The organism is Arthrobacter sp. NPDC055138 (assembly GCF_053607305.1).
Genome location: NZ_JBSGTH010000001.1, coordinates 597254 through 710955, shown reverse-complemented (window position 1 = coordinate 710955; position 113702 = coordinate 597254). Strand labels below are relative to the sequence as shown.

The following is a 113702-nucleotide window of genomic DNA, read 5'->3' as shown; positions in this document are numbered from 1 at the left end:
GAGGACGCGGCGAAACTTCTGCTGCATGCCCTGGACGCTGGCGTGCGGCACTTCGACACCGCCGCACTGTACGGGGCCTCCACCAACGAGGAGCTGATCGGCGAGGTGCTGGGCCCGCGGCGGGACGAGTTCTTCCTGGCCAGTAAATGCGGCATGACCAGCGTGGCCGGCCGGCGGGTCATCGACGGGCGCCCGGAGACGCTCAAAGCAACCTGCGACGCGGCACTGCAACGGCTGCGCACCGACCACATTGACCTCTACTACTTGCACCGCTGGGACAAGAGCATCCCCGTCGAGGAATCGGTCGGCGCGCTGGCCGAGCTGGTCGCCGCCGGCAAGATCGGGGCGATCGGCCTGTCCGAGGTCTCCGCCGCAACCCTGCGCCGGGCGAATGCGGTGCACCCGATTGCGGCCCTGCAGACCGAGTACTCCCTCTGGACGCGCAACCCGGAACTGGGGACGCTGGCAGCCTGTGCGGAACTCGGCACGGCCTTCGTCGCCTTCAGCCCGCTGGCCCGCGGATTCCTGACCGGCACGCTGGATGACCCGTCGGCGCTGCCGGAGCAGGACATCCGCCACGGTATGCCGCGCTTCTCCGCCGAAAACTACCCGCAGAACCTGGCGCTGCTCGACGGCTTCCGCGCCATCGCGGACGACGCCGGCTGCTCACCTGCCCAACTGGCCCTCGCCTGGGTGCTGTCCCGCGGCGAGCACGTGGTCGCGCTGCCGGGCACCAGGAGCATCGCCCACTTGGACGAGGACCTAGGCGCCGCGGACGTCAACCTGGACGCAGACGTGCTGCGCCGGCTGGAGGCGCTGATCAACCACGGCACCGTCCACGGCCCGCGCTACAACGCAGTTACCCAGGCGGACGTGGACACCGAGGAGTTCCCCGCCGCATAGCAGACCGCGCAGAAAATCAGCCGACCCGGGAGTCAGCCGGTGTGCTGGCGGAGGAAATGAACGCTGCGTTCCAGCGCCCGCCAGGCCGCCTCCAAATCCAGGTTGAACTGGAATTGGTGCCCCAGCCCGGCAGCCGTCTCCGGGAAGAACTCCTCGACCTTGGTGCCGTTCTTCTTCAGCGCCTTGACCAGCGCCAGCGAGTGCGGCAGCAGCGGATCGGTGTTGCCCGCGGAGACGAACGCCGGCGGGAAGTTGCCGTCCACGTACCGGGCAACGGAGGCCAACGCGATGTACGGCCGCTCTAGGTAATCCTTGGCCCCGGTGTAGGACCAGAGCACAGTGCGCAGATAGTTCTGGTTCCCAGCCTGGTCCGCCCCGGTCAGCGACAGATCGTATGCTCCGCAGTGCAACAGCACCGCGCGCAGCCGGTCCGGAGCCGTCGGGGAGGCGATGCCCAGCTTGTGGGCATACTCCGGGTCGGAGACCACCAGCGCCAACTGCGCCGCGATCTGTGCCCCGGCAGAGTCCCCCGCGAGCACCAGCCGCTCGGTATCGATGTGCAGCCGCTCCGCATTGTGCTCCAGGTAGCGCAGGGCCGCGGCACTCTGGCGCACGGGTGCCGGATAGCGTCGCTTGTGCGCCAGCGAATAGTCCACACCCACGGTGGTGAAGCCGTAGGAGGCCAGGATCCGAAGGTAATTGGCGACGTCGTTCTTGGTGCCGGAGATCCACGCCCCGCCGTGGATCCAGACGATTGTTGGCAGGCGCAGCGACTCGCGCGCTGCCTCGTCCGGGAAGAACACGTCCAAGTAGGTGTGGCCATGGTTGCTCAGGTACTGCTGGTCCAGAATTTCGCTGACGCCGTCCGGAACATGGCGGGCCATGGCGCGGGCGGTGCGGCGGCCGTCCCGCTCGGCCAGCACCCGAAGCAAAACCGCCAGCGGCCGAGGGCTGAAGCGCAGCCAGAAGACCACGCCGCCGGCGAGGGCCGCCGGGACCGCGGCAATCACCGCAAGGGCAATCAGCGCGCGGCGGAAACGAACCTTCATGGCTGCCTCCTGATTGGCCGTAGTGAACCAATCGTGAGGCAGCAGTGCGCTTGGGGCAAGCCCCGATTTTTGTCTCCCCGGAACGGCTGGGAGACAGCCCGTCAGCCGAGGGCAACCGCCAGGCTGAGCACGCCCAGCAGCAGGGCCACCGGCGTCATGGTCCACCGCTCGGGCTTGCTGCGCGAGATGGCGTTCATCAGGACGCCCACAAACAGGTAGGCAGTCAGGACCCACATCAACACCACGGACACGGTGTGCGGCAGCGCGTCCAGAAGCTGCGCCCGGTCGAGGATGATGAGCCCAAAGAAGGCATACAGGACCACCGAGACGGCGCTGCCAATCCGGAACTTGGCCGGCAGGACGCGGTGGCTGCCTCCCCACGCGAACCGGCCCAACGGCAGGCCTGCGGCAAGCAGGATCTGGAAGACGGCCAGCAGGGCCAGGACGCAGCAGGCGACAACGGCCGCAACAGTGATCACGTGGGCAGTGTAGCCGTGCGCGAGCGCGGCGCCCGGCGTCGCGGCAACGGCTGCAGCGTGTCGCCGTCAGCGGGAGGCGACCTTGCCCGTCAGCGGGAGGCGACGTTGCCGGTCAGCGGGAGGTGACTTTGCCCGTCAGCGAGGCGATCGGCCGCAGGAAGATCGGCCGGGCCAGGAACCACGCCGCAACCGTCACCGCGAGCGAGGCGGCGAAGATCCAGAAGCCGGCCCAGCCGCCGTCGTCCGATGCCGCATACATGTGGTTGAGGTTGCGCAGGGCGCCGGTGGCCAGCACCAGCGTCACGTGCACCACAATGAACGCCACAAAGTAGATCATCACCGGGAAGTGGATGGCCCGGGCGGCCTCGATCGGGTAGTACTTGTTCACCGCGGCCTTCTTGGGCCAGGCAGCCGAGGTCCGCAGCCCGGAAATGATGGCCAGCGGCGCCGCGATAAAGACGGTGGCGAAGTAGGTCAACAGCTGCAGCGCGTTGTAGTTCACCCAGCCGTTTTCCAGCGGCCAGTCCAGCGAGGCGTACTGCAGGGCCGCGGAGAGGGCGTTCGGGAAAATGTCCCAGCTGGTGGGCACAATCCTCATCCAGTGTCCGGTGGCGAAGATCAGCACCATGAACACGATCCCGTTGAGCACCCACAACGCATCCAGCGTCAGGTGGAACCAGAGATTCAGCGTGATCTTGGTCGGCTTGTTCTTGGTCTTGACCAGGCCCTGGTTGTTGCGCGTCCAGTAGGCCGGCGAGCGCGTGCCGGTGCGCACCTGCAGCCCGGTGCGGATGATCAGCACCAGGAAGAAGAAATTGAGGAAGTGCTGCCAGCCCAGCCAGGCCGGCAGCCCCACCGGGGCCGACTCAGGAAGTTCGGAGGTGCCCGGGTAGGCGGTGAGGAAGTCCTGCACGCCCGGCATGGTCCGCAGCCACTTGGCCAGCAACACCAACAGCAACAGCACGACGACGGCGCCGGCCACTGCCGCGGTGATCTTCAGCCACGTCTTGCGCGTGCTTCCGGACGGTTTCGTCGAAGTGGACATTGCCGGCTTTTCCTCGTTCCTCACGTCCCGTGCGTTCCGGGGTTCGTGATTCAAGGTACCCCGGCCGCGCGGGATCGTGCCACAAGCCCCACCGGTGGCCGGTTGTGGCTTGCCCCATGCGCTCCCGTCCGTGCGCCACGGTGCATGGGGCGGGCGGGCTGCCTGCCGCGCCGCGGGGCTACGCTGTGCGCTGCGGCATCCACTCCAGGCAGTACTGCAGGTTGGCGATCACCGTCTGCGCCGCAGCATCGGCATCGCCCGCCGCGATGGCGTCCGCGAGGTCCTCATGGCCGGCGCGCAGGCACCCATCAAAGCCGTCGCGCAAACGCTGGGCCATCTTGGCCCCGTGGAACACGTCGCCGAAACTGGAATACAGCTCATGCAGCAGCGGGTTCCCGGAGGCCGCAGCCACCGCCTGGTGGAAGTCCCAATCGGCTGCGATCCAGCCCTCCAGATCCTGCTCCGCCCAGGCCTGCCGGCGCCGGGCCAGCATCTCGCGCAGCGCCGACACCGCGCCGTCGCCTGCCGCAGGAGCTTCCTGCACGGCCTGCGCGGCCAGCCGAGCGGCCTGGGTGTCCAGGGCAAAGCGCACCTGCAGCACGTCCTCGTCGTCGTAATCGCGGTAGAAACGGCGGGCGGTGCCGCTGATCTCGCTGGTGGCGCGCACGTAGGTTCCGTCGCCGCGGCGGACCTCCAGCATGCCGGCGTGGGCCAGGGCCTTGACCGCCTCGCGCAGCGTGCCGCGCGAGACCCCCAGACTGGCCACCAATTCCGGCTCCGGCGGGATCCGTCCACCCAGCGGCCAGCGCCCGCTCACGACGGACTCGCGCAGCCGCGCGGTGACTTCCTCCGCCAGCGGCGGCCGGTGCAAGGGGCCCTGCCCCGGGGCCGCGGTCATTTCCGGCCCTCCCGCACCAGGGAGCTGACGCCGTGGGCCAGCAGCAATTGGAGCACCGCTCCGGCCACCAGCAGCACCAGCGGAACGGTCCAGTCGCCCAGCGCGTCGTGCAGCAGGCCCAGTCCGAATGGGCCCAGCGCGGCGAACAGATAGCCCACCGATTGGGCCAGCGTCGAGAGGGCTGTGGTCTCGGCGGCGTCCGAACCGGCGCGGCTGATCACCAGCATGAGCAGCGGGAAGACACCGAAGCCCAGACCGATCAGCACGGCGGGGACCACGGCCAGATCCGCGGGCAGCACCAGCAGGGCGAGATAGCCGGCCAGCGAGGCTGCGCAGGTAAGCATGAAGGCCGGCCGCAGCAGGCCCGGCCGGGCCGCCATCGCCAGCAGCAGGACGACGGCGGGAATGGAGACCACCTGGACCAGCGCCAAGGTCTGCCCGGCCGCCGCCGGAGTCATCCCGCGGGAGATCAGGATGTATGGGAACCAGCCCATCACGGTGTAGACCAGCAGCGCCTGGATGGTGAACAGCCCGGTCAACAACAGGCCCTTCCGCGTGCGCAGCAGCGGCCACGGCGACAGGTGGGCGCGGGCCCCGGGAGCCAGTGGGCGCCGGCCCACAAACGTCATGGGCAGGAAGACCGCCAGCCCGACGACAGCCAGCAGCGCCCAGACGGCCAGGCCGAGCAGCGGCGACTCCAACTGCATGGCCAGCGGCACGCTGACGGCCGCGGCCACGGTTGCCCCGACGGACATGGAGATGGTGTAGGCGCCGGTCATCGTGGACGGGCGGTGCGCGAAGTACTTGCGGATGAACGTCGGCATCGCCACGTTGCAGACCGCCAGCCCGGACATGGACACCACCGTGCCTGCCAGCAGGAAACCGACGGACTCGACGCCGCGCAGCCCCAGGCCCGCCGCCAACAGCGCCAGCGCCAGCGCAATGGCCCGTTCCAGCCCCATCCGGCTGCTTAGCCAGGCGGTCGCGGCCCCGGCCAACGCGAAGCACAGCACCGGGACGGTGGGCAGCAGGGAAGCGACCAGCGGCCCGTAGCCCAACAACTGCTGCAGGTCGTGGAACAGGGCCGCCGCGCTGGCAATACCGGCCCGCAGGTTCAGCCCGATGAGCACGACGGCGGCCACCGCTGCCACCGTCAGCCAGCGGCGGCGGGCGGCAGAAACCGGCTGCGCGGTTGGATTCTGGGCCGGAGCCGGCTTTTGGGCCGGCTCCGGCAGATGCAGTTCCGGCACCAGGGCATCAGCAAACTCCCCCGCCGGGACGACGTGGTCGTCGTCCTTCACGTTCGGTGGAATCTCTGCCTTGGTCCGGTCCAATGTCATCCCTAAACATTAGACGTTTGATGTTTCCTGCGAAAGTCGACGAATCGACGGGACTCTCGCCGACGACGGTGGCGGGACGATCGCAGGGGCAGCAGAAGCCGACGCCGTGGTCCACCCAAACGAAATCGGCACTTGGGGAAGGTTGGAAGCCTGCCCCAAGCACCGACGTCGTTGATGAAAAGGATGTTCTCGGTTAGTTGGCGAAGACGTCCTGCAACTGCCCCTGCGGGCTCCACAGGGCCACCGAGTCGCCGCCGTTGTTCAGCACGGATGCAGTGCCGCCGTTGTAGTAGGCGTCCGCGCTGTTGGTGCCGGGACCGGTGTAGACGCGCAGTTCGGCGCCCGGGGCAAGGACGTAGCCGTCGCCGATTTCCAGCACGTTGTTGGCGGCGTCGCGGATGATGTAGCCGCTGACATCCAGGTTGTGCCCGGTGGCGTTGCGCAGCACCACACGCTCGCCGGTCTCCGGCTGCACATCGTTGCCGGCCGGATCGTTCACCGCACCGGCGATCTCCACGGTGCCGGCTGGGAAGGGCTTCCGCCCGTCCAAGTAGCGGGCGGTCTGGATCGGAAAGTCGCCGGTGACAGCGTCCACGCCCAGGTCGATGGAATGCTGGACCGCTTCGGGCGAGTTGGCGGTGTACACGCCGATGACCAGACCGGCGGCCTTGGTGTCGGCCACGTTCTGCGCCGTCAGGGTGCGGTAGTTGGTACCGACCGAATCGGCGAAGCCGGCCCAGGATTCCAGGACAGCCGGACCTGGCACGGTGCTGGAGAGCTGCTGCAGCTCAATCTCCGGGGCGATCTGGGCGAACGTGCGGTTGGCGGCCTCGTCGAAGCTGAGGACCTGGATCTTGTCCGCTGCCACGAGCTTCTTCCACGTGGCGTCGGTGCGCAGCTCATCGGCGACGAGCTTCTCGATGCCGGGCGAGTTCTTCGGCGACTTGATCTCGATATACACCCCGGTCTTCACCGTGGCGACCTTGGCCGCGTCGTCCAGATGCGGGATGCGTTCGCCGGCAAACTTGGCTCCGAAGTAGGATCCGGCGTCGAGTTGCTGCAGTTCGTCCCAGGTGAAGGACGTGATCGGGTCGCCGGCACGGTCCGGGAAGACCTCCTCCACGTTGGTGGTGCGGGCGGGAGTGTCGTCGTGGAAAAGGAATGGCACGCCATCGGCGCTGAGCTGGACGTCGATTTCAAAGAAGTCGGCACCGGAGGCACGGCCGTCCTTGAACGCGGCTACCGTGTTCTCCGGCGCCGTGCCGGCGGCCCCGCGGTGGCCGATCAGCAGCGGGGCTTCGTTCTGCCCGGCCTCGTTTTGCACGTTGTTCTGCGCCTTGTTCAGTGCGCTGTTCTGTGCGCTGGCCGGGATGGCGGTGAGGGTAGCGCCGACGGCAACGGCCGCGACGGAGCAAGTCAATGTTCTGATCAAGCGAGATGCCATGGGAATGACGCCCTTCGTAGGTGATGTTCGTGCGGTTCCCCCTGCGATCGAGCCTCACAGCGGTTGCGAACCTGCCGGCCAACTGGCCGTGAACACGCGATGAAAGGAAAAACCACTTCCGACGCAAGCGGAGGGACGCCTGCCGCCCGCGCCGGCATCCGTGACGGCGCTAGACTCGGAAGGCCATGAACACTCCAGCCATTACCCCGAGTTCGGTGCGCGTTGATGCATGGCTGTGGGCCATCCGCGCCTACAAGACCCGCTCCGCGGCCACCGCAGCCTGCCGCGCCGGACACGTGCGGTTGAACGGCAATCCGGTCAAGGCGTCGCAGTCCGTGGTGCCGGGCGACACCCTGCGGGTGCGGCAGCCCGGCTACGAACGGATTCTGGAGGTGCGCCGGCTAATCGCCAAGCGGGTGGGCGCCGAGGCAGCCTCGCATTGCTTCACCGACCACACGCCGCCGCGTCCGGTGGCCCCGGCTCTGGGCATCCCGCAGCGCGACCGTGGCACCGGCCGGCCCACCAAGAAGGACCGGCGGGACATGGAGAAGCTGCTCGGCGAACGCTAGAAGGCCCCCATCCGGCCATGCTCATGCCGTGAGCGTAACCCACTTCACAGAACCGGCCGGACGGTACAAGATGGGAGTCGGAGACGGCCACGCAGCCGTCCCTTGATTCGTCATTATCTGAAGGAGACCAGGGCTGTGACCACCACTTCCCCCGCCGCTTCGTCCACCCAGCCGGGCTACCGGGTCCAAAACCCGTCCACCGGTGAGGTGGTAGCGGAGTTCCCCACCGCCACCGATGCCGAGATCCAGGACGCCATCGCCAAGTCCCAGGCCGCCTACACCTCCTGGCGCGAGGTGCCGATTGCGGACCGCGCCAAGGTAGTGGCCCGCCTGGCAGAACTGTTCACCGAACGTGCCGACGAGCTCGCGGCCATCATCACCGAAGAGATGGGCAAGCCGCTCTCCGAGTCCAAGGGTGAGGCCGAGTTCTGCACGGACATCTTCAGCTACTTCGCAACCGAGGGCCCCGCGCTGGCCGCGGAGCAGGAGATCAAGGCCATCGGCGGCGGCCGCGCCATGATCCAGCGACTGCCGGTCGGACCGCTGCTGGGCATCATGCCGTGGAACTACCCGTACTACCAAGTGGCTCGCTTCGCCGCGCCGAACCTGGTGCTGGGCAACACCATCGTCCTCAAGCACGCCGAAACATGCCCGCGCTCGGCACTGGCCATCCAGCAGATCATGGACGACGCCGGCGTCCCCGAAGGCGTGTACATCAATGTCTTCGCCAGCCACGAACAGATCGCCGACATCATCGCGGACCCGCGCATCCAGGGCGTTTCGCTGACCGGCTCCGAGCGGGCCGGCGCGATCATCGGCGAACTGGCCGGCAAAAACCTGAAGAAGGCCGTCCTGGAACTGGGCGGCTCCGATCCCTACGTGGTGCTGGACACCGACGATGTGAAGGCCACGGCGGCCGCAGCGTGGGCCACCCGCATCGAGAACACCGGCCAGGCCTGCAACTCCAACAAGCGCATGATCGTCATGGAGGACATCTATGATGACTTCGTGGCCGAGCTGACCAACCTGGCCAAGGACCTCAAGCCCGGCAACCCGGCCGAGGAACTCGAGGGCACCTACGCCCCGCTGTCCTCCCGGGCCGCCGCCGAAGGCCTGCACGAGCAGCTCAAGGACGCGGTCAACAAGGGCGCCACCCTGCATGCCGGCGGGACCCTGCACGACGGGCCCGCCGCCTACCTGGCTCCGGCCGTACTCACCGGGGTCACCCCTGAGATGCGCGCCTACCGCGAAGAGCTCTTCGGGCCGGTGGCCGTGGTCTACAAGGTCTCCAGCGACGAAGAAGCCCTGAAGCTGGCCAACGACACCGACTACGGCCTCGGCGGTGCTGTCTACTCCACGGACGAGGAGCGCGCCCGCAAGATCGCTCAGCGCCTGGAGGTCGGCATGGCCAACGTCAACGGCGTCGGCGAGGCCGCGGACCTGCCCTTCGGCGGAGTGAAGCGCTCCGGCTTCGGCCGCGAGCTCGGCCCGCTGGGCATGGACGAATTCGTCAACAAGCGCCTCTTCTACATCGGCGACTGACCCCGTTCCAGCATCGACTATTGAGCAGGCGCCCTTTCCACGCGGGGGAAGGGCGCCTGCTCAATAGTCGTTTGGGGTGGGTGGCCGTGGACACCGGGCCGGCCGGTATGGGACCGCTCAAGCGATGGCAGGCTCCACGACCAGCTGCTTCAACCGCGCACCCGGATCTGCGGCCGCCGCGGCTGGAATGTCCTGGCCGTGGGCCAAGGCATTCCGAACTGCCATGAAGTCGGCTGCCGAGTTGACGCAATCGGCGGCAATGATCCTGCCCTCCCGGAAATACAGCAGCGAGAACTTGTCAGCCTCAGGTTCACCGCGCAGCACCGTCTGGTCGAACCCGGCGGAGAGGCCTGCGATCTGAAGCTTGATGTCCGCCTGGTCCGACCAGAACCACGGCAGCATCCGGTACGGCTCGCGGAGGCCCAGGAGCGTAGCCGCAGCTGCTTTCGCGTGTTCCATGGCGTGCGGAACGGATTCCATCCGCAGCCGGCCGCCGTTGCCGCGGACATACGGGTTGGGCAGGCTGGCGCAGTCACCGGCCGCCACGGTCATGCCGTCCGAGCACAGTCCGTGCTCATCCACCTCGATCCCGTTCCCCACGGCCAGTCCCAGCTGCTCGGCCAGTTCCGTGCGCGGCACCACCCCAACTCCAATAAGCACGACGTCGGCGCTCACCTGAGTGCCATCGGCAAGTTCGACGCGCGCCACCCGCCCGCCATGGCCGGCCAACCGGCTGATCCGCGCCTCCAGCACCACGTTGGTGCCGCGGCGCTGATGCGCAGCACGAAAGTACTCGCTGGTCTCCTCCGCCACTGCGCGACCGACGAGCCGTGGTGCAGCTTCAAGGACCGTGACGTGCTTTCCGGCGGCGCGGGCACCGGCGGCTACTTCCAAGCCTATGAAGCCACCGCCGATCACCACCACATCCCGGGCGGTCGCCAGGTCGGCGGCCAGCCGTCGGGCGTCAGAGGCATCGCGCAGATAGTGCACGCCGTCCAGCTCCGCCCCCTCCAGTGGCAGCCGCCGCGCCGCGGCCCCAGTGGCCAAGGCGAGCCGGGAGAAGCAGAAGGTGCGGCCGCCCGCGGAGGTCGCGGCACCGCCGTCGTTGTTCCGTTCGAGGTGGACTATCCGCTCGCCGGTGATCAATGAGATGTCCTGGCGCTGATACCAGTCCACGGTGCGGAAGGACAGCGCAGCGACGTCAACGGTTCCGTGCTGCAGTTCTTTGGACAGCGGCGGACGCTGATACGGGGCCTGCAACTCCTCCCCCACCAGTGCGATAGGCGAAGTATCGCCCAGCTGGCGCAGGCTGGCCGCCAGCTGTACCCCGGTCTGGCACGCGCCGATGATCAGTGTGCCGGCATCCTTCGCCATGGTCAGACCTGCGATTCCGGGAGCCGGACAGCGAGGTCGGACACCACGGGCAGCTGGCAGGAGAGCCTGCTGTTGCCGCAGCGTTCCGAGGCTGTGCAGTCCAGCATCTCGTCCTCCACCTCGCTAACCTCCGGGAGCCCGTCGAGATCACCATCTTCCACGTACACGTGGCACGTGGCGCACATCGCCGATCCTCCGCACTCGGCGACGATTCCGGCGAGCCCGTTGGAAACAGCCGTGCGCATCACACTGGCTCCGGCCTCGGCGTCCAGGACGGTTTGCATGCCGTCGGGCTGGATGAAGGTTACTTTGGGCATGGTTCATTTCCTCCGGTCGGGCTCAGGCGGCGGTCAGGCGCAGCGGGAGACTGTCCAGGCCGCGCAGAGTGTTGTTCAGCTGCTGTCGAGGCTCGCCGGCCAGCTCAATCCGGGAGACGTGCCGGGCCAGAGCGGTCAGGAAACACTCGCCTTCCAGCCGGGCCAGCATCTGGCCCAGGCAGGCATGGATGCCGAAGCCGAAGCCCACGTGTCCGGCGGCCTTTCGCCGGATATCGAACGCGGACGGGTTTTCCCACTGGCGCGGGTCCCGGTTGGCAGCCGCCAGGAACATCAGGACCTTGGAGCCTTCCGGCAGCGCGACGCCGGAGACATCGGTGTCCTTATTGGTGGTCCGGAAGAAGGTCTGCACGGGTGAGGAGTAGCGCACGGTTTCCTCGAAGGCTGCCCGGGCCAGCGAGGGATCATCCCTCAAGGCCGCGAACTGTTCCGGGTTCTCTGCGAGACACTGCAAGGCGTTGCCGATCCCGTGCACCGTGGTGTCGACACCCGCGGAGAGGAACGAGCGGAGCAGCTTGGCTTGGTCCTCCTCGTTGTACCCGGCCTCAGCTGCCGCGGCGTGGATCTGGGCGCCCAGCCCGTCTGTGGCCGGGGAACCGGGGCGGCACTGTTCCATGATCCAGCCTTGCGCCGCGGCCCCGCGTTCGAGAGCGCGTTCGAAGTGGCCGTTGCGCGGACCGAAGGTGTTGAAGACCATCGAGCCGTAGGGCAGAAGGTTTTCCCTGCCGTCTTTGGACAGGCCGATGAAATCCGGGAACACGGCGAGCGGATAGGGTTCGGCGAGGTCGTGGACGCCGTCGATGACGCCGCCTTGTGCGGCGACCCGGGCCACGAGTTCATCCGCGTGCGCTTGGAAACCGTCCTTCAGCGAGCGCAGCAGCTTCACCGTCAGGATTTTGGTGACCACCTGCCGCGCCTTCGTGTGCTGCGGCGGGTCTGCCTCCAGCAACAGGCTCGGTGGCCGCCAGGGCTTCTCCTTCACGAAGTCGGAGATGCCTACGCCGCGCGAGGAGACGAAGGTTTCATGATCCGTCAGCACCCGGGAGACTTCATCGTGGCGTGCCACGCCGTAGACCCCGTACCGCTCCAGCCAGAAGACAGGGCCGGCTTCGCGCATCTGCTCATGCGCATCGTACGGATCGGTGAGGAAGTCGTCGCTGAACGGATCAAGGTCCAGCACCGGGGCGTTCTCGACGAGGGTTTCTGCGTTCATGGGATTCTCCTACTCGGCGACCAGCGACTGAACATCCAGTTCGCTGCCGGTGATCTTGTACTTGAGCATCAGATCGGCGGTTTTTTGCAATTGCTCCACATCCAGCTCGCCTTGGAATCGGGGCATTTCCGCGGCCGCGACCACGTCGGCTGCCACTTTGGTGAAGCTCGGCACCAGCTCGACCAGGCGCTCCCGGTTGTCCTGCAGCTCTTCGGCCGAGGCGGCGATGGACTTTTTGAAGGCCTCGACTGCCTCCGGATTCTCTTTGGCGAAGGCCTCCGTGGTGACCCAGCCGGCCACCGGCATGTCCGCCACCGGTCCGCTGAACAAGTCGCTGATCTTGACCAGTCCCGCCGCCATTGCGCTGGATTGGAAGGGTTCCACCTGCCAGATCGCGTCCACCGCGCCGCGTTCGAGAGCTGCCTGCATGTCCGGGTAGGGCATCTCCACCAACTTCACGTCGTCGGCAGCCAGACCCGCATCTTCCATCAATGCCTTGATCGCCACGGTTCCGATGTTCTGCAGGTTGTTCACTGCGAACGTCTTGCCTTTCAAATCCGCGACCATCTCAATACCGGACTTGTCGCTGACGAAAATGCCGTGATCGGCGCTGCCTACGTCATTGCCGGAGACCAAGCGGATGGGCAAGCCCTTCTCCACAGCCAGTAACGCCGACGTGTAATTGCTGTAGGTAAAGTCGACGCTCCCAGAGATCAGCGCCGGTATGGCGGCGGCACCCCCTTGTGTGGCCACAAGCTCAGCGTCAAGCCCGTTCTCGGCAAAGATTCCGGCCTCATCTGCGTTGACTGCTGTGGAGGTGTGTACCAGTGGGAAGTATCCCACCTGGACGGGTCCGTCCTCTCCAACACCGGCTGCCGAACCTGCCGTAGCCCCGCCGCCGCACGCACTCAAGGCGAGCGCCGCCGTCGTCAATACTGCGAAGGTTGCCGCTGTGGTGATGTTTCTCCGTCGAAGCATCTTCATCCTTCCCGCGCCGGGTCTGGTCGCCCCGCATCAGTCCTTCCCGGCGCCTCTGCCGGCCTTCTGAACTATGAGCTGTGCCACAATTACCCAACAGGGTGCTTTCCGATGAAAGGAAAAAGTAGTGGCAAAGTCGTCGGCCGGACGCTCTGCTCTGAGCCGGATCATGCAGATCCTTGCTGCGTTCGATGTTGACGCCGTGTTCCTCACCGTTTCGCAGTTGTCGGTCCGGAGCGGGCTGGCCTTGGCGACAACCCATCGGCTGGTCGCTGAGATGGAACAGTTCGGCCTGTTGGAACGCCAGACCGACAAGACCTACCGCTTGGGTGTGCGGCTGTGGGAAATTGCCTGCCGGACACCGGGCGCGCTGGGGCTGCGCGAGATTGCCAAACCGTACTTGCAGGAAGTGCAGGCAAGGGTGCGCCAGCATACCCAGCTCGGGATTCTGGAAGGGAACGAAGTGCTGTTTCTGGAGCGCCTGTCCATGAGGGACGCCGTGGTGAACGTGACCTTGGTGGGCGGCCGACTGCCGTTGCATGCCTCCAGCAGCGGCTTGGTGTTGCTGGCCTATGCCGATGCCGCGTTTCAAGACGAGGTCCTTGCCAGTGATCTGTTCCGCTACACGGACCAGACTGTCCAGACCCCGGACGGCCTGCGCGGTTTACTGCAGCAGATCCGCCGCGACGGCTATGCCTGCGGGAGGGGCTACATCCATCCTGAGGCGCGCGGAATCGCTGTTCCCATCCGCGGGGTCAACGAAGTGGTGGTCGCGGCAGTCAGCGTGGTGGTACCGAACGACGACGCGCCCGTCACCGGATTCGTGCGACTGCTCCAAGCCGCGGCGCAGGCCATCAGCAAGGACCTCCATGCCGCGTACGCTCCCCCAAATGACCCCGCTGCGCCTCCCGGCGGCCGCTACCGGACGCTGGTTAGCTCCTCGCTCGATTCGATGGAATATCTGCCCAGCGCGCCGCGTCCGCGGACCCGCCGCTGAGCTGAGCGCCTCTTCTACATCGGCGACTGACCCCGTTCCTGCATCCACTATTGAGCAGGCGCCCTTTCCACGCGTGGGAAGGGCGCCTGCTCAATAGTCGTTTGGGGTCGGTGGCCGTGGACACCGGGCCGGACAGCACGCAGAATGGGCGCATGGACCTGCCGCTGATGCCGCCTGTACCGCCCATGCTGGCCAAGGGTGTGGCCAAGATCCCCGACAGCGGAATGAAGTACGAGCCGAAGTGGGACGGCTTCCGCTCGATCATCTTCCGCGACGGCGATGCCGTGGAGATCGGCAGCCGGAACGAGAAGCCGATGACCCGCTATTTCCCCGAACTGGTGGAGGCCTTCCGAGAGCAGCTGCCGGAACGCTGCGTGGTGGACGGGGAGATCATCCTGGTGGGCGAGGGCGGCGACCGGTTGGACTTTGAGATGCTGCAGCAGCGCATCCACCCGGCGGCCAGCCGGGTCAAGCTGCTCTCGGTGCAGACACCGGCCCGGTTCGTGGCGTTCGACCTGCTCGCCCTCGGCGACGAGGACCTGACGTCCCGCCCGTTCGAGGAAAGGCGCGCCGCGCTGGAGAAGGCGCTCTCCGCCGTCGTCAGTCCCATCCATTTGACCCGGACCACGGATGATCCGGCGCTGGCCGAGAAGTGGTTCCACGAATTCGAGGGCGCCGGGCTGGACGGCGTGGTGGCCAAGCCGCTGGACGGGACCTACCAGCCGGACAAGCGGACCATGTTCAAGATCAAGCACGAGCGCACGGCCGATTGCGTGCTGGCCGGCTACCGGGTGCACAAGAGCGGCCCGGGCCGGGTGGGGTCGCTCTTGCTGGGCATCTACAACGACGACGGAACGCTGGTCCATGTGGGCGTGGCCGGGGCGTTCAGCATGAAGCGGCGCGAGGAGCTGTTCGAGGAGCTGCAGCCGCTGATCGCCGATTCAAACGACCATCCCTGGAACCGGGAGCAGCACGAGGCCGGCCAGCGCACGCCGCTCACGTCCGAGGGCAGCCGGTGGAGCGGAGGCAAGGACCTGTCCTTCGTGCCGCTGCGGCCGGAGCGGGTGCTGGAGGTCAAGTACGACCACATGGAGGGCGAGCGCTTCCGGCACACCACGCAGTTTGTCCGCTGGCGGCCGGACCGCGATCCGGAATCGTGCACCTACGGGCAGCTGGATGAGCCGGTCACCTACGACCTGAACGACGTGCTGCTGTAGCTCGACCCTGCTCCAGCGTGCGCATCTGGGCATTGACTGTACGGATCAAGGTCAGCGCCAGCCGGCGGCCGGCGCCACGTGCTGGACGATATTGCCCAGCAGCTTGGCGTTGTAGTCCACCCCCAGATAGTTCGGCACGGTCAGCAACACCGTGTCCGCGGCCTGCACTGCCTGGTCCGCGGCCAGCGCTGCGGCGATCTTGTCCGGTTCGCCAATGTAGCTCTTACCGAACCGTGCGCGGGTGCCATCCAGCACGCCGACCTGGTCATGCTGGTCGGTCTGGCCGCGCAGCCCGAAGTAGCGGCGGTCCTCGTCGTCCACAATCGGCATCACGCTGCGGCTCACAGACACCCGCGGGGCATGGGCATGGCCGGCCTGCAGCCAGGCTTCCTGGAACAGGTGGATCTGTTCGCCTTGGAGCTGGTCGAACGGCACACCGGTGTCTTCGATCAGCAGCGTGGAGCTCATCAGGTTCATCCCCTGCTCGGCGGTCCAGACCGCGGTGGCCCTGGACCCGGCGCCCCACCAAATCCGCTCGGGCAGCCCCGGTGAGACCGGCTCCACCGGGAGCATGCCGGTATGACCGCCCTGCATATGGTTCGGGTCCGCCGGAACCATTCCAGTGCCGGTGATGGCGCGGCGGAACACCGTGGTGTGGCGGCGGGCCATGTCCGCGTCGGTCTCGCCCTCGGCCGGCCGGTATCCGAAGGCGGCAGCGCCGTTCAGTGCCGGCTCGGGCGACCCCCGGCTGATGCCCAGCTGCAGGCGGCCTCCGCTGATCAGGTCCGTTGCCGCGGCTTCCTCGGCCATGTACAGCGGGTTTTCGTAGCGCATGTCGATCACACCGGTGCCGATCTCAATCCGGCTGGTTCGCGCGGCGATGGCGGCCAGCAGCGGAAAGGGCGAGGACTGCTGGCGGGCGAAGTGGTGCACGCGAAAGTACGCGCCGTCCACGCCGGCCTCCTCCGCGGCCACGGCCAGGTCGATACTTTGCAGCAGGCCCTCAGCAGCGGTGGGGACGGGCGAGCCGACAGCCGGGCTCCAATGGCCGAACGAGAGAAATCCTAGACGCTTCACATCCGGCTCAACACCGCGGGTGCCCCGCTGATTCCGTTCAGCTGGTTCCGTCGCGCGACGTTTGGTATCCGGGCGGCCCTGTCTGGGCCGAAGGCCGCGTCAGACACTTTGGGCTCAGAGAAGCCGGAGACGCTAATGAACAGTGTCCTCTCCCCGTGCATGTATGGCATCTTGGTCGCTGTGTCCTCTACGAGATCGGCGGCAGCCCCTTCCAGAATTCTCTTCTTCGGCGTTACGGGCAGTGGTAAGTCCTCCGCTGCCCGTGAATACTCTGCGCGGTCAGGCCTACCTGAGTTTTCGGCGGACGATGACATCGGATGGCTACCCGGATGGAAGCAGCGCAGCGTCGAGGAACAACGGGAGATTGCCGGAAAAATCGCTTCTGGGGACCTTTGGATCCTCGACAGCGCCTATGGAGCGTGGCGGGACATCGTCCTGTCCCGTGCGGAGTTGGTTGTTGCCCTGGACTACCCCCGCTGGCTGTCCTTGGCGCGAGTAGTGCGTCGGTCAGTCCTGAGGGCTCTGACAGGCCAGAGTGTCTGCAACGGAAATACCGAATCACTGAGCCAGCTCTTCACAAAGGATTCAATCGTTCGATGGCATTTTCAGTCGTTTCCGCGCAAGCGGCGGCAAATAAAGACCATGCAGACAGATCCGGCCATGCCGCCCGTTGTAGTGTTCCACCGCCCCACGGACCTGGAGGTCTGGCTGTCACAGGTACAGCGGCGCTTATGAGCTCGCCGCCGTGGCGTCGGGGCCACGGTGGGCGACGACATCGAGTAGCCGGTCGACGAGACGTGCCGCCTCCGCCTCGGTCAGCGGTTCGGTAAATAGGGCATAGAAGTACAAGGGCGCCACGACCAGCTCCAGAAGTTCCGTTAGCGTTGGCACCGCTTCGCCGCGCTCCTCCGACTGGTCGAGCATCAACTGCAGCTGACGCTCGCGTTCGACGAAGGCCGGCGAAGCCTTGCGCCGTTCCCCCGGATGGATCTCCAAGACCACGGCCCGAAGGATCAGCGGAACGTTCCCATCCCTCAGCGACTTCGCGACCGCCGCGGCGTAAATGTGGAGGTCGTCGCGCAAAGAACCGGTGCGGGGAAGCGACGCGGTCGAGGCCGACCACTCGTTGACCACGTCATTCAGTAGGGCTGACATCGTCCCCCACCTTCGATAAATCGTGGCTTGGTGCACCCCTGACACCTCGGCCACCAGCGGGACGCTCAGCTCCTCCCACGAGCGCGCTTCCAACAGCTCTAGCACTGCCGTGTGGACGGCAGAGCGCACACGTGCCGACCGCCCTCCTGGTCGCTGCATGGTTCGTCCGTGATCCATGCCCGAATCATAACGCGAATTTCCTTGCATTAATCTTCGCGCCAAGCGTATAGTCACTACCGCGAGGATCTTCGCGTTACCGAGAAACCGAGGGTTGCGTCATGACGTCGACGAATCGATCAGCAACCGAGGCCGCTGACGGTGCCCGTGTTGGGCGGCCGATACTGGCGTATTGGCCCGTAGCGTTGGGGTTGGCCGCTGCCATGTTTCAGATCGTCACCGGGGTGGCCGTCGGGGCGGTGGCCATCACGGTGGCGGCGGCGGCTAGCTGCTACCTGGCCGCCGCCGCGCTGGGGCGACCTTGGATCGGCTGGGCCGCGATCCCCGTCGCGTCGATCGTGGTCACCGTCAGCGAGATTTCCGGCATCTCCTGGTGGGTGGGCTTGGCGGGCTTCGCGGCCGTGCTGGTCGTGGTCGGCGTGCTGCGCCGGGCCCAAATCCGTCCCCTCACCGCCCAGGGGCTGGCGATGCTCGGCTTCGGCTGCGTGGCCGTCGTCGCCGTCCTGGTCGCCCCACGTCTAGGTCTCGTTCTAGCCGGTGTCGCATTGGCCAGCCACGCCGCTTGGGACTATGTGCACTGGCGGCGCAACACGGTGGTCCCGCGGTCACTGGCCGAGTTCTGCTTTGTACTTGACATCCCGTTCGGGGTCGCGGCCATCGTGCTGGCCATCGTCGGATGACCGCCCTGCCGCTCCTCCTACGGGCAGACACATCACGGCACGGTGACTCTTGCCTACGGGTTGCACGCACGCTCACACTGACGTCGTGCGCATCCCACTTGCCGCCCATCCAAACTGCGAAGGACCGCCTGAAACATCTGTACGCCGAATGCCGACTCACAGGAAGCTGAAACCATGCGGAAACTGACTTTCGCCATGAACCTGAGCCTGGACGGCTACATCACGGCGCCCGGCGGCGACCTCGGCTGGAGCGTGCCGAGCGACGAGCTGTTCCAGTGGTGGTCCGACCGGGTGGCGGCCACAGGCCTTGCACTGTACGGGCGCAAGCTCTGGGAGACAATGAGCTCCGATTGGCCGACCGCCGACCAGCAGCCCGGCGCCACACCGGCGCAGATCGAGTTCGCCCGCCGCTGGCGCGACATGCCGAAGGTGGTGTTCTCCTCGACGACCAGCGCAGTCGACTGGAACACCCGCCTGGTCAGCGGCGATGCTGTCACCGAGATCACCCGGCTCAAGACCGAGGATGGCGGCCCCATGGACGTCGGCGGCGCCACCCTCGCTGCGGCGGCCATGCGGGCCGGGCTGATCGACGAGTATGCGCTGGCCACCCACCCCGTCCTGGTGGGCGGCGGCACGCCGTTCTTCACGGCCCTGGACAACTGGGTGAACCTGGATCTGGTGGAGACCCGGAAGTTTCCCGACGGCGTGCTCCTGACGAGGTACGTGACCAGGCGCTGAATACCCGGGTGCGGGGGCACCTCCACCCGAGTGATTACGCCGGGGGTCAGCTCGGTTTCGCCAGCGTCGGCGTTGAACCGCGAACCGGGTGTGCCTCGGCCGTTTATCCGTCGGCGGCCTGCCAGGCGGTAACGGCCACGGCACCGCCGTTGACAATATCCAGCGCCACCGGCAGTTTCTCCCGGTCGGTGCCCGCATACGGCGCCACCAGCACGGCACCGGCCGGGGTGTCGCCGGCCGGTGCCATCGCATTCCAGCCCAGCATTGCCCGCGGAGGCTCCCGGCTGCAGCATGACCGGCTCCAGCCCGGGGTCGTCCGTCATGAAGGTGCCGCCGCGGAAAACCAGCACACTCATCGCGGACCCGCCCTCGTCGTCGAACGCAACGTCCGGGTAGCGCGCCAGCAGGCAGGCCGCTTCGCCGGTGTTGCTGATCCGCAGTTCCTGCGCGCGGTGTCCCGTTGCGGCATCGCCCCCTCCCAGAACGACGGCGGTGTCCCCGCCCGTGCACCACGGCTCGCCTTCGGGGGTGGGTGATTCCGGTGCCCCGGATTCAACGGCTGCCGAGACCAGCGGCGAACCGTAGATCACGGCCTCGGGCAGCGGTTCGGCAGCCGGCGGCGCGGGCGCTGCAGCCTGATTCGCGTTCTGCGCCAGCGGAAAGGCGGCGATCAACAGCAGCGCGAACAACACAGCCGGGACCGGCCGGAGCCAACTCGGAGACCCCGGTTCGCTCCGGGTAGCGGAGTCGACCAGGTCTGAGGAGGCGGCTTGACGCAGCAGCGGGCGGGCCGCCAGGACCGCCGGCAGCCATCCCCAGACCAAACCCCAATATGCTGCCGTCGATACCGCTGGCACCACCGGGCTTGCCAGTTGCAGCAATCGGGCAGGCGGCCAGTCCGCGGTGATCCCGCCGAGGGCAACCAGCCCGCCGGTCGCTGCCGCAGCGAGAATCACAATGAACCACAGCGCCAGCGTGAATGTGCCGCGGCGCAATCTTGTGGCCGCCGTGGTAGCGCCGTCGGCAGCAGCAGCGGCGGTGGCGAGCGGCGCCAGGGCGAAGGCCGCGCCGCCGACCGCGAGGGCGGAGACCAGCACCGCCGCCAACGGCCAAGGCGCCACCGATGATGCCAGCCAGGCCGGCAAGGTGGCCGGAAAGACCAGACCGGCCACACTCATCGGAATCGGTCGCCCGCTGGCCGCCAACAGGGCAAAGACCCCGCTGGTCAGCAACCACACCGCCGAAGAAGCCACGGCCAGGACCAGCGCCGCGCGCCGTCGGGAACTAGCCGGACGGCGGGAAGTGGGCGCCGCGCGCCGGGACTCAGTCACGGGGCAAGCGTAGTCGAGGCCGCTTAACCGCCGCGGTAGGCCGGCCGCCGCAGCCGACCCACCGCCGTCGTGCCAGGTCTTTGGCTAGCTGCCGTGCGGCACCACCACGGCCCGGCCGGAGATCTCGCCGGCCTGCAGCTTGCGGTAGGCCTCCAGCGCCTCGTCCATACTGAAGCGCTGGACTTCCGGCACAATCTGGCCCGCCTTGTACATGTCCACCACTTCGTGCAGGTCCTCGATGGTTCCCCAGTAGGTGTTGGTCACAACCGACTCGTACGGGTTGGTGAAGAAGCTCCATTCAAGGGTGCCGCCGGCGATCCCAACAACGGTCAGCCGGGACAGCCTGGCCATCGAGGCGGCGGCCGTCGTGACGGTCGGGCCGACGCCCACAAAGTCGAAGGCGGCATCCACGCCGCGGCCGCCGGTGATCTCACGGATCCTTTCCGCCTGCCCCTCGCCGCCGGGCACGGTCACCGCCCCGGCCTCTTCGGCCTTGCGCATCGCGTCTTCCTTCATGTCCGTGGCAATCACCGTGGCACCGGTCAGCGCCTTCAGGATCTGGACGGCGATCTGCCCCAGCCCGCCGAGTCCGATCACCAGCGCATATTTGCCGCCGCCGGCCAGCTGCGGCAGCGACTGCTTGATGGCGTGGTACGGGGTCAGCGCCGCATCGGCCAGCGGCGCTGCCGCCACCGGGTCGGCGTCGCCCAAGGGCACCAGGTTCCTCGCCGGCACGCTCACGTACTCGGCCATCCCGCCGTCGCGCCCCAGACCCACGCCGAGGTACGGCATCTTGGCAGCGTTCTCGCAGTAGGTGTCCTGGCCGCGCGAACAGGCCTTGCAGTGCCCGCAGCCGATCGGCCCATAGACCAGATAGGCGTCGCCAAGGTTGAACCCTTCAACGCCTTCGCCGAGTTCCTCCACCCAGCCGGAGTTCTCGTGCCCCAGCGTGAAGGGCGGCGGCACGGCACCCGGTCCGCCGGCTTCGAAGTCGTTGTAAATCGCCACATCGGAATGGCAGGCGCCGGCGCCGGCCACCTTCAGCAGCACCTCACCGGCCCGCGGTCTCGGCCGCTCCACGTCCTTGATCGTGGGGAACGTCTTGAATTCCTCGAACACTACAGCGCGCATGCTCCACTCCTTCGATCGGTTCTGATGATGCCCCGTCAGCCACCCTACGCACCGCCGGAATTAGTCAGCAAGCTGTCTTTTGTGTAGCGTGGGTCGTGAGGCCGTCACGAACCCGCAATGGCGGGGCCGGCCCGATTCCAAAGGAGGCAATGAATGCAGACCGTGGAAGAAACCATTGATGTAGCAGTTCCGGTCCGTACTGCGTACGACCAGTGGACGCAGTTTGAATCCTTTCCCAACTTCATGTCCGGAGTGGAGTCGGTGACCCAGCTGACCGACACCACCAACCACTGGAAGACCAAGATCGGCGGCGTGGAGCGCGAGTTCGACACCGAGATCGTTGAGCAGCAGCCGGACCAGCGCATCGCCTGGCGCAGCATCGACGGCAAGTCGCACGCCGGCGTGGTCACGTTCAGCCAGCTCGGTGCCGAGAGCACCCAGGTGTCCGTCCGCTTCGAATGGGACCCGGAAACCTTCACCGAGAAGGCCGGCGCGGCCCTGAACCTGGACGACAAGCAGGTGAAGTCGGATATGAAGAAGTTCAAGGAATTCCTTGAAACCCGCGGCACCCAAACGGGCTCCTGGCGTGGCGAAGTGAGCGACACCGGCCCCACCGGCACGCAGCTCTAGACCCCGCTACTCCCCATAACGACGGCGGTGGGCCGGCTCTTGGAGCCGGCCCACCGTTGTCGAATCCCGCCAAGGCACCATCACACCCGGAGCAGCAGGAGCATCACGGCCCGGTCCGGCCCCATGACCACAGCACCGGCTCCGGCTGCTGACCGTCGTCGTCCGCGCCGGGCAGAAGGCCCTCCCCCAGCACCAACGGCCGGGCAGCGCCCAGGTTGTATTTCAAAACTTCGCCCACGAGGAGAACGTGGTCGCCGCCGTCGTACACGTTCCACGGTGCGCACTCGATCGTGGCGGCGTTGCCGCTCAGGGCGGGGACACCGCCGTCGTTCCGCCACGCGAGGCCGGAAGCCGCCCCCCGGGCAAGGCGGCGCGCGGTGTCCGTCTGGTCTTGCGAGAGCACGTTGACCGCGAACGTGGAATTGCCCAGCACGCGCCGCGCCGCGGGGCTGCGCCACAGCGTGACTTGAATCAGCGGCGGATCCTGCGAGACCGGGCCGGCAGCACTGGCCCCGACGGCGCAGGGCACACCGTCTCCGCCGTTCACGGTCACGACCGTAGCCGCACTGCCCCAGCCGGCAAAGGCTTCCATCAGCCCCCGCGCATCAATGGCGGGCAGGGCAGAGTGCGGCAACAAGTGGTCCTCCTGGCGACGGACGGACGGCTAGGACGCGGGGTCCAGGACGAAGTCGTACGTGGTCTGCACGCCGGTGCCGGATTCGGCCGGCTTGATGTCGAGCATCAGTTCCGGCTTGACCGCGGTAGCGATGTCGTCCTCGTTGTGCGGGTCGCCCGGGAAGTACAGCTGGGCGGTCAGCAGTTCGTAGCCGGGTGCGGAGACCTTCAGGTGCAGGTGGGCCGGACGCCAGGCATGCCAGCCGGCGGCGGCGATCAGCTGGCCGCAGGCGCCGTCGGTTGGGATCTGGTACGGCGCAGGCTGCATGGTGTCGATGTGGAAGTTGCCCTGCTCATCGGCAATGAAGGCCCCGCGGAGGTTCCACTCCGGAATGCCCGGAGCGAACTGGGAGTAATAGCCCTCTTCGTCGGCGTGCCACAGCTCGATCTTGGCGTTCGGCAGCGGCGAGCCGTCCGTGGAGCGGACCTGGCCCTGGAAGAGCAGCGGGGTGCCCTTTTCATCCGGGCGCATGCTGATCTTGGCCGGCGACTTCTGTTCCGGAGCGTCGGGAATGTAGTACGGCCCCTCGATGGAGCCCTTGTTGCCGTGGCGGTGGCTGGTGGCTACGTCTTCCACGGAGTGCTCGACCCAGACGTCCAGGAACAGCGGCCATTCGCCGTCCTCGCCCACCTTGATCAGCCACGCCTTGAAGGCGTTGTACTCGTCATAGGTCACGCGCTCTTCGAGCACGATGTCATTGACGGCCTTGACCAGCTTGCTGGCCAGCAGGTTCACCCGCTCCTGGCTGGCGTGGACCGCGCCGGTTTTGCCCGACTGGCGGAAACGGTCGGTAGCGGCGCTTCCAGAGGCTGCTGCACTGGCGGTGGATTCGGTGGACATGGCGCTCCTTCGTGGGGTGGCGGTGGTTGAGGTGGGGTGTCGGCGGCGAAAGCCGGCGGTGATATGGGTCTCAATGTAGGCCCGGGGCATCGTCGAGGGAAATACCTATTCGCCCGCTATTGAGACCCGTCCGATATGAATCCCCCGGCGGTCACTTGATGGAGTTGGGATGCTTGGCCAGCGGCGTGACCTTGATTGTCATGTAGGGGTACATCGGGAAGCCGCTGAGAATTTGGTGCAGCTCGTCATTCGAGGCGACGTCGAACAGCGAGTAGTTGGCGTACTCCCCCACGACGCGCCAAATGCCGGCAAACCGGCCGTCCCGCTGCAGGGCCTGCGAGTACTCTTTCTCCAGTCCCTGAAGCCGGGTGACCTCCTCTGCGGACAGGTGTGCGGGGAACTGGACTTCCATTCGGGCGAGGAACAGCATCGGTGAATTCTCCTGGGTATTTGGTGAAGGGGTCAGGACAAGCGGTACTTGGCGAGTTTGCCCTCGTCGATGGCAGCGCCGACGCCGGGCACGTCGCGGACGGAAATGGTTCCGTTTTTAATCCGGATGGGCTCGGCCAGCAGGTCGTCGGCCATGTCCAGGAAGTTGGACAGCTCCCCGGCGCGCCGGCTGGTGGCCTCGTGGGCGGCACCGAAAGTGACCGTGGCCAAGGATCCGATCTGGGTGTCGATCTGGTTTCCCATGGTGACGTCCACGCCCAGACCGGTGCACAGGCCCAGGATCTGCTGCGCTTCGGTGAACCCGCTGCGGGCGGTCTTGATGCAGATCGCATTACAGCCCCCGGAAAGCAGCTCGCGGGAGACGTCCCCGGCGGTGGGGACGGATTCATCTCCCACAACCGGGATGGGAGATTTCTCCACCAGCCGGCGCCGGCTCATCGTTTCCTTCGCGTCGCAGGGCTCCTCCAACAGGCTCAGGCCGAGGCCTTCGGTGCGGCGCAGGACTTCGAGGGCTTCATTCGCGGTCCAGCCGCGGTTGGCATCCAGATAAATGTCGACGTCCTCGCCCAGCCCTTCCCGGAGCACATGGCACGCCTCAATGTCCAAGCCCAGCGGCCGGCGTCCTACTTTCAGCTTGAACGTGGTGATCCCGTACTCCTCGCCGAACCGCAGGGCCTCGTCCAGCAACTCCTGGGCGGGACGGAAGCCCAGCATGTGGCTGACGCGCATGTGGTCCGTGTAACCGCCTAGCAGCTTGTGCACCGGGGTTTCCATGGCCTTGCCCATCAGGTCCCAGAGGGCAATGTCCAGCGCACCCTTGGCCACCTGGTTGTGGATGGTGCGGTTCAGCACTGCATGGATCTTGCCGCGATCCAACACGTCCAAGCCGGTCACCTGCGGGGCGAAGACCTGTTCAACGATGGCCACGATCGAGGCCTGGGTCTCGCCGTAGGTATACGGGCGCGGCGGCGCATCCGCTACTCCCACCAGCCCGGTGTCCGTGTGGACGCGCAGGAGCACGTGGTCCGCCGTCGTCACCTCGCCGCTGGCGAACTTCAGCGGGTGCGTGTAAGGGATGGCATAGGGAATGGCCTCAATCCGCTCAATCTTCACGTGCGGTTCCTTCCGGGACAGTGGATGCTTCGAACAGGTCTACAAAATTTTTGATCAGCGGGGAATCGCTGCCGCGCCGCCATGCCAGCGCCAAATCCACCGCCGGGGCGTCGCGCAGCGGGCGCAGCACCGTGCCCTGCAGGGCAAACACCCGGCGCGTCATCGGCACCAGCGCCAACCCCATGCCCGAGGCGACGAAGGCCAGCAGGGTGGAGGTCTCACTGGCTTCCTGCACAATCCGGGGCCGGAAACCGATCCGACGGCAGGCGTCCATGAAGATGCCGCACACGGCCGAGGTGCGCGGATAGGAAACGAACTTCTCACCGGCCAGGTCTGCCAGCTCCAGCGACCCATGTGACGCCAAGGGATGGTCTTCCGGAAGCGCAACGACCAGCTCGTCCTGTTCCAAGAACCTCAGCTCAAGCTCTGCGGACCGCACCGGCGGACGCAGCACGGCGACATCAATGCGGTTTTCCTCCAGCGCCCCTTCCAAGGCAGGAGTGAGCATTTCACCCAACACATGGAGCTTCAATCCCGGCAGCCGGCTGCCGGCCGTCTCGACGATGCGCGGCATCAACCGATAGGTGGCCGATCCAACCACGCCGACCCGCAGCACGCCGCTGGCTCCCTGGCCCACCAGCTTCACGTCCTGTCCCAGCTGGTGGAGCTCGGCCAGCAGCCCGCGGGCCCGGACCAGCAGCAACTCCCCCGCCGGCGTCAACTCCACCTTGCGGGTGGTGCGGACCAGCAACTGGGTGCCCAACTGTTCCTCGAGCTGTTTGATCTGGTGCGAGAGCGGCGGCTGGGCCATGTGCAGGCGAAGCGCGGCACGACCGAAATGGCGCTCCTCGGCCACGGCCACGAAGTATCGCAGCTGGCGGGTCTCCATGCCGGGCCTCCTGTCCGTTCCGAGCGCAGCCTCGTCGCTGGCTTCTGACCCACTTTAGGCCCGGGAATTAGGCAGGTAAAATACTTAGTTTCCCGCCACTGATACATGCTGCATATCAATCTCCGCCTCACGTAGTGCCGCCGCTCATTTTCCTCCGTGGCCGAGGCAATACAGGGGTGGGGCGGGAACTATGACTCCGGACGTATCAATGAGGCCCAAATAAGTACTTCTGTTCGCCAAGTCACCTGACTACGGTTATGTGGTCCCCGTCGCACAACCAAGGACGATTGATGTCACAGGAAACCCAGAACCGCCCCGAGGCGGCCGAAGCGCGCCCCGGCGGCGACGCTGAACAGACCACAGCCCCCGAGACCCGGACCGGCAGGAAGCTCGCAGCGCTGCTCACCGGGCCGCTGGCCGGGCTGGCCCTTTTCTTCATCCTGCCGGATTCGCTGGCGTTCGAAGGCCGCGCCGTCGCGGGCTGTGCGCTCTGGATGGCGATCTGGTGGATGACCGAAGCCGCCCCCATCCCGGTGACCTCACTGCTGCCGCTGGTCCTCTTCCCGCTGTTCGGGATGGACAGCATGGCCAATGTTGCCGCGCCCTACGCCAACCCGGTGGTCTTCCTGGTGATGGGCGGAGTGATCCTCGGCCTGGCCACGGAGAAGAGCAACCTGCACCGGCGCATCGCGCTCCTGACCATCCGGGCCGTCGGAACCCGCCCCGCCCAGATCGTCCTGGGCCTGATGGTCGCCTCGGCCATGATCTCGGCCTGGGTCTCCAACACCGCCACGGCCGTGATCATGGTGCCGATCGGCGTCTCCATCCTGCAGTTGATCCGCAACATCGACCGTGACGCGGTGGACGCCAAGTTCGCCGCGGCCATGATGCTCGGCATCGCCTACGGCGTCACCATCGGCTCCATGGCCACCCTGATTGGCCAGCCGCCCATGGCGCTGATGGCCGCTTACCTCGGTTCGGAACAGAACTACGAGATGCAGTTCGGCCAGTGGATGCTGGTCGGTGTGCCGTTCGCTGCGGTCATGCTGTTCATCGCCTGGTTTGTGCTGACCAAGCTCGTCTTCCGTACCCGGCTGGAGCAGATTCCCGGCGGGGCACAGCTCATCCGCGACGAAATCGCGAAGCTCGGGGCCATGACAACCCCGGAGCGGCGCGTCGGCGCGATCTTCCTGGCCGCCATTTTCTGCTGGGTGGCAGTGCCCTTCATCGCCCAAATTCCCGCAGTCGCCCAGGCCCTGCCCTTCCTCGCCACCATCTCGGACACGCAGGTGGCCATGGGCGCTGCCATCGCCTGTTTCCTGGTCCCGGCCAACAAGCGCTCGGCCGGCAAGGGATCGGCGCCGCTGCTGCAGTGGTCCTCGGCCCGCGACATCCCGTGGGGCCTGCTCCTGCTGTTCGGTGGCGGCCTCTCGCTCTCTGCCATGTTCACCTCAACCGGCCTGTCAGAATGGATCGGCAACCAGGTCGGCGGACTCAACGGCATGCCTCCGGTGGTCATCGTGCTGGTCGCCGCGGTGGTCGGCCTGGGCCTCACCGAGCTCACCAGCAACACGGCCACCGCGGCGGCATTCTTCCCGATCATGGGGGCCGTGGCCGTGGGCGTCGGCGTCGATCCGCTCCTGATGACCATCGTCATGACACTCGCTGTCTGCTCGGCCTACATGCTGCCCGTGGCCACGCCGTCGAACGCGGTGGCCTTCGGCTCCGGCGAGGTGTCCATCAAGCAGATGGTGCGGGCCGGCCTCTGGCTGAATCTCGTGTCCTTGGTGCTGATCGTGGTGGCGCTCTACACCCTGCTCCCGCTGGTCTTCGGCGTCAGCCTCTAGACCTCGCCAACCCCCATCACGACGGCGGTGGGCCGGCTCTTGGAGCCGGCCCACCGTCATGTGCAGCGCCGTCCGCCTGCCAGTTCCCCGCACCGGGTAGGGTGCCGGTGAAGCCATTTACCGCAGAGCCGGAGGAACGGGACAGATGAGAAGGATGCTTGGCACGCTGATGTTGGTGCTGGCCGGACTGCTGGGCGCAGCCCCGGCCGCGCACGCCGTGACTCCAACCGAGGTGGTTGTGGAGGACACCGCCGGCGTACTTGACCAAAACACGCTGCTGCCCGCCGTGGAGGCCATCGACTTCTACGAGCCGACCAAGGTGGCCATCTACACCTACAACGGTTCCGACTCCGCCAACCTCAACGAAGAAGTGCTTCGCTTCGCCCGCGCGGAGCATCCGGAGTGGCTCAGCGCCGATGGCCAGAAGTGGGCGGACGGACTCTTCATCTTCGCGCTGGACCCGGTGGGCCGGTGGGCCGGGACCTATATGGGCGAGGACCGCAAGATCCCGCTGGAACAGCGCGAGGACATCCAGGAAGCGACCAAGGAACTGTTCCGCGATGCCCAGTGGACGGACGGAACGATCGCCGGCATCGAGCGCGGCGCGGAATTGATCAACCGCCCGTGGTACCGCTCCGGGGCCTTCATCGGCAGCCTGTGGGCCGCGGGCATCGCCGTCGTCGGGTTCTGTGGAGTCCGCTTTGGTGTTCGCCGGCAGAACCTTGCCAGAGCACGCCGCGAGATCGAACGCGGAGACCGCAGCTTCTCCAACGTGTCCATGGATCTCGACGCCACGGAGGTCAATGCGAACACCATTCCTCCGATGTCTGAATACGGCTCGCGGGTGTTGGAAAAATACCGTGGCTTCATGACCGGCTACACCGAAGCCAGCAAACTCAATGACAGGGTCCATGCCATGGGCGAGAAGGAGTTGAAGTCGGGCAAGAACGTCAAGACGGCGGCCGAGTACGCGAGCATTGCGACGGAGCTGGATGCACTGGATGACATCATCGCCGACACCAACACGTTCCTAAACCTGGCCTCCGGATGGGAGCGGGCCTGGGACCGGCAGCTGGCGCCCCTGCGCGAGGATCTGGACGGCATCGATTCGCTGATCGAGGAGGGGCCGGAAACTGCAAGGTCTGCGGCAACGGCTGCCGCCCTGCGCTCCTTCCGCGACCGTACCCGGGAGGATCTGGAGGACTGGGCCGCCGGCCTCGCCGACGGAGGGATCACTCCGGACACGGCCCTGCGCCTGATCCAGGACAGCCGGAGCGAATTCACCGAGCTGCTCAAGGCACACGCGGACACGGTCATCGACGCGTATGCAAAGACGTCGTCGGAGAAGGACAAGATGCGCGAGGACATGGACGAAGAACTCCGCAGCGGAGACCGCCGGTCCTCCCCGACGATCCTGGACACGGTATACCCGCCGTACATGTTCTACTCCGCCTACTCCTTCAACGCCGGCTACAGCTCGGCACAAAGCAGCGTCGATTCTTCGCGAAGCAGCGGCAGCACCACTGGCTATGGCAGCAGCGGCGGGAGCTTCAGCGGCTCGGGCAGCTCGTCCAGATTCTAGATCTTCCGGTCGAGCAGCTTGAGCTCTTGACGACGCCGCAGACGTGAGTATATTTAAGGCATCGCTTACATAAGGAGTTGCTTACATGGCAGGGGGTCAGGATCCGCTGAGCCTGGTCTTTGCCGCGCTGGCGGATCCCACCCGCAGGGCCATCCTGTCCCGGTTGCGGCAAGGTTCGGCCACTGCCGGCGAACTCGCGGAACCGTTCCAAATCAGCCGGCCAGCTGTTTCACAACACCTGCGGGTGCTGGAAAAGGCCGGCCTGATCGAACGGACCGCCGCCGCGCAGTGGCGAAATTGCACCCTCCGAACCGAACCTTTGGACGACGTTTCGACCTGGATTGACCGCCACCGAGGTCTCTGGAACGAGCGCTTTGATTTGTTGGACGAGCGGCTCCGTGAACTCAAGGAGAAGACCAAGATGACTGAGCAAACCGCTACCCAGGACAAGCAGTTCACCATCACCCGGATTTTCGACGCATCACGCGGGAGCATCTGGCGCGCGTGGACCGACCCGGACGAAGCCGCCCGCTGGTGGCACCCCCGCGAAGTCGCCAGCCCGCGCGAGTTCGTCCGGATCGACGCGAACGTCGGCGGAACCTATGAGTACAGAATGATCGCTCCCGACGGCAGCGAATATCCCACGGCCGGGCAGTATCTCGAAGTGGTGGAACCGGAACGGCTCGTCTTCACGTGGGCTTCGCCCGGCGACCGCGTTGAAGATTCGCCAGTCATCACTGTGCAACTGGCCGAGCTTGAAGGCGGCCGCACCGAGATGACCTTCCACCTCCGCGGCATTGCTGGCTTCGCCGGAGATAACAATGTCTTCGACGGCTGGAGCGAGGCACTGGACATCCTCCAGGAGCAGCTCGGCTGACTCCTTACTTTGACATCTCCCACGACGACGACGGCGGCGTCCGGCCACGGCCGGACGCCGTCCAGCATGAAGCGGGTGTCCGGCTTCTGACCCACGAGCCTACGGAGAGGGGCGCAGAGGCCCCGTCGATGTAACGATCGGTCACACAGGTCGTCAGGCAAAATTTCTCGGGATTTTTCGACCATTTCCAAGGAAACCGGTTTACTCTAGGCCGCAGGGGATTTCGCCAAGCAGCCAATGGGGGCAATCATGCGGAAAAATCAGGAACGGCACGACGACACGTCATCCGAAACGATGGAGCGGATGGGCCCAAAGCCCCTGCACGGGATGGGCAGGGACATCGGCATGCCGAACTTGGCCGCGGCCCAGATACCCGGGCCGGGAACCGCGCATGTTGTGGCAGGCGAGGACCGACGATTGCCGGACGACGCAGCTGATCCGATGGAGCAAGCGGGCCACCTGCAACAGCCGCGCCGGAACCGCAGTTGGATTCCATGGAGCCGCGGAACCGGCCGGCACCGCCTGGCCTGAACAGCCCTCGGCTCGACACACAACAGAAACGGGGCGAGGCCCGCGGCCACACCCCGTTTCTGCGTCCGTGACGTCAGCGGATGAGTGGCTCAACCGGATAGTCCACGACGACCGCACCCGCTGAAGCGTAGTTGGGCACATCCGCCTCCACAGCCTGGCCTTCGGGTGACGACATCGCGGCAATCATGTCATCCCGCGAGTCGAAGTCGGCCTCGAAGACTGCAAAGTACGGCGACGCCTGTCCGGAGACCCCAAACGAATAGCTCGATCGCCTCAGGCGGGGCAGCTTTGCTGCCAGCGGCAAGTGCTTGTTCACGTAGTACTGCTCGAAGGCATCGCGATCGGCGGGCTCGGGATACAGAACTAGAAGTTTGTGCATGATGGCTCCTTTAGAGAAGTTCACCGGTGGTGGAGAACGAGTTGGGAATACGGCGCATGCCGACCAGCGCTAGCACGCTGATGATGCAGAACAGGACCATGAAGACCGAAACGGCAAAGACGGTCCCGGTGGCCCCGAAGAGTGCAGTCGCAATCAGCGGGGCGAAGCCACCACCCAGGCAGGCACCGAGGGCGTAGGAAAGCGAGACGCCGCTGGCCCGCAGCCGCGCCGGAAAGAGCTCGGCAAAGAGTGCTGCCTGCGGGCCGTACGTCGCGGCCAAGCCGAAGGTCAGGATGATAACGGCCAGGATGATCAGGGCGGCGTTTGCTGTGTTGAACAGGGCAAAGAAGGGGAACGCCCACGTGATCAGGAGCGCGTAGCCCAGGAAGAAGACCTTCCGTCGGCCGATCTGGTCGCTGAGCCGAGCGAACAGGATCATCGACCCGAACCACGTGACACAGCCGATCAGCAGGACATCGAGCATAAAGTTGCGCTCAAGTCCCAAGGCCGAGGTGCCGTAGGAGGTGATGAACGCCAAGAAGATGTAGCCGACGGCGTTGTTGCCCAGGAAGGAGAGGACCGCCAGCATTATGCGCTTCTTGTTGGACCGCAGCAATTCCGCGAACGGGACCTTTTCCAGCTCCGAGGTCTTCTCCAGCTCGCGGAAAACCGGGCTTTCATCCACCTTCATGCGGATCACGAAGCCGATGACCACCATCAGGGCGCTGAGGAGGAATGGAATGCGCCAGCCCCAGGCTTCAAATTGGTCATCCGCCAGCATAAAAGTGGCACCAAGGATAATCACGTTCGCTAGGAACATGCCGGCCGGGGTGCCAAGCTGCACGTAGTTTCCGAACACGCCACGCTTGTTAGCCGGCGCATGTTCCACCGCCATCAAGGCGGCGCTGCCCCATTCCCCGCCGGCGCTGAGTCCTTGCAGCAACCGCAGCGCAACCAAAAGGATCGGGGCCATGACGCCGATCTGGTTGTAGGTTGGCAGCATTCCTATCAGCATGGTGGCCACGCCCATGAGCGTCAGCGTGATGACCATGACCCGCTTGCGGCCTATCCGGTCGCCGAGATGTCCGGCCAGGATCCCGCCCAGCGGCCGAGCGACGAAACCGACGGCAAAGGTGGCGAACGCCGCCATTGTTCCTGCCAATGGGGAGATATCAGGGAAGAACAGTTTGCCGATGACCAGCGCCGAGGCGATCGAGTAGACATGGTAGTCGTACCATTCGACGCTAGTGCCGATGGCGCTGGCCAGGGCGACGCGTTTCTTCTGTTTGTCCTCTACTTTGACGACCGGCAGAGTGGATTCCGTTTGCATTCCTTATTCCTCACAAAGTGTCCTCAGGGCGCAGAGGCTGCACCCTGAAATCCGAGCACGCCAGTCAGGCGCGAAGTTTTTCCCAATAGGTCATCGCCGCGGCGTGATCGACGTTGCCCAAATCTTCGAGCGCGGCGTTCAGGGTCTGGGAAACTGCCTGGCAGACCGGGGCAGGATGGTCCATGGCAGCGGTGAGACTCCTCGCGATGCCCACATCTTTGGCGTAGAGGCCCAGCGCGAATCCCGATCCGAAATTGCGGCTGACCACCTGCTGGCCCAGCACATTGGTGGTGACCCAACTCTGGCCCGTCGAGGCGTTGAATATGTCCACCATGGTCTGCTGGTCGAGCCCGAACCGCTCCCCGGCCACTAGGGCCTCGCAGGCCGCTGTGGTGGCCGCGGCGGCCACATAGTTATTGAGCGCCTTCATGGCGTGGCCGCTTCCAAGCTTCCCGGTGCGGAAGATAGTGGAGCTTAGGGCATCAATGACCGGGAGCGCCCGCTGGATGGCTGCGTCGTCGTCGCCTCCCAGCATTATGGCCAACGTTCCTTCTGCAGCCTTCACCACGCCGCCGGAGACGGGAGCGTCCACGAGCGAGACACCGACCTCCGCCAGCCGATCTCCCAGAAGGACAGTCTCGGTGGGGTCCGACGAGCTCATGTCGACGACGACGGCTCCGGCCGGCAGATGGCCTGAAATTCCGTCGTCCCAGTCGAAGAGCGCAGCCGCCACGATTTTGCTCGTGGGAAGCATGGTGACGACGACTTCTGCGCGGGCGAAGTCGGCTGGAGTTGCGGCGGCAATGCTTCCGGTTTCGACGGCCACGGAGTCACGGACGGCGTGGTTCGCATCGTAGAGCACGACGTCGTATCCGGCTTTGGCGAGATTGCGCACCATCGGTGCACCCATGTTGCCAAGACCGATGAAACCAACAGTTGCCTTAGACATTGGCGGCGTCTTTCCCTCGTGCTTGGGACAGAACGTCCTCGGCGGCACGGAATCCATCCATGGCCGCGGGAATGCCGCAGTAAAGGAACGAGTGAAGCATGACTTCGCGGATTTCTTCTTCGGTCAGTCCGTTGGCGAGGCCGCCCTGTAGGTGGATACGTACCTCGTGGGACCGTCCGAGCGCCACCAACATCGCCAGCGTGATGAGGCTGCGGGTCTTCTTGTCCAGTCCCTCACGCTGCCAGATATCGCCAAAGCAATACCGCGTGACCACTTCCTGGATCTTGTCATTCAGGTCGTTGGTGTGCTCCACCTGGTTCTCAGCCCCTGCGGGGCCGAACATACTCCTGCGGAGTTCCAGGCCGACGTCGTACAAATTGTCCTTGATCATGTTTCTCCCTCTGTCCCGAACCTTGGTCAGCTTGCTGCTGCCGCGTCGATGTCCAGTATGGTGACGCGGTCCACCCGGCGGCTTGCCTGACTGCGCAAAGTGGTTGTTCCTGCACGAAGCACACCGCCGGCCTCGGACGGTGCGCGCAACGCTCTTGACTCAGCGTGCAACCATGGCGGGACTTCACCTTTTCACTACCTCAATAGTTATGGTGGAAGGAACTATGACCCGCATCACGCCCACGGGGCGGGTCCAGTCAAGGAGTCGTTGTGGCATCAACAGGAATCAAAGTCTCGCCGCTAGGCGGAGCAAACACCTTCGAGGCGAACACGTTCGAAGAGTGGCAGCAGCGCATGTCGAACCGCTTCGTCCGATTGCAGATCAGCACCACTCGGCCCCGCGACTTCCATGCCGTTCTGCATGGCCGCAACTTCGACGAGGTATCGCTGTCCAGGATCGAGGCGGACGCGCACCAAGTCGATCGGTTGCAGGACTTCATCTGCCATGGGGAGTCGCGCTATTTCAAGCTCAGCATGCTGCTGGGCGGGTCCGGAATCATCATCCAAGATGGCCGTGAAGCCCTCCTCCGGCCGGGAGACATGACCATCTACGACACGAGCCGCCCATACACCGCCGCATTCGACGACGGCTCAGACAGTCTGGTCATGGTCTTCCCTCAGGAAATGCTGAGTGTCCCCAGTGAAAGCGTTGCTGCCCTGACTGCCACTCCGCTATCCAGCGGCAGCAGAATGGGAAAGCTGATCGGACCGTTCCTGGGCCAACTGGCGGAGAGCCTGGATGGAATCAGCGGCCACAGCGGCATCATGCTCGCCCACAACACTTTGGATCTCATCAACACCCTTATTTACACCGAGTTGGATCTCGGGACACAACCTACGGATCCGCGGGCGCATGCGCTAGCTGAGGTCAAGGACTTCATTGAGCGACATCTGGGCGACAGCCGGCTCAACCCGGCGGCGATCGCTGCTGCACACTACATGTCCACCCGCAGACTCCACTATCTGTTTGAAGACACCGGTATGACCGTCACCAACTGGATCAAAGCTCGACGGCTCGAACGATGCCGTCTGGATCTGATGGATCCGGCCCTCGTCTCGCGCACGATCACACAGATCGCCTCGCGGTGGGGTTTCATCGATTCAGCTCACTTCAGCAGAGCGTTCAGAGCAGCCTTCAACATCTCACCCAGCCAGTTCCGAGAGCAGGACCGCGCGGCCTCCAGCGTGGCCGCCGCCGATTAGCCGCCAGCCCGTGTGGGGAGTCTTGCAGCGTGGACTCAACGCACCTTCGCCCCATTGCCACCAGACAGCCGCGGCCCCCTTGCCTTAGCGCGGGGACTCACTTCGGCGGTCTCTGGCTAAAAGCCTCAAGGCGCGCCTGCATCTCCCAATAGGAGGTGGCGGACGGCAACTGGCCGCCGTCGCGCAGCGTTGTGGCAGTGTTGACGGCCGCATCCACGGCGGCGCGGTACGGCAGGGAGCCCGAACTCACCCGCCGGATGCCCAGCTCCCCCAGCTCGGCAACGGTCAGCGAGGGATGTGCCAGCACGTTGACCGGCAACCCGATCCCGGCGGTGATGCGCCGGACGCCCTCAGGGTCTGCAAATCCGGGGACAAAGATTCCGCCGGCTCCAGCGTCGGCGTAGGCATGCGCCCGGAGCAGTACAGCGTCCACCGTTGCTTGCTCGGCAAACCAGAAGTTGTCCACCCGCGCATTGACGAAGACGTCCGGGGTGCGTTGTTTGATGGCGGCGATCTTTGCGGCCAGGGCTGACGGCTCCACCAGATGCCCAGCTTTGCTGTCCTCGATGTTGATCCCGGCCACGCCGTGGGCCGCCAGTTCCGCCACATAGCCGGCAACCTCGTTCGGGTCGTCCGAGTAGCCGTCTTCGATATCCGCCGAGATGTGGACCGGCAACCGAGCCAACTGCGCCACCAGGGCAGCCGTTGCCGTCTTGCTGGACCCGCCGCCATCGGGCTGGCCCGTGCTGGCCGCAATGCCGAAGCTGGTGGTGCCGACGGCGGGGAACCCGGCCTCCGCAAAGGCCAGGGCCGAGCCGACATCCCACGCGTTCGGCAGCAGCAGCGGCGTACCCGTGTGGTGAAGTTCCAGAAAAGTGGCCATGTCAGTCCGTCTCGGGCCGTCCGTCAAAGGTGAATTCCCGCCATCCTACAAGCGGGGCCAACGGGCGCAAGCGACCCTCACGCCTGAAGCCCGATGAATGACTAGGACAGCACGTCCTTGGTGCTGAAGCGGCCATAGGCGAGGGCGCAGAAGCCGGCGATGTAGCCGCCTTGGAGAAGGGCGTTGCCGCCGAAGGCATCCCAGGAGATGGGCTGGCGGAGCAGGTCGGCGAAGTCAAGCCAGTGGTAGGTGAACAGCCAGGGGTGCAGCCAGTCGAGCTGCGGCAGGGCGCCGACGATCTGGGTGACGACGGCGAGCACCGCCGTCGTCGCCATGGCCCCGACGGGGACCTCGGTGAGGGTGGAGATGAAGAGGCCGATGGCGGCTAGCCCGGCCAGCGACAGTGCGACGTAGGCGGCAACCAGCAGCAGTCGGATCAGGGATTCACCGACGCCGATGGTGTCGCCGGACAGGAGCGTCACCGGCCCGGTGCCGAAGAGGATGCTGCCGATGACCGCGCCGGCCACCACGATGGCGAGCGCGGCCGCAATGCAGAAAACGACGGCCGCACCGTATTTGACTGCCAGCAGCCGCAGCCGGCCGGCCGGGGCGGTGAGCAGGTAGCGCAGCGTGCCGTGGCCGGCCTCGCCCGCGATCGTGTCGCCGGCCACCACGCTGATGGTCAGCGGCAGGAACAACGGGATGGAGACCACCAGGCCGGTCAGCGCGACGAACAGGCCGTTCTGCGTGATCTGGTTCAGGAACGGCGGGCCGCCGCCGGGCCCGCCCTCGTCGGCAGCGAGCCGGACGACCACGGCAATGAGCACCGGGACGGCGGCCAGGGCCAGCAGCATGGCCCAGGTCCTAAGCCGCCGGAACAGCACGCTGACTTCGGAGCCGAAGAGCGCCCAGCCGGCGGATCGCTCGCCATTGGCAAGCGGAGTCGTTGATGGGCGGGGGCTTACCCCTGATTCGCTGTGCACCTCGGCGATGCGGGGACCGGCCTGCTCATTGGCGGCCGCCGCGGGAACAGACTGCGCGTCACTGGACAACGTCGAACCCCTCCCCCGTCAGTTCCACGTACCGGTCCTCCAAGCTGCCCGCCTCCACCACGAACCCGCGGATCCGCACCCCGTCCGCCACCAGCGCGGCGGCGATGTCCTCGGGCAGCAGCTCGGGACGGTTCATCGGAGTGCTGACGTGCCCGTCGAGTGCCGCTCCCGGCCCGTCGGGTTCCAGTCCGAGCCGGCGCAGCACGCCCCGGGCGGCCTCGGTGTCGGGGGTCTGGATGCTCAGGTGGGTCAGGCCCACGCGGCGCAGTTCGTTCAGGGTCCCCTGCGCCACCAGCTGGCCGGCGCGCATCACGGCGGCGTGGCTGCAGATCTGTTCCACCTCGGAGAGCAGGTGGCTGGAGACGAACACCGTGGTTCCTTCGCCGGCCAGTGAGCGCACCAGGCTGCGGGCCTCACGGGTACCCTGCGGATCCAGCCCGTTGGTGGGTTCGTCCAGTACCAGAAGTTGGCGAGGCATCAGCAGCGCGTTGGCGATGCCCAGCCGCTGCTTCATGCCCAGCGAATAGGCACGCACCTTCTTGTTGGCCGCATGCGTCAGCCCGACCCGCTCCAACGCCTCGCCGATCCGGCGGCGGCGCGTTGCTGCCGGGGCGTACCGGTCGGCGGTATCCAGCCGGTGCAGGTTCGCGGCGCCGGAGAGGAAAGGGTAGAACGCCGGGCCTTCGATCAGTGCCCCTACCCGCGGAAGCACGCTCCGCAGCGACCCGGGCATGTCCTGACCGAGGATCCGGATGCTCCCGCCGGTGGCGCCGGCCAGCCCGAGCATCACCCGGATGGTGGTGGTCTTCCCGGAGCCGTTCGGGCCCAGGAAGCCGAAGACCGAGCCGTGCGGCACGGCCAGGTCAAGGGAGTCGACGGCGGTCTGCCGGCCGAAGCGTTTGGTCAGTCCAGAAGTTTCAATGGCCAGCGCGGCAGAAGTGCCGCTGCCGTTCACCGGCCCTCCGCGGCTGCCTGCAACTGCCCCAGCGGAACGGAGCCGGCGAAGACGCGGCCGTCGTCGGTCAAGTAGACGTTGACCAGCGACGTGGAGATCAAGCGGCCGCCGTCCACTGCTTGCGTGGCCTGGGCCAGCAGCGGAGAATCCGCCCAGCCGTCCGGCAGAGCCGCCGCGGGAACTTGCGTCACAGTTTCCCAGCCGGTGCCGTGCTTGGTGACCTGATCCCGAGCGCCCGCACCGCCGTCGTTGCCTTTGTGCTGAGGCATCATGGCGTCCGGGCTGTGCTGCGGCACCGCGTGCTCGGTCACGGTGGCGCCGGCCGGCGGGGTGAAGTCGAACAGGTTGGCGTCCGGCGCCCCGAGGGTCAGCTTGGTGTAACCCAGCTGGAACGCCGGCTCCTGCTGTCCGCGCGCCTGCACTTGGACGTTCAGCGGAAGGCCGGTTTCGGCATCGATGGCCACCACCATGGACCCGACCAGCGTTTCGGTGCTGTTGGGCTCCACCACCAACTGGTACGCGCTGCGGCCGGCGACCGAGGTGTCGTCGCCGACGGACACCTTGGATTCCGGCGTGATGTTTTGCAGCAGGTGATCGGCGAGCCGCTCCGGCGTGTACTCCTCGGCTCGCGGGGAAGCGCCGCCGTCGGATTTTTCCCCCATGCCAGTCGGCAGGGTGAGGCGGACAGCCTCGTTCTTCTTCGAGTCGTAGAACCAAGCCGTGCTTCCGTTGCGGATCACGTCACGCTCGGCAAAGCGGTCGAAAACCTGCAGCCGCGCCCGGTCCGGGCCGTCCAGATAGACGCGGGCGGAGTGGGAGCCGGTGAGCAGTGCGAGCGCATCCGCCACCTGGCCGCCCTCGCCCGCGGGCTTGTCCTGCGGCAGTTCGGGAAGCCCCAGCGCGGAATCCTGCACCACCGTCCCGGCCAACTCCCGGACGTCGCTGCCCGCCGCCATCTCCAGCAACTGCTGCGGAGTTTTGTCCGGCAAATCGGCGGCGGCGTTGGCCTGCAGCGAACCGGTGAGCACGCCGCCGGCAATCACGGCAGGCACGACGGCGGCTGGCAGCCACCGCTTCCAGGTCCGGGCCATGTCACATCACCTTCCGATGCTGAAGCGCTGGGTCCCAGACTACGCCCGCCGGAGGCCGCGGTCACTGGGCAAGCGAACCCGGACCGTTGGACGGCACTCGGCGAACTTGGCGCGGCGGCCGGGATCGTGATGTGCATGTGCTTGTACCCGCCCGGGGCCCGTGTTGTAGTTGACGCACGCAATGAACATACGGATACTCCGCGGCTCGGCGGCGAACCTGCCGGCGCTGTGGGGCATCCTGAAGCCGGCCACTACCCAGGCCGGCAGCCGGAGGAGTGAGTGACGATGGTTGTGCAGCGCTTGTTGCCAACGGAGGAAGCGCAGGACCTGCTCGAGCTGGTGCGCGACCTCGCCGCCCGCGAACTGATACCGCACGCCGCCGCAGCCGAAGAAGCCGAACGGTTCCCGCGGGAGGTCTTCCGGACGCTGGGGGAAGCCGGGCTGCTCGGCCTCCCATACCCGGAAGAGTTCGGCGGAGGCAGCCAGCCAGCCGAGATCTATCTGCAGGTCCTCGAGGAACTCGGCGCGGCTTGGAGCAGCGTGGCCGTGGGCGTCAGCGTGCACGCCCTCTCCTGCTTCCCGCTGGTGCACTTCGGCAGCGATGCGCAGCGCAAGACCTGGCTGCCGGACATGCTCTCGGGCGAAACTTTGGGCGCCTATTGCCTCTCCGAGGCGCACGCCGGCTCCGATCCGGCGGCGATGCGGACCCGGGCCGTGCCGCACGGCGACGGCTATCTGATCCGTGGCGCGAAGGCCTGGACCACGCATGCTGGCCAGGCCGACTTCTATACGGTCATGGCCAGGACCTCCGACGATCCGCGGCGCGGGGTCTCGTGCTTTCTGGTGCCGGCCGACGCCGCCGGACTGACTGCCGCGCCACCGGAACACAAGATGGGCCTGACCGGCTCCACCACGGCCACCATGCATTTCGACGACGTGCACGTTGCCGCCGACCGGATGATCGGCGAGGAAGGCCAGGGCCTGGCCATTGCCTTCGCCGCGCTCGATTCCGGCCGGCTCGGCATTGCCGCGGTGGCCACCGGGCTGGCGCAGGCCGCGCTGGACCTGGCGGCGTCCTACGCCAACGAACGGGAAGCGTTCGGCAAGCGACTGATCGAGCACGAGGGGCTGGCCTTCCTGCTCGCCGACATGGCCGTGGAAACGGAGACCGCACGGGCCGTGTACCTGTCCGCCGCCCGGTTGAAGGACGCCGGACTGCCGTACGGCCGGGAGGCCTCCATCGCCAAACTGGTGGCGACGGACAATGCCATGAGCGTGACCACCAATGCGGTGCAGGTGCTGGGCGGGGCCGGCTACACCCGGGACTTCCCGGCGGAGCGGTACATGCGCGAGGCGAAGGTGATGCAGATCTTCGAAGGTACCAACCAGATCCAGCGGCTGCTGATCTCCCGCCAACTCACGCGGTAACCCCGCCGCTCTCACCCCCGTGTAAGGACTACATCCGGTTCTTGGTCCGGGCGGTGGCCGGTGCCGCCCACGGGTCTTCCGGCCACGGATGCTTCGGGTACCGGCCGCGCATTTCGGCGCGCACCTGCGCATACGGTCCGGACCAGAACGACGCCAGGTCGTCGGTCACGGCCAGCGGCCGGCCCGCGGGCGAGAGCAGGTGAAACAGCACCGGCACCCGCCCATCCACCAGTCGGGGCGTTGCCGCCCAGCCGAAGCATTCCTGCAGTTTCACCGCCACCACCGGGCGGCCGGCGTCATCCGGTGCCGGGTAGTCGATCCGCACCCGCGAACCGCTGGGCACCTGGAGACGCTCGGGCGCCAAGTCATCGAAGCGGGCGGCGTCGGGCCAGGGCAGCAGCCGGCGCAGCGGTTCGGACAGGTTGACGGCCGCGGCCGGCTTGCCGCCGGCCAGCGCCTCCAGTTCCGGCGAGAGCCAGTCGGAGAGCCGGGCCAGCAGCGCCGGTTCCGCGGCATCAGGCCACGGCTCCCCCAGCTCGCGGTGCAGCAGCGCCAGCCGGCGGCGCAGTGCCTCGGCCGGTTCCGACCAGCCGATGATGCCCAGCCCGCCGGACTCCAGTGCGCGCGCCACCGCTTCCCGGCCTTCGGCCGCCGAGGCTTTGACCGGCGTCGAGGACAGCACAATCGCCCCCAGCCTGCGCTCGCGGCGGGCGGCCACCCTGCCCGCTTCGAACCGCGCTTCCACCCGATCGGTCAGCAGCGTTCCCGCGGCGGCTTCAGCCGTGTCTGCCTCGAGCGGGGCCGCGGCACGGATAAGCGCGCCGGTCCCGGCGGCGTCGCGGCCCTGAGCCCGGGACACTTCGGCCACGGCCAGCCATTCGTGGCCGGCCAGCGAACTGCCCGCAGGCAACCCGGCACGGGTCCCGGACGCCAGTAGGTAGGTCTGGCCGGCACCGCCGGCGACGCGGCGGGCGACCCGCTCGGGGAAGGCCAGCGCCACAATATGTCCCGCAGTTACCACCGTGGCCACCGGTACACCGCCGCGGGAAGGCACGACGGCGGTGCCCTCCTGCCGTGCGATCTCCGCCAGCCGCCGTGCCTCCTCGCGCCAGCGCCGGGCTGCCGGGTCTCCCCGGCCGGCCGCGCGGAGAGACGCCAGCAGCTTGGCCAAGTCGGCACCGGGCGCGCGTTGGTCCCCGGCCACCAGCGCCACCACGTCAGCGGCGCCCTGGGGCCCGGCGACCGCCGCGCCGTCCAACAGCGCCCGGCCCAGCCGCGGGTCGGCCGGTACCCGGGAGAGCGTCCGGCCCAGCCCGGTGGCCCGGCCGTCGTCGTCGATGGCGGCCAGATCGTGCAGGGTGCGCAGCGCATCCGCCATGGCCGCGGCCGGCGGCAGGTCCGGAAGCTGCAGTCCTTCGCCGCCCGGGGCGCCCCAGCAGGCCAGCACCAGGGCGGCGGCGGTGAGGTCGGCGACGGCGATCTCCGGCGTGGGATGGGCCGGGGCGGCACCGAAGGTCTTTTGGTCGTAGCAGCGCAGCGCCATGCCCGGCCCCTGGCGGGCGGCGCGGCCGGCGCGCTGCTCGGCCGAGGCCCGCGAGGCGGAGATGGTGACCAACCCGGACATTCCCCGGGCGGCATCCCGGCGCGGCTCCCGCGACAATCCGGAGTCGATGACCAGCCGCACCCCGGGCACCGTGAGCGAGGACTCGGCCAGCGAAGTGGAAACGATGACGCGCGGCGCGCCGCCGGGTTCCCGGCCGGAGACGGCACGGTCCTGCGTGGTTGCATCGGCCTGGCCGTGCAGTTCCAGCACCTCGGTGTTCCGGATGCTGGCCTCATTGGCACCGGTCCGGCCGCCGGCGTTGCGGACCTTGTCCCGGATCAGCGCCGCTACCTGCTGTACTTCCCACGCCCCGGGAACGAAGACCAGGGCATCCACGGTGGGATCGCCGGCGAGAGCTTCGGCATGGGCGGCAGCCGCGGTGGAGGCAATGTGGTCCAGGAAACCACGCGCCACGCCCCGCTCATCCAGGCGCGGTCCGGCCGCAGGCGCCCACCGGATCTCCAAGGGGTGCAGGGCGGAAGGGCAGTCGACCACCGGAGCCGGCCCATCGCCGTCGTGCGCGCCGATCAGGGCGGCGAACCGCGGGGCATCAAGGGTCGCCGACATCGCCACCAACGTGAGGTCCGTGCGCAACTGGCGCACCTCGCCGAGCATGCCCAGCAGCAGGTCGGTTTCCAGCCCGCGCTCGTGCACCTCGTCCAGGACCACCGCGTCCGTGCCCTCCAGGCCGGGGTCGGTGAGCAGCCGGCGGAGCAGAATCCCCGGCGTAACGAACTCGACCAGGGTCTGCGCCCCGGCCTGGCGCTCGCCTCGGACCGTGTACCCGACGCGGCCGCCCAGCTTGCTGCCGTCCAGGAAGGCCAGCCGCCGTGCCGCCGACCGGGCCGCGACCCGGCGCGGCTGGGTGACCACGATCCGCGGCTGGCGGTTGGCTGCTGTTCCGGCTGCCAGGTTGGCCGCCAGGTTAGCCACCAGCGGCGGCACCAGCGTGGTCTTGCCCGTACCGGGCGGGGCCTGCACGACGGCGGTGCCGCCCTGAAGGGGCTCCGTTGCGGAGGCGCCGGGCGCGGAAGCCGCCGCACCCGCCGTCAGCGCCGTGGCCAGATCGTCCAGGGACCGGGCGAAAACCAATCCCGCGCCGATGGTTTCCAGATCGAACGGCCGGAACCGGCTGCGCGGAGGTTCGGTGGTGCGGGAGGCTGGCTGGGTCACCCTTCCATTGTGCCGTGGTGGGGTGCGGGCTCTCGGCCCTCCTTCCCCTCCACAAGCGCGCTTTGTCCCTTGGCAGGGCCGGGGAACTGTGCCACGTTGGAAGTGGAAACGGAAACAATCTCTGGTGAAGGGACGTGGTCCGGATGCCGAAGACGACCAAGAGCGGAAAGCCGAAGCAGAGCGAGCTGCCGAGCACGCTGCAGCGTTCGGGCAAGAAGGCGCAGGAGACGTTCGCGGAGGCCCATGATTCGGCCGCCGACACGTACGGCGACGAAGAACGCGCGCACCGCGTGGCCTACAGCGCGCTCAAGCACTCGCACGAAAAAGTCGGCGACCATTGGGAGCCGAAGGATGAGTACGGCCCCTCGGACCAGCAGGCCAAGGGCGGCAAGGGCACCTCGCGGGAGACCAAGGGCGGGGTGGATGCGAACGCCTCCAAGGAGCACCTCTACGACCTGGCGAAGAAGCTTGATGTCCCCGGCCGGTCGAAGATGGACAAGTCCGAGCTGGTCGAGGCGCTGCGCAAGGCCAACGACCGGGAGACCCGGAAGTCCCGGTAGGCGGCTGCGCCGTGCCTGAGGGGCTGCGGGGACAGGCCCGATTAGGCTAGGCGCATGGATCTGGAGAGCGCGGCGCGGGAGTTGTATGCGCTGCTGCCCGGCGAGTTCACCGCCGCCCGAAACGCGAAGGCCAAGGAAGCCGCGCGGGAAGGAGACAAGGCCTTGGCCGCCCGGCTGCGCAGCCTGCCGAAACCGACGGCGGCGGCGTGGCTGCTCAACATGATGGCACGCCACCGCCACGACGAGATCGACGGGGTCATCGAGCTGGGCGCGGCGATGAGCCAGGCGCAGCAGGAACTGGACCCCAGCCAGATGCGGACGCTGGGCGATCAGCGCCGCGGGCTGCTGTCCGCCATGGCGTTGAGCGGCCGGCAGTTGGCCGACGAACTGGGTCATCCGGTCAGCCCCGCCGTGGCCAGCGAAGTGGAGCAGACGCTGCGGGCCGCGATGTCCGACCCTGCAGCGGGGGCTGCGCTGGCCAGCGGCCTGCTCACCGAGTCGTTCTCCTCGACCGGTTTGGACCCGGTGGACCTGGACGGGATCGTGGCCGTGCCGGAAGCCGTCGGCTCGCCCGCTCCCGCTGCCCCGCCGCGCCGCAGCGCGAAGACTCCGGCGCGGGACGAGCTCGCCGAACGCCGGGCTGCCAGGGCAGGCCGGGCCGCCAAGCAGGAAGCCGAGGAGGCGGAGCGGCGGCGCCGGCTGGCCCGCGCCGAGGTGGAGAAAGCCGAGCAGCGCAAAGAGGACGCCGAGGCGAAGGAACAAAAGGTTCTGGACAAGCTGGACCAACTGCAGAACCGCCGCGATGCCCTCGCCGGCGAACTTGCCGAACTGAAACAGCGCATCGACGAGCTGAAGCGTGAGGTCGCCGCCACCGACCGGAAGATCGAAGCGGCCGAGGAAGATCTGGTGTCTGCGGCCAGGACCGCCGACCGGACGCGGAAAGCTGCCGCCGCAGCACAGCGGGAGCTGGACGAGCAGGCGTAGGGCCGTCGGTCGCTCCCCCGCCTCCCGCTGCCGGGTGCATCCTGCGGGCCATGTAACCTAGGTCTCAAGTCCAGTCAGCTGCCGCGCGCCGGCCAAAACCTCATCGGGGGGCACCATGTGGAGTATTGATGCGGCCAGGTCCGCACTGCTGATGATCGATATGCAGAACGATTTTGTGCTGGAAGGCGCGCCGATGGAGGTGCCGATGGCACGCAGGCGGCTGCCCGAGATGGTGACCGCCGTCGCCGCCTGCCGGCAGGCCGGCATCCCGGTGATCTACACCCGACACGTGCTGCTCGACTCGTTCGATGTGTCACCGCTGGAGACCACCTACAACCAGCGGCTGCAGACCGTCGGCATGCGCCGCGGAACCGACGGCGTGGAAGTCGTTGAGGAGCTGAAGCCCGAAGCCGACGACTACGTACTGGACAAGCACCGCTACGACGCGTTCCACAACACCCCGCTCAAGAGCGTGCTGGCCACCATCCGCGGGCTGAACACCGTGGATACGGTGATCATCGCCGGTACCCTGACCGAGGTCTGCTGCGAGTCCACCGCCCGAAGCGCCTACATGAATGACTACAAAGTAGCATTCCTGTCGGACGCCACCGGCGGCCGGTCCGAGGCAGCCCAAGCCGCCACACTGGACGCCGTCGGCACGTTCTTCGGCCGGGTGCTGAGCACGGCGGACATGGAACGGGAAATCGGCACCACGGCGTAGCCCGCCGTCACCGGTCAGGCGAAGCGGCGTTTCCGCTGCCGGCGGTATTCGTGCCAGGTCAGCACCACGACCAGTGCGTCGAAGACGGTCAGCGCAACCAGGCCCGGCGTGGGCGAGACCGCGAACTGGTACAGCTGGTACGCGATGAACGCCACCAGGACCGCGATCATCCACGGATACGCCCAGAGCTTGTTCATCAACACGGCCGTCACCAGCACAACCTTCACCGCCCCGTGCACCAGCAGGTAGACGGCCGCATACGCCACGGCGCTGCCGGTCAAGCTGCCCGATGCGTGCAGCAGATGCGTGGCGATGAAGTCTTGCGGGTCTTCAGCGAGTTCGGGCTGGGTCAGCCGCAGGACAAGGCCGTGGATCTGCGCTGGATCGGCCACCAGCAGCAGCAGCAAGCCGCCGATGATTTCGATTGCTCCGTCCAGTCCCTTGAGGATCACTCCGGCGATGAACAGCCAATCCCACCAGTCCTTGGCCTCGCCCCTCCACAGGCTCACGTTCCGAATGTACAGCTTTCATGCGTAGTGCAGAATGTTTCCATGAGTGAGCTTTTGGAGCATCTGGCTGCCAACGTCCGCCGGTTGCGCGATGTCCATGGGATGTCGCTGTCCCAGCTGGGCGAAAAGTCAGGCGTGGCCAAGGGGACCCTGTTCAAAGTGGAACGGGCCCAAACGAACGCAAACATCGAGACGCTGCAGGCAATCGCGCAGACGTTCGACATCCACGTCACCGAACTGCTGTCGCCGCCGCAGGCCCCCGCCGTCGAGATCATGCTGGACGGCGAAGGCGAGGAAATCACCGATGAAGCCGCCGTCGGCCATGTGCTGCGGCGGCAACTGGTCGGTGCCGGAACTGTGGAAATCCATGCCAAGACGTTCCACCACGGGAAGGTACAGCTCTCCGTCTCCCACGGTCCGGGCACGCGCGAGCATGTGTTCATCCGGACCGGTTCCATCCGGTTGGGACCCCTAGGGCAGCAGGTCTTGGTCCACGCCGGCACCTACGTCACCTACCTCGCCGACCAGTCGCACCGCTGGCAGGCCGAGGGCGGCGACTGCACCCTGTGGATCGTGCACACCTTCCCGCGAACCACGGCGCTGAAAGAAGTTCCGGCACCCGAAAACGGCTGAGCCGGCTAGCGGAGCGCCTCGATCCCCGGCTGGCTAGCGGAAGCCACAATTCCCCAGCCGGGTGGCGAGAAACTCCCCCCCCCCCGCTTGTTCAGCGGGCGCCACATCCACCAGAGAAGGTCCAGCATCCCTCTTCCTCGCTTTGGAGACCCCAACGGTCCCGGCCCATCCGACTGAAGCAGCGCCAGTATTGCTTACCCGCGGACGATGATGTGGCGCATTCTCTCCGCGGAACGGGCATACCAGCCCCGCCGGACACCGAACGGTCCGACGGTGCCTCCGCATCGTGACGCGAATGTGATCCAGACCATTTGACCTGCGGTGATGTGCACCATATCTTGGTGTGGTCAGTGTTCATTCAGCAATGTGGTTTGTTCATTCGACGGCTACGCCGGGTTCGTGTTCCGGCGCCCATCCCCGTTCACATTCTTGTGCGTCAAAGGAGACACGTATGTCCAAAACGATCGTCGGCGGCATGGACCGCCGCCAGCTGCTCAAGGTCCTCGGCCTGAGCGCTGCCGCGATCGGCGGCGCTTCCACGCTCACCGCCTGCGGTGGCCTGAAGGGTACAGCCGGCAGCACCAGCGATGTACTCAAGATCGGTTTCGTGAGCCCGCAGACCGGGCCGCTGGCCAGCTTCGCCAGCGCGGACAACTACGTGGTCAAGCAGGTCCAGCAGGCACTGGCGAAGGGGTTCTCCGCCGGCGGCTCCACCCGGCAGATCGAAATCATCGTCAAGGACACCCAGTCCAACTCCACCCGCGCCACCGCGGTGACCAAGGAACTGATCACCCAGGACCAGGTGGACATCGTGGTCGGTTCCGGCACCCCGGACACCACCAACCCGGTGGCCGACCAGTGTGAAGCGTCCGGCGTCCCGAACATCACCACCATTGCGCCATGGGAGGCCTGGTTCCACGGCCGTAGCGGCGTCTCTGGCGAGGGCTTCAAGTACACCACCCTGTTCTTCTTCGGCATGCAGGAATTCGCCGACTGCTTCACCCCGATGTGGAAGCGCATGGACGTGGCGAACCAGAACGTTGCGGCGCTGTGGCCGGACGACACGGACGCCAATGCCTTCCGCAAGGGCCTCACCCCGCTGGCCGAAGCGCAGGGCTTCAAGATGATCGACGGCGGTGCCTTCCAGAACGGCGCCAGCGATTACAGCTCTCAGATTGCCAAGTTCAAGGGCGAAAACGCCGAGCTGTTCACCTGCACCCCGATCCCGCCGGACTTCCAGACCTTCTGGAAGCAGGCCGCGCAGCAGGACTACCGGCCGAAGCTGGCCACCGTGGCCAAGGTGATGCTGTTCCCGTCCGAGGCCGAGGCGCTGGGCAAGCTGTCCAACAACATCGCCACGGACATCTGGTGGAGCCCGTACCACCCCTACCAGTCCTCGCTGGACGGCACCACCGCGCAGCAACTGGCCGACGGCTTCGCCGAAGAGACCGGCAACCAGTGGACCCAGGCCCTGGGCTCGGTCTACTCGCTGTTCGAACTGGCGGTTGAAGGTTTCAAGCAGGCCAGCGACCCCAAGGACCGCGACGACGTGGCCGACAAGCTGCGCAACATGAACACCGTGGGCATGTCCGGTCCGCTGGACTTCACCAAGGGACCGGAGCCGGGCATTGCAGTCCAGCACCCGGTGGGCGGCCAGTGGCGCAAGGGCACCAAGTTCGACTGGGACATCACCATTGTGGACAACACGCCCAACCCGGACGTCCCGGTCGGCGGCGATCTCGAGGCGACCAACGCGTGAGTCCTTTGCTCCAACTGTCCGGACTGGACAAGCGCTTCGGCCAGGTAGTGGTGGCCGAAGCGCTTGACCTCACCGTCGCCGAAGGCGAGGCCGTCGGCATCGTCGGGCCCAACGGCGCCGGGAAGTCATCGCTGTTCGCGATGGTTTCCGGCGACCTGAAGCCCGACGCCGGCCGGGTCGCCTTCGACGGCGAGGATGTCACCTCCCGCCCGGCGCACCAGCGCTGCCGGGCGGGCATCGGCCGCACCTACCAGGTGCCGCGGCCCTTCGAGGGGATGTCCGTCTTCGAGAACGTGCTCGTCTCCGCCGCCCAGGGCGCCGGGCTGCACGGGCGCACCGCGCAGCAGCAGGCCGCCGAAGTGCTGGCCGAATGCGGCCTGGCCGGCGCGGCGAACCAGCGCGCCGGCTCCTTGTCGCTGCTGCAGCGCAAGCGGCTGGAGGTGGCCCGCGGCCTCGCCACCGGCCCCAAGCTGCTGCTGCTGGACGAAGTCGCCGGCGGGCTGACCGAGCCCGAAGTGCTCGAACTGGTCGAACTGATCGGCCGGGTCAAGGCCCGCGGCGTCGCCGTGGTCTGGATCGAACACGTGGTCCACGCCCTGGTGAAATCCGTGGACCGGCTGCTCTGCCTGGCCGGCGGCCGTTTCATTGCCGACGGCGACCCCGCCACCGTGCTGGCCGACCCGCAGGTGCTGGAACTGTACTTCGGTGGCCCTGAAACAGAAGAGGGGGCAGCGTGACGCTGCTGGAAGTTGAGAACCTGGACGTCCATCACGGCCAACTGCATGCCGTGCGCGGCTTCAGCCTGTCGGTGGAACCCGGTGCCACGGTCGCGGTGATCGGCGCGAACGGGGCTGGCAAGTCCACCCTGATGCGCGCCATCGCCGGCTCGCACCTGCCCACCGCCGGCACCATCAGGCTGGACGGCAAGGACATTACCGGGCTTCCCGCGCACCGCCGCGTGGCCCAGGGCATTTCGCTGGTGCCCGAGGGCCGCCGGCTGTTCAAGTCGCTGAGCGTGCAGGAAAATCTGGAAACCGGCGCCTACCGCGCGGCCACCGGGCCGTGGAACGTGGACGCGGTGATGGAACTGTTCCCCTGGATGCGCGAACGCGCCCGGCAGAACGCCGCCTCGCTCTCCGGCGGCCAGCAACAGGCCGTCGCGATCGGCCGGGCCCTGGTCGCCAACCCTAAGGTCCTGTTGATCGACGAGCTCTCCCTCGGCCTGGCCCCGGCCGTGGTCAAGCAGATGTACGCGCTGCTGCCGCGCATCGTCGAACGCGGCACCGCCGTACTGCTGGTCGAACAAGACGTCTCCCAGGCCCTGGCCGCCGCCGACCTGGTGCATTGCCTGCTCGAAGGCCGCACCGTGCTCACCGGCAACCCGCACGATCTCACCCCCGCCCAGGTGGAACAGGCCTACTTCGGCCTGGCCCACGCCGGCGGCCCGGAAGGACACTGACTACCCCATGGATCTGCTCAATACCCTGGTGCAGGGGCTGATGCTCGGCGGCCTCTACGCCCTGTTCGCCGCCGGCCTGTCCATCATGTTCGGCGTGATGCGCATGGTGAACCTGGCCCACGGCGACCTGGCCGTGATCGCCGGCTATCTGGTCCTGGTGCTGCTCGGCGGCACCATGTTCCCGCTCTGGCTGGTCGTGCTGGTCACCCTGCCACTCTTCGCCGTGATCGGCTACGGCATCCACCGCAGCCTGTTCAGCCGCAGCCTCAAGGCCGGCCCGCTCTCCGCCCTGCTGGTGACGTTCGGCCTGTCGATCGTGATCCAGAACGGGCTGCTGGAGGGCTTCTCCGCCGACACCCGCACCATCGACATGGGCGCCCTGAACACCGGCGCCTTCCACCTCAACAACCAGCTCTCCATCTCCTATCTGGGCCTGCTCACGCTGGTCCTGGCCGTCGTGGTGATCGTGGGCGTGCAACTTTTCCTCTCCCGCACCAGGACGGGAAAGATGATGCGCGCGGTCTCCGACGACGCCGACACCGCCTCGCTGGTGGGTGCCAACTCCAAACACCTGTATGCGATCGCCACCGCCATCGCGTTCGGCACGGTGGCGCTGGCCGGCATCATGTCCGGCGCGCGGTCCTCCTTCGATCCGTCGATCGGACCCACCCAGCTGATCTTCGCGTTCGAGGCAGTGGTCATCGGCGGCCTCGGCTCGCTCTGGGGAACCCTGGCCGGCGGCGTCGTCCTCGGCCTGACCCAGGCCTTCGCCGCGCACCTGGACCCGTCCTTCACCATCCTGGCCGGACATCTGGTCTTCCTGGCCGTGCTCGCCTTCCGCCCGCAGGGCCTGATCCCGCAAAGGACTGTGTGACCATGGCACACACCCCGCAACCCACCAAACAAAGCACGACGCCGGCCCCGGCCGCCGCCACTGCATCCCCTTCTTTCGCAGGCGCCCTGGTCACCCGCGCCGGACGCGCTTCCAAGGCCAGCGCCGGCCTGCTGGCCCTGGCCGTCATCGTGCTCGCGGCGCTGCCCTACATCGCGTTCGCCGGCACCACCAGCTCCATGGTCACCTTCTTCGTGCTGCTGATCATGGCCAGCATGTGGAACCTGCTCGCCGGCTTCGGCGGCATGGTCTCCGTGGGCCAGCAGGCCTTCGTCGGCGTCGGTGCCTACACCGTGCTGGCCTTCGCCAACATGGGCATGAATCCGTTCATCGCGCTGCCGCTGGCGGCCCTGACCTGCGCGGTGTTCGCCATTCCCACCTCCTGGCTGGCCTTCCGCCTGCGCGGCGACTACTTCGCCGTCGGCACCTGGGTCATCGCCGAGGTCTACCGGCTGATCATCATCCGCTTCGACAGCCTGGGCGGGCCAAGCGGCATGTCCCTGCCCGGCCTGACCGGGATGGACCCGGTGCTCCGCGGCGCGCTGACGTACTGGGCCGCGTTGGCCCTGGCCGCACTGACCATCCTGGGCTGCTACCTGCTGATGCGCGGCCGCACCGGCCTGGCGCTGACCGCCGTGCGCGACGACGAAACCGCCGCCCGCGCCAACGGCGTGGACGTCACCTGGTCCAAACGCCTGGTCTATCTGGTCTCCGCCGCCGGCTGCGGCGCCGCCGGCGGCATCCTGATCATCGACTCGCTCAGCGTCCAGCCCAACGCCATCTTCTCCGTCCAATGGTCCGCCTACATGATCTTCATCGTCATCATCGGCGGCATCGGCTACCTCGAAGGCCCCTTGCTCGGAGCCATCGTCTTCTACGCCCTGCAGCAGCTGCTCGCCGGCTACGGCTCCTGGTACATGATCATCCTCGGCGCCATCGGCATCGCCGGAGCCATCTGGCTCCCCCGCGGCCTCTGGGGCACCATCACCAACAAAACCGGCATCCAGCTCTTCCCCGTCGGCTACCGCCTCAACCAACCATGGACCACGCAGCCAACCCTGCGGTAAACAGGGAACGCGTCCAGCGGACACTGCCGGCACTTGGGAAGCCACCCACGGTGACGCCACGCCGGAGGGCTTGCACCGCCGCCGTCCGTTGGACTACTGATTGACATATCAACAGACTTCCGCAGGACTAGGAGCAGGACATGAAGATCAATGCGCTGGTAGTCGAGGAGAAGAACGCCCCGTTCGTGCCCGAGCAGCTGGAGCTGGACGCGCCCGGGCCGGGCGAGGTGCTGGTGAAGGTTGCCGCCGTCGGGCTGTGCCACACGGACCTGATCACCCAGGCCGGCGATATGCCGCTGCCGCTGCCCGGCGTGCTGGGCCATGAAGGCTCCGGCGTGGTGGAGGCCATCGGCGCCGGCGTGACCAACGTTGCCGTAGGCGACCACGTGATCATGGGCTGGCCGTACTGTGGCGAGTGCAAGAACTGCCTGCGCGGCGAGCACCGCTACTGCCTGCGGCTGGGCGAGGCACTGGTCAGCGGCACCCGGTTCAAGGGTCCGGATGCCGGGAAGTCCGGCTACACCCGGGCCGACGGCAGCAAGATGTCCGGCCACTTCTTCGGGCAGTCCTCCTTCGCGGACTATTCGCTGGCGCTGGCCACGTCGCTGGTAAAGGTGGATCAGGACATTCCGTTGGAGCTGGTGGGACCGCTGGCCTGCGGCATCACCACCGGGGCGGGCGCGGTCTTCAACACGGCCAAGCCGGAGCCGGGCCAGTCGCTGGTGGTCTACGGTGCCGGCGCGGTGGGCCTGGCCGCCATCATGGCCGCGAAGAACACGCCGGCGGCCACCATCATCGCCATCGACCTGCACGATTCGCGGCTGGAACTGGCCCGCGAACTCGGCGCCACGCACACCGTCAACTCCCGCCAGACCAATGCACTGGAAGAGATCCAGCGCATTTGCGGCGGCCCGGCCGACTACGTGCTCGAATGCACCGGCAACATCAAGGTGCTGGAGGAAGCCGCGGAGGCGGTGGGCATGCTCGGAACGCTGATCCTGATCGGCGGTGCGCCCGCCGAGGCACGGTTCTCGGTGGACCACCTGCGCACGCTCTGGGGCAAGCGCATCATCGGCACGCTGGGCGGCTCCAGCACTTCCGCGCAGCTGATCCCCGGCCTGATCGCACTGTACAAGGCCGGCCGGTTCCCGTTCGACAAGCTGGTGAAGTACTACGACTTCGACCAGATCGACACGGCCGTGGCCGACTCCACCTCCGGCAGCACCATCAAGGCCGTGCTGAAGATCGCCGGCTAATACCCAGACCCCTGGCCGCTTCGCCGCGGCCGGAACATATCTACCCATGATTGAAAGGACGGGACATGTCCCTGCTTGATGCCTCCCTGTGGGATGGCAAGATCTACCTCAACGGCTGGCGCGACGGCGGTGCCGGCACCGCCGCATCCGTGGAACCGGCCACCGGCGACACCCTGGGCACCTACGGCGTGGCCTCGGTCGAGGACGTGCACGAGGCAGCGGCCGTTGCCGCCGCCGCGCAGAAGGAATGGGCCGCCCGCAAACCCGAAGAACGCGCCGCGGTGCTGCGCCGCGCCGGCGTGCTCTGGGAAGAACACGCCGAGGAAATCCAGTCCTGGATCGTCCGCGAATCCGGCGGCATCGGCCCCAAGGCCGGACTGGAAACCCACATCGCCGCCAACGAATGCTACGAAGCCGCCGCACTGCCCTCGCTGCCGGCCGGCGACGTGCTGACCTCCAACGAAGACCGCTGGTCGTTCGCCCGCCGCCGCCCGGTCGGCGTGGTCAGCGTGATTGCGCCGTTCAACTTCCCGCTGATCCTCTCCATCCGCGCCGTCGCCCCGGCGCTGGCGCTGGGCAACGCGGTGCTGCTCAAGCCGGACCCCCGCACCGCCGTCTGCGGCGGCGTGACCCTGATGCGCATCTTCGAAGAAGCCGGCCTGCCCGCCGGACTGCTCTCCCTGCTGCCCGGCGGCGCGGACATCGGCGCAGCCGTGGTCGAGGCCCCCGAGGTCCGGGTCATCTCCTTCACCGGCTCCACCGCCGCCGGCCGGAAGATCGGCGAATCCGCCGCCCGCCACCTCAAGCGCGCGCACCTGGAACTGGGCGGAAACAACGCCATGATCGTGCTGCCCGGCGCCGACCTGGCCAAGGCCGCGTCCGCCGCCGCATTCGGCTCGTTCATGCACCAGGGCCAGATCTGCATGACCACCGGCCGGCACATCGTCCACGAAGACATCTACGAGGACTACGTCGCCGCCCTCGCCGAGAAGGCCAAGAACCTGCCCGTCGGCGACCCCAAGACCGGCACCGTGGCGCTCGGACCGATCATCGACGAGAACCAGCTCAAGCGCATCGACTCGATCGTGCAGGACGCGGTCGCCGCCGGTGCCCGGCTGGCTGCCGGCGGAACCAACGACGGCCCGTTCTACTCCCCCACCGTGCTCGCCGACCTCGACCCGGAGAACACCGCGTGGAAGGACGAGATCTTCGGCCCGGTCGCCCCGGTGATCAAGTTCTCCACCATCGACGAAGCAGTCGATCTGGCCAACGCCAACGAGTACGGACTCTCGCTGTCCATCCTCGGCGACGTCGGAATGGCCATGCAGGTGGCCGACAAGGTGGACTCCGGCAAGGTCCACATCAACGAACAAACCGTCTCCGACGAAGCCAACTCCCCGTTCGGCGGCACCAAGAACTCCGGCAACGGCTCCCGGATCGGCGGCCACCAGGCCAACATGGAATCCTTCACCGAAACCCAGTGGCTCACCGTCCGCCCGGACATCGCCAACTACCCGTTCTAAGCAACACTGCCCATAACGACGACGGTGCGGCCGGCTGACGGCGGCATCACGCGACTCACCCAGCCGACGGCACCCGCGTTCCCACTGCCGGAACCCGGGTGCCGTCGTCGTACTCCCGGTCCGACGAATGCCGTAGAGTTCCGGCCAGTAGTCATTTCCGAAAAAGCAGCTGACCCGAGTAGGAGCCGGTATGCGTGTGGCCGCGGCAGCGACGCAGGCCGCTGGGCATTGCCGGAAGCTACCCCGAAAGTGCGGTTTCGCAGGCCTTGGCTTACCAACTGCGCACCCCAGCATCCTTCGGAGGAGGACGCGAGCGTGCGGCAGGCCACTGGTCGACCGGAAGACCGGAGCGGTTTGGGGGCAGGGGGACGAGGTCGAAGCTGATTCCATCGATTTGCTGCTCGCAGTTTCCGGGCGACCGGTGGACCGGGAGCGGCTTAAGGGAAGCGGTGCTGACCGTCTCGCCGATGCCGCGGCGGGCACGTCGACCAACCCTGAGCCGCACGGCCGATGAGCCGGCACGCCACCGGGGCACCGGCGTCGTTGTGTGCGGGCTGAACCGGGTCTACGTTAAGGGAAACCGCGCCTCCGGGAGCCGCGTGCCCGCGCTTCCCGTGCCGGCGGAGGAGAAGGGCGCACTATGGCGATCCCGGATGACGTTTTTAAGTCCCTGGAGCAAGGGCTGGGCTGGCAACGGGACCTGTACAAGGAACTGCACCGGGCCCCCGAGCTCAGCATGGAAGAACACCGCACGGCCGACCGGATCGAACAGGAGCTGACCGGCTTCGGCTATCAGGTCCAGCGGATCGGCGGCACCGGCGTCGTCGGCGTCCTGGCCAACGGATCGGGCCGCACAGTGCTGGCCAGGGCGGATACGGATGCGCTGCCGGTTGCTGAGGCCACCGGGCTGGACTACGCCTCCGAAACCGGCGGGGTCATGCATGCCTGCGGCCATGACCTGCACATCGTCTCCTTGCTCGGAGCTGCCAAGCTGATGGCCACGCACCGGGACGGGTGGGCCGGCACGTACGTGGCGCTCTTCCAGCCCGGCGAAGAGATTGCCGCCGGGGCGCAGGCGATGGTCGATGACGGCCTGGCCGCCAAACTGCCCAAGCCCGACGTCGTCCTCGCCCAGCACGTGATGCCTTTCGAGGCAGGCACGATCGGAACCACGGCGGGGCCGATCCTCTCGGCCGGCGACTCCCTGAAGGTCACGGTCCACGGTCGCGGTGCGCACGGCTCGATGCCGCACAACGCCGTGGACCCGGTGGTGCTGGCCGCGTCGATCGTGCTGCGGCTGCAGACCATCGTCTCCCGCGAGACCAAGCCGGGCGAGTTCGCGGTGGTGACAGTTGGTGCCTCCAACGCGGGCACCAAGTCCAACATCATTCCGGATCGCGCGGAGCTGCTGCTGAACCTGCGCACCTACGATGTGGCGCTGCGGGAACGGATCATGGCATCGATCGAACGGATTGTCCGGGGCGAGTGCGCGGCCGCCGGATCGCCCCGCGACCCTGAATTCGAGTACTACGACCAGTTCCCGCTGACCAGCAACGACGCCGAAACCACCCAGAAGGTCACCGCAGCATTCATCGAGCATTTCGGTGGCGACCGGGTCTTCCACGCCGAACCAGTCACGGCCTCCGAGGACTTTAGCCGCATTCCGGACGCCCTCGGCGCTCCGTACACCTACTGGACGGTCGGCTCCGTCCCAGCCGACAAGTACCGGAAAGCCGTGGAGAACGGCACTGTCTCGGCAGACATTCCGGCTAATCATTCACCATTCTTCGCTCCCGCCATCGACCCGACCCTCTCCGTCGCCACTCAGGCGCAGGTGGTGGCTTCGCTGGCGTACCTGGCACCGTAAGGGGTTGTTCCCCATGACCTCGTCAACATCGGTCCCCACTCGGACCGACTGGAAACCAACCGACAAGTGGCTGCTGGGCATCGTCCTGGCCGTCATTAACTTCTGGCTCTTCGCCCAGACGCTGCTCAACGTCATCCCCGGCATCAAGGACCAGCTCGGCGTCGAACAGACACTGGCCAACCTGGCCGTCTCGATCACGTCGCTGTTTTCCGGCATCTTCATCGTCGTCGCCGGAGGACTCGCCGACCGGATCGGCCGGGCAAAGATCATGTACATCGGCATCTACCTGAGCATTTTGGGCTCGCTGCTGATCGCCCTGACGCCGGAAAACCTCGGCGGGCTGACCACGGCCATGCTGTTGGGCGGCCGTGCCATCCAAGGCTTGTCCGCGGCGTGCATTATGCCCTCCACCATGGCTCTGATTAAGAGCTACTACGAGGGTAAGGACCGGCAACGCGCACTGTCGTTTTGGTCCATTGGTTCCTGGGGCGGATCCGGATTCTGCGCGCTGTTCGGCGGCTTGATGGCCTCCTCCTTCCTCGGCTGGCGGTCCATCTTCTGGATTTCGATCGTGTTGTCCGTGCTGGCACTGTTCCTGCTCCGCGGCACGCCGGAATCGCGAGCCCCGGCCGATCCCAACGCCGGCGAGCGCCACTTCGACTGGTCCGGCCTGGCCTGTTTCATCATCATGCTGGTGGCCATCAACGTCTACATCTCGCAGGGCCCGGCCATCGGCTGGTTCAGCTGGACCGGCCTGGGCCTGGTGGCCGCGTTCGTGGTGTTCGGCCTGCTCTTCCTGCAGATCGAGAGCCACCGCAGCTTCGCCTTCGTGGACCTGAAGCTCTTCAGCAACGGCACCTTCACCGGCGCAACGTTGTCCAACTTCCTGCTCAACGGCGCTGCGGGCACCCTGATCGTCTCGCTGGGACTGGTCCAGGTGGCCGCCGGGATGAATTCGCTGCAGTCGGGCCTCCTGACGCTCGGTTATCTAATCGCTATCCTGGCCACCATCCGCGTCGGCGAGAAACTGCTGCAGCGGTTCGGTCCGAAGAAACCGATGCTGTGGGGCAGCATGATCACCGGCATCGGCATCCTGCTGTGCTCCACGACCTTCCTGCTCATTGGCCAGTACATCGTGCTCACGTTCATCGGTTTCACGCTCTTCGGCGTGGGCCTGGGCTTCTACGCCACCCCGTCCACCGATGCGGCGCTGTCGAACGTCCCGGATGCCCAGGTCGGTGCGGCCTCCGGTATTTACAAGATGGCGTCCTCGCTGGGCAACGCCATCGGCGTCGCGATTTCCGCGGCCCTGTACGTGGCCGCCCAGGCGGTGAACCCGGAGATCATCCAGTCCTGGGGACTGTTCCTCGGCCGGCAGGACAACGTGGCGCTGCGCTTCGGCGGGGCCGTCGGGCTGCTGTTCAACGTGTTCATGGTCGTCGTCGCCATCGCCTCGATCATCGTCACGGTCCCATCCCAGCGGAGCAGGGAAGAGGAGGGGGCCCGGCCCGACGAAGTCGCTCCGCCGGCCTTCGGCAACTGACTCGTTGACCGTACCGGCGCCGCGGAGTATTAATGGCCGTTCAGGGCGCCACGCGCCAATCCCTTCAGTGGAGGCACTGCCATGTCCGTCCATGCATCCGACGGTTCGAGCATTCCGGGCTATGAGTACGGCGCGGTATCCCAATCACCGGTCACGCTGGCCGAGCTCGAAGGCCTCAAAGCGACTGTCATGCTGGGAGAAGAGGACGCTGCCATGCTGCGCCGTGCCGGCGAGATCCTCGATGATCAGGTCGAGGACGTCCTCGACGTCTGGTACCGCTTCATCGCCGGCCAGCCCCACCTGGTGGCCCACTTTTCCCGGCCGGATGGCCCGCCGATCGAGGACTACCTCGGGGCGGTCCGGCTGAGGTTCGGCCAGTGGATCCGGGACACCTGCACCAAACCCTACGATCAGGAGTGGCTGGACTACCAGAACGAGATCGCCCTGCGCCACACCCCCGAGCATAAGAACAACACCGACCACGTCGGCTCCACCCAGGTTGTCCCGCTGCGGTATCTCATCGCGCTGATCGGGCCGGTGGTGGCCACCATGCGGCCCTTCCTGTCCCGTGGCAGTGATTCCGCGCAGGAGGTGGACGCGATGATGCAGGCCTGGCTGAAGGCCGTGGTCCTGCAGATTGCGTTGTGGTCCCGACCCTACGCGCTCCACGGCGAGTGGTAACCGGCGGTTATCAGACGGGGCCGGCTACGACTAGTGATGCGGCCCGCCCGACGCCGGCAGTTTGGCAGGAGGTTCAGCGCCGGCGCTGCTCCGTTTCGACAACCGGCGTCGGCACCCAGCGGCGCGCCGCGGCGACGAGCATGAGTACCAGCAGGACGATCAGGACACCGTCTGCGGCGATGTAGATGTAGTGGAGGGCGGAACCGCCGTCGTCCGTGCCTGCCAGCACCATGTCCGTCCGATGGTTAAGGAGCGGCCGGATCACCATCACCTTGGCCAAGAGCACGACGACGGCGCCACCCACCAGTGCCCAGAACCGGCGGTCCACGCGCTGCCCGATGAGGGAGAGCAGCAGCAGCCCGGCGAGGACCAGCTCCACAATGTTCATTGCGGTGAAAACCAGCCGGCCGATGCCCAGCCCCAGCGGAATGGTGATGCCGGGGGCTTGGAACTTCAGCGGTGCCTCGATCAGCGAAATTCCGATGATCAGGCCGATCCAGAGTGCCGGCAGCACCAGCCGTGCGGCAATGCGCAAGCGAACCATGAGGGGCCTCCTTTATCCGGCCCCATCCTACGTTCCGGTCGGCCTAGTGCGAGATCCCGTCGATGTCTACCGGGAGGTGGGACGGTCCGCGCAGGAACGGGCTCGGCCGGTATGGAGGCGGGTCGTCCACCAGCCGCGGGTTCTCGATTCTGCTGGCGAATTCGGTGAGGGCGATCTGGGCTTCCAGCCGGGCCAGGGGTGCTCCGAAGCAGAGGTGGATGCCGCCTCCGAATCCCAGGTGGCCGTTGTTGGGCCGGTCCGGGATGAAGAGGTCGGGGTCGGTGGCGTGGGCTGGGTCGCGGTTGGCGGCGGCCAGGAGCAGCGTAAAGGACGCCCCGGCCGGGATGGTCGTGCCGCCGATGTCGATATCGTCGAGCGCGGTGCGGAAGGGGACGAAATGCACGGGCGGCTCGTAGCGGAGCAGTTCCTCCACCATCGGGATGGCCAAGTCTGGGTCGTTCCGCAGCCTCTGAAGCTCGTGCGGGTGGCGGAGCAAGGTCAGCGCGCCGTTGGCGATGAGGTTCACTGTGGTTTCGTGTCCGGCGATGAGCAGCAGCAGTCCGGTGCCCACCAGTTGCTCCGCCGGCAGGCTGCCTTCCGGGCTGTCGTCGGTGGCCATCGCCGAGAGCATGTCCTCGCCCGGTGACTTCCGGTGGGACTCGACCAACTCCTCCATAAAGGCGCGAAGCTCCGCCCCCGCTTCCGCCCGCTTTTTCTGCTGGGTTTCCGGATCGAGGCCGGGATCGGTGGACTGCAGGGCGACGTCCACCCAGACCCGGAAGCGCTGCCTGTCGCTCGGAGGCACACCGAGCAGCTCGCAGATCACCGTGACCGGCAGCGGATAGGCCAGCTCATCGACGACGTCGATCCTGCTGCGGCCCGCCATCTTGTCGATCAGGTCGGTGACGATCTCCTTCATCCGGGGCTCCAGCCCGGCGATCCGTCCCGGAGTCGCGGGCGGCCCGAAGTGGCGCATGGTCATCCGGCGAAACTTGTCGTGATCCGGCGGATCCATGCTCAGGAACGTCGGCGTCATGTCGGCACCGTCGCCCTCGTTCGCAGAGACGCCCGCGGCGGCGGCGGCCGGATTGCGACTGATCTCGGAACTCACCCGCGGATCGTGCAGCAGCGAGGCAATCTCGGCGTAGGTGCTGACCAGGTAGGTTCCGTCCGGCAGCCGCGTCACCGGTGCCCTGCGGAGTTCAGCGTAAAACGGGTAGGGGTTGGCCCGATTGGAGTAGTCGAGGACCTGCTCCCAGGAGCTTGCTTGGTTCATGGTGAATGCTCCTTTGATCGCGGGGCGGTATCCGCCGGTCTCCGGGACGGCGTGTCACCGGCGGCGGGATTGGTCAGTCTGGCGCGGCGTTCGTTGGGGTCGTGGCCTGTCACCACCACGGTGGCGTCCTGCGTGGGGCTGACCGCCGGCCTGAAGCCGGCCGGTACGGCGTGTCCATCGGCCGACTCGTCCACATGGTGGAACGAGGGCGGGAAGGGCGCGGCCTGCTCGATCAGCGGTTCGTAGAATTCAAGCCACTTGTTCTGGTTGAAGGCGACCGCTGCCACGATGCGGCCCTTGTAGCCGTAGACGGCGAGGAAGCGCCGCTCTGCCACCGATCCCTGGACGATGGCGACTTCATCCGCGGCCGAGGGAACACCGACGCTCTTGATTTCGGTGCCGAACTGCACCGACCAGAATTGCGGCACCGCCAGGTGCGGCCAGCGGTCGGTCTCGCGGCTGACCATATTGTGCGCCGCAACCTCCGCCTGCGAGATGGCATTGCCCCAATGCTCAACGGCCAGGAACTGGTAGCCGTACATTGGCTGCGGGGCTCGCGCTATGTCCCCGGCGACGAAGACGTCATCGGTGACCAGCCCGTTGGCGTCGAAGGCGCGGCAGCCGGCGTCGCAGGCAACGCCCCACACGCCGCAAGCCAGCCCGGAATCTGCGAGCCACTCGACATTGCGCACGGAGCCCAGCGCGGCGACCGCCACGTCGACCTCTACCGTGGCCCCGTCGGAGAGCACGGCCCGGCGCAGCTGTCCTCCGGCATCGCCTTCGAGGGAAGTGACCCGGACGCCGCAGCGCAGGTCCACACCCTTCTCGAGGTGCAGCTCACCGGCGATGGCGCCGATGGTGCCGCCGAGGGCAGCGACGAGCGGGGCCGGCCCGGCCTCTGCGACGGTGACCGGCAGGCCGAGTTCGCGGCACACGGACGCGACCTCGCAACCGATGAATCCGGCGCCGATCACCAGCACCCGGCGCGGGCGCTCGGCCAGGATCTGCCGGAGTTTCGAGGCGTCTTCCCGGGTGCGCAAGGTCAACACGCCGTCCAGTGCTGCCTCCGCCGGGTTCGGCCAGGGGCGCGAGCGCAAGCCGGTGGCGATCATCAACTTGTCGAATTCGATCCGGCTGCCGTCGGCGAGCCGGACTTGCTTCGCCGGCAGGTCCAGACCGGTCGCCGCGACGCCCAGCCGCCAGTTGGCGCGGATGTCCCGGCGGCGGGGCAGCGAGGTATCCGCCGAGCGCAGCGTCCCGGCCAGCAACTGTTTGGACAGCGGCGGCCGGTCGTAGGGCTCGTGGGGTTCCTCGCCGACCAGGGTCAGCGAGCCGGTGAAGCCTTCCTCGCGCAGCCGTTCCGCCGCGTGCAGCCCCGTCAGGGAGGCGCCAACGATGACGATCCGTCCTGTTTTCTTGAACGTGTTGTCGCCGTCCCCGGCGGGGTCAGCCGTCCCCGGGCGCGTATCCGGATGCTGTGATCCGTTCGGCCCGTCCATCTGTTCGAGGGTGATGGCCTGGACCGGACACGCGGCGGCGGCCCGCCGGATCCGGGTGCGCTGCGCCCCGTCCGGATCCGGGTCGTAGGTGAGCGCCTCGTCCCCCTGGATGCGGAAGACGTCCGGGGCAAGAAAGGCGCACTGGGCATACCCCTGGCATTTAGTGAGATCGACGGCGATCCGCATGCCGCACTTCTTCCTCTTGCCGGCTTCCGGCCGCGATCCGCCGATCGGCCGGCGCCTCAGGAGTGAACCGTGATGGCCCCCGTCCCGGCAGGTCTTAAGGCCCCGAGGCGGGCCCGGGTGGGGGCCCCAGCGTGATGCATGATCAAGTGAATCGAGTCTAGGCCGCGTAGGCGGGGCGGCGGAAGGGGCCTTCCCGGTGCCTTACCGGCGCGCGTCTTGTCGATCCGTGCCACCCACCGGGTGGAGCACAGCCTTGCGTCTGCTGCCGGCTCCCGGCGGGTCCTCAATGCGGCGCGGACCGTTGATCATGACCGCCCCTACCAGCATCACCACGATGCAGGCGCCCAGCATGGCAAAGGAAGCGGTCCACGAACCGGTGGATTCGTGCACCACCCCAAACAAAAGCGGGGCCACGCTGGCGCCGGCGTAACCGATGCCCTGGCTGAAGCCGGACAGCACCGCCGAACCGTGCGTGGTGCGCGAGCGCAGGTTGACCATCAGCAGTGCGGTGGCGAAGGTGCCCTGGCCCAGCCCGGACAGCGTCACCCACCACCAGGTGCCCGCGTCCGGCGACAGCAGCAGGCCCGTATGGCCGCCGATCCAGCAAGCGGTGAAGACCAGGATGGCGGTGATCGGCTGCTTCAGTCGCGGCACAATCAGCGGCACCAGCAGGCTGACCGGCAGCCCCAGGATGGCGAAGTAGGCCAAGGCCGAACCGGCCGACGCGGCGTCGACTCCGTGCTCGGTCAGGTACGGCGGCAACCAGGTGAAGTACACGTAGGTCTGCGCGGAGTTGCCGGCCAGGAAAATCGCCAGTCCCCAGGCCACCGGCGAGCGCCAGGGATTCAGCTTCCCGGGCGCAGGCGAGGAAGCCGCCGAAGCCGCGGCACCGCCGTCGTACGTCCTGCCCTTCCGCCGGTCGCGCGCCGCCTGTACCGCCCACGGGATTAGCACCACGGCGCTGACCGAGGCCCAGAGCGCCAGCGATACCCGCCAGCCGGCGGCGTCCGCCAATGGGACCGAAAACTGTGGGCTCATCGCGGTGCCCACTGCCAACAGCGTCACGTAGCCGGCGGTGACCACGCCGATGCGATCCGGGAAGTACTTCCGCACCAGCGGAGGCAGCACCACATTGCCGATGCCATACCCGGCCATCACCACCCCGCTGAGGGCCAGGAAGGGCCAGACCCCGTCGACGGCGGCGCGGCCCAGTTGTCCGGCAACCGCCAGCAGCACGGCCGCCACCAGCACCTTTTCCAGCCCGAGCCAGCGGATCAGGGCCGGCGTGCACAGGCCCGCCACCGCGAAGACCAGCGGCGGCAGCATGGCCAGCGCACCGATGGTGGTCGCGTCGAAACCCAGTTCCGGCCCCAGTTCGCCCAGCAGCGGACCCACCGCGGAGACCGCTGCGCGCAGGCTCAGCGCCATGGTCAGGATGCCCAGCAGCGCACCGATCCGCCCGGTCCAGGGCTTGCGGAGGAAGGAGTTCACCTGCCTACCCTAGCCGGGTGTTGCCCCCATCACCCGGCGGGAGCCGGAGCGCGGCGCGGTAGCCGGGCCAGATGAACGGCACGGCGGCGGTTGCCGTGCAGTCGCTGTCCCGCCGCCGTGGCCGCCGCCCTTGGAGGCACCGCCGTCGTTGTTCCCTCCCGTCGTAACCAACTTACGAAGGGTGACACGCGCCACCGTAAGATGGTGCTGGCGCCCTCCCCATGCGGCGCCGGGACCGCAGCAACGCCCTCTCGGGCAAGGTAGGCGGCCGCCCGAGGAACAAGGAAGTGGTGCCACAAGCATGCTTGACCAGTCAACGATTGAGTCCATCGCCGACGAGCTGGTGGAGGCGGGACGGACCCGGACGCCGGTGCAACGGCTGACCGCCCGCTACCCGGAGATGACCATTGAGGACTCCTATAAGGTGCAGAACCTGTGGCGGGAGCGCAGCGAAGCCGCCGGGCGGACCCTGGCCGGCCGCAAGATCGGGCTGACGTCCAAGGCCATGCAGTACGCCACCGGCATCAGCGAACCGGACTACGGGATCATCTTCGACGACATGATCCTGGAAAACGGCTGCACGGTGAAGTGGGACCAGTACACCCACCCGCGCATTGAAGTTGAACTGGCCTTTGTGCTCAACCGCGACGTCAAGGGCCCCAACGCCACCATCTTCGACGTTCTCAACGCCACCGAATACGTGGTTCCCGCGCTGGAGATCCTGGACTCGCGGATCGAGATGGAAGGCCGCACCATCGTGGACACCATCTCGGACAACGCCGCGATGGGCGCCATGGTGATCGGCGGCAATCCGGTCCGGCCGCAGGACGTTGACCTGCGCTGGATCTCCGCCATCCTGTACAAGAACCAGACGGTGGAGGAGACCGGCGTGGCCGCCGGCGTGCTCAACCACCCGGCCGCCGGCGTCTACTGGCTGGCCAACAAGATCGCCCCGCACGGCGACCACCTCAAGGCCGGCGAGACCATCTTGGCTGGCTCCTTCACCCGGCCCATGTGGGTGCACGAAGGGGACACCGTGTTCGCCGATTACGGACAGCTGGGAACCATCACATGCCGTTTCGAGTAGAACCCGATCCGTCCTTTAAGGACGCGCTGGCCGCCGCCGACCGCCCGCTGGCGGGCATCTGGGTGTGCTCCGGCTCGCCCCTGATCGCGGAGCTGTGCGCCGGCGCCGGCTTCGACTGGATCTTCATCGACGCCGAGCACTCCCCCAACGGGCTGGAGTCCGTGCTGGCCCAGCTGCAGGCGGTGCGCGGCTACCCCAGCATCCCGGTGGTCCGGCCGGCGGTCAACGACACCGTGCTGATCAAGCAGTACCTGGACCTGGGCGCGCAGACGCTGATCATCCCGATGGTGCACACCGCCGAGCAGGCCCGTGCTGCCGTCGCAGCCACCCGCTACCCGCCGGCCGGCGTGCGCGGCGTCGGTTCCGCGCTGGCCCGGTCGGCCCGCTGGAACCGGATCCCGGACTACCTCACCCGGGCGGAGGAAACGCTGACGCTGATCGTGCAGATCGAGTCCGCGGAGGCCGTGGAGAACGCGGCCGAGATCGCCGCGGTGGACGGTGTGGACGGCGTGTTCATCGGCCCGTCCGATCTGGCCGCGTCGATGGGCGTGATCGGGCAGCAGGAGCACCCCGAGGTGGTTGCCGGCGTGGAGAAGGCGCTGAAGGCTGCCAAGGCGGCCGGCAAGTTCGTGGGGGTCAACGCCTTTGCCGAGGCCTCGGCCCGCCGCTACATGGAGTGGGGCGCGGACTTTGTGGGCGTCGGCGCCGACGTGGCGCTGCTGGCCCGCGGCTCCGAAGCCCTGGCCGCCAAGTACCTCCCGGCGGACGGGGACGGCGCGGCCGGGACACCGGCCAGCTACTGATCCTGCAGATCACGACGGCGGTGCTTCGGTTGGGTTTCGCGGCCCACCGAAGCGCCGCCGTCGGCGTACCGGGCTGTCGTCGTCGTCCCGCGCCGCCGGGGTTCAGGCCGCCCCGGCGGAGTTAAGATCGGAGCAACGAATCTGCGCGTGGTCGAGGAGAGTGAAAAGTGGCAGCTGCAGGCGGCCGTACGCTCGGTCAAGCGGCCATGAACCCCGCCCTGGCACGCACCTCGGCTGAGCCCGGCGGTGTCGGGTTGATGGACCACCCGCTCCGCGCACCAGGGGCAGACGAGGTGGAAGTGCGGGTCAGCCTCTGCGGGCTGTGCGGATCGGACGTCATCATCTACCGTGCCGACCCGGCCGCGGCGACGGTTCCGCTCGGCATGGTGCTCGGCCACGAGTCGGTCGGCTCGGTGGTCCGCACCGGGCTGCTGGTTCCGGAATGGCTCGCGCCGGGGACCCGTGTGGTGCCGATTTCCACAGTAGGCTGCGGCCACTGCGAGGCATGCCGGGCGGACCAACCGCACCTGTGCCCCAGGCGGACCGGCTTGGGCCTGACCCAGCACGGCCAGGCAGCCTCGCGGGCGCTGGTCCCGTGGCGCAATGTGGTACCCGTGCCTGAGTCAATTCCGGATACTACCGCCGTGCTCGCCGAGCCTGCTTCCATTGCCTGGCGCGCGGTCTCCACAGTGGCCCGGATCCAGCCCGGCGAGCGGGTGGCGGTTTCGACCACCCGCAGTATTGGCCTGCTCGCCGGCTTGATGGCACAGCGCGCCGGTGCCGCGGTGACGATGATCGGCCGCGAAGGTCCCGGTCACGCGGCGCGAGTCGAATTGGCCGCGAGCCTTGGCTTGGAGAGCACCACCGGGCAGCAGCCCGACACCTATGATGTGTGGATCGAAGCGACCGGTGCGGGTGTTCATTTGGCACGGGCTGTCGAGGAACTGCGGCCGCACGGCCGCCTGGTCATGGTGGCGATGTATGCCACCGGTACCGCCTCCGCGCCGGTGGTCCGGACCAGCAAGACTCTTGACGTCCTGCACAGCTTCATCTCCACCCGGCAGGATTTCGAGCAGGCCCTTGCTTTCCTTGCAACCCTGCCGGCGTTGGGCGAGCGCCTGATCACGACCTATCCGATGGACCGGGCCGTGGAAGCGCTGCGGCTCACCGCGGACGGCAGCACCGACGCCGCCGGACGGCCGCTGATCAAGGCCGTGTTGCAGCCCAACCCCTGACCCGAAAAGTCCTGGACATGTGACTGTTTTGTCACCTATCATGAATCCCATGGATGCCGTGTTCAAAGCGTTGGCGGATCCCACCCGGCGTGAACTGCTGGATGAACTGTTCCGCGAGGACGGGCAGACCCTCACCGCGCTCGAAGCGCACTTCGACATCACGCGTTTCGGCGTCATGAAGCACCTGAAGCAGTTGGAAGCGGCCAACTTGGTTCTGACCCGCCGCCGCGGCCGGGAGAAACTCCACTTCCTCAATCCGGTGCCCATCCGGCTCATCCACGACCGGTGGGTGAGCAAGTATGCACAGCCGTGGGCCGCTGGGCTCAGCGACCTCAAATCCCGATTGGAAAATCCGATGGAAAAGATCTTTGAGATCTACATTCGCACCACCCCGGAAAAGCTCTGGGACGCCATCACGGACAGCGAGATCAGGAGCAAATACTCCTTCGGCAACCGGATCCAGACCGACTGGACACCGGGCTCCGGCTACACCATGACCAATCCCAGGGCGGATGCCCCGTTGGGCGAAGGCGAGAACCTGGAAGTGGACCCGCCGCGCAAGCTGGTGCAGACCATGCGCGCGCTCTGGGGCGAGGACGTGATCGCCGAGGGCACCTCGCGGGTGACCTGGGAGATCGAGCAGGTGGGGGACTCCTGCCGGCTTACCGTCACGCACGACCAGCTGCGCGAAGGCGCCAATGACCAGCTGTACGGCGGCTGGCCCATGATCCTCTCCGGACTGAAGACCTGGCTGGAAACCGGCGAGCTGCTGACCACCCCGGGTTCATTGATGTACACCTGAGCCGGAGATGGGGAAAGCACGACGCCGGCGCCCGCCTGCTTCGGAGCATGGGCACCGGCGCCGCCCCTAGTCTGCCGTGGGCCGAACGGCTTTCACGGCGAGGCTGGCTGTCTTTTCGGCCTGCTTCCGCGCCCGATCGCGGGCCTTGGCCAGAACCTCCTGCTCCTTCCGCCGGGCCTCGCGCAGCTTTTGTTCAGCTTGCCGTAGCGCTGTTTCGGCGTCGCGGCGTCTCCGCGACGCCTCACGAGCCTCCGGATCCTTCATAACGGCGGCTTCGATGGACGGATTGGCCGCCTCACTCCACTCCTCGTCGTCGGATTCTCTTGGCAGGCCTTGGCCGGCGCCCGTGCCGGCGACCTCCTGCTCTTGCGAGGCATCGATGAGGCCGGAAATGCCATCGAGGACAACCTCCAAGCCGGCCGCAAACGGGTCGTTGGTGCTGTCCGGCCCCATCAGCCCCATCTGCAGCACGCGGGCGACCGCCGGGAACTGCTCCGGCGACACCAACGACACCAACAACTGCTCTTGGCTCCGTTCCACTTCCGCCAGCGCCGCATCGTCCGGGGCGGCCTGCATGTACATGCGTTCGATCAGAGCCTGCCAATAGCCGTAGCCGCTCAACAGCAAAGTGACCGACAGCCGGTCGGCGTGGCTCAACTGTGTGGACTCGAAGGCGGCCAGACCGGCATCCATCCATGCCACACTGTTCGGCGTCGACGGGATTCCCTGCATGGGAATATCAAGCACCCAGGGCCGCGCCCGGTACACGGCAATCAGTGATCCAAACCAGCCCTTGGCGGCTTCCCGCCAGCCCGTATCCGGATTGAACTGCGGCGGCACGCCCAGTGCCCGCTCGTACATCAGCATGACCATGTCCTCCTTGGCCGAGACATACCGATACAGGGACATGGTGGTGAAACCGAGCTTCGCGGCCACCGCCGTCATGGAGACGGCAGCCAACCCCTCGGCGTCGGCAATCTCCATGGCCACCTCCACGATGCCCTCGACGCTTAGCTCCCGCTTGGGACCCCGCTGGGGCGTGGCAGCCACACCCCAGGCCAGGGCTATGCCACGTGGAAGTTCGGGTGTTTCGTCGGCTGTCCTCATACCCTCCATCTTCCCGCCGTAGAGCCGCCCGCGGGAAATCGCTTGACAACGTTTCCCACAACTGTGTATCACTTAAACTCTGTTTATGTCATAAACAGATTAGAGAGATCGGCAATCCCGGTCAGATCATTTGGAGATGCATCTATGGAAGACACCATCCGGGCACGCGGGATCCGCAAGGCCTTTGGTCAAAAGACCGTGCTGAACGGCATCGATTTAAATGTTGGCCGCGGAACCATTGCGGCCATCCTCGGCCCTAACGGAGCTGGCAAGACCACACTGCTCAACATCCTGTCGACGCTCACTCCGCCCGATGCCGGCACAGCATCGATCAATGGCCATGACCTGGCGGCAACTCCGGCCTTGGTCCGCGAGTCGATCAGCGTGACCGGCCAGTCCGCGGCTGTGGACGAGATCCTCACGGCCGAGGAAAACCTCCAGATGATGGGCCGCCTGAACGGACTGGACCGGGCCGGCGCCCGCCGGCGCAGCCGCGACCTGCTTGAGGATTTCGGATTGCAGGAGTCATCCAACAACCGGGTGGCCACGTTCTCGGGCGGCATGCGCCGGCGGCTGGACCTGGCCCTGGGGCTGGTGGCAGCCCCGCCGGTCATTTTCCTGGACGAACCAACCACCGGCCTGGACACCCGGAGCCGCCGGGCACTGTGGGACACCATCCATGGGCTGCGCGCCGGCGGTGCCACTATCTTGCTGACCACCCAGTATCTCGAGGAGGCGGACGAACTCGCCGACACAGTCATTGTCATCAATGACGGCCGGGTAGTAGCGAGCGGCTCCCCCGGCGAGCTCAAGGCGGAACTGGGTGAGACCGTCGTCGAACTCAAGAACAACGACGGCGGACTGCTGGCCTCCGTTCCCACCGACGGGACCTTGGCTGGGCTGCGCGCGGCGATGGAGCAACTTGAGGCTTCGGCGGCGCCGGACGCCGCAGTCTCGCTCCGCTCCCCCAGCCTGGACGATGTCTTCCTCCACCTGACCGATGCCCCCGCACTGCCCGGCTCGACTGCACAGAAAGTACTCCTATGACTTCCGCCAACACATCTGCTTACACAGCCGGATCATTAAACGGCCGACGGCGGCGTCCCGCCTGGGGAGTGACCGACGCCGTCTTGATCGGCCGCAGCATCCGCCATTCGCTGCGCAATGTCGACGCCATGCTGATGGCCATCCTGCTGCCGGTCATCCTGATGCTGCTGTTCACCTACGTTTTCGGTGGCGCGATCTCCCCCGATGGCGGATACGTGGACTATGTGGTTCCCGGCATCATCCTGACCTGCGCCGGGTTCGGGGCGTCCTCATCCGCCGTGGACACAGCCACCGACCTGGCCAACGGAATCATCGACCGGTTCCGCACCCTGCCGATCCGCAGTTCGGCGGTGCTGACCGGCCATACGGTCGCATCGCTGGCCCGCAACTTGGTGGCGACCGCCGTAGTGATCCTGGTGGCTCTGCTGGTGGGCTTTCGGCCATCGGCCGGACCGCTGGAATGGCTGGGCGCAGCAGGGATTATTGCCCTGTACATCTTGGCCATCACCACCCTGTTTACGGCGATCGGAGTGGTGGCCGGCTCACCGCAGGCGGCCTCCGGCTACGGCTTCGTGCTGCTGTTTCTGCCGTATCTGTCCAGCGCTTTTGTCCCGGTGGATACGATGCCGGGGTGGCTGCAGTGGATGGCCGAGCACCAGCCGATCACGGCAGTCAACGAAACCATGCGGGCACTGCTGATGGGGACCGAGATGGATAGGTATGGTCCCGCCGCAGTGTTGTGGTGCTCGGGAATAGCAGCCGTCGGCGCTGCTTGGGGCGCGTGGGCGTTTCGACGCCGGGCCGGCCGCCGGTGACTTCGACTGTCCCGCCCCACGTCCCATCGAAGAATCAGCAGGAGCCCTTTTCGCGGCCGAAAAGGGCTCCTGCTGAATAGTCATCCCGGGTCGGGTGTTCCGGGTCGGGTGCTCCGGGTCGGGTGTTCCGGGTCGGGTGTTCCGGGGCGTCGGGTCAGGAGAGCTTGGACGCCACCAGCGAGGTCAGGTCCACCAGACGGTTGGAGTAGCCCCACTCGTTGTCGTACCAGCCAATGACCTTGACCTGGTTGCCCATCACCTTGGTCAGGCCGGAGTCAAAGATGGCCGACGCCGGATCGGTGACGATGTCTGAGGAAACGATCGGGTCCTCGGTGTAGGTGAGGATGCCGGCCAGCCGCGGGTCGGCGGCGGCGGCCTTGAACGCGTCGTTGACCTCCTCCACGGTGACCTCGCGGCCCACGGTCACGGTCAGGTCGGTGGCGGAGCCGGTGGGCACCGGCACACGGATGGCAAACCCGTCCAGCTTGCCCTTCAGCTCCGGCAGCACTTGCCCGATCGCCTTCGCTGCGCCGGTGGAGGTGGGAACCATGTTGATGGCGGCGGCGCGGGCGCGGCGCAGGTCGCGGTGCGGGCCGTCCTGCAGGTTCTGGTCCGCGGTGTAGGCGTGGATGGTGGTCATCAGCCCCTGCTCGATGCCGAAGTTCTCGTGCAGCACCTTGGCCAGCGGGGCCAGGCAGTTGGTGGTGCAGGAGGCGTTGGACACGATGTGGTGCGTCCCGTCGTCGTACTCCCCGTCGTTGACGCCCATCACCACGCTGAGCACGTCCCCCTTGGCGGGGGCGGAGATCAACACCTTGCGGGCGCCGGCCACCAGATGCTTTTCCGCATCCGCTGCGGTGGTGAAGCGGCCGGTTGACTCGACCACAATGTCCACGCCGAGTTCACGCCATGGCAGATTGCCGGGATCACGTTCGGCGAGGACCTTGATGACCTTGCCGTCCACCACCAGATCGCCCTCGGCAACCGCAACGTCGGCGGCCAGCCGGCCGACCACCGAATCGTACTTGAGCAGATGCGCCAGGGTCTCCGGCGAGCCGAGGTCGTTAATGGCCACGATCTCCAGGTCGGAACCCAGTTTGCCCTGCGCCATGGCGGCCCGGAAGTAGTTGCGGCCGATCCGCCCGAAACCGCTGATGCCAATCCGAACTGCCATGGGAACTCCTTTTATTTAGCGTCTAAATTTATGTTCCATTATTATTATCCTGATGCTGCCCGACAAGGTCAAGGGGAACGATGTGAGCACCACAGCCACCACTCCGCAGGTGCTGCGGCTGGCCAACCTGAAGGCCGTGTTATCGGTGATGCGGGCGAACGGCGCGGTCACCGGCACTGACCTGATCGAGGCCACCGGGCTCACCCGGGCGACGGCCATCGCGGTCTGCGACGATCTGGCGGCCCGCGGCTGGGTCCGGGAGCTGCCGGGTGAACGCCTGGTGGGCACCACGAAGGGCAGACCGGCACGGCGCTTCGAGTTCAACCCGGCGGCCGGCTGCGTGCTGGGGATGGACGTGGGCATGGCCACCGCCACCGTACTGGTGGCCGACCTGAAGGGCCGGACGCTGGCCAGGGTGTCCGAGCGGTTCGAGAAGCCGCCCGCCAGCGCAGCCTCGCGCCGCGCCACAATCAAGCAGGTTGTCGCCAGCGCGCTGGATGAGGCGGGACTGCCGCCGTCCGCCGTGATGGCCGCCGCCATCGGCGTCTCCACGGTGGTGGACCGGCACGGCAACGTGGCCGCCGGGCATGAACTGTCCGAGCACTTCGACATCGGCCTGCAGAGCGAAGTCTTCGCCGACTACGGCTGGCCGGTGCTGCTGGAGAACGATGCGAATCTGGCGGCGCTGGCCGAGCGCTGGAGCGGCGTCGGAACCGGCGTCGACGATCTGGCCGTTATGCTGGCCGGCGAGCGTCTGGGCACCGGGCTGATTGAATCGGGCCGACTGCTGCACGGCTGCAATGGCGGCGCCGGCGAAGTGGGCACGCTCGAACTGGTGGACGGGGTGGGCAGCCAGGACGGCATCGCCCGGCTCGCCCGCTACTGGGGCAATGAAGCCCTCGCCGCTGACGCACCAACGCTGATCCGCGGACTGGTCGGGCCGGGAACCAGCCGGGTGTCGGCGCGCTTTGTGTTCGAGGCGGCGGCCCGTGGCGACGAGGTGGCCCAGGGGATCTTGGAACGGATTGGCCTGCGCATGGCCCGGGTGATCGCAGTGCTCGGGACCTTCTTTAACCCGGAACTGGTGGTCATCGGCGGCGCGGTGGCGGCCTCGGCATCAGCCCTGCTGCCCACCATCACCCGCGAACTCCCCCGCCTCACCGCGACGCCTCCGCGAGTGGCGGTGTCCGAGTTCGGCGATGCGATTGTGGCGGCCGGCGCCGTACGCCTGGCACTGGACTACGTGGAGGAACACGCCATGGAATTGGCACCGGCCGAGGCGCCGGCCTGATCCACAGCACGACGGCGGTGTCTCCGGTGCCGGGTGCCGCCGGAGAGGTCAGGTCAGGACGTTGATCGGTGCGCCGTCGAGGTAGGCCTGGATGCTTTCCAGCATTTGGGTGTAGCCCAGCCGGTGGGCCTCTACGGTGACGAAGCCGATGTGCGGGCTGATGATCAGGTTGGGCACGTCGAGCAGCGGGCTGTCCCGCGGGAGCGGCTCCACGTCGAAGACATCCAGTGCTGCCGCGGCGATCCTCCCGTCGGCCAGCGCGGCGGCCAGGGCCGCCTCGTCCACCAACGGGCCGCGCGATGTGTTGACCAGCCGGCCTGCCGGACCGAGCAGGTCCAGTTCCGCGGCGCCGACCATTCCCACGGTCGACTCCGCGAGCTTCAGGTGGATGCTGACGATGTCCGAGCGGCGGAACAAATCCTCCTTGGATACCAACTGCGCCCCGTGTTCGGCGGCGCGCCCCGCGGTCAGGTGCGGACTCCAGGCCAGCACCTCCATACCAAAGGCCGCGGCGTAGCCAGCCATCAGCTGGCCCAACCGGCCGAGCCCAAGCAGCCCGATTGTTGCCCCGGCCAGATCGATTCCCATCCGGGCCTGCCAGATTCCGGCGCGCACATCCCGGTCATTCTGCGGGATCTCCCGCGCCACCCCCATCACCAGCGCCCAAGCCAGTTCGGCCGGCGCCGCCGTGCCCTTCTGCGTTCCACACACGATCACGCCGCGCTGGCGCGCCGCGTCCAGGTCGATCGAGGCGTTGCGCATTCCGGTGGTGGTGACCAGCTTGAGGTCCGGCAACCGGTCCATCAGTTCGGCGGTGATCGGCGTCCGCTCGCGCATCGTGACCACCACCTGCGCGCCGGCCAGGCGCTCGGCGAGGGCATTGACGTCGTCAAGATGGTCGGTAAAGCGTTCGACGGCGATGCCCGCCGGCAACTGCTCCCACGGGGCGCTGCTGAGCGCTACGTTCTGATAATCGTCGAGGATGGCGATCTTCACGAGGCCAGCCTAGCGGCAGGCGGGGCCGGCCACCCGGAGGAGGACCACTCCGGATGAAGAGACGGTGCCGAGGCCAACGCGGCACGGTTAAACGCACCAGGCAGGGCCCGGATGCTTCCGGACCCTGCCTGTGTGGCGCGGGGAATTAGTTGGACGGCAGAACGAAGGCCGAGTCCACGGTGATGGTGACCTTATCGCCCACCAGTACGCCGCCGGCTTCCAGGGCAGCGTTCCAGGTGATGCCGAATTCCTTGCGGGAAATCTGCGTGGTGGCGGAGAAGCCGGCGCGGGTGGCACCGAACGGGTCCACTGCCATGCCGCCGAACTCGACGTCGAAGACCACGGGCTTGGTGGTGTCCTTGATGGTCAGCTCGCCGGCCAGCTTGAACTCTTCCGGGTTGCCCTCGACATTGGTGGCCTTGAAGGTCATGTTCGGGTACTGCTCCACGTTGAAGAAGTCCTCGCCCTTGACGTGGGCGTCGCGGTTGTCATCGTTGGAGTCGAAGGAGGCGGTCTTTACGACGGCTTCGACGGAGGACGTGCCCAGGCTGTCGCCGACCACCAGGGTGGCGTCGGCGTCGGTGAACTGGCCGCGCACCTTGCTGATGCCGGCGTGGCGGACGGAGAAGCCGACCTCGGTGTGGGACTTGTCGAGGTTCCAAGTTCCTGGGGTGAGCTGTACGGCCATGTGGTGCCTCCTGGTTGAAGTCTGGGTTTGAAGCTCAGGTGAACTTCATGCTTATGCATCTACAATAACACCTGATGGTTGAAGTGTCAACCAATTTTTTCTGAACGGACGGAAAATTGTTCGCCCGGCGCCACATTGCCTGCCCTGCCGGAGCAAAACTCCGCATCTTCGGAACAACTGCCACTTCGAAGCCGTAGTTGCGGAAGTTGTTCAGGCTGTGACGCACCAATGTGACGCCCGGTGAACATCTGTGGCGCTCGGTGAGCCAACCCCGAATCCGGCTGGTCGGAGAATCAGCCGGGAGCGGTTGTGTTGCCGACATGCCGGGTAGATGATCGAACCAGGGTCCAAGCTGTCTCTCGTCCGGAGATGCAGGGTCCGGGACCGATGGAAGGGCAAGGGCCGGCATGGCAGCACCGCCAGTGTCGAAAGCTGCAGTGTTGACGGCGTGGATGCCAGCAATGTTGGCGGGCATCGTCTCGGCCGCGGTGCTCTTTGCCGTGGCAGAGCTGGCCGCGGCCTTCTTCGGTCCGGCCGCCTCACCGTTCGGCTCGGTGGGCGCCGCCGTGGTCGAACTGTCACCGCCGTGGCTGACCGAGTTTGCCATCTCCACGTTCGCGACGGCGGACAAACTGGTCTTGTTCATCTCCATGGGGATCGGCGCAACTCTTCTGGCCGCGGGCATCGGCGTGCTGGCCCTCCGGAACTGGACCGCCGGGGCGCTAGTGGTGGCAGCGCTGGGCGTGGGCATGGTGGTGTGCGTCCTCACCCGGGCCGGCGCCGTCCCTGCTGATGCCATCCCGACAGCGCTGGGTGCCGCCGTTGGCCTGTTCTGCCTGCGCTGGCTGATCCGGCTCCTGCCCGGCCCGGCGGTTCCAGCCGGCCGAACTGCCGTCCCAGCCGGCGCAGGGGGCGTCCCAGCCGAAGCGGCAGCCGATCCGGCCACAGCCACCCGGGAGGCGGATCCGGGGCGTCGCACCTTCCTCGCGACAGCGGGGGTGATGGCGGGCGCCGCCGTCGTCATGGGGATTGCCGCCGGCGCAATCTCCGCAGCCCGGAACGGCGCACGGCAGGTGCGCGAGGCTCTGGGCCTGCCAGCGGCGGCGCGGCCGGCCAAGCCGTTGCCGGCAGGTGTACAGGCTCCGGTGGACGGGGCCATTCCGTTCGTGACGCCGAACGCGCAGTTCTACCGCATCGACACGGCCCTGTTTGTCCCGTCGGTGGACCCGGCGCAGTGGACACTGCGCGTCCACGGTCTGGTGGAGGAAGAGGTCAGCATCGGCTTCCAGGACTTGCTCGAGGCCGATCTGCTGGAGAGCTACACCACCCTGACCTGCGTTTCGAATGAGGTGGGCGGGGGGCTCGCGGGGAATGCCCGCTGGCTGGGCTATCCACTGCGCGAACTGCTCGCGCGGGCTCGGCCGCTGCCCGAGGCGGACATGGTGCTATCCACCAGCATCGACGGATTCACGGCTTCCACTCCGCTGGCAGTGCTCACCGATGCGCGGAACGCGTTGCTCGCGATCGGAATGAACGGCGAACCGCTGCCGCTGGAACATGGTTTCCCGGTGCGGATGGTGGTGCCGGGACTGTACGGCTACGTGTCCGCCACCAAGTGGGTGGTGGACCTGGAAGTCACCCGGTTTGAGGACAAAACTGCGTACTGGACCAGCCGCGGTTGGTCGGACCATGGACCCATCAAGACCGCCTCGCGGATCGACGTGCCGCGCGCCGGGTCCCGCGTAGCCGCCGGCCGGACGCCCTTCGCGGGAACGGCGTGGGCACAACACCGGGGTATCTCGAAAGTTCAGGTGCAGTTGGACGACGGCGATTGGGCCGACGCCAAACTGGCCGCGGAGGCCTCAGTGGACACATGGCGCCAGTGGTATCTGGTACGGGACGATGTGCCCGCCGGCCAGCACATGCTGCGGGTCCGGGCCTGGGACGGCGACGGCAAGCTCCAGACGGAAACTCCGGCGCCGCCGGCCCCGAATGGCGCCAGCGGTTGGCACAGTATTGAATTCACCGCGGATTAGCGTCCGGGTCATCTTGGTCACAGGACGGCCATGCCGGGCGCGAGAATCCGCACCGCGGGGTCGGGAGGCTCCCAGCTTCGGTTGCTATGCTCAATAGCCGCCTCCCGCAGCGGCAGGCGGACTTCCGCCACAGGCGGGCACCGCCGTCGTTCTCGGCAGACCGATTCGCCTACCGTTCACTTCCCCTTCCTTTCAGGAGACCCACACCCCGATGAGCAGCCCGGCAGTATCCGATCAGCACAAGGACCTCATGGACCGCAGGTACGATTCCGGCGTCGCCGACATCAACCACCTGATTGACGAACTGCGCGAGCAGAAGCCGGGCACCGAGGTCCCGTACGTGGACCCGATCCACAACGCCGACGAATGCCGGATTGTGTCGCTGTACTCCAACATCGGGCAGGCATCGGACACTGGCTTCATCTGGCCCGGCGATCAGGAAGCAACCACCCGAATGCTTGGGCTGCAGTGGCAACTGGGCCTGCGCCCGGAATACGTCATGCCTTGGAATGTGCACCCGTGGTTCGTCCCGGGCGAGGCCAACGGCAAGCTGACGCCGAACCAGATCAGCGCCGGACTCAAGCCCCTGCTGCGGATGCTGGCGCTGGTGCCGCGGGCATCCGTGCTGGTGGCTCACGGAACCGAAGCCCAGCGGCTCGCCGCGCTGCTGCTGAAGACGGAGAACCCGCTGCTCTGGCGGCGCGGCTTTAAGACTTTCAAGGTCCGGGCGCTCAGCGGCCGGGCGTTCGCCGGTTCTCCGACCCGCCAGCAGGAATGGCTGGACGTCATGCATGAGGCCTACGCGGATGGGATGGCGCGCACCGGATTGGGCCGCCCGGGCAAGTAGCACGCCGGCGCCCCGACACTAGCGCCCGCAACGCCCAACCCTCCCCGGCTCCCCGGCTCCCCGGGGACACCTTCCTCCTTGTGACCCCGCGGCTTCGAGCCGTAGCGATTTCGCCACCCCGCCGTTAGCCTGAGCTGGATGGGAGGAGCGCCAATGCCCTTGTGGATGACCGCGTTTGCTTTCGGGTTGCTCGGCGGGGCCGCGCTGGTGATTGGCTGTGCCGTCGCCTGGAAGTGGACCCTTCCCGCCAAGGTCGTCTCCACCATCATGGCTTTCGGCGCCGGCGTCCTGATCTCGGCTCTCGCCTTCGAGCTGGTCGATGAAGCGGTGAACACCGGCGGAATCGGCGCTACCATCATCGGTTTCCTCGTCGGCGCCGGCCTTTTTGTGGGCGCCAACGCGCTGCTGGCCAGGAACGGCGCGAAACATCGCAAGCGGTCGGGCGATCAGCAGCCTACCGAGGGCCAGAATCCGGGCAGCGGCACGGCGATCGCCGTGGGTGCCCTGCTGGATGGAATCCCGGAATCCTTGGTGCTCGGCCTGGGCTTGGTCGGCGGAGGAACCGTCAGCCCGGCGATGCTGGGGGCGGTCTTTATTTCCAATGTCCCCGAAGGGCTCTCCAGCACGGCGGGGATGAAGAAAGCTGGGCGCAGCGCCCGCTATGTCTTTGGCGTGTGGAGCGGAATTGCCGTTCTGTCCGGCATCAGCGCGCTGGTCGGCTACGTTGCGCTCCAGGACGCCCGGCCGGAGACCGTGGCCTTCATTAACGCGCTGGCTGCCGGTGCGATTCTTGCCATGATCGCCGACACCATGATCCCCGAAGCCTTCGAAAAGCATCACCTCCTCACCGGCTTCACCGCGGCGCTGGGCTTTGCCACTGCATTGGTCCTCGAGGGCCTATGACCGCGCCAGCCAACCCGATCCGGCCATGAAGGCCACCATGCCGGCCCGCAAGGCGGAGGAGAGGTCGGGCGTCCTGACCGTCATCATTGCCTTCTGCGCCAACGCGCTGGTGGCGGTGGCAAAGTCCGTCGCGGCGGCCCTGACCGGGTCGGCGTCGATGACGGCGGAGGCAGCGCACTCGTGGGCGGATACCGGGAACCAAGTCTTCTTATTGATTGCCGAGCGCCGGTCGAACAAGCCGCGGGATGCACGCCACCCGCTCGGCTACGGGCGCGAAGCCTACGTCTGGTCGATGTTCGCCGCCTTCGGTTTGTTCACCGCCGGGGCGGTGGTCTCGGTGTGGCACGGCATCCAGGTTTTGGCCAATCCCGAGCCGGCCAGCGACTTCATCGTGGCCTACGTGGTGTTGGCGCTGGCGTTCGTGCTGGAAGGAATTTCCTTTGCCCAAGCACTGCGTCAAGCCCGGAAAGGAGCCAGACGCTACCGGCGCCACACGTTGGAGTATGTTGTCGTCAGTTCCAATCCCACGTTGCGGGCGGTGTTCGCCGAAGACTTTGCGGCCCTGATCGGCATTGCCATAGCCGCGTCGGGCGTCGCCCTGCATCAAATCACCGGGTCCCCCGTTCCCGATGCCATCGGCTCCATCCTGGTGGGTCTGCTGCTGGGCACCATAGCGGTGGTGCTGATCGACCGTAACCGCAAGTTCCTGGTCGGTGAACCCGCAACCGGCGAGGCGCGCTCCGCCGTCGTCAATTTGCTGTTGCAGAACCCGGACGTGGACCGGGTGACCTACCTGCACATGGAATTCGTCGGGCCCTCCCGGCTGTACGTGGTGGCAGCGGTAGACATGGCCGGCGACCTGCCCGAGCACGATGTGGCGGTGTCGCTGCGCCGGGTGGAACGCACCCTCGAGGAACACGACCTGATCGAAGAAGCCGTCCTGACCCTGGCGACACCGGGCGAACAGCCACTGCTGGGAGATTGAAGCGACCCAATAACCGCTCGTGCCCCGCCCACGACGGATCTATACTGTGGGAACGCCCCGCGACAGGGCCTCAAACCGGGGTCCGCCGGCCGGGGCAACTGGAGAATCCGGTGCGTTGGTCGCTTGAACATACGGTCCCGGCCGTTGTGCCGAGGCCGACTCCCCCGCCGCCGCTCCGCCACCCGCTGAGCCGCTGGCTGGTGAAGGAAAAGGTCCCGCCGGTGGGTCGCGAAAGCGTTCCGGGAACCGCGTCCTACCCCTGGTGGAAGGTCGTATGCCTAACCGGCGTCGACTATTTTTCGACCCTCTCCTACCTTCCCGGCATCGCCCTGATCGCCGTCGGGCCGCTGTCGCCGCTGGCCACGCTGCTGATCGTGGCGCTCACCCTGCTGGGCATGCTCCCGCTCTACCGTCGGGTGGCCGCCGAGAGCCCTTACGGCCAGGGTTCGGTGGCCATGCTTGACCGGCTGTTGCCGTTCTGGAAGGGCAAGGTGATCATCCTCGTCCTGCTCGGCTTCATCGCCACCTCGTGGATCATCACCATCACGCTTTCCGCCGCCGATGCAACCGTTCACGTGCTCGAAAATCCATACGTCCCCGATTTCCTGCAGGGCGGCGCCGTTCCCGTGACCATCATCCTGCTGCTTGTCCTCGGTGGCATCTTCCTGACAGGCTTCAGCGAGGCGGTGGCCCTAGCCGTACCGCTGGTTTCCGTATTCCTGGTCATGAACACCATCGTGATCGCGGCGGGACTGGCGACGATCGCGCAGGAACCTGGCCTGGTCTCCGATTGGACCCACGCGGTGACGTCCGCGGGCGCAGGCCCTGGCAGTCTGGCCCTGACCCTGCTGCTGGCGTTTCCCCTGCTGGTCCTGGGGCTGTCCGGATTCGAGACGGGCGTGAGCATGATGCCGCTGGTCGCCTGCACCGGCGACACCCGGGCCCAGCGCCTGGCCTCGCGCATCCACAACAGCAGGAAGCTGCTCACCTGCGCGGCAGGAGTGATGAGCGGTTTCCTGCTGGGCAGCAGCTTCGTCACCGCGGTCCTGGTCCCGCCGGCTGCCTACGCCCCCGGCGGCCCCGCCGACGGCAGGGCACTGTCTTATCTGGCGCACGGAATGTTCGGCGAGGGGATCGGGACGTTCTACGACGCGGCAACCATCCTGATCCTGTGGTTCGCCGGAGCCTCGGCCATGGCAGGGCTGATCAACATCGTCCCGCGATACCTGCCCCGATTCGGCATGGCGCCCGAATGGACCCGGGCCATCCGGCCGGTAGTCCTGGTCTACACCGGTGTCAGCATCCTGATCACCCTGGGCTTCCGTGCCGACGTCAATGCCCAGGCCGGGGCCTACGCCACCGGAATCCTGGCCATGATGGTCTCGGCGGCCATCGCGGTGACCTTCACCGTGGCCCGCCGGCAAAAGCGGCGCGCCGCCGCCGGCTATGCCGCGCTGAGCCTGGTGCTGCTGTATGCGCTGCTGGCCAACATCGTGGAAAAGCCGGACGGCATCGCCATCTGCGGACTCTTCGTCCTCGGCATGGTCACGGTCTCGCTGGTCTCCCGGGTTACCCGGACGACGGAACTGCGCACCGAACGAATCGAGTTCGACCAGGCCGCCCGGCGCTTCATCAGTGATTCACTGGACTACGACGGCGCGCTGGACATCATTGCCAAACGCCGCCCCGGCAGCCAGGCCGACTACAGCGCCAAAGAGGCTTCCCAGCGGTACATGAATGCCGTCCCGGGAACGGCGGATGTCTTGTTCCTCGAGATTGACATTGTGGACCCGTCTGCCTTCACCAAGGTGCTGCGCGTCCGCGGCGTCGACGTCGATGGGTACCGGGTGCTGCGGGCGGACAGTCCAGCCGTGCCGAACGCGATCGCGTCCATACTCCTAGCGGTCCGGGACGCGACCGGCGTCCGGCCTCATGCCTATTTCGAATGGTCCGAGGGCAACCCGCTCGGCCACCTCTTCCGCTATCTGCTCTTGGGACAGGGGGACACCGCGCCGGTGGTCCGCGAAATCATCCGCCAGAACGAGCCCGATCCCGCCCGTCGCCCCGGTATCCATGTGGGCTGATAGCACCCCGGGGCGCTGGCGGCGCCATTGCGGTCCGAAAGGTCGGCGGTTAGATTACTGGCATGTCTCATGAACCAGGAATGGGGGCGCCTGGAGCTCAGGGAACCGGGGATTTGTCCGGAGAACCGGAACGTCCCGCGCCGCCGCGCCCGCCCCTGTCCGACCACACCCCGGCACCCATCAAAGAGATCCTCACGCTGCCGCCTGCAGTCAAGAGGGTCCGCTTCCTGTGGATCCTGAGTTTCGCGTCCGGGCTGATCGCGGGGATCTTCGCGTTCTTCGCCCGGGATGCCATCTTGGAACACGTGCGCGGCCTCATCGACGGCTTGGAACGGGGCGACGACCAGGAGACGGTGGAGGCCCTCGCGGTAGTGGTTTTTTGGGGAACGTTGGGCATGCTGGCGCTGGTCATCCTGATCGAGGCAGTGCTGCTGCTTGTCCTGCTGCGCCGGCATGGGAAAGTGCGCTTTGTGCTGCTGGCCATGTTGTTTGTCCAAGGAGTGGTGACGCTGGTGGCCGATGCATTCCTGGCGGCCCCCGGCGATCAAGAGCTCGGCATCAGAGTCCTGCTGGTGCTACAGCTGGCCCTAGCCGGCGCGGCGGTAGTCGCCAGCGTCCTGCACGGGGCCAGCCAATGGTTCCGAGCCGAGAACCAGACGCGCGGCCGCCCGGCCACTTGAGGCTGGCTGCATGCCGGCCAGCAGTTCCTCGCAGCTTCGGACCACCGTTTGGCAGGCTTCGGCGACGGCCCGGCCGCGCAGCGGATCAGCGGCTACCGCGTGCCAACGCCGCAGGCACGCCAGGGCGTGTTCGCGCAGCCTCTCGTCGGATGTGTCCCGAGGCAGCCCCAGCCGTTCATGGGCAGCAATCCCGTCGCCGCCGATCACGCGTTCGGCTTCGGCGGCCAACGGCGGTTCCAGCGGCAGCCCCGTGGTGCGCGCCAGGGCCAGCAGCCGCAGTTCGCGGAAGGCGTGGGCGCCGGCAAGCAGCCGTTCCAGGGTCGCCGCGACGGCGTCCGTGCCCGGACGCGGATGGTCCTTCAGCAGCCTCTCGATGCCGATCAGGGCGGTGCGGGCTTTCAGCTGTCCGGCGCGGGCCTGGAACTGCCCGGTGATCACGGCCAGCAGCTCGTTCAGCCCACTTCGGCGGGCCAGCTCGTGGGCCAGCACGGTCGGATCCGAGATGCCGCCGCGGAGCAGCGCGGCTGCCATCCTGACCCCGAAGACCCCGAACCGGTCCAGCAAGTCCGCACGCGCCTCCGGCGTCGCTGTCAGCGGGCCTCCGGGGCGGACGAACCGGTCGGCGGACAGCAGAAGGCGCTCCCGCTCCCGCCTGTCCAGGGCTGCCAGTTCGGTGAGGATGGAGAACTCCGCCTGCCTCAGGCTGCGGGCCGTTTGCGCCAGCAGGCCGGCGATCGGGACCACCCCCAGCGCCAGCGAGCGCAAGGCGCCATCGCGGCGGTAGCGCGCGGCTATCTCCTGGGCGGAGAGCAGGGCATCGATCCGGCCGGCACCCACCTCGTCCGCGCGGGACAGCACCGCCAGCGCGTTCACGGTGCCGCTCTGTCCGGCCGCGGTGTCCCGGAACGACTCCAAAAAGCCCAGGTCCGATGCGTGGAGGTGCCGCAGCAGGTAGATGATGGCGTCAGCTTCCGAGGGCGCGTCGGTGGGCACCAGGAACTCGGTGGAGCGGGCCGACACGTCCTGCGAGAGCGAGGCGATGCCTGGCGTGTCGATCAGCGTGATGCCCCGTAGGGTCCTCGACGGCCAGTCCACTACCAGCCGGGCGACGTCGGCGGCCTCGGTCCCGCCGAGCTCGAAGACCAGCCGGCCGTCCGTTCGCCTGATCGGCACGTTCCGTGGCGGTCCAACCCGCGGGTACAGGGTGATCCGCGGAGTGTCGCTGTGGCGATACCAGGTGACTACCCTGGTGCACTCCCCCGTGTCCGTCGGCGCGATCTCCTCCCCAATGATGGCGTTGAGCAGCGTCGATTTGCCGGCCTTCACCATGCCGGCGATGGCCACCCGCAAGGGCTCGTCGAGCCGGCGCGCGTAGTCCTCCAACACCTGGCGCACGGCCGGATCGTCGCGGTAGGCGTCAATCGCCTCCCGGACCAGTCCGCGGGCCGCTTCCAGATCCGCCCCCGCGGCCGCTCCGTTCATGCCTGTGCCGCCAACTGGGGCGCCGGATCCAGCGCCAAGGCCTGTTTGCGCAGCGATTCCACCAGGGCGAGCGACGCCTTGATCTCGCGGATCCGCAGGTCGCGTTCCTGGTTGAAATGGCTCGCTGCCTTTTGTGCGGCCAGTACCGAATCGGCGAGCGAGCGGTGGTGCTCTTCGGCCAGCGCGGTGAAATGATCGCGAGTGGCCCGCTGGACCATCCGCAGCCGGTCCTTGAGCTGCTTGCCCACCTGGAACACCACCTCGTCAACCTGCTTGCGGACCAATGCCTTGGCTTCCTGCTGGCGCCGCTTCAGCCGGGCTTCCTTGTCTTCCCGGTACGCCTTGCCGCCGAGCAGCAGGCCGGCGCCGACCGAGATCGGGTTGATCAAGGCGAAGCCCATAATTCCGGTCAACAGGCCGAACATCAGCACTCCGCCGTAGGAGCCGCGCATGCCGATCAGGATTTTCTGGACCGGCCCCATCCGGCCGGGATCCAGTTCCGGGATCCCCTCCACCGGATCCAGCACGTTCTCCGTGGAGTCCACTTGCAGCAACGGCAGGGTCACCTCGTCCCGGTTGAAGTGCTCGGCGACGTTTTCCGCCAGCCACAGCGACCGTTCGTTCGTCCACACAAAGGTGTCCGATACGGCCGAAGCGACCCGCTGCTCCAGCCAGTGCACGAACTGGTCCCACTGCGGCCCGGGATCGCCTGCATCGATGGCCTGCTCCGCGTCCCGCATAATGCTGCGCAGCCGGTCGCGCAGGTCATGTTCCATGTCCGAGATGAGATCGCTCATGCCGTCGTTGAGCGTGACCTGCCAGCGGGAAGAACGACGGCGGAGCTCATCTGCGCGTTCCTTGGCCGCTTCCAGTTCGGCGAGCATTTCCGGCGTGCCGTCCGGATTTTCCAGCGCGCTTAGTTCGGACTTCAGCGAGAGCCGCAAATGGTCGGTCGCCGAGACCAAGTCCTGCGCCACCGACCGCCGCTGGAGCCGCTCGCTCTGGGCCAGGATGTTGTTCCGCAGGTAGGCCACCAGTTCCGGAAAGCCTGATTCGGCGTTCAGTTCGCTATCGCGCAGGGCGGCGGCCTGCAGGCGCAGTTCCGAGGAGAGCGGGATCAGCGTCATGTCCGCCCCGATCCGCTGCAGATGGTCCCGATCAAGATCCGCCACCTTCCGCCACTGCGGATACAGGTCGGTCTTGGACAGGACACCGGCCACATTTGGGCAGATCCGCTGGGCCTGCCGGAGAAACCGAAGTTCTGGTTCGGTGAACTCCTGCGAGGCATCGGAGACCAGCAGCATGGCGTCCGCCGTCGGCAGCGCGGTCAGCGTGGTCAGGGAGTGCGCCGAGTCCAGTCCGCCGACGCCCGGGGAGTCCACCAGTGCCAGCCCGCCGTCCAGTACCTTGCGCGGCAGCAAGACCTCTGCGGCTGCCAATCGGCGCTCATTGCCCGGGTTTCCCCGTTCCGAAACGTACTGGGCGAGCTCTTCGAGAGCGATCGGGCGACGTTCCAGTTCGCCTTCCCCGTCCGCGGTTTCGCTGCCGTCCTTCGGCACCAGGATCACGGCCGAGGCTGGATCCCCTTGCTTCACCACGGTAGGCACGGAGGTGGCGACGTCGTCGTCGATAGGACAGACCGGCGCATGGACCAGTGCGTTGATCAGCTGGCTCTTGCCCTGCTTGAATTCGCCGACGACGATCACCCTGGTCGTCGGGTCCTTCAGCCGCTTGCGGGTTTGTTCAAGGCGCCGCTGCAAGTCCGCGCGTTCGCCCTTCTTGGCCAGTTCCAGGCCCTGATCCACCAGCTTGACGAGCTCGGCCACCGTATCCCCTCCTGTTTTCCGGCCCTAGCCGGACCGTGACGCTGTCCAGCAGGAGGTCCCCCGGCCCCCTGCTGGACAGCTGATCTGTCGCGATTCAGTTGTCAGATCGGTTACTCGACCGCAACATCTGCGTCGACGACGTCGTTATCGGTCAGCAGATCGTTGTTGTCGTTGTCCGCGATGATCACCGAGTCGTTGACCGACTCGTCGATCCCGGTGAACTCCAACTCGTTGTCGATCGCGTTGCCGACGTTACCGATGGCGTTGTCGTCGTTGTCGATCGCATTGCCGTCGTTGCCGACCACGTTGCCAATGGCGTCGTTGTCGATCGCATTGCCGTCGTTGCCGATCACGTTGCCGTTGCCGACGTTGTCCAAGGAGTTGTCGTTGCCGACGTTGTCCAAGGCGTTGCCGTTGCCGTCGTTATCGATCGCATTGCCGTCATTGCCGACAACGTTGCCGTTGCCGTCGATCCCGTCATTGTCCTGCGATGCGTCGACGTCGATGTCCCCGGTCGTGACGTCGATCCCATCGTTGTCCTGCGAGGCATCGATGTCACCGACTGTAAGGTCGTTGTCCTCATTGCCAACGTTGTTCAGGTCAATGTCCTTGGAGTTGTCGTTGAAGGAGTCCTCGACCTCGACGTCCAGGTCCACATCGGTGTTGTAGGAGTCCGTGATGGAGTTATCGACGGAGTTATCCTCATTGCCGATCGCGATGCCGCCGCCGACGTCGCCCGTCGTCAGGTTGATCGAGTGGTTGTTCTCGTCGCCGGTGGAATTATCCACATCGCCGCCGGCCGCGTTCGAGTCGTCGCCCGACGCCACCACTGCGTCGTTGTCGAACCACTGATTGACGTCGCCGTTGGCCCAGATGTTCTGGTTCACGGACTGGTCGGTGATGGTGTCCCGATCGTCTACGACGGAGGTGTAAGAGTAGTTGTTGACGATGTGCGTCAACTGCTGCACCGCATGGTCATGGTCGTCATCGCCATGGTCGCCGCGGCCCCCACCGCCGTGGCCATGTTCATCGTCGTCGTCCCGGCCCCGTCCACCACGGTCGTCATCGTCGTCGTCCCGGCCCCGTCCACCGCGGTCGTCATCGTCGTCGTCCCGGCCCCGTCCACCGCGGTCGTCATCGTCGTCGTCCCGGCCCCGTCCGTGCCCATGGTCGTCATCGTCGTCGTCACGTCCGTTGCCCCAGCCGCTGTTGTCGCTGGACCAATCGCCGGAGTTGCCACCGTGGTTGTCACCGGTGTTGTACTCGCGGTCGAAGGACGACCCGGAGCCGACCGGGGCGTAGTCCAGGATGACCGGCATGATCGCGTCAACATCATCCGAGCACACGTTGGACAGGCCGGCGCTGGCCAGGGCTGCGTCCGGGTCTGCGTTGAATTCGTCGGCAGCGCGCGGATCCCGGAGCAGGTTCATGATGAATTCGAGAAGTGAGCTTGCAAGCGTAGGCATTATGTTGATTCCCCAATCTAGGTCCTACTGGATGTGGCCAAAACTATGGATGGTGGCCCGCCGAGCTAGGTTGCTTGGCTTGATTCAAAGCTACGGTCGGAGTGCTGCTGCCGGCATCGGGGCTTCCTCCCCCGCTCCCCGGCCCCCGGAGGGGGATTGCGGCTTCCAGGGGCTAGGTAGGCTGCGGCCAAGCCCCGGTACGGAGCGGAACTACGGGCCTTGGGAGCCGTCTTCACCCAGGGCAAGCCGCAGTTGGGTCAACAGCTCGGAGCGGTTTGATGCCCCCAACCGCCGGCGGATCCGGGCGATGTGATGTTCGGCGGTCCGCGGCGAAATGAAAATCGCGGCGCCGATCTCCCGGTAGGTCTTGCCCTCCAGAACCAACCGGGCCACTTCGCGCTCCCGCTCGCTCAAGGCTGTGCTCTCCGGGGCGGATGCTCTTGGTGTGGTCACGGTCAGCTGCGGCTCGGACTCAGCGGCGGTGGACTGGGCTAAATGGGTAGCCTCGGTTGTGCCTCGCGTCCCCGGGTGCAGGTCCCGGGCGCAGGCCAAGAGGCGGCTCATGTCTTTGCGCTCTTCGGCGTGTGCTGCCGCATGTCCGGCCAGCCGGGCCCCGTCCCAAGTCAGGCCGACGGCTGCGAGCGCGCGGGCGGATTCCTCGACGGCCCGCGGTTCGATCCTGCCCGCGAGAACGGATATCCAGGACCGGCCGGCTGCCGCAAGCACAGCGGCAAGGTGATACTTTCCGGACGCGCGCACCAATGCGGAGGCATGGGGTGCCAGCTCGGTAGGTTTCTCCGCCAGAATCGCGGCCTGGACGGCGTACCAGCGCAGCGGAGTGGACCACAAAGCAGGTTCGTCCAGCTTTTCCAACAGCGCCCATGCGTCGGCCAAATGCGGCCGAAGCCGTTCGGAATCGCGCAAGCGTGCGGCGGCCACCGCCAGTTCACCCAACGGCAACAGGTTATAGAGATCGACGGCGACGTGCAGCAGCCGTCCGCGCGCCCGTTCCCAGGCACGCACCAAGCCAGCCATGTCGTCGGTCCGTCGGGCCAGGCCCACGTGCAAGGCGTCCAGCAACAATTCGTCCCGCGGTGTGGGACAGGTTCCGCCGGAGGTCGCCTCCGCTATTGCAGCCCCGGCGTTGTCCGGATGGTCCTGCAGCATGGCAACCCACGCGCGCAGGAGCAGCAACCGGAGCCGCCCTGCCGGCCCGCCCTGGCCTCCGCGCAGCGCATCGTCGAGCACCGATTCGGCCACCGAAAGCTCCCCGCTGTGCAGTGCCACCAGTGCGGCAAGTGCCGCGGGGCTGTCGGGCAGCGGGATCGAGGTGCCGGAGGCAGTCAGCATGTCGGAAGCACGGACCAGGGCTGGAAGTGCGCGCTCGGTGTGTTCGCCAACGGACTCAGCCACGCCTTGTCCCATGAGTGAAAGGGCCACGTTGGTCAGCGTTGGTGATTCTTCCAGCCGGTCGGCGGCGAGCAGGCTCCGGGCAGCGTCGCGATCACCGGTGCCGATCATCACGACGGCGGCGAGAGCCTTGGAGGCATCCCCGGCCGGCGCGCCAACCCAGCGGTAGACCTGGGCACTCCGCGCCAGCATGCCCCGCTGGGCCCACAACGACGCTGCCACGTCCGCACCCCGGTGCTTGTCCGGTGCCTCGGGCTGCGACAGGAGAGGGTCCACCAGCCGACCGGCGCCGTCAAGGTCTCCGGTGGCCAAGGCCGCCTGGGCACGGCGCGCCGCCGTCGACGCCCCCGGTGCACCGGCAGCGGTCGCTTCCTCGTAGAGCGTTGCGGCCAAGTGCGGCTCCGTTGCCAGAGCACTATCGCCGGCCGATTGGAGGGTGCTGGCCACCCGCGGATCTTGGAGTCCGCTTTGGGCAAGACCACGGGCCACGTCAGTGGGATCCGGGGTCTCGCCGGTAGACAGGAGGTCGGCCAAGGCATGCTGGGCCGTCCGCACGTGATGCATCGGGGTGGTCTGAAGCAGGACGCTGCGCATCAGCGGGGGAAGGGTTCCCTCCGGCAGGATCAAACCCGCCGCCACCGCCTGAGTCATTAGAGGGTCGATGCCGCCCTCCGTCTGCTCAACCTCGGCCGGCAGCGGCCCGGCTGGGTCGAAACCGACAGCCAGCGCCAGCAGCAGTTCGTGAAGGTCCGGTGCCAACCGTTCCAGTTCATGGCCCACCTGATCGACTAGCCCGCCGAACTCCAGCAGATCTTGCGGCAGCGTGCGGCCCCTATCGCCCATCGCTTCCAGAGCATGATGGACCAACCACGGCATACCGGCCGTGAGCTCGAAGATCCGGTCAATGACGGAACCAGGAAGCGGTTCCCCCTGGGTGGCGGAAGTGTGGGCGGCGACCTCGTCCCGGGTCCACGGTCCCAGCAGGATCGGCCGGCGGTGGGTCTCAAGGGTTGTCGTCAGCCGTTTCAACGCTGGCAGCTGGGGCCACATGCGATACGCGACGACGACGTTGACCGGCTGCCCGTCGACCAGCCGCTGGATGCGTTCCAGTTCGGGGTCGTTCCATTGGTGTGCATCGTCGATCAGCACGGTGCTGCCCTCGTCCACTGCCCCCTGCTGCAGGACTTGCCTCCCCGTACTCACGGGGATTCCTGCCTCGCTGTAGACAGCCGCCAGGTTCTCCAGCAGGGTGCTCTTGCCTGAGCCGCCCGGTCCTGACACGCTGGCCAGCAATTGCGACCCAGGATCTGTCGAGGCCTCGGTCAACAATTGCGCGGCCTTCCGGTTGACCAGCCGCATCCTAGCGGCCACGTGGACGGTCCTCGCAGCCGTCATGCCGGCACCGAGGGAGTCGACTCGTCGGCTGGAGCAGACGGTTGTTCGGTCTCGGTCGAAGCCGGTGCTGTCGGGGCGTCGGCTGGCGGAGCATCGACGGCGGCCGTTTCTGACGGCGTCGGCTCCGGCGCGGAGGTTGTCTCCGCCGGCACAGGTTCTGGTTCGGTTGTCGGCTCAGGAGTAACAACCGGGGCCGGCGTGGGATTGGTCGGTGGCGGCGCCGGACTCGGCTGTGGTGGTTGGGTCGGCGCCGGAGTTCCAGGCTGTGCGGGAGCAGAAGTGCCGGTGCCGCTGTTGGTGCCCGAATCGGATGCCGTGCCGGGGCTGCCAGGCGCTGTGCTGCCGGTACCCGTGGTGGGCGTGCCGCCCGGAGCCGTCCCCGGTGTTCCGTTCGGCGACGTCGTTGATGTTCGCGCCGCCTTATCCTCCGGGGCGTTCCCGGAGGTTCCGGACTTGGGCGTGTCCTCGGCGCTCCGGCCGGCCTTGTCGGCATCCGGGTTGTCCCACGAAACAACAGGACTCATACCGGGCGGGGGTGCCTCGTCGGCCAGCACGGAGTTTGCCGGCCCGGCGCCTTGGCTCTGCTGCGGCAAACCTCCGGGTATGTAGCTGTTTCGTTCCGCGGCACTGCCCTGGGCCATGCCCGGCAAGGAGCCGAACAGACCAAAATCTTGGGGACTTTGAGCGGCCGTTGCGGTCAATGCCGTCAGGGTGGCCACCGCCAGTGTCACAGCTGCTGCGCGCATCGCGAAGGCTGGCTTCCGGGAGTCCTCCACGCCGTCGGTCGCCGATGCGGCGTCGGCAGGAAGACCGAAGGACGGCCCCTTCCGTTCGTCCGCCAAATTCGTCCTGGCTGCTGCCGCCTCCGCACTGTGCTCCTGGACCTTAGCGTGCTGGTTAGCCAGAGCCAGACGGTTTCGTGCCACGAAGTAGGCGGCGCCCAGACTGATAGATGCCTTCGGATCCGCGTCTACGGCGATGGGACGCCCTAACTCGGCGGACAGCATTTGAGCGACCAGCGGGATCCGTGACGAGCCACCAGTCAGCAGAACCGCGGTCAGTTCGGCGGCGGTGACGTCCGCCGCCTCCAGTGCCCGGGCCAGGGAACCGATGGTGTCATGCACCAGAGGCCCGACCAGGCCTTCGAATTCTGTCCGCACCAGGCGGATTCCAGTCTGCACGTGCGGCAGCAAAACGGGGATCGTCGCCTCGGAGTCCGCCGAGAGCGCTTCCTTGGCTTCGACGCACTCGCGCCTGATTCGCTCCAGTGCCACCCGTGTCTGCGGGGCGCTCAGATCTGCACCGCTGAGTCCGCCGTCCAGGCTTGCGGCCACGTGGGAAAAGACAAGATCATCCACATCCGCTCCGCCCACCCGCTCCAGCCCTTCGGGCCTGCCCAGCAGTGCGAACGAGGAGGCATCGTCCTTGCGCAAAACGGCAGCATCAAAGGTGCCGCCGCCGAAGTCGTAGACCGCGATCAGACTTCCGGCCGGCACCCTTGTCTGCGAGGCGTAGTGCAAGGCGGCAGCTTCAGGCTCGCTCAGCAGCACCACGTCAGCCAGTCCGACGGCGGCCAAGGCGTCCCGGATCAGCCCCGTCTTGTAGTCACCCCAGCTGGCCGGATGGGAGACCGCCACGCCCTCCGGGGGTTCGCCCTCGCGTTCCTGTGTCCGGTCGACGACCCACCGGACGATGGTGGCAAAAATACTCTCGGCGGTAACGAAAAACTCGCCCACCATGATCGGCACAGAATCGCCGATCCGGCGCTTGAACTCTCGAACCACCCGCTCAGGGGAGCTGGTTCCCCGCCTTTCGGCGGCCTCACCAACCAGGACGGTACCGTCATCGCCTAGATAGATGACTGACGGCACGGCTGCCGCCCGTGACCCCAAGCCAACGGCCTGTGGCTGCTGAGCGTCAAGATCCCCTTCCCCATATCGGACAGTCGCTGCTGCCGTGAAACTTGTGCCGACATCGACACTCAGTACATAGGCCATGAATCCCCCATTGGACGTCCAGCGAGGAACGTCCCCCACCGCTCTTCATACCTGTTTCCAGAGCCCCGCTCTGCTTCCCCCGAGGCCGGTCCGAATCGATAGGCAGTCACTCCGAATGACACCCTCAACTGTCAGCCGCGCGCCCCCAAAAGTGACTTCGGCATCTGCGCGATGCCGCTCCAACACAGATCAGCGTAGGAGGGCTTCAGAGCTAAAACAAGGGAAAATTTCAGGCCGGAGCGCCGGATCCGCTCCTTCCATATTTGGTTAATGGTTCACTCCGAATACGGTGAATGGTTACCGCAGACCCCACTGACTTTGCTGCCATTGCAATGCCCCTTTGCTACATATGCCGCTCTTTGCATCTAGTGGGTTCCAACTGCGCACCGGCCCGCAGGTCAACCGATTACACCTGCTGCATACAACGTAAAACCGACCCGTCATCGACGCTCGGGAGAGAATAAAAATATGTCTGTCACAACCCGGCCCTCGGACACCTTTGCGGTCTTCCTGCGGGGCATCAACGTCGGCGGAATTCGGATTGCCATGAAGGATTTGAGCCAGGCCCTCGCCGGATCCGGCTTCTCGGAAGTGCAGACAGTCCTGGCATCGGGGAACGTAGTACTCCGTGCCGAGACGGATGATCCGGCAGCCGTCAAGGAAAGCGTCCAGGCCACCCTGCGTGCAGCCTTCGGCTACGACGCCTGGGTGATTGTCAAGAGCAGGGAACAGGTAGCTGGCATCATCGATGGCTACCCTTTCACGCCGGCCAACGACGGAGTCCCCCGGCATGCCTACGCGGTGCTGACCACCGGCCAAGACGTAGTGAGACAGCTGCTAGAGGACTGCCCCGGCCTTTCACCCGAAGAGCGTGCGGCTGCTGGCGGTGACGTCTTGTACTGGGAAGTCCCCAAAGGCAGCACGTTGGAGTCCAAACTTTCCAAGCACCTAGCGAAGGCGAAGTACAAGCCGCTGACCACCACCAGGAACCTCAACACCATGCACAAGGTGCTGGCCAAGTTTCCGCCTCTGCGCTAAAGGTCGCCGACGGCACCTCCCACCACGGGCGGAGAGGACCAGAGCGGAAATTCATCCTCACGGAGGATAGCCCGCAGCATGGAGGCGATTCTAGACTCGTAACTGGCAGTCCATGAACCGGCGCAGCCGGCTCTATGGCTATTCAGGGAGGGGGGTCCTTTGCTGTTCGACTCAGTCACGTGGATATCGGCACTCGTCTGTGCCGGCCCGTTTGCCCTTCTCCTGGCCGCCGGAGCGCTTGTCAGCATTTGGCGGAGCAACCGGCAGCGCACCGCCAAGTCGGGCTGGTCCCTGGTGGTGCTGGCACTGCCACTTCTCGGCCCGTTGGTCTGGTTCCTGACCGCATCGCGCTGGGCGGCCGCCGCTGTCCCCCGGCCGGACATCACTCCCGCAAATCATGCCACCGGGCCAGTGGCCCCCTGAGAGTCGTCCAAGATCAGCTCCAGCAAGCGAATCACCGCCGGGTTCGCGGTGGCCTCGCTCCAGGCCACGTGCAGGTCAGCCCGATTGAGGTCGGCGAGCCCGGAATGCCCCCGCAATTCTTCGAAGCTAACGCCGGGTGGTGCGAAGTCCATGGATGAGCCCGGCACCAGTGTCACCCCCAGCCCGGCGGCCACGAAGGCCAACAATGCAGGTGCCTGGCTGGCGAACTGGGTGATGTTCGCTTGTACCCCAGCGCTTTCATAGAGCCGCATCACCAGATCGTGGAAATAACGGGCTTCGGCAGTTGAATACATCATCAGTGGCAGCCCGTCCAACTGCTTGAGGAATACCCCGTTTCCGGTCGCCAGCTCGTGCCCCTCAGGCAGGGCAACTACCAGCCGGTCCTCCATGAACGGCCGCGTGACCACTCCCGGGCGGGCGACGATGGGCCGCAGCAAACCGATATCGATTGACCCCCGGGAGAGCGCTTCCAGCTGGTCGACCGAGACCGCTTCGCGTAGGACCAGGGACACTCCTGCGATCCGTTCACCGGCTTTGCGGAGGATCCCCGGCAAGGCCGCCTGTCCGGCTATCGCCGTGTAGCCGATGACAATGGAACCGGCATCGCCGGTGGCCACCCGACGCACATCCAGCGACGTCTTCGTGCACAGGTCCAAGATCCGGCGCGCACTGGGCAGCAGCACCTTGCCGGCTGCCGTCAGCTCGACCTTCCGGCTGCTCCGTTCAAACAATTGGGCATCGAGTTCGCGTTCCAGCAGCTGGATCTGGCGGCTCAGCGGTGGCTGCGTCATGTTGAGCCGCGCCGCGGCCGCACCAAAGTGCAGTTCCTCCGCCACGGCCACAAATGACTCCAGCTGGATTAGCGAAAACATCAATACACTCCTTGCATGGTTTCGTGCATATCTTAGCTTGGACAGGCATGGATCGCGGCCCTTAGCGTGAAGGGAGTCACTCTCCCAGCCGCCAGAAAGGACTGCGATGTCCACCGTCTTCGAATCCCAGGGCCTCCACGACGACAGCGCCTCACCGATCGGTCAGACCTCCGTCACAGGGGTCACCATCACGCCGGTGGCCTTTGCCGATCCGCCGCTGCTGAATACTGTGGGCGTCCACGAACCATATGCGCTCCGGGCGATCGTGCAACTCCACACGGACGCGGGCATCACCGGGCTGGGCGAGACCTACGGGGATGCAGCCCATCTGGCGCGCCTCCGGATGGCCGCCAACGCCATCACCGGCGCCGACCCGTTTAACATCAACGACCTGCGCGCCCGCGTTGCCCGTGCATTGACCGCCGACAGCACTCGGGGCGGCCATGGGATGAGCGGTATGGTCACCGGCTCCTCGACGGCGGACCGCGTGTTCTCGCCGTTCGATGTGGCGGCCCTCGATATTCAGGGCAAGCTGCTCGGCTTGCCGGTCAGCGCGCTGCTGGGCGGCGCGGTCCGCGACGCTGTACCGTTCAGCGGCTACCTGTTCTACAAGTGGGCGGGCCACCCCGGGCTGGCCGACGACGAGTGGGGCGCGGCGCTGGATCCCGAGGGCATCGTGGCCCAGGCGCGGCGCATGGTTGAGACCTACGGCTTCACGGCCCTCAAGCTCAAGGGCGGCGTTTTCGAGCCCGACGCCGAGGCTGCCGCCATCGAAGCCCTGCGCGCGGAGTTCCCCGACCTCCCGCTGCGGATCGATCCCAATGCCGCGTGGACTGTTGAAACCTCCATCCGTATTGGCCGCCGACTCGAGGGAATCGTTGAGTATCTGGAGGACCCCACACCCGGGATCGAGGGCATGGCCGAAGTCCGCCGCCAGGTGCCGCTGCCCCTGGCCACCAACATGTGCGTGGTCAGCTTCAACGACCTCCCGCCGGCGGTGGCTGCCGGAGCCGTGGACGTGGTGCTCTCCGACCACCACTTCTGGGGCGGGTTGCGCCGGTCGCAGACCCTGGCCGGCATCGCCGAAACGTTCGGTCTGGCCCTGTCCATGCACTCCAACTCCCATCTGGGCATCAGCCTGGCCGCCATGGTCCATCTGGCCTCGGCCACCGCCAACCTGGACTACGCGTGCGATACCCACTGGCCATGGAAGCGCGCGGACGAGGACATTGTGCTTCCCGGTGCCTTGGCATTCAGCAACGGCACGGTGACCGTCCCCACGGCGCCCGGTCTTGGTGTGGAACTGGATCCTGAAGCGCTGGAACGATTGCACCTGCAGTATTTGGCCAGCGGCATCACCGAACGCGACGACACCGGCTATATGCGGCGGATCCTCCCCGGCTACGAGCTCAAGAGTCCGCGGTGGTAACCGCCGAAGCCGCCACGCCAGGCGTCCCGGCGCCCGCGGATCCGGCCGTGCTGGACGTGGTCGTCACCGATCCGATCATTTCCCGCTTCTCCGAACGCCTCCTGGCTGGCGCGCCCCGGCACCGATGGCGCTTCCTGGCCGACGCGCCGCCTGAGGTGAGGTCGCGTGCCCTCGCGGGCGCCGACGTCGTGGTGTGCGCACGGATGGACGCGAAGGAGGCAACCGCCTGCAACGCCCGTCTGGTACAGGTGACCGGCGCCGGCCTGGACCGGGTGGCGGTGGCCGCGCTGCGGCCCGCCGTGGTGGTTGCCAACACCTTTCATCATGAGCGGCCCATTGCCGAGCATGTGCTGATGTCCATTCTGGCCCTAACCCGTCGGCTTCCCGCCGTCAGCGGCGAACTGCGCGCTGGCGTGTGGCGGACCATTGCGACCGACGACGCCGTCCCGCTGCACCGCACGCTGGACAGCATGACGTTGGGGGTGGTGGGCTTTGGCGGCATCGGCCGCGAAACCGCTCGGCTGGCAGCCGCACTCGGCATGGATGTGGTGGCCGTGCGGAACCGGCCGGATGTCCCGCTCTCAAAGGGTGCCCTACCGCGCTGGGTGGGCGGCGTCGGCGACCTTCCCCGGTTGCTGGCAGAGTCCGACGTCGTGGTGGTCACCGTTCCGCTCAACGACGCCACCGTCGGCCTGATCGGTCCCGCCGAGTTCGCCGCCATGCGGCAGGATGCCGTGCTGGTCAATGTGGCGCGCGGGCCGGTGGTGGATCAGGCAGCCCTTTATCGGGCACTGGTGGACCAGCAGATCGGCGGCGCAGCCATCGACGTCTGGTGGGGTGCGCCGGAAGCGGGACGCACGCCGCCGGCCGACTTCCCGTTCAGCGAACTGCCAAATGTGGTGCTGACGCCGCACTACTCCGGTCATGCACGTTCCACGTTCGAACTGCGGGCCGACGATATTGCGGGGAATGTCAACCGCGTCGCCGCGGGAGAGCCGGTGCGGAACCAGGTGCGCTGACCGGAAGCGCTGGCTGAGGCCCGGCTGTCTCCGGCGACCGGCCAACGCCTAGACGGCGAAGACCAACCGGATGATCAGCAGGACGGCCCCGCCGGCCGAGGCGATCAGGGCAACCAAGCGCAGCCGCCGCGCATCCAGGTAACGGTTGAGCCAGCGCGACAACACGAAACCAACCAGCACCACCGGCGCCAGCCAGAGGAAGGCCGAGACGGTCCCGCTGGTGACGGCGCCGGCTGCCGCCAGCAGGCTCACCGAAACGACGGAGCCGACCAGAAAAAACGCGCTCATGGTGCCGCGCAGACGCGCGGGCGGTTGGCCTTGCCAGACAATGGCCATCGGAGCGCCGCCGATCGCCGTCGCGGTTCCCATCACCCCGGAGAGACCGCCGGCAGCCACCAGATTTGTCCGGTTCGGGACCGGCCGCCAGCCTAGGAACGCCGAGCCGACTCCGACCAGGACACAGCCGGCCACCAGCCAGGAGAGCGCCGAGGTAGACATCGCCACGGCCAGCCACGCGCCCAGGACGCTGCCCGGGATCCGTCCGGCCAGCGCCCAGCCGGCACCCTTGAGGTCCAGATGGGCGCGTTCGCGGACGGTCACCAACAGGGTGACCAGGCAGGCCAGCATCACCACCAGCGCCGGCAGAAGTTCCGGCGCCACCAAGGCAATCACCGGGGCGGCCACTAGTCCGGCACCGAACCCGATGGATCCTTGCAGGGCGGTGGCGGCGCAGACCGCCACCGCCAGAATCAGATAATCGGCGGGGTTCACTCCCCAACCGTGGCCGACTGGAGGCCGGCTTCGGCGGCGTCGGTCAGCGGGAAGTGGCATTCGGCGGCGTGGGCCGGTGCTGCTGCCCGGCGTACCTGCGGAACGCCAAGCTGGACCAGGCCGTTTTGTTCAGCTGTCTGCGCGGGCGGTGCCTGCCGCGCACAGATGTCCTGCGCTTTCCAGCAGCGGGTCCGGAAGCGGCAGCCCGACGGCGGGTCCAGTGGAGAAGGCAGTTCGCCGCGCAGCACGATCCGTTCGGCGGGGCGCTCGGCCGGGTCCAGCTTCGGCGACGCGGACATGAGCGCTGCGGTGTAGGGGTGCAGCGGACGTTCGAAGACGTCCTCGGTGGTGCCGGTTTCGATGATCCGGCCCAGGTACATCACGGCCACGCGGTCGGTGACGTGGCGGACCACTGACAGATCGTGCGAGATAAAGATGTAGCTGACGCCCAGTTTCTCCTGCAGTTCGTTGAGCAGATTGAGCACCTGGGCCTGCACGGAGAGGTCCAGGGCGGAGACCGGCTCGTCCAGGATGATCAGTTCCGGGTTCAGCGCCAGGGCCCTGGCGATGCCGATGCGCTGGCGCTGCCCGCCGGAGAATTCCTGCGGCGATTTCTTTGCGTCCGAGGCGCGCAGACCCACCAACTCCAGCAGTTCGTGCAGCCGGGCTTCGCGTTCGCGTCCGCTGCGGAAGAGTCCGCGGTGGGTGGCCCAGGGTTCGGCGATGATTTCGCCGGCAGTCATCCGGGCGTTCAGCGAAGCGAACGGGTCCTGGAACACCATCTGTACGCGGCGGCGCCAGGCCATGAGTTCCTTACCGCGCAGGCTGAAGGGATCCTTGCCTTCGAAGGTCACGGTGCCGGAGTCTGGCTTTTCCAGCAGCATCAGGGTGCGGGCCAGGGTGGATTTTCCGCAGCCGGACTCACCCACCAGGCCCAGGGTTTCCCCACGTCCTACCGAGAGGTTAATGCCGTCAAGGGCGCGCAGCTGGTTGCTGCCGGAGCCGCTGCGGGCCACGTGAAAGGTCTTGGTGACGTCGCGGACCTCGAGGGCCGCGGTCCCGGCCTCCTGCACACGATCGAGCTGTGCGGTCATGACTGGGTCTCCTGGAGGGATGTCTCGGCTTCGAGAAGGTCGGAAAAGTGGCAGGCTGCGTAGCGACCGGGGGCGGTCTCGCGTAGGGCCGGCCGCTCGGCGCGGCAGAGTTCCTGCGCCAGCGGGCAGCGGTCTTGGTAGACGCAGCCGGAGGGGATGTTCTTCAGTTCAGGCGGACTGCCCGGGATCGAGGCCAACGTCGCCCCGCGTTCGGCCTGGGCCGGGACGGACTCCAGCAGGCCTTTGGTATAGGGGTGACGGGGGCTGGCGAATACCTCGGCCACGGGTCCGGATTCGGCCACCGTGCCGGCATACATCACGCAGACCGTGTCGGCTTCTTCTGCGACGACGGCGAGGTCGTGCGTGATCAGCACCACCGCCATGTCTTCCTCCTCGCGCAGCCGGCGCAACAGGTCCATGATCTGGGCCTGCACAGTCACGTCCAGAGCGGTGGTCGGCTCGTCCGCGATCAGCAGGCGCGGGCCCAGGGCCACCGCCATGGCAATCAGGATGCGCTGCCGCATGCCGCCGGAGAACTGGTGCGGGAAGGCATCCACCCGGGACTCCGGATGGGGGATGCCCACCCGGTCCATCAGCGCGACGGCTTCCTTGCGGGCATCGGCGGCGGAGAGGCCCCGGTGGATCCGGAACGCCTCGCCGATCTGCACACCCACCGGGTAGACCGGGTTCAGCGCGGTCAAGGCGTCCTGGAACACGATGCCCAGTTCCGCACCGGCGATCTTGCGCCGCTGCTTGGCGCCCATGCCGGCCAGTTCCTTGCCTTCTAGCTCCATCGAGCCGCCGGCCACGTGCGCCACCGGATCCAGCAGCCCGGCAATGGCCTTGGCCGTCATCGACTTGCCGCAGCCGGATTCGCCCAGCAGCGCCAGGGTCTGGCCGGCCCGCGCCTCGAAACCGGCCTGGCTGACGGCCCGCACCGTGCCCAGCGGAGTGCGGATATCGACGTTGAGTCCGTCGACCCGCAGGACTACCGGATGGGCGTCGTCGGAACGCGTGGCATCAGTGGTTGCCGTCATGGTCACTTGGACTCCTTGGCAGAAATACGGGTAATGAACTTCTTGCGGCCCGGCAGCGTCAGCCGCCAGCGCTGACTCGGATCGGTGGCGATGCGCAGCCAGGCGGCCAGCATGTTCGCGGCGATGGCGGTAATCACGATGGCAACGCCCGGGAAGATGGACAGCCACCAGGCGGTCTGCAGGTACTGCCGTCCCTGGGCCACCAGCAGGCCCCAGCTGATGTCCGGCGGCTGGATGCCGATGCCCAGGAAGGACAGCGACGACTCGGCCAGCATCACGTAGCAGAACTCCAGCGTGGCCAGCGTCAGCAGGGTCGGCGCGACCACCGGAATCACGTGCCGCCGGATGATGGCGTTCGGGGTGGAGCCAAAGGTGCGTGCGGCGTCTACGAACGTGCGGCTTTGCAGCTCGGCGGACTCGGCCCGCGCGGTTCTGAGGTAGATCGGGATGCGGGTCAGCGCCAGGATCAGCACAATGTTGGCGATCGAGGGGCTGAAGACGTACAGCACGACGACGGCCAGCAGCAGCGAGGGGAAGCTCATGATCACATCGGCCACCCGCATGGAAACGTTTTCCCGCCAGCCGCGGTGATAGCCGGCCCACACACCCCAGAGTGAACCGATCAGCAGCGCCGCCGCCACCGCCGGAATGGCTACCAGCAAGGTGGTCCGGGTTGCCACGACCAGGCGGGCCAACACGGAGCGGCCCAGTGAATCGGAGCCCAGGAAATACTCCCAGCCATTGGCCGGGTCGAACGGGGGCTTGTTGGCGAACATCAGGTTCTGTTTCGTGGCCAGCTCGCCCATCAGCAGCGGGCCGAACACCGCCGTGGCGAGCACGATCAGCAGGATCGCAGCTCCCGTGCTGGCGAACTTGTCGCGGAGCAGCATGCGCAGCATGCTGGGGTTGTTGGATTTGGCGGACGCCTTACCCTTGGACTGCCGCCGGTCTCCGGCGCCGGGCACGGCTTCTGTGCGCGTGGTTTCGCTCATGGTGTCCTCCTAGACCTGGACCGGAGCGGCAGGGGTGGATTCAGCAGGTTCGGCTTCCGCGGGGGCGGCGGGCCTGGCCGGGGCCTTCTTCCGCCGCCGCGCACCGACGCTGGCCGGGCGGACCCGCGGGTCCAGCAGGGCATAGGCCAGGTCAATCAGGATGTTCAGTACGAAGATCGCGATGGCGGTCAGCAGGACGGCTGCCTGCAGGACGGCGAAGTCCCGCTGCAGGATCGAATCGATCATCAGCTTGCCGATGCCGGGCCAGCCAAAGATTGTCTCCACCACCACGGCACCGTTGATCAGGCCGACGGTCAGGTCACCGGCCACCGTCAGGGCCGGTGCCGCCGCGTTGCGGAGCGCGTGCCGAGTGACCACGCGTGTCTGCGAGGCCCCTTTGCTGCGGGCCAACTTGATATACGGCTCAGACAAAGCCGAGACCATCGCGCCGCGCACCACCTGGACCAGCGCACCGAACGGTCGCATCACCAGCGTGGCGATCGGCAGCACCCAAGCCTCCGCACCGGCGACGCCGGAGGTCGGGACCCAGCCCAGGGTGATCGCGAAGACCCAGATGCCCACAATGGCAAGCCAGAAATCGGGAATGGAAGCAGCCGCCATGGAGACGAAGCTGGCAATCCGGTCGGCGATGCCGTTGGGCTTCAGCGCGGCCCAGCTGCCCACCAGCACTGCCAGGACGATGGCGATCACCATGGTGGTGGCCGCCAGTTGAAGGGTGGCCGGGAAAGCCCGCAGCGCCATGGCTGCCGCGGACTCCCCCGTCCTGAGGGAAGTGCCGAAGTCCAGTTGCAGGACGCCGCCGAAGTAGTCCGCCATCTGCGCCAGCAACGGCTGGTCCAGTCCGTTCCGGGCGGCAAAATCCGCGCGCATCTGCTCGGTGGCATTCAGCGGCAGGTACAGACTGGCCGGATTGCCGGTCAGCCTCGCCAGGGCGAAGACTCCGATGACCACGACCACCAGCGGCAAGGCACTGGAAATGATCCGTTTCCGTAGATAGGTCAGCACAGCTTCCCTCTCCTTCTCAAACTCCGGTAGCCGCGAGGACTACTGGGCGGGGGTGATCTCGGCCAAGCGCAGCTCGTCACCGCTGGACGAGTTCGGCTCATAATTCACCGTCGCGGCCTTGCCGATCATGCCGGTCTGGTGCGCGATGTGGGCGAACTGCACTACGTCCTCGTTCTGGGCCGTGAAGACCTTTTCAAACGCAGCCTGCCGGTCGGGGCCAGTTGCCGCGTCTGCCTCTTTAATCAGCTTGTCCAGCTCGGGAGTGCCAAAGGCGCTCTGCGCGCCGTCGGTCAACATGTACTGGTCCACCGTGAAGGCGGCGTCGCCGGCCTGGTTGCCGTGCTGGGTCATGTGCAAGATCGCGCCGTCGTCCTCGACGAAGGGGCGTACCTGATACTGCAGGTGCTGGCTGGTTTCCATCATTTTCAGCTTGACGTTCAGGCCGGCTTGGGTGAGCTGTTCCTGAATCACCTGGCCCAGTTCCTCGATCTTCGGGAACTGGGCAGTACGGACAATCAGGCTGATCTGGGCGCTGGTATCGACTCCGTCGGCCTTGGCCTCGGCAACCAAAGACTTGGCCTTCTCCGGATCGTACGACCAGCCCTTGAGGGCTGCGTTGTGGCCAACGACTCCTTCCGGCACCAACTGTGCTGCCACCTGGTCGCGGCCGCCGTACAGGCTGGAAACGATGCCTTCCTTATCGATGGCGTAGTTGACCGCCTCGCGCACCCGGATGTCGGTGAACGGAGCCTTGTCGTTGTGCATGCGCAGCGCCACGGTCTCGTTGTTCGGGTACGGCACGCCCAGATCGCCGATGTTGTCCTCGGGGCTCAGGCCCATCGCAATGTCGGCCTCGCCGGAGGTGACCATGGCGGCGCGGACGCTGCCTTCGGAACGCCACTGGTACTCGGCAGCCGCGTAGGCCGGCTTCTCGCCCCAGTAACCGTCATAGGCGGAGACGGTGATCTTCTGGCCGGCCTGCCACTCGTCCAGCTGGTAGGGGCCGGTGCCGATCGGTTCGCGGACCTTCTCGGCGTCCGAGGTCTCGCTCGGGACAACTTCCAGGAAGGACAGACGCAGCGGCAGGATCGGGTCAGCAGCAGCAGCGGTCACCTTCAGCGTGGTTTCATCGACCACCTCGACGCCGAGGTCCTCGTCGCCGAAGACGTAGCCCTCAACGTTGCAGCCCAGCTTGGAGTTGACCGCGCGCTCGATGGTGTGGGCGGCGTCCTCTGCGGTGAAGTCACTGCCGTCGTGGAAGGTCACGCCCTCGCGGAGCTTGAACGTCCACACGGTGTCGTCTTCCGAGCTCCACTCGGTGGCGAGCTTGGGCTCGAGTTCACCCGTGGACGGGTTGCGCTCGACGAGAGGTTCGGTGATGGTGGAGCGGTCGACGACGCCGGTGCTCGTCAGGTTCGATTCACAGGGTTCCAGCGTGGGCGGTTCCTGCTGGAGCACGACGCGGAGGGTTTCCGAAGCCGCGCCGGTGGCTCCGCCGGCTGCGTTCTCCGAGTTGGCCACCGAGCAGCCGCTGAGCACCATGGTGCCGCCGACCGCTGCAGTTGCCACGGCCAGACTCAGGCGACGGCGCTTGGTCGTACCAGTCGTTCCAGACGATCTGGTAGGGGATTCAAACGTCATTGTTTCCTCCGAAGGAGCGAAAGATTGGTGCCGGGCTCGTCTACATATGAAGCCGGCGGTTGGATGGGTATGCAACAGCTTTGTGAGCGCGATCACCGTACGTCAAGGGCAGACTTTTGCGTCGCACCCGTAACTGCTGCGGAAGGTGGCCCGCGGAGCGCCGAAATCCGCGGCGCTCCGCGGCGAATTTGAATCCATGCCACAGGGGTATTGATCAATGCAATCTGTGTGTTGGACGTGAATCACTGGGTTTCTTACTGTTCTTGACATGAGTACCCAAACAGCGGCGCAGGCCGAGAACCATACCGTTATCGGCGGCGAGCAGATCCTCCAGGTCGGACCGGTGAATCCCACCGTGGCCGCTGCGCTGGCCGACGAGTTCGGAGCCGTGCGGCTTCCGGATGGCCCCGAGCGCACAGCATTCCTGCAGCGGCACGCCGCCGGAATCCGGGTAGCGGTCTGCTCCGGCCGGATCGGCGTGGACACTGAACTGATGCGCCAGCTGCCGAATCTCGAGGCGATCGTCAACTTCGGTGTGGGTTACGATGCGACCGACGTCGCGCAGGCGAACGACCGCAACATCCCGGTCAGCAACACCCCTGATGTGCTCACCGACTGTGTGGCCGACACCGCCCTGGCCCTCTATCTGGATGTACTGCGCCGGACCACCGCAGCCGACAGATTCGTCCGCCGCGGCGAGTGGGAGTCCACCCCGTCCTACCCGCTGACCACCCGCGCTTCCGGCAAAAAGGTCGGCGTCGTCGGCCTCGGCCGGATCGGCAAGGCCATCGCCAAGCGGCTGGAGGCCTTCGGTTGCGAAATCCATTACCACAACCGCCGCCCTGTCGAAGGCTCCGGCTACACCTACCAGGCCTCGCCGGCCGAGCTGGCCGAGGCCGTGGACGTGTTGGTTATCGCCGCAGCCGGAGGCCCGGAGACGGCCAACCTGGTGGACACCGATGTGCTGGCCAAGCTCGGCCCGGAGGGCTACCTGGTCAACATCGCCCGCGGCTCGGTGGTGGACGAAGCAGCCCTGGTCTCCGCCTTGACGGAGGGCCGCTTGGCCGGTGCCGGGCTGGATGTCTTTGCCTCCGAGCCTCATGTCCCCGCCGAGCTGATGGAACTGGAGAACGTTGTCCTGCTCCCCCACGTCGGCAGCGGAACCCACGAGACCCGCGCCGACATGGCGGCCCTGACACTGGAGAATCTACGCAGCTACCTGCGCGATGCTTCGCTGGTCACCCCGGTGAGTTGAGCCCGGCAGCGCCCGGACCGCCGTTCGGGCTCCGGGCGCTGCCGTCACCGGCTGCCGCCGCCGCCTAGGATGGGCTCAGACAGTGGGAAAGGGGCGCCATGGCGGATCCGGCCGACCATCCATCCGGAGTGCGGGAAGTAAAATCCGCGGCCCGCACCATCGACATCCTCGAAGTGCTCGCGGCCCGCGGCAATGCACCCGTCACCATCCGGGAGCTCTGCTCTGTCTTGGCTGCCCCGCGGAGCAGCATCTACGCACTGCTCCGGACCCTGATCGACGCCGGATGGGTCCGCACTGACCCTTCCCGGACCACCTACAGCATCGGCATCCGCGCGCTACTGGCCGGGACTACTTACCTGGATGCGGACCCCCTGCTGAAAGTCATCCGGCCCCAACTCGGTCTGCTCGGCAAAAAGGTGGGCGGAACCGTGAACTTCGGCCGACTGGACGGCGGCCACATCGTCTACCTGGCCACCTGGGAGGCACCCGGCCAAGAACGCACCGCCGCACGCGTGGGCCGCAGACTGCCCGCCCATGCCACCGCCCTGGGCCAGGCGGCACTCGCGTCGCTGGACCCCGCTGCGCTGCGGTCGCAACTGCCGGCCGAACTCACCTCGCTGACCGGCAAGACCATCACCTCGCAGGCCGCCCTGGTCCGCGAACTGGCCGCCGTACGCCGCCGCGGCTACGCCGTCGAACGCGAACAGAACACCGTGGGCATCGCCTGCGTGGCCGTCTCCGTCGACTGCGGGCCGGAGGGCGTCGACGCGCTCTCGGTATCGCTTCCGCTGTCCAAGCTGCGGTCGGCGCGGGAACGCGACATCGCTGCAGCGCTCCGCGAGACGGCCGCGGTTACCGAGGAGATCGTCGGCGGACTCGCCGGCTTGCTGGGCTGAAGGAAGGGCACGCTCCCCGGAAACCATGGGACTTGTAGAACAAGTTAGCAACTTGTAGGATGAGTTTATTCTGCACCTCCCCGCGTAAGGACCGTCATGCCCTACACACCCGATGCCATCCGGCACGTCAAGCTTTCTACGGCCACGCTGCCGCTGGCCACGCCGATTTCCGACGCCAAGGTCTTCACCGGGCGCCAGAAGCCGATGACCGAAGTTGTCTTCCTGTTTGCCGAAATCACCACCGAACAGGGCCACCAGGGACTGGGCTTTAGCTACTCAAAGCGCGCCGGCGGGCCGGCCCAGTACGCCCACGCCAAGGAAGTTGCCGACACCATGATCGGTGAGGACCCCAACGACATCGCCAAGCTGTACAACAAGCTGCTGTGGGCCGGCGCCTCGGTGGGCCGCTCCGGCGTGGCCACCCAGGCCTTGGCCGCCCTGGACGTTGCACTGTACGACCTCAAGGCCAAGCGGGCCGGACTGCCGCTGGCCAAGTTCCTGGGCGCCCACCGCGACTCGGTCCGCACCTATAACACCTCCGGCGGCTTCCTGAATGCATCCATCGACGAGGTCAAGGACCGCGCCAGCCGCTCCATCGAGGAGGGCATTGGCGGCATCAAGATCAAGGTCGGCCTGCCCGACTCTGCCGAGGACCTGCGCCGTGTTGCGGCCGTCCGCGAGCACATCGGCGGCGATGTGCCGCTGATGGTGGACGCCAACCAGCAATGGGACCGCGCCACGGCGCTGCGGATGGGACGCCGGCTGGAGCAGTTCGACCTGGTCTGGATCGAAGAGCCGCTGGACGCCTACGACGCCGAGGGCCACGCCGCCCTTGCCGCCGCGCTGGACACGCCGATCGCGACCGGCGAAATGCTGGCCTCGGTGGCCGAGCACGAACGGCTGATTGCCGCCCGCGCCTGCGACATCATCCAGCCCGATGCGCCGCGCGTCGGCGGCATCACCCAATTCCTCCGGCTGGCCACGCTGGCCGATCAGGCCGGGCTGGATCTGGCCCCGCACTTCGCCATGGAAATCCACCTGCACCTGGCCGCCGCCTACCCGCGCGAGCCGTGGGTAGAGCATTTCGACTGGCTCGATCCGCTGTTCAACGAGCGTCTCGAGACCCGCGACGGCCGTATGATCGTCCCGGACCGCCCGGGCCTCGGCTTCAGCTTCAGCGACCAGGCCCGTGCCTGGACCACGGACAGCGTGGAGTTCGGCCGCGCCTGAGCCGCACTTGGTCCACAGGACGACGGCGGTGCCCCGCACCGCCGTCGTTCCCCTATCTCTCACGAAGGAAGCCACCGGAGCGATGAAACCCAACCTGACGGCCGCCCTGGTCGATGAGCTGCGCCGGCGCATTGTCGACGGCGAGATCGCCCCGGGCGACAAGCTGCCTAGCGAGAACACGCTGATCGCCGAACACGGCGTGAGCCGCACGGTGGTGCGCGAAGCCATGACCCGACTGCAGGCCGAGGGGCTGGTGCATACCCGGCGCGGCAGCGGCAGCTATGCCCTGACCCCGCCGGTTGAACCGGACGGACCGCGGACCGCCCGGCCGGTGCGCACACTGCAGGACCGGCGGGCTCTGGTGGAATTCCGCACCGGCGTGGAGAGCGAAGCCGCGGCACTGGCCGCCGTCCGGCGGACCGAGCAGCAGGTGTCGTCCCTGAGGGCCGCGAACGAGGACTTTTCCCGCTCCGGCGCCAACCCGGCCGCGGCACTGGCCCACGACTTCGAGTTCCACCGCACCGTTGCCGAGGCCAGCGGCAACCCCTTCCTGCAGGATGCGATAGCTGCCCTCGGCCCAGCCATGATCGCCATGCCCCGCTACCGGCTGGAGGCCAGTGCTGCCGAGGGGGAAAGCACCCGCCTGGCCGAGGTGGCCGCCGAGCACGCAGCAGTGCTGGCCGCGGTCGAGTCCGGCGATGCCATGGCCGCAGCCGCCGCCATGCGCACGCATCTGGTCAACTCGCGGCACCGGCTGGAGCGTGAATCCGGCCACTGACCCGCCCGGTCCGTGGTGGACAGCAGAGCGGCAGCAGACAAAGGGTCTGCTGCCGCTTCGATGTTGTCGCGTGGAGTGGCTGAGCTAATCAGCTGCCTTGACGGCCAGCACCGGCCGGTCGGCCTGCAGCAGGATGCGCTGGGCATGCGACCCCATGATGAACTTGCCCACCTGGCTGCGCTGCCGGAGGCCGATCACGATCAGTGAGACCTCGCGTTCCCGGGCCAACTCAAGGATCTCCTCGGCCAAATCATCGCGGTGCGTCGGGCGCAAGACCTCGGCTATCACCCCCGCTGCATCGGCCGCTGTCTTCAGCCGCAGGATGTCGCTCTCGGAGGCGACTGTCTTGTCAACCAAAGCGCCTTCGCGGGTGGAGTTGACGATCAGCAACTCTTCATTGCGGAGCTTTGCTTCCGCGATCCCGGCGGCCACGGCCGCCTCGCCCACTGGGGTGGGTACATAACCGACCAGGATGCTCATGCGTTCTCCTTAGATTTGGTGAGGGAGGCGGTCTGGGTAGTCTTTCTGCGGTCCATTGCGGTCTTGACCATCGGCCACACCGCGACCAGCACGAAGACCACCAGCAGCGTGGCGGAGATCGGGCGGCCCATGAATCCGGCGACGTCTCCGTCGAGCACCAGCAGCGAGCGCCGCAGGCTGGACTCCAGCAGCGCGCCCAGCACGAAGGCCAGCACCAGCGGTCCAGGCTCGAAGCCGAATTTCTTCATCAGGTAGCCGACGGCGCCGAACAGGACCACCAGCAGCACATCGAACATCGAGTTGCGGATGGTGTACGCGCCCAGCAAGGTAATCAGGGCGGTAATCGGCGCCAGGATGGCCGCGCGCACCCGGAGGATGCGGACGAACAGGCCGACCAGCGGGATGGACATGATCAGCAGCAGGATGTTGCCGATGTACATCGAGTTGACCACGCCCCAGAACAGGTCCGGGTTGTCGACCATTAACTGCGGGCCCGGGGTCACACCCTGAATGAGCAGTGCGCCAAAGATGATGGCCATGGTGGCGTTGGCTGGTATGCCCAAGGTCAGCAGGGGGATGAAGGAACTGGTGGCCGCGGCGTTGTTGGCGGTCTCGGGGCCGGCAACGCCTTCGACCGCGCCCTTGCCGAAGCGCTCCGGGTTCTTGGCGCGCTTCTTCTCCACCGCGTAGGCAGCCAGCGAGGAGATGGTGGCGCCGCCGCCGGGCAGAATGCCCAGGAAGAAGCCAAGCACCGAGCCGCGCCCGATCGCCCCGGCCGACTGCTTGAGGTCCTTCTTGGACGGCCACACGTTGGCCACGGTTGCCGGCGCCTGGGCCGCACGGTGGCGTTCTTCCAGGTTGTAGAGAATCTCGCCGACGCCGAACAGGCCCATCGCCACCGGGACGAAGTCAATGCCGTCCGCAAGGCTCAGGTTGCCGAAGGTGAAGCGTTCGGCGCCCGTGAAGATGTCTCGTCCCACGGTGGCGAGCAGCAGGCCGAAGGCGGCCGCAATCAGGGCCTTGATCTTGGCGCCGTTGCTGATGGTGGCCACCAGCAGGATGCCGACCAGCGCCAGCGCGGCGTACTCCGGGGGGCCGAAGTCCAGCGCGAAGCTGGCCACCAGTGGAGCCAGGAAGGTGAGTCCGATGATGGCCACGGTGCCGCCGATGAACGAGCCAATGGCAGCAATGCCCAAGGCCGTTCCGGCTTTGCCCTTGCGGGCGAGCTGGTAGCCGTCGAAGACGGTGACCACGGAACTGGCTTCGCCGGGCAGGCGCAGCAGCACCGAGGTGATGGTGCCGCCGTATTGCGCGCCGTAGAAAATGCCGGCCAACATGATGATGGCCGTGACTGGCTCGATTCCGTAAGTCAGCGGCAGCAGGATGGCGATGGTCGCGGCCGGACCGAGGCCCGGCAGCACGCCAATGAGCATGCCGATGACGACGCCCAGCAGGCAGTACAGCAGGTTGGAGGGCATAAGGACGACGCCGAAGCCGTCGATGACCGGTTGCAGGAAATCCATGCTAAGACCTTTGGATCAGTGGGCAAGGGTGGAGCGCGAGGGTCCCCTGGCGGCGGCATAGCCGACAGCGGGGAGCGCACCGCCCGCTAGAACAGGTGGGGAATCGAGGTTCCCAAGGCCAGGATGAAGATGCCGTAGAAGGCTGCGACAACCAGCAGGGAGTAGATGATGGCTCCGCGCCAGGTTTCCCCACCGAGGAACTTCATCCAGATCAAGCAGAGGAGCAGTGCCGGGACCTCGAAACCGATCATCGGCATGAGCCGCACCATCACCAGCAGGGTCACGAACCCGATGGCCGCCAGCCAGGACAGCTTGGAGAATTTCTCGCCGTCGCGGCCCCCGCGTCGCCCAATAATCAGCTGGGCGAGCGCGAGGACGGCGATGATCAGGCTGACCACGAACGGCCACATTCCGGGCTTGGGCTGGGAGGGAGTTCCCAGCCCCAGGCCGACGGACATGACGAGCCCTGCCACACCCAGCGCGAGCACCACAAGGGATGATGCGAGGTTGGCAACGGGTCCTGCCGGCGGCGGGGCTTCGGCCTCCCATTGGGCTGCCAGTTCCTCCGGTGTCAGGTCGTCGTCGACGACGGAGACCGCCTCGCTGCCTTCTGCTGGCGTCTCGCGGTGGGGCGTCATGGTTTACTCGATTCGCTGTGAAGGCCGGTCGGCCTTACGTGGGTGGTGCTACTCGCCGGCCAGCGAGATGTCGTACTTCTCGGTGAGCTCCTTGTACTTGGCAGCCAAGTCGTTCCACTGCTGGACGACTTCCTCGCCGGAGATCTCCTTCGGGGTCAGCATGTTCTTCTCGTTGAACGCCTTGTAGCTGTCGGTGGCCTGGGCGGCCTCGACGGATGCGACAAGCTTCGCCTTCACGTCCTCCGGCAGACCCTTCGGGGCGGCCAGGGCGCGGTACTGGGATACCGGAACCTCGTAGCCTTCTTCGATGGCGGTGGGGACGTCCGGCAGGAAGGTGTTGCGCTCGTCGGAGAAGACGACGATCGGCTTGACGGTGCCGGCGTCGATCTGCGGCTTGGCCTCACCGAGCTGGATGGTGGCCAGCTGGACCTGGTTGCCCATAACAGCGGTCAGCGCGGGCGAACCCGAATCGAAGGGGACCGCGGTGCCCGTGATATCGGCCTGGGCGAACAGGATGGCCTGGGACAGCTGCGAGCCGGTGCCCACGCCAGTGGTGCCGAAGGTTAGCTTCTTGGAGCTCTTCTTGATGTCGTCCAGGTTTTCAAAGCCGGAGTCGGCGCTAGCCACCAGCACGTAGTCGTCCTGGGACAGGCCCTTGATCACGTCCACTTCGTCCAGGGTGACGGCTTCGCCTTCGGACACTGCCAGCGGAGTAATGGTGATCAGCGAGGCATTCAGCAGAACGAGGTTCTGTCCGTCGGGCTCCATGGCTGCGACTTCCTGGGTCGCGAGGGCTCCGTTAGCGCCGGGCTTGTTGACCACCGGCACCGCGACGCCGAGCTCGTCCGCCATGCCTTCTGCCGCGGTGCGCGCGATCAGGTCCGTGGAGCCGCCGGGAGCCTGGCCGACGGTCAGGGTGATCGGGCCGTCGGGGAAGGTCCCCCCTTCGGAGGCGGTGCTGCCGCCGACGTTGCCGCCGCAGGCAGTCAGCGCCAGCGCTGCAGAGGCGGCGGTCAGACCTAGAACGGTCCGGCGGATGGAGAGTGCTTTCACTTCGGGCTCCTTGCTCGATGAACAGCGTTGTTCGAACGGATCGTGGCCGTGACGCGGTTCATATGAAGCAGGTCACTGTGGCTCGGACATCGAGCTTAGAAAGAGACTATGATGCATGTCCAAGCCCATTAGTGCATTGAATGATACTTGAAAGGCATCATGTTTACCCTCGACCAAGCCCGCGGCTTCATCGCCGTCGCCGAAGAACTGCATTTCGGCCGAGCCGCCGAGCGGCTGAGCATGACCCAGCCTCCGCTCAGCCGGCAGATCCAGAAACTGGAGCGCAGCATCGGCGTCGAACTGCTGGAGCGGGATAACCGCAAGGTGGCGCTGACCGCTGCCGGGCACGCCTTTCTTGCCGAGGCGCGGAAACTGGTCGTTTCAGCGGACCGGGCGCCGCGCAGCGCACGCCGCATAGCTGCCGGACGAGCCGGGGAAATCCGGATCGGCTTCACTGCCGCCTCCGCGTTCAGCCTGCTGGGGCCCTTGCTTGCCGAAATAGCCGAGGAACTGCCTGACGTGGACGTGGACCTCCAGGAGATGGTGACCGGCGAGCAGGTTCAAGCCCTCGTGGACGGCGACCTTGATCTCGGTCTCGCCCGACCGCCGTTTGACACCGATCTCTTCGAATCGCACCTGCTGTTCTCGGAAAACCTGATGCTGGCTGTTCCCCGCGGGCACTCGCTGGACCAACTGGCGCGACCACTGGCCCTGGCCGACCTAAAAGACGTGCCGCTGATCATGCATTCACCGATCAAGGCCCGCTATTTTTATGATCTGGTGGTGCGCCAGATTCCAATCGAACACGGCAACGTGGTGCATTCGGTGAGCCAGATCCTGACCATGGTGGCGCTGGTGGCGGCCGGCCGCGGCGTCGCCTTCGTACCGGAATCGGCCCAACTGCTGGGAGTCGACGGTGTCAGCTACCTGCATCTGCCGGGACTGGCACCGGACTCGGTAGAACTGCACGCCATCTGGAACCGGACAGCGCACAACCCCGCGCTGCGCCGGATGCTTGACAGTGTCTGGACCAAAGCGGCGTAGCCGCAGGGCCCAGCACGCCGCCAGCGCGGGCAATACTCTTAGTGCATCAATCCATACAAAAGAGGGCTTGGACAGGCATCATCCCGCCTTCCTAGGCTGGAACCAACGCATTCAACCCCGCCGCTACCGGCACCATTGCAAAGGAAGATGCACGTGGCCCAGTACACGCCCCAAGAACTCGCAGACAAGCTCAAGGACGGGCTGCTGTCCTTCCCGGTCACGGCCTTCGACGCGGAATTGAACGTTGATGAAGCTGCCTACCGCAAGCACTTGGACTGGCAGTCCAGCTTCGACGTTGCCGGCCTGTTTGCCGCCGGCGGCACGGGAGAAGGCTTCAGCCTGACGCCGGCAGAGTCGGCCCGTGTGGTCCGCATGGCGGTTGAGGAAGCCGGTAGCCGGGTTCCCGTCCTCGCTTCCGCTGGTGGTTCCACCGCCCAGGCGATCCAGAACGCCAAGGACGCCGAGGCCACTGGCGCCGAAGGGCTGCTGCTGCTGCCGCCGTACCTGACCGAATGCGACCAGGCCGGCCTGCTGGCCCACGTGTCCGCCGTCTGCGCCGCCACCAACGTCGGCGTCATCGTTTACAACCGCGCCAACGCGATCTACGACGCGGACACCGTGGCCGCGCTGGCCGACCGGCACGCGAACTTCATCGGTTTCAAGGACGCCCTGGGCGACATCGAACACCTCACCAAGGTCTACGCCAAGAACGGCGACCGGCTGTTCTACCTGGGCGGCCTGCCGACGGCGGAGACATTTGCACTGCCGCTGCTGCAGTTGGGCATGAGCACCTACTCCTCCGCCATGTACAACTTCGTGCCGGAGTTCGCGCTGGACTTCTACCGCGACGTGCGAAACCAGGACCGCGATGCCGTGACGGAGAAGCTCAACCGCTTCGTGCTCCCGTACCTGGACATCCGCGACCGGGTCAAGGGCTACGGTGTCTCCATCGTCAAGGGCGGTTTGAAGGCCATCGGCCGCGACGGTGGCTTGGTCCGTCCGCCGCTGCAGGATCTGACCGAGAAGGACATTGCCGACCTGTCGGCCCTGATTGACGCCGCCGGCATCCGCCCGGCGGACACCGTCCTGCAGAACGCCTAGGTTCCATGCCCCGAAGCGGGGGGCCGAGGCGGGGGGGCGCTTTTCTGCCCCCCCCCCCAACCAACCACCCACCACAAAAAAAAAAGAAAAAAAGAGAACCCCACGCCCCCCCCCCCAAAAAACCCTACCAGC

General features: G+C 66.8%; 105 protein-coding genes and 1 pseudogene (1 of these 106 cut by a window edge). 52 read left to right on the top strand and 54 right to left on the bottom strand.

Translation table 11 applies throughout. The features are described from left to right. On the top strand, window positions 1–903 hold the 3' portion of the coding sequence (locus tag ACWF5H_RS03420) for an aldo/keto reductase (RefSeq protein ID WP_452034848.1). The gene continues 93 nt to the left of window position 1, outside the view; only the last 903 of its 996 coding nucleotides appear in the window; its start codon lies beyond the left edge, outside the window; it ends in the stop codon at window positions 901–903. A gap of 32 nt (window positions 904–935) precedes the next feature. Here ACWF5H_RS03420 and ACWF5H_RS03415 read toward each other — a convergent pair whose 3' ends face one another. From ACWF5H_RS03415 to ACWF5H_RS03390, 6 genes are all read right to left on the bottom strand, one after another. Further along, window positions 936–1952: an alpha/beta hydrolase gene (locus tag ACWF5H_RS03415; RefSeq protein WP_452034846.1), complete on the bottom strand. Its 1017-nt coding sequence runs from the start codon at window positions 1950–1952 to the stop codon at window positions 936–938. A 101-nt stretch (window positions 1953–2053) separates the two neighbouring features. After that, the gene (locus tag ACWF5H_RS03410; protein WP_452034845.1) at window positions 2054–2431 is read right to left on the bottom strand and encodes a hypothetical protein; all 378 of its coding nucleotides are present in this window, start codon (window positions 2429–2431) and stop codon (window positions 2054–2056) included. 112 nt (window positions 2432–2543) lie between these two features. Then, entirely contained in the window at window positions 2544–3476 is a 933-nt protein-coding gene (locus tag ACWF5H_RS03405) for a cytochrome b/b6 domain-containing protein (protein ID WP_452034844.1), read from the bottom strand. Between the two features lie 178 nt (window positions 3477–3654). Next, window positions 3655–4374: a FadR/GntR family transcriptional regulator gene (locus tag ACWF5H_RS03400; protein WP_452034843.1), complete on the bottom strand. Its 720-nt coding sequence runs from the start codon at window positions 4372–4374 to the stop codon at window positions 3655–3657. Beyond that, entirely contained in the window at window positions 4371–5714 is a 1344-nt protein-coding gene (locus tag ACWF5H_RS03395) for an MFS transporter (protein ID WP_452034842.1), read from the bottom strand. The genes ACWF5H_RS03400 and ACWF5H_RS03395 overlap by 4 nt, the downstream gene beginning before the upstream one ends. Before the next feature lie 193 nt (window positions 5715–5907). Next, the gene (locus ACWF5H_RS03390; protein WP_452034840.1) at window positions 5908–7146 is read right to left on the bottom strand and encodes a glycerophosphodiester phosphodiesterase family protein; all 1239 of its coding nucleotides are present in this window, start codon (window positions 7144–7146) and stop codon (window positions 5908–5910) included. 197 nt (window positions 7147–7343) lie between these two features. On the opposite strand from ACWF5H_RS03390, the gene ACWF5H_RS03385 reads away from it, so the two are divergent. Both ACWF5H_RS03385 and ACWF5H_RS03380 read left to right on the top strand, forming a co-directional pair. Next, complete coding sequence (locus ACWF5H_RS03385; protein WP_452034838.1) at window positions 7344–7727, top strand: RNA-binding S4 domain-containing protein; 384 nt, start codon at window positions 7344–7346, stop codon at window positions 7725–7727. Between the two features lie 135 nt (window positions 7728–7862). Further along, window positions 7863–9269: an NAD-dependent succinate-semialdehyde dehydrogenase gene (locus tag ACWF5H_RS03380; RefSeq protein ID WP_452034837.1), complete on the top strand. Its 1407-nt coding sequence runs from the start codon at window positions 7863–7865 to the stop codon at window positions 9267–9269. A gap of 117 nt (window positions 9270–9386) precedes the next feature. On the opposite strand, the gene ACWF5H_RS03375 is transcribed toward ACWF5H_RS03380, so the two are convergent. From ACWF5H_RS03375 to ACWF5H_RS03360, 4 genes are read right to left on the bottom strand one after another with little or no spacing between them, the layout of a single operon-like run. After that, window positions 9387–10643 carry an NAD(P)/FAD-dependent oxidoreductase gene (locus ACWF5H_RS03375; RefSeq protein ID WP_452034836.1) on the bottom strand — a complete coding sequence of 419 codons (1257 nt, stop codon included), beginning with the start codon at window positions 10641–10643 and terminating at the stop codon, window positions 9387–9389. A 2-nt stretch (window positions 10644–10645) separates the two neighbouring features. Further along, entirely contained in the window at window positions 10646–10960 is a 315-nt protein-coding gene (locus ACWF5H_RS03370) for a 2Fe-2S iron-sulfur cluster-binding protein (RefSeq protein ID WP_452034835.1), read from the bottom strand. 22 nt (window positions 10961–10982) lie between these two features. After that, entirely contained in the window at window positions 10983–12191 is a 1209-nt protein-coding gene (locus ACWF5H_RS03365) for a cytochrome P450 (protein WP_452034834.1), read from the bottom strand. Between the two features lie 9 nt (window positions 12192–12200). Then, window positions 12201–13169 carry an ABC transporter substrate-binding protein gene (locus ACWF5H_RS03360; RefSeq protein ID WP_452034833.1) on the bottom strand — a complete coding sequence of 323 codons (969 nt, stop codon included), beginning with the start codon at window positions 13167–13169 and terminating at the stop codon, window positions 12201–12203. Window positions 13170–13296: 127 nt separating this feature from the next. Here ACWF5H_RS03360 and ACWF5H_RS03355 point away from each other — a divergent pair, with 127 nt between their 5' ends. Both ACWF5H_RS03355 and ACWF5H_RS03350 read left to right on the top strand, forming a co-directional pair. Further along, the gene (locus ACWF5H_RS03355) at window positions 13297–14166 is read left to right on the top strand and encodes an IclR family transcriptional regulator (RefSeq protein WP_452034831.1); all 870 of its coding nucleotides are present in this window, start codon (window positions 13297–13299) and stop codon (window positions 14164–14166) included. A 152-nt stretch (window positions 14167–14318) separates the two neighbouring features. Next, window positions 14319–15383, top strand: coding sequence for an ATP-dependent DNA ligase (locus ACWF5H_RS03350; protein WP_452034830.1), 1065 nt, complete (start codon window positions 14319–14321; stop codon window positions 15381–15383). A 51-nt stretch (window positions 15384–15434) separates the two neighbouring features. On the opposite strand, the gene ACWF5H_RS03345 is transcribed toward ACWF5H_RS03350, so the two are convergent. Next, window positions 15435–16460: an LLM class flavin-dependent oxidoreductase gene (locus ACWF5H_RS03345; RefSeq protein WP_452034829.1), complete on the bottom strand. Its 1026-nt coding sequence runs from the start codon at window positions 16458–16460 to the stop codon at window positions 15435–15437. Between the two features lie 729 nt (window positions 16461–17189). Continuing rightward, window positions 17190–17774 carry a TetR-like C-terminal domain-containing protein gene (locus tag ACWF5H_RS03340; protein WP_452035336.1) on the bottom strand — a complete coding sequence of 195 codons (585 nt, stop codon included), beginning with the start codon at window positions 17772–17774 and terminating at the stop codon, window positions 17190–17192. A gap of 221 nt (window positions 17775–17995) precedes the next feature. Between ACWF5H_RS03340 and ACWF5H_RS03335 the strand changes: the two genes are divergently transcribed. Then, window positions 17996–18472 carry a hypothetical protein gene (locus tag ACWF5H_RS03335; RefSeq protein ID WP_452034828.1) on the top strand — a complete coding sequence of 159 codons (477 nt, stop codon included), beginning with the start codon at window positions 17996–17998 and terminating at the stop codon, window positions 18470–18472. A 174-nt stretch (window positions 18473–18646) separates the two neighbouring features. Continuing rightward, a complete protein-coding gene (locus ACWF5H_RS03330) occupies window positions 18647–19210 on the top strand; it encodes a dihydrofolate reductase family protein (RefSeq protein WP_452034826.1) in 564 nt (187 codons plus the stop codon). A 103-nt stretch (window positions 19211–19313) separates the two neighbouring features. On the opposite strand, the gene ACWF5H_RS03325 is transcribed toward ACWF5H_RS03330, so the two are convergent. Next, window positions 19314–19475 carry a hypothetical protein gene (locus tag ACWF5H_RS03325; protein ID WP_452034825.1) on the bottom strand — a complete coding sequence of 54 codons (162 nt, stop codon included), beginning with the start codon at window positions 19473–19475 and terminating at the stop codon, window positions 19314–19316. Further along, window positions 19471–19800 (bottom strand): annotated as a pseudogene (locus tag ACWF5H_RS03320) (DUF4232 domain-containing protein); the annotation flags it as partial. The pseudogene ACWF5H_RS03320 and the gene ACWF5H_RS03325, both read right to left, overlap by 5 nt. 367 nt (window positions 19801–20167) lie before the next feature. Here ACWF5H_RS03320 and ACWF5H_RS03315 point away from each other — a divergent pair. Then, window positions 20168–20554, top strand: a complete 387-nt coding sequence (locus ACWF5H_RS03315; protein WP_452034823.1) for a hypothetical protein — start codon at window positions 20168–20170, stop codon at window positions 20552–20554. Between the two features lie 71 nt (window positions 20555–20625). Here the strand turns inward: ACWF5H_RS03315 and ACWF5H_RS03310 are convergent, their stop codons facing one another. Beyond that, entirely contained in the window at window positions 20626–21672 is a 1047-nt protein-coding gene (locus ACWF5H_RS03310; protein ID WP_452034822.1) for an NAD(P)-dependent alcohol dehydrogenase, read from the bottom strand. 153 nt (window positions 21673–21825) lie between these two features. On the opposite strand from ACWF5H_RS03310, the gene ACWF5H_RS03305 reads away from it, so the two are divergent. Next, the gene (locus ACWF5H_RS03305; RefSeq protein WP_452034821.1) at window positions 21826–22302 is read left to right on the top strand and encodes an SRPBCC family protein; all 477 of its coding nucleotides are present in this window, start codon (window positions 21826–21828) and stop codon (window positions 22300–22302) included. Window positions 22303–22405: 103 nt separating this feature from the next. Here the strand turns inward: ACWF5H_RS03305 and ACWF5H_RS03300 are convergent, their stop codons facing one another. From ACWF5H_RS03300 to ACWF5H_RS03280, 5 genes are all read right to left on the bottom strand, one after another. Continuing rightward, a complete protein-coding gene (locus ACWF5H_RS03300) occupies window positions 22406–22939 on the bottom strand; it encodes a flavin reductase family protein (protein WP_452034820.1) in 534 nt (177 codons plus the stop codon). Between the two features lie 27 nt (window positions 22940–22966). Further along, the gene (gene catA, locus ACWF5H_RS03295; RefSeq protein ID WP_452034819.1) at window positions 22967–23818 is read right to left on the bottom strand and encodes a catechol 1,2-dioxygenase; all 852 of its coding nucleotides are present in this window, start codon (window positions 23816–23818) and stop codon (window positions 22967–22969) included. 151 nt (window positions 23819–23969) lie between these two features. After that, window positions 23970–24248, bottom strand: a complete 279-nt coding sequence (gene catC, locus ACWF5H_RS03290) for a muconolactone Delta-isomerase (protein ID WP_452034818.1) — start codon at window positions 24246–24248, stop codon at window positions 23970–23972. A 32-nt stretch (window positions 24249–24280) separates the two neighbouring features. Continuing rightward, window positions 24281–25381 carry an enolase C-terminal domain-like protein gene (locus ACWF5H_RS03285; RefSeq protein ID WP_452034816.1) on the bottom strand — a complete coding sequence of 367 codons (1101 nt, stop codon included), beginning with the start codon at window positions 25379–25381 and terminating at the stop codon, window positions 24281–24283. Then, on the bottom strand, window positions 25371–26270 hold the full coding sequence (locus tag ACWF5H_RS03280) for a LysR substrate-binding domain-containing protein (RefSeq protein ID WP_452034815.1): 900 nt from the start codon (window positions 26268–26270) through the stop codon (window positions 25371–25373). The genes ACWF5H_RS03285 and ACWF5H_RS03280 overlap by 11 nt, the downstream gene beginning before the upstream one ends. 290 nt (window positions 26271–26560) lie before the next feature. Between ACWF5H_RS03280 and ACWF5H_RS03275 the strand changes: the two genes are divergently transcribed. The 4 genes from ACWF5H_RS03275 (at window position 26561) to ACWF5H_RS03260 (ending at window position 31107) form a co-directional block, all read left to right on the top strand. Continuing rightward, the gene (locus tag ACWF5H_RS03275) at window positions 26561–28117 is read left to right on the top strand and encodes an SLC13 family permease (protein WP_452034813.1); all 1557 of its coding nucleotides are present in this window, start codon (window positions 26561–26563) and stop codon (window positions 28115–28117) included. Between the two features lie 145 nt (window positions 28118–28262). Then, window positions 28263–29699: a DUF5129 domain-containing protein gene (locus ACWF5H_RS03270; protein WP_452034811.1), complete on the top strand. Its 1437-nt coding sequence runs from the start codon at window positions 28263–28265 to the stop codon at window positions 29697–29699. 85 nt (window positions 29700–29784) lie between these two features. Beyond that, window positions 29785–30576, top strand: coding sequence for a metalloregulator ArsR/SmtB family transcription factor (locus tag ACWF5H_RS03265; protein ID WP_452034810.1), 792 nt, complete (start codon window positions 29785–29787; stop codon window positions 30574–30576). A 249-nt stretch (window positions 30577–30825) separates the two neighbouring features. Beyond that, window positions 30826–31107 carry a hypothetical protein gene (locus ACWF5H_RS03260; protein WP_364652029.1) on the top strand — a complete coding sequence of 94 codons (282 nt, stop codon included), beginning with the start codon at window positions 30826–30828 and terminating at the stop codon, window positions 31105–31107. Window positions 31108–31180: 73 nt separating this feature from the next. Here ACWF5H_RS03260 and ACWF5H_RS03255 read toward each other — a convergent pair whose 3' ends face one another. The 4 genes from ACWF5H_RS03255 to ACWF5H_RS03240 all read right to left on the bottom strand — a co-directional run bounded on the left by ACWF5H_RS03255 (window position 31181) and on the right by ACWF5H_RS03240 (window position 34156). Further along, a complete protein-coding gene (locus ACWF5H_RS03255; protein WP_452034809.1) occupies window positions 31181–31486 on the bottom strand; it encodes an EthD family reductase in 306 nt (101 codons plus the stop codon). Window positions 31487–31496: 10 nt separating this feature from the next. Then, the gene (locus tag ACWF5H_RS03250) at window positions 31497–32816 is read right to left on the bottom strand and encodes an MFS transporter (protein ID WP_452034807.1); all 1320 of its coding nucleotides are present in this window, start codon (window positions 32814–32816) and stop codon (window positions 31497–31499) included. Window positions 32817–32880: 64 nt separating this feature from the next. Next, window positions 32881–33765 (bottom strand): NAD(P)-dependent oxidoreductase, encoded by an 885-nt coding sequence (locus ACWF5H_RS03245; protein ID WP_452034805.1) that lies wholly within the window; start codon window positions 33763–33765, stop codon window positions 32881–32883. Continuing rightward, on the bottom strand, window positions 33758–34156 hold the full coding sequence (locus ACWF5H_RS03240; RefSeq protein ID WP_452034804.1) for a carboxymuconolactone decarboxylase family protein: 399 nt from the start codon (window positions 34154–34156) through the stop codon (window positions 33758–33760). Before ACWF5H_RS03240 ends, ACWF5H_RS03245 begins: the two co-directional genes overlap by 8 nt. Before the next feature lie 269 nt (window positions 34157–34425). Between ACWF5H_RS03240 and ACWF5H_RS03235 the strand changes: the two genes are divergently transcribed. Next, a complete protein-coding gene (locus tag ACWF5H_RS03235) occupies window positions 34426–35418 on the top strand; it encodes an AraC-like ligand-binding domain-containing protein (protein WP_452034803.1) in 993 nt (330 codons plus the stop codon). Between the two features lie 97 nt (window positions 35419–35515). On the opposite strand, the gene ACWF5H_RS03230 is transcribed toward ACWF5H_RS03235, so the two are convergent. From ACWF5H_RS03230 to ACWF5H_RS03215, 4 genes are all read right to left on the bottom strand, one after another. Beyond that, entirely contained in the window at window positions 35516–36301 is a 786-nt protein-coding gene (locus ACWF5H_RS03230) for an isocitrate lyase/PEP mutase family protein (protein ID WP_452034801.1), read from the bottom strand. A gap of 101 nt (window positions 36302–36402) precedes the next feature. Then, window positions 36403–37353: an ABC transporter permease gene (locus ACWF5H_RS03225; protein WP_452034799.1), complete on the bottom strand. Its 951-nt coding sequence runs from the start codon at window positions 37351–37353 to the stop codon at window positions 36403–36405. Further along, the gene (locus ACWF5H_RS03220) at window positions 37343–38308 is read right to left on the bottom strand and encodes an ATP-binding cassette domain-containing protein (protein WP_452034797.1); all 966 of its coding nucleotides are present in this window, start codon (window positions 38306–38308) and stop codon (window positions 37343–37345) included. Before ACWF5H_RS03220 ends, ACWF5H_RS03225 begins: the two co-directional genes overlap by 11 nt. Next, window positions 38305–39399: a LolA family protein gene (locus tag ACWF5H_RS03215; RefSeq protein WP_452034795.1), complete on the bottom strand. Its 1095-nt coding sequence runs from the start codon at window positions 39397–39399 to the stop codon at window positions 38305–38307. The genes ACWF5H_RS03220 and ACWF5H_RS03215 overlap by 4 nt, the downstream gene beginning before the upstream one ends. Window positions 39400–39684: 285 nt before the next feature. Between ACWF5H_RS03215 and ACWF5H_RS03210 the strand changes: the two genes are divergently transcribed. After that, entirely contained in the window at window positions 39685–40827 is a 1143-nt protein-coding gene (locus ACWF5H_RS03210) for an acyl-CoA dehydrogenase family protein (RefSeq protein ID WP_452035334.1), read from the top strand. 28 nt (window positions 40828–40855) lie between these two features. Here ACWF5H_RS03210 and hrpB read toward each other — a convergent pair whose 3' ends face one another. Further along, on the bottom strand, window positions 40856–43603 hold the full coding sequence (gene hrpB / locus ACWF5H_RS03205) for an ATP-dependent helicase HrpB (protein ID WP_452034794.1): 2748 nt from the start codon (window positions 43601–43603) through the stop codon (window positions 40856–40858). Window positions 43604–43746: 143 nt separating this feature from the next. Between hrpB and ACWF5H_RS03200 the strand changes: the two genes are divergently transcribed. From ACWF5H_RS03200 to ACWF5H_RS03190, 3 genes are all read left to right on the top strand, one after another. Continuing rightward, window positions 43747–44163, top strand: a complete 417-nt coding sequence (locus tag ACWF5H_RS03200; RefSeq protein WP_452034792.1) for a ChaB family protein — start codon at window positions 43747–43749, stop codon at window positions 44161–44163. A gap of 54 nt (window positions 44164–44217) precedes the next feature. Then, window positions 44218–45147, top strand: coding sequence for a hypothetical protein (locus ACWF5H_RS03195; protein ID WP_452034791.1), 930 nt, complete (start codon window positions 44218–44220; stop codon window positions 45145–45147). 115 nt (window positions 45148–45262) lie between these two features. Then, the gene (locus tag ACWF5H_RS03190) at window positions 45263–45868 is read left to right on the top strand and encodes an isochorismatase family protein (protein WP_452034789.1); all 606 of its coding nucleotides are present in this window, start codon (window positions 45263–45265) and stop codon (window positions 45866–45868) included. Between the two features lie 14 nt (window positions 45869–45882). On the opposite strand, the gene ACWF5H_RS03185 is transcribed toward ACWF5H_RS03190, so the two are convergent. After that, a complete protein-coding gene (locus ACWF5H_RS03185; protein WP_452034788.1) occupies window positions 45883–46377 on the bottom strand; it encodes a DUF2127 domain-containing protein in 495 nt (164 codons plus the stop codon). Window positions 46378–46419: 42 nt separating this feature from the next. Here ACWF5H_RS03185 and ACWF5H_RS03180 point away from each other — a divergent pair, with 42 nt between their 5' ends. The 11 genes from ACWF5H_RS03180 (at window position 46420) to ACWF5H_RS03130 (ending at window position 59057) form a co-directional block, all read left to right on the top strand. After that, on the top strand, window positions 46420–47010 hold the full coding sequence (locus tag ACWF5H_RS03180; protein ID WP_452034787.1) for a helix-turn-helix domain-containing protein: 591 nt from the start codon (window positions 46420–46422) through the stop codon (window positions 47008–47010). A 451-nt stretch (window positions 47011–47461) separates the two neighbouring features. After that, on the top strand, window positions 47462–48769 hold the full coding sequence (locus tag ACWF5H_RS03175; protein WP_452034786.1) for an ABC transporter substrate-binding protein: 1308 nt from the start codon (window positions 47462–47464) through the stop codon (window positions 48767–48769). Further along, the gene (locus tag ACWF5H_RS03170) at window positions 48766–49506 is read left to right on the top strand and encodes an ABC transporter ATP-binding protein (protein ID WP_452034785.1); all 741 of its coding nucleotides are present in this window, start codon (window positions 48766–48768) and stop codon (window positions 49504–49506) included. The genes ACWF5H_RS03175 and ACWF5H_RS03170 overlap by 4 nt, the downstream gene beginning before the upstream one ends. Further along, window positions 49503–50228 (top strand): ABC transporter ATP-binding protein, encoded by a 726-nt coding sequence (locus ACWF5H_RS03165; RefSeq protein ID WP_452034783.1) that lies wholly within the window; start codon window positions 49503–49505, stop codon window positions 50226–50228. The genes ACWF5H_RS03170 and ACWF5H_RS03165 overlap by 4 nt, the downstream gene beginning before the upstream one ends. 7 nt (window positions 50229–50235) lie before the next feature. After that, window positions 50236–51102, top strand: a complete 867-nt coding sequence (locus ACWF5H_RS03160; RefSeq protein ID WP_364652015.1) for a branched-chain amino acid ABC transporter permease — start codon at window positions 50236–50238, stop codon at window positions 51100–51102. 2 nt (window positions 51103–51104) lie between these two features. Beyond that, window positions 51105–52187 (top strand): branched-chain amino acid ABC transporter permease, encoded by a 1083-nt coding sequence (locus ACWF5H_RS03155; RefSeq protein ID WP_452034782.1) that lies wholly within the window; start codon window positions 51105–51107, stop codon window positions 52185–52187. Window positions 52188–52327: 140 nt separating this feature from the next. Further along, window positions 52328–53443, top strand: a complete 1116-nt coding sequence (locus ACWF5H_RS03150) for an NAD(P)-dependent alcohol dehydrogenase (protein ID WP_452034781.1) — start codon at window positions 52328–52330, stop codon at window positions 53441–53443. A 65-nt stretch (window positions 53444–53508) separates the two neighbouring features. Continuing rightward, the gene (locus ACWF5H_RS03145; protein WP_452034779.1) at window positions 53509–54966 is read left to right on the top strand and encodes a benzaldehyde dehydrogenase; all 1458 of its coding nucleotides are present in this window, start codon (window positions 53509–53511) and stop codon (window positions 54964–54966) included. A gap of 640 nt (window positions 54967–55606) precedes the next feature. After that, entirely contained in the window at window positions 55607–56833 is a 1227-nt protein-coding gene (locus ACWF5H_RS03140) for an amidohydrolase (RefSeq protein ID WP_452034778.1), read from the top strand. A gap of 13 nt (window positions 56834–56846) precedes the next feature. Beyond that, window positions 56847–58376 (top strand): MFS transporter, encoded by a 1530-nt coding sequence (locus ACWF5H_RS03135; protein WP_452034777.1) that lies wholly within the window; start codon window positions 56847–56849, stop codon window positions 58374–58376. Between the two features lie 81 nt (window positions 58377–58457). Beyond that, on the top strand, window positions 58458–59057 hold the full coding sequence (locus tag ACWF5H_RS03130) for a protoglobin domain-containing protein (protein WP_452034776.1): 600 nt from the start codon (window positions 58458–58460) through the stop codon (window positions 59055–59057). A 73-nt stretch (window positions 59058–59130) separates the two neighbouring features. Here the strand turns inward: ACWF5H_RS03130 and ACWF5H_RS03125 are convergent, their stop codons facing one another. The 4 genes from ACWF5H_RS03125 to ACWF5H_RS03110 all read right to left on the bottom strand — a co-directional run bounded on the left by ACWF5H_RS03125 (window position 59131) and on the right by ACWF5H_RS03110 (window position 64053). After that, window positions 59131–59601, bottom strand: coding sequence for a hypothetical protein (locus ACWF5H_RS03125; RefSeq protein ID WP_452034774.1), 471 nt, complete (start codon window positions 59599–59601; stop codon window positions 59131–59133). A 43-nt stretch (window positions 59602–59644) separates the two neighbouring features. After that, on the bottom strand, window positions 59645–60877 hold the full coding sequence (locus tag ACWF5H_RS03120; protein WP_452034773.1) for a cytochrome P450: 1233 nt from the start codon (window positions 60875–60877) through the stop codon (window positions 59645–59647). Next, a complete protein-coding gene (locus ACWF5H_RS03115; protein ID WP_452034772.1) occupies window positions 60874–62562 on the bottom strand; it encodes an FAD-dependent oxidoreductase in 1689 nt (562 codons plus the stop codon). The genes ACWF5H_RS03120 and ACWF5H_RS03115 overlap by 4 nt, the downstream gene beginning before the upstream one ends. Window positions 62563–62763: 201 nt before the next feature. Then, on the bottom strand, window positions 62764–64053 hold the full coding sequence (locus ACWF5H_RS03110; RefSeq protein ID WP_452034770.1) for an MFS transporter: 1290 nt from the start codon (window positions 64051–64053) through the stop codon (window positions 62764–62766). 301 nt (window positions 64054–64354) lie between these two features. Between ACWF5H_RS03110 and hpaH the strand changes: the two genes are divergently transcribed. From hpaH to ACWF5H_RS03090, 4 genes are all read left to right on the top strand, one after another. Next, entirely contained in the window at window positions 64355–65140 is a 786-nt protein-coding gene (hpaH, locus tag ACWF5H_RS03105; RefSeq protein WP_127512373.1) for a 2-oxo-hept-4-ene-1,7-dioate hydratase, read from the top strand. After that, window positions 65125–65943, top strand: coding sequence for an HpcH/HpaI aldolase family protein (locus tag ACWF5H_RS03100; RefSeq protein ID WP_452034768.1), 819 nt, complete (start codon window positions 65125–65127; stop codon window positions 65941–65943). Before hpaH ends, ACWF5H_RS03100 begins: the two co-directional genes overlap by 16 nt. A gap of 167 nt (window positions 65944–66110) precedes the next feature. Beyond that, window positions 66111–67178, top strand: coding sequence for a zinc-dependent alcohol dehydrogenase (locus ACWF5H_RS03095; RefSeq protein ID WP_452034766.1), 1068 nt, complete (start codon window positions 66111–66113; stop codon window positions 67176–67178). Between the two features lie 49 nt (window positions 67179–67227). Next, the gene (locus tag ACWF5H_RS03090; protein WP_452035332.1) at window positions 67228–67980 is read left to right on the top strand and encodes an ArsR/SmtB family transcription factor; all 753 of its coding nucleotides are present in this window, start codon (window positions 67228–67230) and stop codon (window positions 67978–67980) included. A 66-nt stretch (window positions 67981–68046) separates the two neighbouring features. Here the strand turns inward: ACWF5H_RS03090 and ACWF5H_RS03085 are convergent, their stop codons facing one another. After that, on the bottom strand, window positions 68047–69087 hold the full coding sequence (locus ACWF5H_RS03085) for a TetR/AcrR family transcriptional regulator C-terminal domain-containing protein (RefSeq protein ID WP_452034765.1): 1041 nt from the start codon (window positions 69085–69087) through the stop codon (window positions 68047–68049). 144 nt (window positions 69088–69231) lie between these two features. On the opposite strand from ACWF5H_RS03085, the gene ACWF5H_RS03080 reads away from it, so the two are divergent. Together ACWF5H_RS03080 and ACWF5H_RS03075 are read left to right on the top strand one after the other, a co-directional pair. Next, the gene (locus ACWF5H_RS03080) at window positions 69232–70134 is read left to right on the top strand and encodes an ATP-binding cassette domain-containing protein (RefSeq protein ID WP_452034763.1); all 903 of its coding nucleotides are present in this window, start codon (window positions 69232–69234) and stop codon (window positions 70132–70134) included. Further along, the gene (locus tag ACWF5H_RS03075) at window positions 70131–70949 is read left to right on the top strand and encodes an ABC transporter permease (protein ID WP_452034762.1); all 819 of its coding nucleotides are present in this window, start codon (window positions 70131–70133) and stop codon (window positions 70947–70949) included. Before ACWF5H_RS03080 ends, ACWF5H_RS03075 begins: the two co-directional genes overlap by 4 nt. 154 nt (window positions 70950–71103) lie before the next feature. On the opposite strand, the gene gap is transcribed toward ACWF5H_RS03075, so the two are convergent. Beyond that, window positions 71104–72123, bottom strand: a complete 1020-nt coding sequence (gene gap, locus ACWF5H_RS03070) for a type I glyceraldehyde-3-phosphate dehydrogenase (protein WP_452034760.1) — start codon at window positions 72121–72123, stop codon at window positions 71104–71106. A gap of 82 nt (window positions 72124–72205) precedes the next feature. On the opposite strand from gap, the gene ACWF5H_RS03065 reads away from it, so the two are divergent. Further along, the gene (locus tag ACWF5H_RS03065; protein ID WP_452034759.1) at window positions 72206–73414 is read left to right on the top strand and encodes an ROK family transcriptional regulator; all 1209 of its coding nucleotides are present in this window, start codon (window positions 72206–72208) and stop codon (window positions 73412–73414) included. 48 nt (window positions 73415–73462) lie between these two features. Here ACWF5H_RS03065 and ACWF5H_RS03060 read toward each other — a convergent pair whose 3' ends face one another. Then, window positions 73463–74410 carry a D-2-hydroxyacid dehydrogenase family protein gene (locus tag ACWF5H_RS03060; protein WP_452034758.1) on the bottom strand — a complete coding sequence of 316 codons (948 nt, stop codon included), beginning with the start codon at window positions 74408–74410 and terminating at the stop codon, window positions 73463–73465. Window positions 74411–74555: 145 nt separating this feature from the next. Further along, window positions 74556–75098: a YceI family protein gene (locus ACWF5H_RS03055; RefSeq protein WP_364651997.1), complete on the bottom strand. Its 543-nt coding sequence runs from the start codon at window positions 75096–75098 to the stop codon at window positions 74556–74558. Between the two features lie 452 nt (window positions 75099–75550). On the opposite strand from ACWF5H_RS03055, the gene ACWF5H_RS03050 reads away from it, so the two are divergent. The 6 genes from ACWF5H_RS03050 (at window position 75551) to ACWF5H_RS03025 (ending at window position 82633) form a co-directional block, all read left to right on the top strand. Then, window positions 75551–77134 (top strand): molybdopterin-dependent oxidoreductase, encoded by a 1584-nt coding sequence (locus ACWF5H_RS03050; RefSeq protein ID WP_452034757.1) that lies wholly within the window; start codon window positions 75551–75553, stop codon window positions 77132–77134. A 211-nt stretch (window positions 77135–77345) separates the two neighbouring features. Then, window positions 77346–77981, top strand: coding sequence for a uracil-DNA glycosylase family protein (locus ACWF5H_RS03045; protein WP_364651995.1), 636 nt, complete (start codon window positions 77346–77348; stop codon window positions 77979–77981). Window positions 77982–78134: 153 nt separating this feature from the next. Next, window positions 78135–78884 (top strand): ZIP family metal transporter, encoded by a 750-nt coding sequence (locus ACWF5H_RS03040; RefSeq protein ID WP_452034756.1) that lies wholly within the window; start codon window positions 78135–78137, stop codon window positions 78882–78884. A gap of 25 nt (window positions 78885–78909) precedes the next feature. After that, a complete protein-coding gene (locus tag ACWF5H_RS03035; protein WP_452034755.1) occupies window positions 78910–79869 on the top strand; it encodes a cation diffusion facilitator family transporter in 960 nt (319 codons plus the stop codon). Between the two features lie 221 nt (window positions 79870–80090). Continuing rightward, complete coding sequence (locus ACWF5H_RS03030) at window positions 80091–81953, top strand: amino acid transporter (RefSeq protein WP_452034754.1); 1863 nt, start codon at window positions 80091–80093, stop codon at window positions 81951–81953. Window positions 81954–82015: 62 nt separating this feature from the next. Beyond that, on the top strand, window positions 82016–82633 hold the full coding sequence (locus tag ACWF5H_RS03025; RefSeq protein WP_452034753.1) for a hypothetical protein: 618 nt from the start codon (window positions 82016–82018) through the stop codon (window positions 82631–82633). On the opposite strand, the gene ACWF5H_RS03020 is transcribed toward ACWF5H_RS03025, so the two are convergent. The 5 genes from ACWF5H_RS03020 to ACWF5H_RS03000 form a co-directional block, all read right to left on the bottom strand. After that, entirely contained in the window at window positions 82541–84115 is a 1575-nt protein-coding gene (locus ACWF5H_RS03020; RefSeq protein WP_452034752.1) for a dynamin family protein, read from the bottom strand. The two genes, ACWF5H_RS03025 and ACWF5H_RS03020, sit on opposite strands and share 93 nt — an antisense overlap. Beyond that, entirely contained in the window at window positions 84112–85941 is a 1830-nt protein-coding gene (locus tag ACWF5H_RS03015) for a dynamin family protein (RefSeq protein ID WP_452034751.1), read from the bottom strand. Before ACWF5H_RS03015 ends, ACWF5H_RS03020 begins: the two co-directional genes overlap by 4 nt. A 110-nt stretch (window positions 85942–86051) precedes the next feature. Further along, on the bottom strand, window positions 86052–87407 hold the full coding sequence (locus ACWF5H_RS03010) for an IniB N-terminal domain-containing protein (RefSeq protein ID WP_452034750.1): 1356 nt from the start codon (window positions 87405–87407) through the stop codon (window positions 86052–86054). Between the two features lie 210 nt (window positions 87408–87617). Next, window positions 87618–90188 (bottom strand): LuxR C-terminal-related transcriptional regulator, encoded by a 2571-nt coding sequence (locus tag ACWF5H_RS03005; protein WP_452034749.1) that lies wholly within the window; start codon window positions 90186–90188, stop codon window positions 87618–87620. 20 nt (window positions 90189–90208) lie between these two features. Further along, window positions 90209–92083, bottom strand: a complete 1875-nt coding sequence (locus tag ACWF5H_RS03000; RefSeq protein ID WP_452034748.1) for an Hsp70 family protein — start codon at window positions 92081–92083, stop codon at window positions 90209–90211. Between the two features lie 594 nt (window positions 92084–92677). On the opposite strand from ACWF5H_RS03000, the gene ACWF5H_RS02995 reads away from it, so the two are divergent. Both ACWF5H_RS02995 and ACWF5H_RS02990 read left to right on the top strand, forming a co-directional pair. Further along, a complete protein-coding gene (locus tag ACWF5H_RS02995; RefSeq protein ID WP_452034747.1) occupies window positions 92678–93247 on the top strand; it encodes a DUF1697 domain-containing protein in 570 nt (189 codons plus the stop codon). A 159-nt stretch (window positions 93248–93406) separates the two neighbouring features. Then, the gene (locus ACWF5H_RS02990) at window positions 93407–93670 is read left to right on the top strand and encodes a PLD nuclease N-terminal domain-containing protein (RefSeq protein WP_452034746.1); all 264 of its coding nucleotides are present in this window, start codon (window positions 93407–93409) and stop codon (window positions 93668–93670) included. On the opposite strand, the gene ACWF5H_RS02985 is transcribed toward ACWF5H_RS02990, so the two are convergent. Continuing rightward, window positions 93643–94563 (bottom strand): LysR substrate-binding domain-containing protein, encoded by a 921-nt coding sequence (locus tag ACWF5H_RS02985; protein ID WP_452034745.1) that lies wholly within the window; start codon window positions 94561–94563, stop codon window positions 93643–93645. The genes ACWF5H_RS02990 and ACWF5H_RS02985 overlap by 28 nt on opposite strands. Before the next feature lie 106 nt (window positions 94564–94669). Between ACWF5H_RS02985 and ACWF5H_RS02980 the strand changes: the two genes are divergently transcribed. Together ACWF5H_RS02980 and ACWF5H_RS02975 are read left to right on the top strand one after the other, a co-directional pair. After that, a complete protein-coding gene (locus ACWF5H_RS02980) occupies window positions 94670–95992 on the top strand; it encodes a glucarate dehydratase family protein (protein ID WP_452034744.1) in 1323 nt (440 codons plus the stop codon). Further along, complete coding sequence (locus ACWF5H_RS02975) at window positions 95986–97011, top strand: 2-hydroxyacid dehydrogenase (protein ID WP_452034743.1); 1026 nt, start codon at window positions 95986–95988, stop codon at window positions 97009–97011. The genes ACWF5H_RS02980 and ACWF5H_RS02975 overlap by 7 nt, the downstream gene beginning before the upstream one ends. 48 nt (window positions 97012–97059) lie before the next feature. Here the strand turns inward: ACWF5H_RS02975 and ACWF5H_RS02970 are convergent, their stop codons facing one another. Genes ACWF5H_RS02970 through ACWF5H_RS02945 form a run of 6 tightly spaced genes read right to left on the bottom strand, consistent with a single transcriptional unit; the run spans window position 97060 to window position 103500 of the window. Then, complete coding sequence (locus tag ACWF5H_RS02970) at window positions 97060–97782, bottom strand: sulfite exporter TauE/SafE family protein (RefSeq protein ID WP_452034742.1); 723 nt, start codon at window positions 97780–97782, stop codon at window positions 97060–97062. Continuing rightward, window positions 97779–98876, bottom strand: coding sequence for an ABC transporter ATP-binding protein (locus ACWF5H_RS02965; RefSeq protein ID WP_452034741.1), 1098 nt, complete (start codon window positions 98874–98876; stop codon window positions 97779–97781). Before ACWF5H_RS02965 ends, ACWF5H_RS02970 begins: the two co-directional genes overlap by 4 nt. Then, window positions 98873–99913, bottom strand: coding sequence for an ABC transporter ATP-binding protein (locus ACWF5H_RS02960; RefSeq protein ID WP_452034740.1), 1041 nt, complete (start codon window positions 99911–99913; stop codon window positions 98873–98875). The genes ACWF5H_RS02965 and ACWF5H_RS02960 overlap by 4 nt, the downstream gene beginning before the upstream one ends. Before the next feature lie 2 nt (window positions 99914–99915). Beyond that, window positions 99916–100905: an ABC transporter permease gene (locus ACWF5H_RS02955; RefSeq protein ID WP_452034738.1), complete on the bottom strand. Its 990-nt coding sequence runs from the start codon at window positions 100903–100905 to the stop codon at window positions 99916–99918. A 9-nt stretch (window positions 100906–100914) separates the two neighbouring features. Beyond that, window positions 100915–101931 carry an ABC transporter permease gene (locus ACWF5H_RS02950; protein WP_452034737.1) on the bottom strand — a complete coding sequence of 339 codons (1017 nt, stop codon included), beginning with the start codon at window positions 101929–101931 and terminating at the stop codon, window positions 100915–100917. 39 nt (window positions 101932–101970) lie between these two features. Next, on the bottom strand, window positions 101971–103500 hold the full coding sequence (locus tag ACWF5H_RS02945) for an ABC transporter substrate-binding protein (protein WP_452034736.1): 1530 nt from the start codon (window positions 103498–103500) through the stop codon (window positions 101971–101973). Window positions 103501–103840: 340 nt separating this feature from the next. On the opposite strand from ACWF5H_RS02945, the gene ACWF5H_RS02940 reads away from it, so the two are divergent. From ACWF5H_RS02940 to ACWF5H_RS02925, 4 genes are all read left to right on the top strand, one after another. Continuing rightward, window positions 103841–104827: a 2-hydroxyacid dehydrogenase gene (locus ACWF5H_RS02940; protein ID WP_452034734.1), complete on the top strand. Its 987-nt coding sequence runs from the start codon at window positions 103841–103843 to the stop codon at window positions 104825–104827. Between the two features lie 98 nt (window positions 104828–104925). Continuing rightward, window positions 104926–105723: an IclR family transcriptional regulator gene (locus tag ACWF5H_RS02935; protein WP_452034733.1), complete on the top strand. Its 798-nt coding sequence runs from the start codon at window positions 104926–104928 to the stop codon at window positions 105721–105723. A gap of 96 nt (window positions 105724–105819) precedes the next feature. Then, window positions 105820–106953, top strand: coding sequence for an L-talarate/galactarate dehydratase (locus ACWF5H_RS02930; RefSeq protein ID WP_452034731.1), 1134 nt, complete (start codon window positions 105820–105822; stop codon window positions 106951–106953). Window positions 106954–107035: 82 nt separating this feature from the next. Next, on the top strand, window positions 107036–107731 hold the full coding sequence (locus ACWF5H_RS02925) for a FadR/GntR family transcriptional regulator (RefSeq protein WP_452034729.1): 696 nt from the start codon (window positions 107036–107038) through the stop codon (window positions 107729–107731). Between the two features lie 84 nt (window positions 107732–107815). On the opposite strand, the gene ACWF5H_RS02920 is transcribed toward ACWF5H_RS02925, so the two are convergent. From ACWF5H_RS02920 to ACWF5H_RS02905, 4 genes are all read right to left on the bottom strand, one after another. After that, window positions 107816–108211 (bottom strand): universal stress protein, encoded by a 396-nt coding sequence (locus ACWF5H_RS02920; RefSeq protein WP_452034728.1) that lies wholly within the window; start codon window positions 108209–108211, stop codon window positions 107816–107818. Further along, on the bottom strand, window positions 108208–109734 hold the full coding sequence (locus ACWF5H_RS02915; protein WP_364652063.1) for a tripartite tricarboxylate transporter permease: 1527 nt from the start codon (window positions 109732–109734) through the stop codon (window positions 108208–108210). Before ACWF5H_RS02915 ends, ACWF5H_RS02920 begins: the two co-directional genes overlap by 4 nt. Before the next feature lie 86 nt (window positions 109735–109820). Then, complete coding sequence (locus tag ACWF5H_RS02910; RefSeq protein ID WP_452034726.1) at window positions 109821–110372, bottom strand: tripartite tricarboxylate transporter TctB family protein; 552 nt, start codon at window positions 110370–110372, stop codon at window positions 109821–109823. A gap of 48 nt (window positions 110373–110420) precedes the next feature. Further along, window positions 110421–111425 (bottom strand): tripartite tricarboxylate transporter substrate binding protein, encoded by a 1005-nt coding sequence (locus ACWF5H_RS02905; protein WP_364652065.1) that lies wholly within the window; start codon window positions 111423–111425, stop codon window positions 110421–110423. Window positions 111426–111584: 159 nt separating this feature from the next. On the opposite strand from ACWF5H_RS02905, the gene ACWF5H_RS02900 reads away from it, so the two are divergent. Further along, window positions 111585–112469, top strand: coding sequence for a LysR family transcriptional regulator (locus ACWF5H_RS02900; protein ID WP_452034724.1), 885 nt, complete (start codon window positions 111585–111587; stop codon window positions 112467–112469). Window positions 112470–112622: 153 nt separating this feature from the next. Beyond that, on the top strand, window positions 112623–113570 hold the full coding sequence (gene kdgD / locus ACWF5H_RS02895; RefSeq protein ID WP_452034723.1) for a 5-dehydro-4-deoxyglucarate dehydratase: 948 nt from the start codon (window positions 112623–112625) through the stop codon (window positions 113568–113570). Window positions 113571–113702: the final 132 nt, after the last annotated feature.

Coding starts and splice junctions, on each gene's coding strand:
- ACWF5H_RS03415 (WP_452034846.1), bottom strand. CDS start 1,952: ATGAAGGTTCGTTTCCGCCGCGCGCTGATTGCCCTTGCGGTGATTGCC.
- ACWF5H_RS03405 (WP_452034844.1), bottom strand. CDS start 3,476: ATGTCCACTTCGACGAAACCGTCCGGAAGCACGCGCAAGACGTGGCTG.
- ACWF5H_RS03400 (WP_452034843.1), bottom strand. CDS start 4,374: ATGACCGCGGCCCCGGGGCAGGGCCCCTTGCACCGGCCGCCGCTGGCG.
- ACWF5H_RS03395 (WP_452034842.1), bottom strand. CDS start 5,714: ATGACATTGGACCGGACCAAGGCAGAGATTCCACCGAACGTGAAGGAC.
- ACWF5H_RS03385 (WP_452034838.1), top strand. CDS start 7,344: ATGAACACTCCAGCCATTACCCCGAGTTCGGTGCGCGTTGATGCATGG.
- ACWF5H_RS03375 (WP_452034836.1), bottom strand. CDS start 10,643: ATGGCGAAGGATGCCGGCACACTGATCATCGGCGCGTGCCAGACCGGG.
- ACWF5H_RS03370 (WP_452034835.1), bottom strand. CDS start 10,960: ATGCCCAAAGTAACCTTCATCCAGCCCGACGGCATGCAAACCGTCCTG.
- ACWF5H_RS03365 (WP_452034834.1), bottom strand. CDS start 12,191: ATGAACGCAGAAACCCTCGTCGAGAACGCCCCGGTGCTGGACCTTGAT.
- ACWF5H_RS03360 (WP_452034833.1), bottom strand. CDS start 13,169: ATGCTTCGACGGAGAAACATCACCACAGCGGCAACCTTCGCAGTATTG.
- ACWF5H_RS03350 (WP_452034830.1), top strand. CDS start 14,319: ATGGACCTGCCGCTGATGCCGCCTGTACCGCCCATGCTGGCCAAGGGT.
- ACWF5H_RS03340 (WP_452035336.1), bottom strand. CDS start 17,774: ATGCAGCGACCAGGAGGGCGGTCGGCACGTGTGCGCTCTGCCGTCCAC.
- ACWF5H_RS03335 (WP_452034828.1), top strand. CDS start 17,996: ATGTTTCAGATCGTCACCGGGGTGGCCGTCGGGGCGGTGGCCATCACG.
- ACWF5H_RS03330 (WP_452034826.1), top strand. CDS start 18,647: ATGCGGAAACTGACTTTCGCCATGAACCTGAGCCTGGACGGCTACATC.
- ACWF5H_RS03325 (WP_452034825.1), bottom strand. CDS start 19,475: ATGCTGGGCTGGAATGCGATGGCACCGGCCGGCGACACCCCGGCCGGT.
- ACWF5H_RS03315 (WP_452034823.1), top strand. CDS start 20,168: ATGAACCACAGCGCCAGCGTGAATGTGCCGCGGCGCAATCTTGTGGCC.
- ACWF5H_RS03310 (WP_452034822.1), bottom strand. CDS start 21,672: ATGCGCGCTGTAGTGTTCGAGGAATTCAAGACGTTCCCCACGATCAAG.
- ACWF5H_RS03305 (WP_452034821.1), top strand. CDS start 21,826: ATGCAGACCGTGGAAGAAACCATTGATGTAGCAGTTCCGGTCCGTACT.
- catA (WP_452034819.1), bottom strand. CDS start 23,818: ATGTCCACCGAATCCACCGCCAGTGCAGCAGCCTCTGGAAGCGCCGCT.
- catC (WP_452034818.1), bottom strand. CDS start 24,248: ATGCTGTTCCTCGCCCGAATGGAAGTCCAGTTCCCCGCACACCTGTCC.
- ACWF5H_RS03280 (WP_452034815.1), bottom strand. CDS start 26,270: ATGGAGACCCGCCAGCTGCGATACTTCGTGGCCGTGGCCGAGGAGCGC.
- ACWF5H_RS03275 (WP_452034813.1), top strand. CDS start 26,561: ATGTCACAGGAAACCCAGAACCGCCCCGAGGCGGCCGAAGCGCGCCCC.
- ACWF5H_RS03270 (WP_452034811.1), top strand. CDS start 28,263: ATGAGAAGGATGCTTGGCACGCTGATGTTGGTGCTGGCCGGACTGCTG.
- ACWF5H_RS03265 (WP_452034810.1), top strand. CDS start 29,785: ATGGCAGGGGGTCAGGATCCGCTGAGCCTGGTCTTTGCCGCGCTGGCG.
- ACWF5H_RS03260 (WP_364652029.1), top strand. CDS start 30,826: ATGCGGAAAAATCAGGAACGGCACGACGACACGTCATCCGAAACGATG.
- ACWF5H_RS03255 (WP_452034809.1), bottom strand. CDS start 31,486: ATGCACAAACTTCTAGTTCTGTATCCCGAGCCCGCCGATCGCGATGCC.
- ACWF5H_RS03250 (WP_452034807.1), bottom strand. CDS start 32,816: ATGCAAACGGAATCCACTCTGCCGGTCGTCAAAGTAGAGGACAAACAG.
- ACWF5H_RS03245 (WP_452034805.1), bottom strand. CDS start 33,765: ATGTCTAAGGCAACTGTTGGTTTCATCGGTCTTGGCAACATGGGTGCA.
- ACWF5H_RS03240 (WP_452034804.1), bottom strand. CDS start 34,156: ATGATCAAGGACAATTTGTACGACGTCGGCCTGGAACTCCGCAGGAGT.
- ACWF5H_RS03230 (WP_452034801.1), bottom strand. CDS start 36,301: ATGGCCACTTTTCTGGAACTTCACCACACGGGTACGCCGCTGCTGCTG.
- ACWF5H_RS03215 (WP_452034795.1), bottom strand. CDS start 39,399: ATGGCCCGGACCTGGAAGCGGTGGCTGCCAGCCGCCGTCGTGCCTGCC.
- ACWF5H_RS03210 (WP_452035334.1), top strand. CDS start 39,685: ATGGTTGTGCAGCGCTTGTTGCCAACGGAGGAAGCGCAGGACCTGCTC.
- ACWF5H_RS03200 (WP_452034792.1), top strand. CDS start 43,747: ATGCCGAAGACGACCAAGAGCGGAAAGCCGAAGCAGAGCGAGCTGCCG.
- ACWF5H_RS03195 (WP_452034791.1), top strand. CDS start 44,218: ATGGATCTGGAGAGCGCGGCGCGGGAGTTGTATGCGCTGCTGCCCGGC.
- ACWF5H_RS03190 (WP_452034789.1), top strand. CDS start 45,263: ATGTGGAGTATTGATGCGGCCAGGTCCGCACTGCTGATGATCGATATG.
- ACWF5H_RS03180 (WP_452034787.1), top strand. CDS start 46,420: ATGAGTGAGCTTTTGGAGCATCTGGCTGCCAACGTCCGCCGGTTGCGC.
- ACWF5H_RS03175 (WP_452034786.1), top strand. CDS start 47,462: ATGTCCAAAACGATCGTCGGCGGCATGGACCGCCGCCAGCTGCTCAAG.
- ACWF5H_RS03160 (WP_364652015.1), top strand. CDS start 50,236: ATGGATCTGCTCAATACCCTGGTGCAGGGGCTGATGCTCGGCGGCCTC.
- ACWF5H_RS03155 (WP_452034782.1), top strand. CDS start 51,105: ATGGCACACACCCCGCAACCCACCAAACAAAGCACGACGCCGGCCCCG.
- ACWF5H_RS03150 (WP_452034781.1), top strand. CDS start 52,328: ATGAAGATCAATGCGCTGGTAGTCGAGGAGAAGAACGCCCCGTTCGTG.
- ACWF5H_RS03145 (WP_452034779.1), top strand. CDS start 53,509: ATGTCCCTGCTTGATGCCTCCCTGTGGGATGGCAAGATCTACCTCAAC.
- ACWF5H_RS03140 (WP_452034778.1), top strand. CDS start 55,607: ATGGCGATCCCGGATGACGTTTTTAAGTCCCTGGAGCAAGGGCTGGGC.
- ACWF5H_RS03135 (WP_452034777.1), top strand. CDS start 56,847: ATGACCTCGTCAACATCGGTCCCCACTCGGACCGACTGGAAACCAACC.
- ACWF5H_RS03130 (WP_452034776.1), top strand. CDS start 58,458: ATGTCCGTCCATGCATCCGACGGTTCGAGCATTCCGGGCTATGAGTAC.
- ACWF5H_RS03125 (WP_452034774.1), bottom strand. CDS start 59,601: ATGGTTCGCTTGCGCATTGCCGCACGGCTGGTGCTGCCGGCACTCTGG.
- ACWF5H_RS03120 (WP_452034773.1), bottom strand. CDS start 60,877: ATGAACCAAGCAAGCTCCTGGGAGCAGGTCCTCGACTACTCCAATCGG.
- ACWF5H_RS03115 (WP_452034772.1), bottom strand. CDS start 62,562: ATGCGGATCGCCGTCGATCTCACTAAATGCCAGGGGTATGCCCAGTGC.
- hpaH (WP_127512373.1), top strand. CDS start 64,355: ATGCTTGACCAGTCAACGATTGAGTCCATCGCCGACGAGCTGGTGGAG.
- ACWF5H_RS03100 (WP_452034768.1), top strand. CDS start 65,125: ATGCCGTTTCGAGTAGAACCCGATCCGTCCTTTAAGGACGCGCTGGCC.
- ACWF5H_RS03090 (WP_452035332.1), top strand. CDS start 67,228: ATGGATGCCGTGTTCAAAGCGTTGGCGGATCCCACCCGGCGTGAACTG.
- ACWF5H_RS03085 (WP_452034765.1), bottom strand. CDS start 69,087: ATGAGGACAGCCGACGAAACACCCGAACTTCCACGTGGCATAGCCCTG.
- ACWF5H_RS03080 (WP_452034763.1), top strand. CDS start 69,232: ATGGAAGACACCATCCGGGCACGCGGGATCCGCAAGGCCTTTGGTCAA.
- ACWF5H_RS03075 (WP_452034762.1), top strand. CDS start 70,131: ATGACTTCCGCCAACACATCTGCTTACACAGCCGGATCATTAAACGGC.
- gap (WP_452034760.1), bottom strand. CDS start 72,123: ATGGCAGTTCGGATTGGCATCAGCGGTTTCGGGCGGATCGGCCGCAAC.
- ACWF5H_RS03055 (WP_364651997.1), bottom strand. CDS start 75,098: ATGGCCGTACAGCTCACCCCAGGAACTTGGAACCTCGACAAGTCCCAC.
- ACWF5H_RS03050 (WP_452034757.1), top strand. CDS start 75,551: ATGCCAGCAATGTTGGCGGGCATCGTCTCGGCCGCGGTGCTCTTTGCC.
- ACWF5H_RS03045 (WP_364651995.1), top strand. CDS start 77,346: ATGAGCAGCCCGGCAGTATCCGATCAGCACAAGGACCTCATGGACCGC.
- ACWF5H_RS03040 (WP_452034756.1), top strand. CDS start 78,135: ATGCCCTTGTGGATGACCGCGTTTGCTTTCGGGTTGCTCGGCGGGGCC.
- ACWF5H_RS03035 (WP_452034755.1), top strand. CDS start 78,910: ATGAAGGCCACCATGCCGGCCCGCAAGGCGGAGGAGAGGTCGGGCGTC.
- ACWF5H_RS03025 (WP_452034753.1), top strand. CDS start 82,016: ATGTCTCATGAACCAGGAATGGGGGCGCCTGGAGCTCAGGGAACCGGG.
- ACWF5H_RS03020 (WP_452034752.1), bottom strand. CDS start 84,115: ATGAACGGAGCGGCCGCGGGGGCGGATCTGGAAGCGGCCCGCGGACTG.
- ACWF5H_RS03010 (WP_452034750.1), bottom strand. CDS start 87,407: ATGCCTACGCTTGCAAGCTCACTTCTCGAATTCATCATGAACCTGCTC.
- ACWF5H_RS02995 (WP_452034747.1), top strand. CDS start 92,678: ATGTCTGTCACAACCCGGCCCTCGGACACCTTTGCGGTCTTCCTGCGG.
- ACWF5H_RS02985 (WP_452034745.1), bottom strand. CDS start 94,563: ATGTTTTCGCTAATCCAGCTGGAGTCATTTGTGGCCGTGGCGGAGGAA.
- ACWF5H_RS02980 (WP_452034744.1), top strand. CDS start 94,670: ATGTCCACCGTCTTCGAATCCCAGGGCCTCCACGACGACAGCGCCTCA.
- ACWF5H_RS02965 (WP_452034741.1), bottom strand. CDS start 98,876: ATGACCGCACAGCTCGATCGTGTGCAGGAGGCCGGGACCGCGGCCCTC.
- ACWF5H_RS02960 (WP_452034740.1), bottom strand. CDS start 99,913: ATGACGGCAACCACTGATGCCACGCGTTCCGACGACGCCCATCCGGTA.
- ACWF5H_RS02955 (WP_452034738.1), bottom strand. CDS start 100,905: ATGAGCGAAACCACGCGCACAGAAGCCGTGCCCGGCGCCGGAGACCGG.
- ACWF5H_RS02940 (WP_452034734.1), top strand. CDS start 103,841: ATGAGTACCCAAACAGCGGCGCAGGCCGAGAACCATACCGTTATCGGC.
- ACWF5H_RS02935 (WP_452034733.1), top strand. CDS start 104,926: ATGGCGGATCCGGCCGACCATCCATCCGGAGTGCGGGAAGTAAAATCC.
- ACWF5H_RS02930 (WP_452034731.1), top strand. CDS start 105,820: ATGCCCTACACACCCGATGCCATCCGGCACGTCAAGCTTTCTACGGCC.
- ACWF5H_RS02925 (WP_452034729.1), top strand. CDS start 107,036: ATGAAACCCAACCTGACGGCCGCCCTGGTCGATGAGCTGCGCCGGCGC.
- ACWF5H_RS02920 (WP_452034728.1), bottom strand. CDS start 108,211: ATGAGCATCCTGGTCGGTTATGTACCCACCCCAGTGGGCGAGGCGGCC.
- ACWF5H_RS02915 (WP_364652063.1), bottom strand. CDS start 109,734: ATGGATTTCCTGCAACCGGTCATCGACGGCTTCGGCGTCGTCCTTATG.
- ACWF5H_RS02910 (WP_452034726.1), bottom strand. CDS start 110,372: ATGACGCCCCACCGCGAGACGCCAGCAGAAGGCAGCGAGGCGGTCTCC.
- ACWF5H_RS02900 (WP_452034724.1), top strand. CDS start 111,585: ATGTTTACCCTCGACCAAGCCCGCGGCTTCATCGCCGTCGCCGAAGAA.